The organism is Moraxella sp. E33BD (assembly GCF_041807865.1).
In the GTDB taxonomy this organism is placed as follows: domain Bacteria; phylum Pseudomonadota; class Gammaproteobacteria; order Pseudomonadales; family Moraxellaceae; genus Moraxella; species Moraxella haemolytica.
In genome coordinates this window covers 1-114,611 of the sequence record NZ_JBGTZD010000005.1, presented here as the reverse complement: position 1 = coordinate 114,611, position 114,611 = coordinate 1, and the positions used below count along the sequence as shown (strand labels likewise).

118 protein-coding genes and 4 pseudogenes (1 of these 122 running past the window's edge) are annotated in these 114,611 nt (G+C 42.4%); 78 read left to right on the top strand and 44 right to left on the bottom strand.

The features are described 5' to 3' along the window. Together ACERC6_RS04340 and ACERC6_RS04335 are read right to left on the bottom strand one after the other, a co-directional pair. Positions 1-338 carry the start of a hypothetical protein gene (locus tag ACERC6_RS04340; RefSeq protein WP_373627906.1) on the bottom strand. Its footprint begins 763 nt before the window's first position, so the window shows 338 of its 1,101 coding nt (coding positions 1-338); the start codon lies at positions 336-338; its stop codon lies off the left edge, out of view. A gap of 83 nt (positions 339-421) precedes the next feature. Further along, positions 422-1,387: an acyltransferase gene (locus ACERC6_RS04335; RefSeq protein ID WP_284673930.1), complete on the bottom strand. Its 966-nt coding sequence runs from the start codon at positions 1,385-1,387 to the stop codon at positions 422-424. Positions 1,388-1,867: 480 nt separating this feature from the next. Here ACERC6_RS04335 and ACERC6_RS04330 point away from each other — a divergent pair, with 480 nt between their 5' ends. Both ACERC6_RS04330 and ACERC6_RS04325 read left to right on the top strand, forming a co-directional pair. Further along, positions 1,868-2,515 (top strand): OmpA family protein, encoded by a 648-nt coding sequence (locus ACERC6_RS04330; RefSeq protein WP_373627905.1) that lies wholly within the window; start codon positions 1,868-1,870, stop codon positions 2,513-2,515. Between the two features lie 166 nt (positions 2,516-2,681). Continuing rightward, the gene (locus tag ACERC6_RS04325) at positions 2,682-3,290 is read left to right on the top strand and encodes a M48 family metallopeptidase (protein WP_373627904.1); all 609 of its coding nucleotides are present in this window, start codon (positions 2,682-2,684) and stop codon (positions 3,288-3,290) included. Between the two features lie 9 nt (positions 3,291-3,299). On the opposite strand, the gene ACERC6_RS04320 is transcribed toward ACERC6_RS04325, so the two are convergent. Continuing rightward, positions 3,300-4,214: a hydrogen peroxide-inducible genes activator gene (locus ACERC6_RS04320; protein ID WP_284673933.1), complete on the bottom strand. Its 915-nt coding sequence runs from the start codon at positions 4,212-4,214 to the stop codon at positions 3,300-3,302. 175 nt (positions 4,215-4,389) lie between these two features. On the opposite strand from ACERC6_RS04320, the gene ahpC reads away from it, so the two are divergent. Beyond that, positions 4,390-4,956, top strand: a complete 567-nt coding sequence (ahpC, locus tag ACERC6_RS04315; protein ID WP_284673934.1) for an alkyl hydroperoxide reductase subunit C — start codon at positions 4,390-4,392, stop codon at positions 4,954-4,956. Positions 4,957-5,131: 175 nt separating this feature from the next. Here the strand turns inward: ahpC and ACERC6_RS04310 are convergent, their stop codons facing one another. Then, a complete protein-coding gene (locus ACERC6_RS04310) occupies positions 5,132-5,353 on the bottom strand; it encodes a YdcH family protein (RefSeq protein ID WP_284674546.1) in 222 nt (73 codons plus the stop codon). 229 nt (positions 5,354-5,582) lie between these two features. Here ACERC6_RS04310 and ahpF point away from each other — a divergent pair, with 229 nt between their 5' ends. Beyond that, positions 5,583-7,139 (top strand): alkyl hydroperoxide reductase subunit F, encoded by a 1,557-nt coding sequence (ahpF, locus tag ACERC6_RS04305; RefSeq protein ID WP_373627902.1) that lies wholly within the window; start codon positions 5,583-5,585, stop codon positions 7,137-7,139. A 374-nt stretch (positions 7,140-7,513) separates the two neighbouring features. Here the strand turns inward: ahpF and ACERC6_RS04300 are convergent, their stop codons facing one another. The 3 genes from ACERC6_RS04300 to ACERC6_RS04290 all read right to left on the bottom strand — a co-directional run bounded on the left by ACERC6_RS04300 (position 7,514) and on the right by ACERC6_RS04290 (position 11,870). Beyond that, on the bottom strand, positions 7,514-8,980 hold the full coding sequence (locus tag ACERC6_RS04300; RefSeq protein WP_284673936.1) for an APC family permease: 1,467 nt from the start codon (positions 8,978-8,980) through the stop codon (positions 7,514-7,516). A 107-nt stretch (positions 8,981-9,087) separates the two neighbouring features. Beyond that, positions 9,088-10,344 carry a 4-aminobutyrate--2-oxoglutarate transaminase gene (gabT, locus tag ACERC6_RS04295; protein ID WP_373627901.1) on the bottom strand — a complete coding sequence of 419 codons (1,257 nt, stop codon included), beginning with the start codon at positions 10,342-10,344 and terminating at the stop codon, positions 9,088-9,090. 62 nt (positions 10,345-10,406) lie between these two features. Further along, positions 10,407-11,870: an NAD-dependent succinate-semialdehyde dehydrogenase gene (locus ACERC6_RS04290; protein WP_373627899.1), complete on the bottom strand. Its 1,464-nt coding sequence runs from the start codon at positions 11,868-11,870 to the stop codon at positions 10,407-10,409. 157 nt (positions 11,871-12,027) lie between these two features. On the opposite strand from ACERC6_RS04290, the gene ACERC6_RS04285 reads away from it, so the two are divergent. Then, positions 12,028-12,798: an IclR family transcriptional regulator gene (locus ACERC6_RS04285; RefSeq protein WP_373627898.1), complete on the top strand. Its 771-nt coding sequence runs from the start codon at positions 12,028-12,030 to the stop codon at positions 12,796-12,798. Positions 12,799-12,835: 37 nt separating this feature from the next. Here ACERC6_RS04285 and ACERC6_RS04280 read toward each other — a convergent pair. The 7 genes and pseudogenes from ACERC6_RS04280 to gatC all read right to left on the bottom strand — a co-directional run. Next, positions 12,836-12,962, bottom strand: a pseudogene (locus tag ACERC6_RS04280) (IS1595 family transposase); the annotation flags it as partial. A gap of 231 nt (positions 12,963-13,193) precedes the next feature. Next, positions 13,194-13,439, bottom strand: a pseudogene (locus ACERC6_RS04275) (DUF1524 domain-containing protein); the annotation flags it as partial. Between the two features lie 27 nt (positions 13,440-13,466). Next, positions 13,467-14,864: a DUF262 domain-containing protein gene (locus ACERC6_RS04270; RefSeq protein WP_373627897.1), complete on the bottom strand. Its 1,398-nt coding sequence runs from the start codon at positions 14,862-14,864 to the stop codon at positions 13,467-13,469. A 74-nt stretch (positions 14,865-14,938) separates the two neighbouring features. After that, positions 14,939-16,402, bottom strand: a complete 1,464-nt coding sequence (gene gatB, locus ACERC6_RS04265; RefSeq protein WP_373627936.1) for an Asp-tRNA(Asn)/Glu-tRNA(Gln) amidotransferase subunit GatB — start codon at positions 16,400-16,402, stop codon at positions 14,939-14,941. A gap of 147 nt (positions 16,403-16,549) precedes the next feature. Continuing rightward, positions 16,550-17,050 carry a GNAT family N-acetyltransferase gene (locus ACERC6_RS04260; protein WP_373627896.1) on the bottom strand — a complete coding sequence of 167 codons (501 nt, stop codon included), beginning with the start codon at positions 17,048-17,050 and terminating at the stop codon, positions 16,550-16,552. 19 nt (positions 17,051-17,069) lie between these two features. Then, positions 17,070-18,545, bottom strand: coding sequence for an Asp-tRNA(Asn)/Glu-tRNA(Gln) amidotransferase subunit GatA (gene gatA / locus ACERC6_RS04255; protein ID WP_373627895.1), 1,476 nt, complete (start codon positions 18,543-18,545; stop codon positions 17,070-17,072). A gap of 383 nt (positions 18,546-18,928) precedes the next feature. Next, the gene (gene gatC / locus ACERC6_RS04250; RefSeq protein WP_373627894.1) at positions 18,929-19,231 is read right to left on the bottom strand and encodes an Asp-tRNA(Asn)/Glu-tRNA(Gln) amidotransferase subunit GatC; all 303 of its coding nucleotides are present in this window, start codon (positions 19,229-19,231) and stop codon (positions 18,929-18,931) included. Positions 19,232-19,506: 275 nt separating this feature from the next. Between gatC and ACERC6_RS04245 the strand changes: the two genes are divergently transcribed. The 30 genes and pseudogenes from ACERC6_RS04245 (at position 19,507) to rplQ (ending at position 36,001) form a co-directional block, all read left to right on the top strand. Continuing rightward, positions 19,507-20,112 (top strand): nucleoside triphosphate pyrophosphatase, encoded by a 606-nt coding sequence (locus ACERC6_RS04245; RefSeq protein WP_373627893.1) that lies wholly within the window; start codon positions 19,507-19,509, stop codon positions 20,110-20,112. Between the two features lie 76 nt (positions 20,113-20,188). Then, the gene (locus ACERC6_RS04240; RefSeq protein WP_373627891.1) at positions 20,189-21,655 is read left to right on the top strand and encodes an Rne/Rng family ribonuclease; all 1,467 of its coding nucleotides are present in this window, start codon (positions 20,189-20,191) and stop codon (positions 21,653-21,655) included. 521 nt (positions 21,656-22,176) lie between these two features. After that, positions 22,177-22,488 carry a 30S ribosomal protein S10 gene (rpsJ, locus tag ACERC6_RS04235; RefSeq protein WP_003656991.1) on the top strand — a complete coding sequence of 104 codons (312 nt, stop codon included), beginning with the start codon at positions 22,177-22,179 and terminating at the stop codon, positions 22,486-22,488. Positions 22,489-22,538: 50 nt separating this feature from the next. Then, positions 22,539-23,177, top strand: a complete 639-nt coding sequence (gene rplC, locus ACERC6_RS04230; protein WP_373627889.1) for a 50S ribosomal protein L3 — start codon at positions 22,539-22,541, stop codon at positions 23,175-23,177. 14 nt (positions 23,178-23,191) lie between these two features. Continuing rightward, positions 23,192-23,794 carry a 50S ribosomal protein L4 gene (gene rplD, locus ACERC6_RS04225; RefSeq protein ID WP_373627887.1) on the top strand — a complete coding sequence of 201 codons (603 nt, stop codon included), beginning with the start codon at positions 23,192-23,194 and terminating at the stop codon, positions 23,792-23,794. Further along, on the top strand, positions 23,791-24,120 hold the full coding sequence (gene rplW, locus ACERC6_RS04220; protein WP_373627886.1) for a 50S ribosomal protein L23: 330 nt from the start codon (positions 23,791-23,793) through the stop codon (positions 24,118-24,120). The genes rplD and rplW overlap by 4 nt, the downstream gene beginning before the upstream one ends. 11 nt (positions 24,121-24,131) lie before the next feature. Next, positions 24,132-24,959 (top strand): 50S ribosomal protein L2, encoded by an 828-nt coding sequence (gene rplB / locus ACERC6_RS04215; protein WP_373627885.1) that lies wholly within the window; start codon positions 24,132-24,134, stop codon positions 24,957-24,959. Between the two features lie 12 nt (positions 24,960-24,971). Next, on the top strand, positions 24,972-25,247 hold the full coding sequence (rpsS, locus tag ACERC6_RS04210; protein WP_284673950.1) for a 30S ribosomal protein S19: 276 nt from the start codon (positions 24,972-24,974) through the stop codon (positions 25,245-25,247). Positions 25,248-25,256: 9 nt separating this feature from the next. After that, positions 25,257-25,586: a 50S ribosomal protein L22 gene (gene rplV / locus ACERC6_RS04205; protein WP_036364312.1), complete on the top strand. Its 330-nt coding sequence runs from the start codon at positions 25,257-25,259 to the stop codon at positions 25,584-25,586. Positions 25,587-25,588: 2 nt separating this feature from the next. Continuing rightward, a pseudogene (gene rpsC / locus ACERC6_RS04200) lies at positions 25,589-26,420 on the top strand (30S ribosomal protein S3). Then, a complete protein-coding gene (gene rplP, locus ACERC6_RS04195) occupies positions 26,318-26,731 on the top strand; it encodes a 50S ribosomal protein L16 (protein ID WP_029102635.1) in 414 nt (137 codons plus the stop codon). Before rpsC ends, rplP begins: the two are co-directional and overlap by 103 nt. Continuing rightward, entirely contained in the window at positions 26,731-26,928 is a 198-nt protein-coding gene (gene rpmC, locus ACERC6_RS04190) for a 50S ribosomal protein L29 (RefSeq protein WP_036364307.1), read from the top strand. Before rplP ends, rpmC begins: the two co-directional genes overlap by 1 nt. Next, entirely contained in the window at positions 26,925-27,197 is a 273-nt protein-coding gene (gene rpsQ, locus ACERC6_RS04185) for a 30S ribosomal protein S17 (protein WP_373627883.1), read from the top strand. Before rpmC ends, rpsQ begins: the two co-directional genes overlap by 4 nt. A 133-nt stretch (positions 27,198-27,330) precedes the next feature. Beyond that, positions 27,331-27,699 carry a 50S ribosomal protein L14 gene (rplN, locus tag ACERC6_RS04180; protein WP_029102638.1) on the top strand — a complete coding sequence of 123 codons (369 nt, stop codon included), beginning with the start codon at positions 27,331-27,333 and terminating at the stop codon, positions 27,697-27,699. Positions 27,700-27,715: 16 nt separating this feature from the next. After that, the gene (gene rplX / locus ACERC6_RS04175) at positions 27,716-28,033 is read left to right on the top strand and encodes a 50S ribosomal protein L24 (RefSeq protein WP_029102639.1); all 318 of its coding nucleotides are present in this window, start codon (positions 27,716-27,718) and stop codon (positions 28,031-28,033) included. A gap of 20 nt (positions 28,034-28,053) precedes the next feature. Continuing rightward, positions 28,054-28,590: a 50S ribosomal protein L5 gene (gene rplE / locus ACERC6_RS04170; RefSeq protein WP_373627880.1), complete on the top strand. Its 537-nt coding sequence runs from the start codon at positions 28,054-28,056 to the stop codon at positions 28,588-28,590. 10 nt (positions 28,591-28,600) lie between these two features. After that, positions 28,601-28,906 carry a 30S ribosomal protein S14 gene (gene rpsN, locus ACERC6_RS04165; protein WP_373627878.1) on the top strand — a complete coding sequence of 102 codons (306 nt, stop codon included), beginning with the start codon at positions 28,601-28,603 and terminating at the stop codon, positions 28,904-28,906. Between the two features lie 11 nt (positions 28,907-28,917). Further along, a complete protein-coding gene (rpsH, locus tag ACERC6_RS04160; protein ID WP_284673954.1) occupies positions 28,918-29,316 on the top strand; it encodes a 30S ribosomal protein S8 in 399 nt (132 codons plus the stop codon). Between the two features lie 188 nt (positions 29,317-29,504). Next, positions 29,505-30,038 (top strand): 50S ribosomal protein L6, encoded by a 534-nt coding sequence (gene rplF / locus ACERC6_RS04155; RefSeq protein WP_373627876.1) that lies wholly within the window; start codon positions 29,505-29,507, stop codon positions 30,036-30,038. 15 nt (positions 30,039-30,053) lie between these two features. Then, complete coding sequence (rplR, locus tag ACERC6_RS04150) at positions 30,054-30,404, top strand: 50S ribosomal protein L18 (protein WP_284673956.1); 351 nt, start codon at positions 30,054-30,056, stop codon at positions 30,402-30,404. A 2-nt stretch (positions 30,405-30,406) separates the two neighbouring features. Continuing rightward, positions 30,407-30,904: a 30S ribosomal protein S5 gene (gene rpsE / locus ACERC6_RS04145; protein ID WP_284673957.1), complete on the top strand. Its 498-nt coding sequence runs from the start codon at positions 30,407-30,409 to the stop codon at positions 30,902-30,904. Between the two features lie 17 nt (positions 30,905-30,921). After that, positions 30,922-31,101, top strand: a complete 180-nt coding sequence (rpmD, locus tag ACERC6_RS04140) for a 50S ribosomal protein L30 (protein WP_284673958.1) — start codon at positions 30,922-30,924, stop codon at positions 31,099-31,101. Then, entirely contained in the window at positions 31,101-31,541 is a 441-nt protein-coding gene (gene rplO / locus ACERC6_RS04135; protein ID WP_373627873.1) for a 50S ribosomal protein L15, read from the top strand. Before rpmD ends, rplO begins: the two co-directional genes overlap by 1 nt. A 4-nt stretch (positions 31,542-31,545) precedes the next feature. Continuing rightward, positions 31,546-32,892: a preprotein translocase subunit SecY gene (gene secY, locus ACERC6_RS04130; protein ID WP_284673959.1), complete on the top strand. Its 1,347-nt coding sequence runs from the start codon at positions 31,546-31,548 to the stop codon at positions 32,890-32,892. A gap of 23 nt (positions 32,893-32,915) precedes the next feature. Then, positions 32,916-33,032, top strand: a complete 117-nt coding sequence (rpmJ, locus tag ACERC6_RS04125) for a 50S ribosomal protein L36 (RefSeq protein WP_036364264.1) — start codon at positions 32,916-32,918, stop codon at positions 33,030-33,032. 137 nt (positions 33,033-33,169) lie between these two features. Further along, positions 33,170-33,526, top strand: coding sequence for a 30S ribosomal protein S13 (gene rpsM / locus ACERC6_RS04120; RefSeq protein ID WP_373627869.1), 357 nt, complete (start codon positions 33,170-33,172; stop codon positions 33,524-33,526). A 20-nt stretch (positions 33,527-33,546) separates the two neighbouring features. Continuing rightward, positions 33,547-33,939 (top strand): 30S ribosomal protein S11, encoded by a 393-nt coding sequence (gene rpsK / locus ACERC6_RS04115; protein WP_036364258.1) that lies wholly within the window; start codon positions 33,547-33,549, stop codon positions 33,937-33,939. Positions 33,940-33,951: 12 nt separating this feature from the next. Continuing rightward, entirely contained in the window at positions 33,952-34,593 is a 642-nt protein-coding gene (gene rpsD, locus ACERC6_RS04110) for a 30S ribosomal protein S4 (RefSeq protein WP_277808221.1), read from the top strand. A gap of 26 nt (positions 34,594-34,619) precedes the next feature. Beyond that, positions 34,620-35,624: a DNA-directed RNA polymerase subunit alpha gene (locus ACERC6_RS04105; protein ID WP_373627868.1), complete on the top strand. Its 1,005-nt coding sequence runs from the start codon at positions 34,620-34,622 to the stop codon at positions 35,622-35,624. A 17-nt stretch (positions 35,625-35,641) separates the two neighbouring features. After that, positions 35,642-36,001, top strand: coding sequence for a 50S ribosomal protein L17 (gene rplQ / locus ACERC6_RS04100; protein WP_284673962.1), 360 nt, complete (start codon positions 35,642-35,644; stop codon positions 35,999-36,001). 173 nt (positions 36,002-36,174) lie between these two features. On the opposite strand, the gene ACERC6_RS04095 is transcribed toward rplQ, so the two are convergent. After that, positions 36,175-36,744: a Sua5/YciO/YrdC/YwlC family protein gene (locus tag ACERC6_RS04095; RefSeq protein ID WP_373627867.1), complete on the bottom strand. Its 570-nt coding sequence runs from the start codon at positions 36,742-36,744 to the stop codon at positions 36,175-36,177. An 18-nt stretch (positions 36,745-36,762) separates the two neighbouring features. Next, complete coding sequence (locus ACERC6_RS04090; RefSeq protein ID WP_373627866.1) at positions 36,763-37,497, bottom strand: elongation factor P hydroxylase; 735 nt, start codon at positions 37,495-37,497, stop codon at positions 36,763-36,765. Between the two features lie 162 nt (positions 37,498-37,659). Here ACERC6_RS04090 and ACERC6_RS04085 point away from each other — a divergent pair, with 162 nt between their 5' ends. The 14 genes from ACERC6_RS04085 (at position 37,660) to ACERC6_RS04020 (ending at position 48,624) form a co-directional block, all read left to right on the top strand. Further along, a complete protein-coding gene (locus ACERC6_RS04085) occupies positions 37,660-38,232 on the top strand; it encodes a DUF177 domain-containing protein (protein WP_373627865.1) in 573 nt (190 codons plus the stop codon). A 255-nt stretch (positions 38,233-38,487) separates the two neighbouring features. Next, complete coding sequence (gene rpmF, locus ACERC6_RS04080) at positions 38,488-38,670, top strand: 50S ribosomal protein L32 (protein ID WP_373627864.1); 183 nt, start codon at positions 38,488-38,490, stop codon at positions 38,668-38,670. A gap of 211 nt (positions 38,671-38,881) precedes the next feature. After that, a complete protein-coding gene (gene fabD / locus ACERC6_RS04075) occupies positions 38,882-39,838 on the top strand; it encodes an ACP S-malonyltransferase (protein ID WP_284673967.1) in 957 nt (318 codons plus the stop codon). Further along, the gene (fabG, locus tag ACERC6_RS04070) at positions 39,825-40,559 is read left to right on the top strand and encodes a 3-oxoacyl-ACP reductase FabG (RefSeq protein ID WP_284674548.1); all 735 of its coding nucleotides are present in this window, start codon (positions 39,825-39,827) and stop codon (positions 40,557-40,559) included. Before fabD ends, fabG begins: the two co-directional genes overlap by 14 nt. Positions 40,560-40,808: 249 nt before the next feature. Further along, positions 40,809-41,042, top strand: coding sequence for an acyl carrier protein (gene acpP, locus ACERC6_RS04065; protein ID WP_284673968.1), 234 nt, complete (start codon positions 40,809-40,811; stop codon positions 41,040-41,042). 626 nt (positions 41,043-41,668) lie between these two features. After that, positions 41,669-42,097 (top strand): hypothetical protein, encoded by a 429-nt coding sequence (locus tag ACERC6_RS04060; RefSeq protein WP_373627863.1) that lies wholly within the window; start codon positions 41,669-41,671, stop codon positions 42,095-42,097. Between the two features lie 162 nt (positions 42,098-42,259). After that, complete coding sequence (locus ACERC6_RS04055; protein ID WP_373627861.1) at positions 42,260-42,613, top strand: hypothetical protein; 354 nt, start codon at positions 42,260-42,262, stop codon at positions 42,611-42,613. A gap of 3 nt (positions 42,614-42,616) precedes the next feature. After that, positions 42,617-42,832 carry a hypothetical protein gene (locus ACERC6_RS04050; protein ID WP_373627860.1) on the top strand — a complete coding sequence of 72 codons (216 nt, stop codon included), beginning with the start codon at positions 42,617-42,619 and terminating at the stop codon, positions 42,830-42,832. Positions 42,833-42,859: 27 nt separating this feature from the next. Next, the gene (locus ACERC6_RS04045) at positions 42,860-43,375 is read left to right on the top strand and encodes a hypothetical protein (RefSeq protein WP_373630505.1); all 516 of its coding nucleotides are present in this window, start codon (positions 42,860-42,862) and stop codon (positions 43,373-43,375) included. Positions 43,376-43,512: 137 nt separating this feature from the next. Further along, on the top strand, positions 43,513-44,040 hold the full coding sequence (locus ACERC6_RS04040; protein ID WP_373627857.1) for a hypothetical protein: 528 nt from the start codon (positions 43,513-43,515) through the stop codon (positions 44,038-44,040). Positions 44,041-44,066: 26 nt separating this feature from the next. Beyond that, positions 44,067-45,335 (top strand): hypothetical protein, encoded by a 1,269-nt coding sequence (locus ACERC6_RS04035; RefSeq protein ID WP_373627855.1) that lies wholly within the window; start codon positions 44,067-44,069, stop codon positions 45,333-45,335. Beyond that, entirely contained in the window at positions 45,332-46,195 is an 864-nt protein-coding gene (locus tag ACERC6_RS04030) for a hypothetical protein (protein WP_373627853.1), read from the top strand. Before ACERC6_RS04035 ends, ACERC6_RS04030 begins: the two co-directional genes overlap by 4 nt. A gap of 161 nt (positions 46,196-46,356) precedes the next feature. Next, complete coding sequence (locus tag ACERC6_RS04025) at positions 46,357-47,373, top strand: aspartate carbamoyltransferase catalytic subunit (protein WP_284673975.1); 1,017 nt, start codon at positions 46,357-46,359, stop codon at positions 47,371-47,373. A gap of 87 nt (positions 47,374-47,460) precedes the next feature. Further along, a complete protein-coding gene (locus tag ACERC6_RS04020; protein ID WP_373627852.1) occupies positions 47,461-48,624 on the top strand; it encodes a dihydroorotase in 1,164 nt (387 codons plus the stop codon). 84 nt (positions 48,625-48,708) lie between these two features. Here the strand turns inward: ACERC6_RS04020 and ACERC6_RS04015 are convergent, their stop codons facing one another. Continuing rightward, on the bottom strand, positions 48,709-50,208 hold the full coding sequence (locus ACERC6_RS04015) for a YihY family inner membrane protein (protein ID WP_373627850.1): 1,500 nt from the start codon (positions 50,206-50,208) through the stop codon (positions 48,709-48,711). A gap of 295 nt (positions 50,209-50,503) precedes the next feature. Here ACERC6_RS04015 and wrbA point away from each other — a divergent pair, with 295 nt between their 5' ends. Then, complete coding sequence (wrbA, locus tag ACERC6_RS04010) at positions 50,504-51,100, top strand: NAD(P)H:quinone oxidoreductase (protein ID WP_373627848.1); 597 nt, start codon at positions 50,504-50,506, stop codon at positions 51,098-51,100. Between the two features lie 77 nt (positions 51,101-51,177). Continuing rightward, positions 51,178-51,594 carry a hypothetical protein gene (locus tag ACERC6_RS04005; RefSeq protein ID WP_373627847.1) on the top strand — a complete coding sequence of 139 codons (417 nt, stop codon included), beginning with the start codon at positions 51,178-51,180 and terminating at the stop codon, positions 51,592-51,594. A gap of 144 nt (positions 51,595-51,738) precedes the next feature. Here ACERC6_RS04005 and ACERC6_RS04000 read toward each other — a convergent pair whose 3' ends face one another. Then, positions 51,739-52,383: a DUF3108 domain-containing protein gene (locus ACERC6_RS04000; protein WP_373627935.1), complete on the bottom strand. Its 645-nt coding sequence runs from the start codon at positions 52,381-52,383 to the stop codon at positions 51,739-51,741. A 356-nt stretch (positions 52,384-52,739) separates the two neighbouring features. On the opposite strand from ACERC6_RS04000, the gene ACERC6_RS03995 reads away from it, so the two are divergent. The 8 genes from ACERC6_RS03995 to ACERC6_RS03960 all read left to right on the top strand — a co-directional run bounded on the left by ACERC6_RS03995 (position 52,740) and on the right by ACERC6_RS03960 (position 61,781). After that, the gene (locus tag ACERC6_RS03995) at positions 52,740-54,191 is read left to right on the top strand and encodes an alpha/beta fold hydrolase (RefSeq protein ID WP_284673981.1); all 1,452 of its coding nucleotides are present in this window, start codon (positions 52,740-52,742) and stop codon (positions 54,189-54,191) included. A gap of 265 nt (positions 54,192-54,456) precedes the next feature. Further along, the gene (locus ACERC6_RS03990; protein WP_373627844.1) at positions 54,457-54,759 is read left to right on the top strand and encodes a co-chaperone GroES; all 303 of its coding nucleotides are present in this window, start codon (positions 54,457-54,459) and stop codon (positions 54,757-54,759) included. 141 nt (positions 54,760-54,900) lie between these two features. Next, positions 54,901-56,532 (top strand): chaperonin GroEL, encoded by a 1,632-nt coding sequence (groL, locus tag ACERC6_RS03985; protein ID WP_284673983.1) that lies wholly within the window; start codon positions 54,901-54,903, stop codon positions 56,530-56,532. 222 nt (positions 56,533-56,754) lie between these two features. Beyond that, positions 56,755-58,197, top strand: a complete 1,443-nt coding sequence (gene yegQ, locus ACERC6_RS03980) for a tRNA 5-hydroxyuridine modification protein YegQ (RefSeq protein ID WP_373627842.1) — start codon at positions 56,755-56,757, stop codon at positions 58,195-58,197. Between the two features lie 230 nt (positions 58,198-58,427). After that, positions 58,428-58,748, top strand: a complete 321-nt coding sequence (locus ACERC6_RS03975) for a DUF4298 domain-containing protein (protein ID WP_284673984.1) — start codon at positions 58,428-58,430, stop codon at positions 58,746-58,748. A 21-nt stretch (positions 58,749-58,769) separates the two neighbouring features. Then, positions 58,770-59,027 carry a YfhL family 4Fe-4S dicluster ferredoxin gene (locus ACERC6_RS03970; protein WP_284673985.1) on the top strand — a complete coding sequence of 86 codons (258 nt, stop codon included), beginning with the start codon at positions 58,770-58,772 and terminating at the stop codon, positions 59,025-59,027. Positions 59,028-59,236: 209 nt separating this feature from the next. Then, positions 59,237-59,458, top strand: a complete 222-nt coding sequence (locus ACERC6_RS03965; protein ID WP_284673986.1) for a CsbD family protein — start codon at positions 59,237-59,239, stop codon at positions 59,456-59,458. A 292-nt stretch (positions 59,459-59,750) separates the two neighbouring features. Then, positions 59,751-61,781, top strand: a complete 2,031-nt coding sequence (locus tag ACERC6_RS03960; protein ID WP_373627841.1) for a TonB-dependent receptor domain-containing protein — start codon at positions 59,751-59,753, stop codon at positions 61,779-61,781. 249 nt (positions 61,782-62,030) lie between these two features. Here the strand turns inward: ACERC6_RS03960 and ACERC6_RS03955 are convergent, their stop codons facing one another. The 4 genes from ACERC6_RS03955 to ACERC6_RS03940 form a co-directional block, all read right to left on the bottom strand. Further along, complete coding sequence (locus tag ACERC6_RS03955; protein ID WP_373627840.1) at positions 62,031-63,029, bottom strand: tyrosine recombinase XerC; 999 nt, start codon at positions 63,027-63,029, stop codon at positions 62,031-62,033. Positions 63,030-63,100: 71 nt separating this feature from the next. Continuing rightward, a complete protein-coding gene (gene dapF / locus ACERC6_RS03950; protein WP_373627838.1) occupies positions 63,101-64,006 on the bottom strand; it encodes a diaminopimelate epimerase in 906 nt (301 codons plus the stop codon). A gap of 229 nt (positions 64,007-64,235) precedes the next feature. Continuing rightward, entirely contained in the window at positions 64,236-65,564 is a 1,329-nt protein-coding gene (gene lysA, locus ACERC6_RS03945) for a diaminopimelate decarboxylase (RefSeq protein WP_373627934.1), read from the bottom strand. Positions 65,565-65,678: 114 nt separating this feature from the next. After that, positions 65,679-65,840 (bottom strand): lipoprotein, encoded by a 162-nt coding sequence (locus tag ACERC6_RS03940; protein WP_284673990.1) that lies wholly within the window; start codon positions 65,838-65,840, stop codon positions 65,679-65,681. A 288-nt stretch (positions 65,841-66,128) separates the two neighbouring features. Between ACERC6_RS03940 and ACERC6_RS03935 the strand changes: the two genes are divergently transcribed. Together ACERC6_RS03935 and pta are read left to right on the top strand one after the other, a co-directional pair. Continuing rightward, the gene (locus tag ACERC6_RS03935) at positions 66,129-67,316 is read left to right on the top strand and encodes an acetate/propionate family kinase (protein ID WP_284673991.1); all 1,188 of its coding nucleotides are present in this window, start codon (positions 66,129-66,131) and stop codon (positions 67,314-67,316) included. A 343-nt stretch (positions 67,317-67,659) separates the two neighbouring features. Next, positions 67,660-68,724, top strand: a pseudogene (gene pta, locus ACERC6_RS03930) (phosphate acetyltransferase); the annotation flags it as partial. 87 nt (positions 68,725-68,811) lie between these two features. Here pta and yaaA read toward each other — a convergent pair. Further along, positions 68,812-69,594 carry a peroxide stress protein YaaA gene (gene yaaA / locus ACERC6_RS03925; protein WP_373627836.1) on the bottom strand — a complete coding sequence of 261 codons (783 nt, stop codon included), beginning with the start codon at positions 69,592-69,594 and terminating at the stop codon, positions 68,812-68,814. Between the two features lie 197 nt (positions 69,595-69,791). Between yaaA and ACERC6_RS03920 the strand changes: the two genes are divergently transcribed. Beyond that, a complete protein-coding gene (locus ACERC6_RS03920; protein ID WP_373627835.1) occupies positions 69,792-70,868 on the top strand; it encodes an enoyl-CoA hydratase/isomerase family protein in 1,077 nt (358 codons plus the stop codon). Then, positions 70,859-71,695, top strand: coding sequence for a CoA ester lyase (locus tag ACERC6_RS03915; protein WP_373627834.1), 837 nt, complete (start codon positions 70,859-70,861; stop codon positions 71,693-71,695). Before ACERC6_RS03920 ends, ACERC6_RS03915 begins: the two co-directional genes overlap by 10 nt. A gap of 19 nt (positions 71,696-71,714) precedes the next feature. Here the strand turns inward: ACERC6_RS03915 and epmA are convergent, their stop codons facing one another. The 8 genes from epmA to ACERC6_RS03875 form a co-directional block, all read right to left on the bottom strand. Continuing rightward, a complete protein-coding gene (gene epmA, locus ACERC6_RS03910) occupies positions 71,715-72,680 on the bottom strand; it encodes an EF-P lysine aminoacylase EpmA (protein WP_373627933.1) in 966 nt (321 codons plus the stop codon). 19 nt (positions 72,681-72,699) lie between these two features. Beyond that, entirely contained in the window at positions 72,700-73,761 is a 1,062-nt protein-coding gene (locus ACERC6_RS03905; protein ID WP_373627932.1) for a 4-phosphoerythronate dehydrogenase, read from the bottom strand. Between the two features lie 28 nt (positions 73,762-73,789). Next, the gene (locus tag ACERC6_RS03900; RefSeq protein ID WP_373627833.1) at positions 73,790-74,944 is read right to left on the bottom strand and encodes an AI-2E family transporter; all 1,155 of its coding nucleotides are present in this window, start codon (positions 74,942-74,944) and stop codon (positions 73,790-73,792) included. 126 nt (positions 74,945-75,070) lie between these two features. Further along, complete coding sequence (locus ACERC6_RS03895; protein ID WP_373627832.1) at positions 75,071-75,538, bottom strand: YaiI/YqxD family protein; 468 nt, start codon at positions 75,536-75,538, stop codon at positions 75,071-75,073. A gap of 209 nt (positions 75,539-75,747) precedes the next feature. Continuing rightward, positions 75,748-76,869: a 5-(carboxyamino)imidazole ribonucleotide synthase gene (locus ACERC6_RS03890; RefSeq protein WP_373627831.1), complete on the bottom strand. Its 1,122-nt coding sequence runs from the start codon at positions 76,867-76,869 to the stop codon at positions 75,748-75,750. Positions 76,870-76,989: 120 nt separating this feature from the next. After that, complete coding sequence (gene purE / locus ACERC6_RS03885) at positions 76,990-77,526, bottom strand: 5-(carboxyamino)imidazole ribonucleotide mutase (RefSeq protein ID WP_284674000.1); 537 nt, start codon at positions 77,524-77,526, stop codon at positions 76,990-76,992. Positions 77,527-77,663: 137 nt separating this feature from the next. Then, a complete protein-coding gene (locus tag ACERC6_RS03880) occupies positions 77,664-78,575 on the bottom strand; it encodes a metallophosphoesterase (RefSeq protein ID WP_373627830.1) in 912 nt (303 codons plus the stop codon). A gap of 120 nt (positions 78,576-78,695) precedes the next feature. Beyond that, positions 78,696-79,304: a rhomboid family intramembrane serine protease gene (locus ACERC6_RS03875; protein ID WP_373627829.1), complete on the bottom strand. Its 609-nt coding sequence runs from the start codon at positions 79,302-79,304 to the stop codon at positions 78,696-78,698. Positions 79,305-79,718: 414 nt separating this feature from the next. Between ACERC6_RS03875 and ACERC6_RS03870 the strand changes: the two genes are divergently transcribed. Further along, positions 79,719-81,335, top strand: coding sequence for an OmpA family protein (locus ACERC6_RS03870; RefSeq protein WP_373627828.1), 1,617 nt, complete (start codon positions 79,719-79,721; stop codon positions 81,333-81,335). Between the two features lie 148 nt (positions 81,336-81,483). Then, positions 81,484-82,236, top strand: coding sequence for a pseudouridine synthase (locus tag ACERC6_RS03865; protein ID WP_373627827.1), 753 nt, complete (start codon positions 81,484-81,486; stop codon positions 82,234-82,236). A 23-nt stretch (positions 82,237-82,259) separates the two neighbouring features. Here the strand turns inward: ACERC6_RS03865 and ACERC6_RS03860 are convergent, their stop codons facing one another. Beyond that, positions 82,260-84,020, bottom strand: a complete 1,761-nt coding sequence (locus ACERC6_RS03860; RefSeq protein ID WP_373627826.1) for a M61 family metallopeptidase — start codon at positions 84,018-84,020, stop codon at positions 82,260-82,262. Between the two features lie 189 nt (positions 84,021-84,209). Here ACERC6_RS03860 and ACERC6_RS03855 point away from each other — a divergent pair, with 189 nt between their 5' ends. After that, on the top strand, positions 84,210-84,695 hold the full coding sequence (locus tag ACERC6_RS03855) for a peptidylprolyl isomerase (RefSeq protein ID WP_373627824.1): 486 nt from the start codon (positions 84,210-84,212) through the stop codon (positions 84,693-84,695). Positions 84,696-85,033: 338 nt separating this feature from the next. On the opposite strand, the gene nqrF is transcribed toward ACERC6_RS03855, so the two are convergent. The 6 genes from nqrF to ACERC6_RS03825 are packed head-to-tail and all read right to left on the bottom strand — an operon-like array spanning position 85,034 to position 91,121. Continuing rightward, the gene (gene nqrF, locus ACERC6_RS03850; RefSeq protein WP_373627823.1) at positions 85,034-86,269 is read right to left on the bottom strand and encodes an NADH:ubiquinone reductase (Na(+)-transporting) subunit F; all 1,236 of its coding nucleotides are present in this window, start codon (positions 86,267-86,269) and stop codon (positions 85,034-85,036) included. A gap of 10 nt (positions 86,270-86,279) precedes the next feature. Then, entirely contained in the window at positions 86,280-86,888 is a 609-nt protein-coding gene (gene nqrE, locus ACERC6_RS03845; RefSeq protein ID WP_373627822.1) for an NADH:ubiquinone reductase (Na(+)-transporting) subunit E, read from the bottom strand. Further along, positions 86,888-87,547 (bottom strand): NADH:ubiquinone reductase (Na(+)-transporting) subunit D, encoded by a 660-nt coding sequence (locus tag ACERC6_RS03840; protein WP_284674009.1) that lies wholly within the window; start codon positions 87,545-87,547, stop codon positions 86,888-86,890. The genes nqrE and ACERC6_RS03840 overlap by 1 nt, the downstream gene beginning before the upstream one ends. Position 87,548: 1 nt before the next feature. Then, positions 87,549-88,535, bottom strand: coding sequence for a Na(+)-translocating NADH-quinone reductase subunit C (locus ACERC6_RS03835; protein ID WP_373627821.1), 987 nt, complete (start codon positions 88,533-88,535; stop codon positions 87,549-87,551). Then, positions 88,522-89,748, bottom strand: a complete 1,227-nt coding sequence (locus ACERC6_RS03830) for an NADH:ubiquinone reductase (Na(+)-transporting) subunit B (protein ID WP_373627820.1) — start codon at positions 89,746-89,748, stop codon at positions 88,522-88,524. Before ACERC6_RS03830 ends, ACERC6_RS03835 begins: the two co-directional genes overlap by 14 nt. A 26-nt stretch (positions 89,749-89,774) precedes the next feature. Continuing rightward, on the bottom strand, positions 89,775-91,121 hold the full coding sequence (locus tag ACERC6_RS03825) for a Na(+)-translocating NADH-quinone reductase subunit A (RefSeq protein WP_373627818.1): 1,347 nt from the start codon (positions 91,119-91,121) through the stop codon (positions 89,775-89,777). 462 nt (positions 91,122-91,583) lie between these two features. On the opposite strand from ACERC6_RS03825, the gene hisA reads away from it, so the two are divergent. Next, complete coding sequence (gene hisA / locus ACERC6_RS03820) at positions 91,584-92,309, top strand: 1-(5-phosphoribosyl)-5-[(5-phosphoribosylamino)methylideneamino]imidazole-4-carboxamide isomerase (protein ID WP_373627931.1); 726 nt, start codon at positions 91,584-91,586, stop codon at positions 92,307-92,309. 328 nt (positions 92,310-92,637) lie between these two features. Here the strand turns inward: hisA and ACERC6_RS03815 are convergent, their stop codons facing one another. After that, positions 92,638-93,432 carry a helix-turn-helix domain-containing protein gene (locus ACERC6_RS03815; protein WP_373627817.1) on the bottom strand — a complete coding sequence of 265 codons (795 nt, stop codon included), beginning with the start codon at positions 93,430-93,432 and terminating at the stop codon, positions 92,638-92,640. A 168-nt stretch (positions 93,433-93,600) separates the two neighbouring features. On the opposite strand from ACERC6_RS03815, the gene ACERC6_RS03810 reads away from it, so the two are divergent. The 5 genes from ACERC6_RS03810 (at position 93,601) to ACERC6_RS03790 (ending at position 99,789) form a co-directional block, all read left to right on the top strand. Then, entirely contained in the window at positions 93,601-94,563 is a 963-nt protein-coding gene (locus tag ACERC6_RS03810) for a proline racemase family protein (RefSeq protein ID WP_373627816.1), read from the top strand. A 1-nt stretch (position 94,564) separates the two neighbouring features. Continuing rightward, a complete protein-coding gene (locus ACERC6_RS03805) occupies positions 94,565-95,842 on the top strand; it encodes an NAD(P)/FAD-dependent oxidoreductase (RefSeq protein ID WP_373627814.1) in 1,278 nt (425 codons plus the stop codon). Positions 95,843-95,884: 42 nt separating this feature from the next. After that, a complete protein-coding gene (dapA, locus tag ACERC6_RS03800) occupies positions 95,885-96,751 on the top strand; it encodes a 4-hydroxy-tetrahydrodipicolinate synthase (RefSeq protein ID WP_373627813.1) in 867 nt (288 codons plus the stop codon). 11 nt (positions 96,752-96,762) lie between these two features. Beyond that, entirely contained in the window at positions 96,763-98,250 is a 1,488-nt protein-coding gene (locus ACERC6_RS03795) for an aldehyde dehydrogenase (RefSeq protein ID WP_373627812.1), read from the top strand. 96 nt (positions 98,251-98,346) lie between these two features. Beyond that, complete coding sequence (locus ACERC6_RS03790; RefSeq protein WP_373627811.1) at positions 98,347-99,789, top strand: alanine/glycine:cation symporter family protein; 1,443 nt, start codon at positions 98,347-98,349, stop codon at positions 99,787-99,789. A 545-nt stretch (positions 99,790-100,334) separates the two neighbouring features. On the opposite strand, the gene ACERC6_RS03785 is transcribed toward ACERC6_RS03790, so the two are convergent. Together ACERC6_RS03785 and rnr are read right to left on the bottom strand one after the other, a co-directional pair. Continuing rightward, positions 100,335-101,573 (bottom strand): hypothetical protein, encoded by a 1,239-nt coding sequence (locus ACERC6_RS03785; RefSeq protein WP_373627810.1) that lies wholly within the window; start codon positions 101,571-101,573, stop codon positions 100,335-100,337. A 151-nt stretch (positions 101,574-101,724) separates the two neighbouring features. Continuing rightward, the gene (gene rnr / locus ACERC6_RS03780; RefSeq protein WP_373627809.1) at positions 101,725-103,971 is read right to left on the bottom strand and encodes a ribonuclease R; all 2,247 of its coding nucleotides are present in this window, start codon (positions 103,969-103,971) and stop codon (positions 101,725-101,727) included. Positions 103,972-104,066: 95 nt separating this feature from the next. Between rnr and rimI the strand changes: the two genes are divergently transcribed. Then, a complete protein-coding gene (rimI, locus tag ACERC6_RS03775) occupies positions 104,067-104,552 on the top strand; it encodes a ribosomal protein S18-alanine N-acetyltransferase (RefSeq protein WP_373630504.1) in 486 nt (161 codons plus the stop codon). Positions 104,553-104,633: 81 nt separating this feature from the next. Here the strand turns inward: rimI and infC are convergent, their stop codons facing one another. The 3 genes from infC to thrS all read right to left on the bottom strand — a co-directional run bounded on the left by infC (position 104,634) and on the right by thrS (position 108,680). Then, the gene (gene infC / locus ACERC6_RS03770) at positions 104,634-105,131 is read right to left on the bottom strand and encodes a translation initiation factor IF-3 (RefSeq protein ID WP_373627930.1); all 498 of its coding nucleotides are present in this window, start codon (positions 105,129-105,131) and stop codon (positions 104,634-104,636) included. Between the two features lie 94 nt (positions 105,132-105,225). Next, on the bottom strand, positions 105,226-106,539 hold the full coding sequence (locus tag ACERC6_RS03765; RefSeq protein ID WP_373627806.1) for an ABC transporter ATP-binding protein: 1,314 nt from the start codon (positions 106,537-106,539) through the stop codon (positions 105,226-105,228). Between the two features lie 206 nt (positions 106,540-106,745). Continuing rightward, complete coding sequence (thrS, locus tag ACERC6_RS03760; protein WP_373627805.1) at positions 106,746-108,680, bottom strand: threonine--tRNA ligase; 1,935 nt, start codon at positions 108,678-108,680, stop codon at positions 106,746-106,748. Between the two features lie 284 nt (positions 108,681-108,964). Between thrS and ACERC6_RS03755 the strand changes: the two genes are divergently transcribed. The 5 genes from ACERC6_RS03755 to ACERC6_RS03735 all read left to right on the top strand — a co-directional run bounded on the left by ACERC6_RS03755 (position 108,965) and on the right by ACERC6_RS03735 (position 114,156). Then, entirely contained in the window at positions 108,965-109,912 is a 948-nt protein-coding gene (locus ACERC6_RS03755) for a metal ABC transporter substrate-binding protein (protein WP_284674024.1), read from the top strand. A gap of 398 nt (positions 109,913-110,310) precedes the next feature. Continuing rightward, positions 110,311-111,336, top strand: coding sequence for a metal ABC transporter ATP-binding protein (locus tag ACERC6_RS03750; RefSeq protein WP_373627803.1), 1,026 nt, complete (start codon positions 110,311-110,313; stop codon positions 111,334-111,336). After that, positions 111,329-112,204 carry a metal ABC transporter permease gene (locus ACERC6_RS03745; protein ID WP_373627801.1) on the top strand — a complete coding sequence of 292 codons (876 nt, stop codon included), beginning with the start codon at positions 111,329-111,331 and terminating at the stop codon, positions 112,202-112,204. The genes ACERC6_RS03750 and ACERC6_RS03745 overlap by 8 nt, the downstream gene beginning before the upstream one ends. A gap of 50 nt (positions 112,205-112,254) precedes the next feature. Then, positions 112,255-113,076 carry a metal ABC transporter permease gene (locus ACERC6_RS03740; protein WP_373627799.1) on the top strand — a complete coding sequence of 274 codons (822 nt, stop codon included), beginning with the start codon at positions 112,255-112,257 and terminating at the stop codon, positions 113,074-113,076. A gap of 69 nt (positions 113,077-113,145) precedes the next feature. Further along, on the top strand, positions 113,146-114,156 hold the full coding sequence (locus ACERC6_RS03735; protein WP_373627798.1) for a low specificity L-threonine aldolase: 1,011 nt from the start codon (positions 113,146-113,148) through the stop codon (positions 114,154-114,156). The last annotated feature ends 455 nt before the right edge of the window (positions 114,157-114,611 follow it).

Sequence of the window (114,611 nt, the reverse complement as noted above, 5' to 3'; positions counted from 1 at the left end):
GCAAGCACCCAGCGAATAGACAGCTCAATCACCCAAAATGCAGTAAATATACCGCCGATGAGTGTCAGTTGCTCATGATGATGGTGTTGATAAGTCATCAATAATCCTTCAAGCCCTGTCCATTTGGCAATATAACCGCTCAACGCACTCATTAAAATGTTGTCGGCAAAAATCAACAACAAATCCACCACAAGCAACGCCAGCATGATGATGTCGTAGGCGATTTTTAGATGTCTGGGACGCTGTTGGTGCTCACCACCAAATAATGGTATGACATCTTGTGGAACTTCGTGTGGCTGTGGAATGCTCAACTCGTCTAGCTGGGGTGTTTGTCGCATGGTAATCTTAGTTGGTTATTGGTGAAATGAAAGTGATCTGATGTGCACAATGATGGGCTGTCAGGCCGTATCTCAAAAGACTGTTAGTCAAATTCATTGAGCATAGCATCAATACGGCGGTCTTTGGCTTGCCATATCTCATCAAGCCAAGCAAACAGATTGGCTTTGACTTCATCATTTTGGTTGTATTGTCCATCTTTTAGTGCCAAAAACAGCTCACCATCCATGTTTAGATGACGAATATCTACGCTAAGGCGAGACAGTTTTCCTTGCCATAGGTCGCTATATTGTGGTGTGCCATCTGGGTAAACTAAGGTCATATCCAAGATGCCGTCAATTTTATCACCAAGACTACTGATGGCAAGTGCCAATCCGCCTGCCTTAGGTCTTAATAAGTGTTTGTAGGGGGATTTTTGAGCGGTATGTTTGGCAGGGGTGAAGCGTGTACCCTCCAAATAGTTAAGTAGCACAAAGGGCTTATCAGCAAGCAGCTCACAGGCACGGCGAGCTTCGTTTAAGTCTCGGTTGGCAAGTTCGGGGTTTTTTTGGATTTGTTCTTTGGTGTGCCGTTTCATCATCGGAAAGTCAAGAAAATAAAAGGTCTGCCCAACGATGGGGATATAAATGAGCTCATGCTTAGCAAAAAATCTCGTGATGGGCAAGATGCCTTCACTAACATACTGAATAATACTTGTATCCACCCATGACTGATGGTTACAAATCAATAGGTATTTACCGTTTGGATTTAGGTCGTCAGGCACGCTAATACGCCAGTCTTTGGCGGGCAAAACTTTATCAATGATTAGGTTGTTTGAATGAATCCAATAATTTGCCATGCCGATGACGGCTTTATCAGCGATTTTGGATTTTTTGAGCATTTTAGCTAAACCTGCAGTATATAAAGGGATGGATAATCCAACACTGTTAGCGACAATACTGCCTGCACCGATGGCAAATGAGAGTTTTTGGGCAAGTTTTGGGGATGTGTCATATAGTTTTTGAAAAAAGGGCAAAGTACTGCGTTGTTTTTTTTGGGTGGCTGTATTCATAAGATTATCCGAGTTGGTATTTTGATGGCTTATCTAGAGCTTGTTTTTGAGTGTTTTTGCATTTATTATTACCGATGATGCAATAAAATATTCAAAATATGCCACCGCAAGAAAATTACATTTATTTTACCAAATTTTTATTAAAAAGATGAATAAATGTTTCTTAAATGATGCAGAAAACCGCTGTTGAAACTTTTTGATACAATATTGATGATAATTTATCGTCATTTAATTAACAGATGATTGGTGTAGTATGGCAGGTGTTGTGAAATTTGGGTGTGATTTTATAAAATGATGAACAATGAGAGAAGGTTATGCGTAGGAAGTAGATGGCTTCATAAAAACTACACCAATAAGATACAGACTTATAACAGATAAGTAGGTTTTTTCATTCATAATACATTACAATAAGCGTCCCAATGTACATTTGGGTTCATGTGGATTGCTTTGAATTGATTTTAAGACCTTAAGGAGTCTATCATGAACATCAAAATGAAACTATTGGCAGTATCTGTAGCATCTAGCGTAGTCATTGCAGGTTGTGCCAGTACAGGTGTCCAAGTTAATGACAATGCCAAAAAAGCTGGTATTGGTGCATTGGCAGGTGCTTTAGGTGGCTTGGTTATCTCTAAGGCTACAGGTGGCGAAAAGACAAGTCGTGATGCTGCCATTGGTGCGGTGGTTGGTGCAGGCGTTGGTGCATATATGAGCAAGCAAGAAGTTCGCCTAAAACAGCAGACCGCAGGCACGGGCATTGGAGTTACTCGTGACCCCATGACCAATAATATTCATCTATCAATCCCAGAGGCGATTACTTTTAATGTGGGTCGCTATGACATCAAGCCAGGATCATACAGTACTCTAAACCAAGTGGCGGCCACCCTAAATCAGTATCATCAGACCAATGTGGTTGTGAATGGTTATGCGTCTATTGAGGGTAGTCGGAGTGCCAACCAAATTTTATCACAAAACCGAGCCAATGCCGTTGCGAACTATCTGACCAATCGTGGCGTAAGTGCCAGCCGCATCACTGCCATCGGTCGTGGCGTAACCACCCAGTTTGGCAATGGTTATGAGCCAAACCGCCGTGTTGAATTAACCATTATCGCCCCAAAAAGTCTCAATTAATCAGTTTAGAGACTTTGTAATTATCATAGAATAATAAAAAACAGGTTGGGCAATACCAATCTGTTTTTATTTTATGTGGATTGTTTATTGTGTCTGGTATAATTGTAACTAGACTTTACCTTAAACCGACCTTTGTGGCATCCTTTTTTAATTAAGCAAAACGCACATGGATATAACCAATCTAACACTGCTGTATGCTGAGCATGGCATTCGCCTTGTCATCACCAAAAAATCGGTGAAGAACATCAATTTTCGTATTAAAGCAGGCGAGTGCTTGGTAAGCGTACCATATTTGGCAGATGAGATGGTGGTGATTAAGGCGGTGCAAGGCCGTCTAACTTGGGCATATCATGCCAGTAATAAATTAAAGCAAAGACAGGAATCCTTGCAGTCTGGTTTGATGACGCTGTGGGGTGAGACGGTTGATTGGTCTTTAGATCAAGAAGTGGTGCTGGTGTTGTATCGTCAGGCATTGACCGAAAAAATCCCCACCTTGATGCAAAAATGGCAACCCATCGTTGGCAAAAGTGCCAAAGAGGTGCGTATCAAAACCATGACAACCCGATGGGGAAGCTGTAATACTCGTGATGCTAGAATTTGGCTTTCTACTTATCTGCCGGCCTATCCTTATGAATGCACTGAATATGTCTTTGTGCATGAACTATGCCATCTGATTCATGTCAATCATGGGCAATACTTTTGGCAAGAAGTAAAAAAAGCCATGCCAGATTATGAGCGTTGGCATGGTCTTTTAAGGGGTCGTATTGATGGTTAAATATTGCTCTTACGCTTGTTGTGAGTCGCTGGCATCAGCAGACAAGGTTTTACTAAATATCTCGCTAAGCAGACGCACATCATCAACTCTGGCGTAATTGAGACGAGTAATGAATGCCAATCGGCGATGTGGACCTTTCTCGGCTAAGGGCATGCTATTAATATCATGCGTGTTAGACAGTTGGTCAAGTGCCATTTTTGGTATGAGTGTCGTACCCATGCCTGATAATGCCATCTGTATGATTGTGTTTAGGCTAGCATCAGAAAAACCTGTTCTTATCTCTGCTTTATTCATCTGACACACCGACAGCACCTGATCGGTTAGGCAATGCCCTTCGCCCAGCAATAATAGATTGGTCTTGGATAGCTCATCGCTTGTGATGTGTTTGGCATCGATATGTTTTTTGCCTTTTGGGAAAATTGCAAAAAAGTCCTCCGCCCAAAACTCAAATACATGCAATCCTTCTATGGGATAAGGTAGGGCGATGATGGCGGTATCAATATGTCCATAGCGTACCTGCTCGATGAGTCGTTCGGTTTGTTTTTCGGTGATGGACAGTTCAAAATCTTGATACTGTTCTTTTAAGGTGGGTAGTACTTTTGGCAGTAGGTAGGGGGCGACAGTTGGGATAATGCCGATGGACATGGGGTAGGCGAGTGGCGATTGATGGCTATGAGCACGAGTTATCAAATCGTTAATCTCGCTAAAGATACGCTGTGCTCTGTCCAAAATCTCTTCGCCAATGGGTGTGATGAGTACCTGCTTGTTATTACGCTCAAAAATCTGTGTATCCAACTGTTTTTCAAGTTCGGCAATCCCTAGACTCAAGGCGGATTGAGAAATATTGCATTCTTCGGCGGCACGCTTAAAGTGTTTGTATTTGGCAACTGAAAGTGCAAATTCTAACTGGCGTAGGGTAATCATAAAATACCTTTTTTAAATGTTAAAATGCAAAGTCTGTGCACCTAGATCATATTAAAGCAAAATAAAACCGTTGGCAGTTTTAACGGTGGAAACGCTCGGCTTTTTTCGTTATAATAACAAAGTAGGCAGTAAATTGCTACTGCATAATTCAACCCACAATAAAAAAGGTGAAGTTATGACCGCAATCATCAATCAACATATCCCAGAATTTACTACCGAAGCATTCGTTAATGGAGAGTTCAAAACCATCTCTACTGCCGATGTTAAAGGCAAGTGGGCAATCTTCATGTTCTACCCACACGACTTTACTTTCGTATGCCCAACAGAACTAGAAGATATGGCTGATCATTATGAAGAGCTAAAAGCTCTTGGTGTGGAAGTATATGCTGTATCTACCGACACACATTTTGTTCATAAAGCATGGCACGACGCTTCGCCTGCGATTGGTAAAGTAAAATACCCGATGCTAGGTGATGGCACTGGTGCGATTACTCGTGGCTTTAATGTCATGATTGAAGGTCAGCACGCTGCACTTCGTGGCACTTTCTTGGTTGACCCAGAAGGATTGATTAAGGTTGCTGAGATTCATGATTTAGGTATCGGTCGTTCTGCTAAAGACATGATTCGTAAAGTAAAAGCTGCTCAGTATGTGCGTGATAATGATGGTGATGTTTGTCCAGCGGCTTGGGAAGCAGGTCAAGAGACCTTGAAGCCTAGCCTAGACTTGGTTGGTAAAATCTAATCTTGGGATTTAAAATCAACCAAATTGGTATCTAAACTAGAATAAACAATAAAAATCGTCTCGTTTGGGGCGATTTTTATTGCTTTTATGATTTAGGTGTAACAAAGACTTAAAATAAAAAGCCCAAGTCTTACAACTTGGGCTTGTAGCATAAGCAGTGATGGTTAATGACCAATCATGCTTTGGTTTGTAGGTATTTATATAGCTCGTCTTTGAGTCCAAGTTTTTTACGCTTGAGACCTTCAATCTCTTCAGCACGGCTAGCAGCTGCCACAGGGTCATTTTCTAGATTGGTGATTTCTTCGTCTAAATTATTGTGTTCATCAAAGAGCTTGATAAAATGCAGGTCATTTTCAGTTTTTAATTTGGTAATAAGTTCTCGGTATTCTGGGAACATGACATTCTCCTTGGGTTTCATTGGTTTTTTACACCCTATTTTTTGGGGTGTAAAAGTATCTTATCAAAATTACCCTGCTTTAGCAAGGGTTAAAAAGTGCATAAAATGGGCGGTATAGATACTTGAAAAATAGGTGTTTAAAAATCCAAATTTACATTTTGGGCGGATAACCTTATAATGTGATGATACTGCTTTTTTATCAATATAAATTCAATTTTAGGTCAATACCATGTTAGATAAATCATTACTTGATGCTGTTACTACATATAGTGCCAATATGAGTCGCCCAATCCAGATGGTCATTGGTCAAGGTGAACACGCTAAGCGTGCTGAACTGATTCATTTTCTTGAGCAGATTGCTAATTGCTCGGATAAAATCGGTTTTGATAAATCGGTTGTGGATATTGATTTGTCGCCCATGAGCTTTAAAATCACCACAGAAAATAAAGATACAGGCATCGTATTTAGTGGCATACCAGGAGGTCATGAATTCACTTCATTGATTTTGGCAATTCTGCAGGCGGGTGGGCATACGCTAAAATTGGATGAGAGTATTCAGGATTTGGTCAAGCGTATTCAACAGCCACTAAAATTCCAGACCTTTGTTTCTTTGTCTTGCCATAATTGTCCTGATGTGGTACAAGCCCTAAATCAGTTTGCTCTGCTTAATCCTAGCATTGACAATGAAATGATTGATGGCGGTGTTTTCTCAGAGCTTGTGGCAGATAATAACATTCAGGGTGTGCCTGCAGTCTTTTTAAATGGTAAGCCGTTTTTAAATGGTAAGGTAGATACCGCACGCATCATTGATAAATTACAAGCTGAGTATCCAGACCTATTGGCGAAGGGTGTGACAGAACAGCTTGAAACTCAAGATGTTACTGTCATTGGTGGTGGACCTGCAGGTTCGGCTGCTGCCATCTATACCGCTCGTAAAGGTCTTAAAGTAGCGTTGGTTGCTGACCGTATTGGTGGGCAAGTCAAAGATACCCAAGACATTGAAAACCTAATTTCTATACCACTGACCAATGGCAATACTTTGGCGGCAAATCTTTCAACCCATATCAAAGAATATGACATCACTGTCAAAGAGCATGTGAGTGTATCTGCCATTGAAGAGGTTGAAGAGGGTTATCAAGTAACACTAAATACAGGCATGAGCTGGACTTCACGCACGCTAATCATTGCCACAGGAGCGAAATGGCGTAAACTTGGTGTGGCTGGCGAAGATGAAAATATTGGTAATGGTGTGGCGTATTGTCCGCATTGTGATGGTCCATTCTTTAAAGGCAAGCCGGTTGCGGTCATCGGTGGCGGTAACTCTGGTGTGGAAGCAGCACTGGACTTGGCGGGCATTGTTAAGCATGTTACGGTGTTAGAATTTGGCGACAAATTGCGTGCTGACCAAGTGCTGATTGACAAGGCTGAAGCTCGTGATAACATCACTATTATCAAAAATGCTGCCACACAGCAAATTACTGCTAATGGTGGCAAAGTGGACGGCTTGATTTACCAAGACCGAGTGTCTGGTGAAAATGTAACATTGCCTTTGAATGCGGTATTTGTACAAATTGGGCTGGTGCCAAGTTCTGAGATGGTGAAAGATTTGGTTAATATCACACCGCAAGGTGAGATTGAAATTGATGCCAAATGCCGTACCAATAAAGCAGGTATCTTTGCCTGTGGCGATGTTACCACTGTGCCGTATAAGCAAATTAATATTGCAATGGGTGAAGGTTCAAAAGCAGGTTTGTCTGCCTTTGAATATCTAATGATGAATTCTTGATTGATAATAAAATCAAAACACGCTCATAATGGGCGTGTTTTTCTGGGGGTTTTTATATACCAACCGAAACCCAATATACTACAATACCAACCTAGCAGTAAATCATAAAAGACCACCAATGACATACTCACCCAACTTAAGCTTCATTAAGTGGTTTTGAGGTCAGATTGAGGGATTCGGCAAGATTGGATATTGGATTGCCTTAACAAGTTGTTCTTTTATTTTATGTGGATTTGTGGTGGTTTTTTGGGTTCGGTTGATATAAAGTAATAGGGAAGTCTTTTTTATTTGTTGTAGTTAGATTGTATATTTAAGTATCAAAAACACCCCAAAGCCCTATAAAATTTTGGGGTGCGGTTTGGTTTGATTGGGCATTATTTTTCAAATGCCCGACTTGGTATTCCTTGCTCTTTTAACCATTGTTGATTTTTTGTTTTGACGGCATGAATTTCTTCATCCATAAAGGCTTGAGATTTTCCAGGGAATTTGTTTAAAGCATAAATGTACAACACGACGCCCAATACCATCCATCCTGCAAAAATTGCCCATTCCATAGGGGTGAGTGCGGAAGCACTACCAGGCAAATACAAAGATGCCATTGCGATTGCACAGATAACAGCAATCACACCGACCGTCTGACCCAAGGGAATGATGATAGGACGCACCATAGAAGTTGGCTCTTTGATACGCAGCACCAAAAATGCTAAAGCGACCAACATATAAGCTATGATAACCCCAAAGCCACTTGCATTCACCAGCCAAACAAGCATTTTACGTCCAAATAATGGGGCAAGTGTCGCTAGGCTACCAAGTAGCAAAATGGCAGTTGCGGGCGTGTTGTATTTTGGGTGTAATTTGCCTAAAAAAGCAGGTAGCATATACGATTTTGACATGGCATAAATCAAGCGACTGCCACCAATCAAAAACGCATTCCAACTAGACAAGATGCCCAAAATCCCTGCAATAACAAGCAATGTACCTGCCCATTTGCCATTCCATGCCAAAGTCATGGCATCGGCGGTTGCCAGTTTGGACTCAGTGGCTTGGGTCATATCCAGTACCGAACCAACGCTCCACGCCACACCCATGTACCAAACCACTGCAATAATGAGTGATATCATCAAATACAGGGCGATTTTTGGGCGAGTTAGGTCAATTTCTTCGGCAGCTTGGGGAATGACATCAAAGCCAACAAACAAAAATGGAATCATAATCATCACGCTCATAATACCCGACCATTTGTTTTCCGTAAAGGTCGGTACTCTGTCAAACCCTGCTTCTGGATTAAAAAGTAATGCCCCAATAAACAGCATAATACCTACTGATAAAATACCGAAGACAGTCAATTTTTGAAACCATGAGCTTACTTCAATACCACGAATGTTCAGCCAAGTGACTAAAATAGAGCCAATAATTCCAACCAGCACCCAAGTGGCATATACATCCCAGCCTGCGACATTATAAAGATAACCTTGATTATAGTTTGGAATCAGATATTCAACCACCGTTGGCAGGGCAACTGCTTCAAATGCTACCACTGCTAAATAGCCAAATAGCATACACCAAGAGCATAAAAAAGAAATGTGAATGCCCATCGCACGGTGTGTATAAGTATGTTCACCACCTGTAACAGGCATCGATGCAGCAAGCTCGGCGTAGGTCAAACCGATAAATAAAATTGCCAGACCACCCAAAAAAATTGCCAACATTGCTCCAATGAGCCCTGCTGACTGCACCCAGCCACCTGCCAAGACGACCCAGCCCCAACCAATCATTGCCCCAAATGCTAAGGCAATGACATCGCTGGTTTTTAAAGATTTTCTAAATTGTATTTGTGACATAGTATCTCCTTGCTGTTATGGTAAGTTGTATTTACCACAATGATTCCTTATATTTGAAGGTATGCAATGCATTGACCAATTCAATGCCGCACACCTCACAACCTTATTTACGGCAAAGATTTAGAGATAATTGCCAATGCCTCGTCCAATACTTCATCTTGTATAGTCAAAGGCACCATCACACGAATGCTGTTAAAATACATACCGCAGGTGGCAATCATTAGTCCGTTTTCAAAGCAGTTGTTTTTAAGTGTTGTCGCCGCCGACGCATCAGGATTGCCATCTTTATCCACAAGGTCAAAGGCGAGCATTGCCCCTTTGTGGCGGATATGGGCGATTTTAGGGTGGTTTAATCCTGCTAAGAAAGTAGCGATTTTTTCGCCAATTTGACAACTTTTTTCTAGCAAATTTTCTTCTTCAATAATTTCTAATACTTTTAATGCCGCCACACAACCTAAAGGACTACCTGCATAAGTACCACCCAATCCGCCTGCTTGCGGTGCGTCCATAATATCGGCACGACCAATGAGTGCTGAAATTGGATAGCCGCCTGCCAAACTCTTGGCACTGGTAATCAGGTCAGGCTCAACGCCAAGTTGCTCGGCAGCAAACAGCGTACCTGTCCGTCCAAAACCACATTGCACTTCATCAAAAATCAATACAATGCCATGCTCATCACAAATTTCACGCAGTTTTTTGGCGTAGCTTGGGGTCAATTGATGAAAGCCTCCTTCGCCTTGCACGGGTTCTACAATGATGGCTGCTACTTCAGATGGGTCAATATCCGCCTTAAAAATCATCTCCAAATCTTTTAAGGCAGCTTCTTCGCTAACACCTGTTGCTGGCGATGGGAATGATGCATGAAAGATGGAAGCGGGCATTGGACCAAAGCTTTTTTTATAGGGAATGACCTTGCCTGTCAAACCCATTGTCAAAAGTGTGCGGCCATGCCAACCACCAACAAAGGCAATGACGCCTGCACGCCCTGTTTTGGCACTAGCAATTTTAATAGCATTTTCAACAGTTTCAGCACCTGTGGTTAGCAAAAATGCTTTTTTGTCGCCACTGATGGGGGCTTTTTCGCACAATTTTTCGCACAAGGCAACGTAGCTTTCGTAGCTTACTATTTGCCCTGATGTATGGGAAAAATTGTCCAGTTGTGCCTTGACTGCCTCTACAATTTTGGGGTGGCTGTGTCCTGTATTGAGCACACCAATACCTGCTACAAAGTCAATGTAGCGTTTGCCGTCCACATCCCAAATTTCGCTGTTGTTGGCTTTTTGAGCAAAGACAGGAAATGAAACACCAAGCCCTTTGGGTAGGGTTTTGAGACGGCGTGCCAATAAGTCTTGATTAGTTGCCATAAAAATACTCCTTATGTATCTGGCTAAAAAATTATGAAAAAATCGTATTTAGAAATGATCAATTAACCAACATCTGCACACCAATATTTGATGGTAATGTAGTCTTCAATACCGTATTTTGAGCCTTCACGTCCAAAACCGGACTGCTTGACACCACCAAATGGGGCAACTTCCGTTGAAAGCAGCCCTGTATTTTGGGCAACCATGCCGTATTCTAGCCTTTCTAACACACGCCATGACCTTCCCAAATCATTAGTATAAAAATACGCTGCCAAGCCATAGATGGTGTCGTTCGCCTGTTGAAGTACTTCTTCTTCGGTGTCAAAAACAAACACAGGGGCGATTGGACCAAAAATTTCTTGGCTAAAAATATCCATATTGGATGTAATGTCGGTGATGATGGTTGGGTTAAAGGTGAGCTTGCTAATAGGATTTTTATCGCCCCCTGCGATGAGTGTCGCCCCTTTATCTAAGGCATCTTTTAATAAACCTTGTACTTTTTCCATTGCCTTGTCATTAATCAGTGGTCCGATGGTGATATTTTCGTCCAAGCCATTGCCGACTGTTAGGCTGTTAAGTTTATTTGCAAAGCGTTTTAAGAATTCGTCTTTAATGCCTGCCTGCACATAAACACGGTTGGTACAGACACACGTTTGCCCCGCATTTCTGTACTTAGATACCATTAAACCATCAATAGCTTTATCAAGATCGGCATCATCAAAAATGATAAAGGGGGCGTTGCCACCAAGCTCTAAGGATAGTTTTTTTATTGTGTTGGCACATTGCGACATTAAGAGTTTGCCAACAGCTGTTGAGCCTGTAAAAGAAAGTTTGTGTATGCGTGGGTCGGATGTTAAAACGCCACCTATAGTACTGGCATCGCCTGTCACCACTTGCAAAACACCATCAGGTAAGCCTGCCTGTCTTGCCAGTTCCATCAGGGCAAGTGCGGAAAAGGGTGTTTGGGTGTCAGGCTTAACAATCATCGTACAGCCAGCTGCAAGGGCGGGGGCGACTTTTCTAGCAATCATTGCTGATGGGAAATTCCATGGTGTGATGGCGGCACATACGCCAATGGGCTGTTTTAAAATGGTATAACGCAAGGCTGGGTTTGGAGCGGGAATGACATCGCCATAGACACGCTTGCCTTCTTCGGCATACCAGCGAATGTAACTGTTGGCGTAGTTAATTTCACCCTTTGCTTCAGCTAAGGGCTTGCCTTGCTCTAAGGTCAAAATGCGGGCAAGGTCATCAAGATTGACATCAATCAAATCTGCCCATTTATGCAAAATCTTGCCTCGTGCGGCGGCGGTGAGTTTTGCCCAGTTTTTTTGGGCATTTGTGGCGGCAGTTACCGAATGGGTGACTTCTTCGGCAGATAAATCAGGTACATTTCCCAAAAATTCGCCATTAAAGGGATTGTGAATGGCAATCACTGCCCCGCTCTTGGCAGACATCCAGCTATTATCAATGAAGCAGGCGGTTTTAAATAGGGCGGGATTGTTTAAATTCAAGGGGTTGGTCATGCGTTGTTCCTTTATGTGGTTCAGTATAATGAACTATTATTCAAAATTTGGGACTCAAACTTATTATAAAGATAAATTGGGTTGTTTGGCAAGGGATTTTTTGCAAAAAAAGCATTAAATTGTTACAATAACGGCAATATTCTTAAGGTAACCTCTCATGTCCCAGATACCAACCAGCGTCCCCGCTCTAGACAAGGCCTTTGCTATTTTGGATTATGTAACCGAATCGCCACGCCCTGTCAGTGCCGCTCAAATTGCTAAAGATTTAGGCTTACCTAAAAGCAGTATGCATAATCTTTTAAATACCTTGCTTCAAAAAGGCGTGCTTAGGCGAGATGAGAACAATTTGTTTTTTTTGGGGTCGTATTTACTATATTGGGCGGGCAAATTTGAACAGCAACAAGAAGTAATTGCCTTGTTTTATGAGCTGATTTTGTCTGAGCCTATGTTGGCATTAAATACCATTACACTATCTACGCTTGACCATGCCAAAGGCGAAGTGGTGTATTTGGCGTGCCATGAAAGTCCATTGCCACTTGGGTTTACCTTTCGGGCAGGCGTACGCGTGCCAGCGGTATTTTCGGCAACAGGTAAGGCGATGATGAGTACTTTGCCTTTTGAAGATGTGCGTGCGATGTATGCTAATGGCCTGCCTATACCCTTTACACCAAACAGTGTACAGAGCTTTGAAGTGCTGGCAGGCGAATTTGAACAAGTTAAACAAACACACACTTCACTGGACAATGGGCAACTTAGAATGGGTATGTATTGTTTGGGGACCTATATTAGAAATGTGCATGGCAAGGCGGTAGCAGGGCTTGCCGCCAGTTTTCCTTATCATGAGTATGAACAAAAAAAGGAAGAGGTGAGCGTGTCTTTAATTGCCCTTGCTAGTAAAATAGAGAATCGGCTTGGGTTTGTGGAGTAAGTAATTAAACTAAAGGGGGGGCTGACGTAGATTAAGTTCAAGCCCCACACCATTTTCTCAAAGTTCTCAGCTTTTGTGATGATGTACCGTAATTAAATCTAAACTCACATTCTTTGATAAAAAGATGAAAAGTTTTTCTTGTTAATACCATTGTATTTGCTAAGTGCTCAAATGCCTTTATGAATGCCACCAAAATAGCTTTCATCAAGCCTTATCTTGCCATCAAGGGGTTTTTAGCTTTTTGAGCTAAATGACATTCTATCGCAAGTTAAGATTTTTTGGCGGAATAAGGCTGTTATTTAAGTGTGACTGTCTAAGTACTCCTAACAAATAAAACAAACCCCAAGTTATTTTGGGGTTTGTTGTTTCGGGTAGTTGTTTTTTATAGCAAATATTTAATGCTTATGTTTATCAAAAAAAGCAATTAAGTCTTTTTTGATTTGCTTTTCTCGTTGGGTAATATCTTCTTTTAGCCAGTCATCTTTTGGATAATTTGCCAATTCTTGTATAACAGTAATTTTTGATTGGCTGTATTTTTCTTTCTTTTTACCAAAATAACCATTACCTGCTTGGATATTTAGTTTTGTTTCAAGAACAATTTTATTCCCAATATTATTCAAATAAGTATCCGCATCATTTTTGTTCCAACCATTATAATTGGTCTCTTGCTATTTGGTTGGAAAAATATGCTCAATATCAAAATTATCATCTATTAAGTCTTTTTGATTTTTATTTAAATAAGCGTGCAAAATCAATAAAGCTCTTGTTATTCTTGATGATGAATGCTCACTAATTCTTTGCAAAAACAAATCACTATGTAAGTCAAAATCATATTGGTATTGATGACTGGTTGATTTTTCAAATGCAACACAGGCTTTAAAAACATTATCTTTAATTGCATTGACAGTAGGCTTATCAATAAATTTTGCAAATAAAAATGACAATAAATTTTCCAACATCTGTTCAAAAAGACTTTCAAAATTTTCATCATTTTTATATTTCATAAAGAAAACACTCACCGCATATCTCCAATAGTCATTGGGATAATACCAAAGGCAATTTAACCATTTCTTTGAATTGAGTGAAAATTTGTAATTAACACCACTATCTTTATAGTTTTGAAAAATAAACTTCCAAAAATTTGCTAATTCAAGAATTTCTAAAATATTAACTTTATCAAGCTGTGCGGATTTATTTTCTGTATAAAATCTACGCAAGCCAATTTCTTTTCCAGCATTACCGTCCCTTGCTCTTAAAATGTGCATATAATAACGAAACACATCATCAATGCTGATATTGGCTTGTTTACAAATTTGCGTTAATTCTTTCCAAGTATCGGTAAAGTCTTTTTTGTCATTACTTTGACGATAAAGTTGTGCTTTAAAAATATCTGAGTCGGATAGTGGCAAACCCCTATCATTTAAAGTGGAGAAAATGGTTAAAGCTGTATCTTGCGAATCGCATTCAATCGGTAAAATAATACATTGGCTAATAATGGTAATGCACAGTTCTTTCCAAGCCATTGGACTTTTTTGTGCAAACTCATTACACTTTTTTTGAAAAAACAAATAATTTTTTGAATAATTGTCATTGTTATTTTGGTTGGCGATACCATTTTCTAAAATATCACGAAATATTAAGTTGTCTTGCTCGGTAATGACTTCTGAGACGATGTGAATTTTGCTTTTGTCATCTACTTTTTGGGAGATTTTATTGATATCCCAAAGGCAAGGAGCTAATTGGTTTTTAAGACCAATAACTTGTTCATCTTCTTGCATTTCTTCTAATTGCTTATAAAATGCTCTCAATAATAACATCAGCGATGTGGTTCGTTGCTGACCGTCAATTAGTTCAGATTGCTTTTTGTTTGGATAATAGACAATTGTTCCCAAAAAATAATTATCGTCATCACTTTCTTGATTATTAAAAAAATCAATAATATCATTCCAAAGCGTTTCACAATTTTCAATATCCCACTCATAAGGTCTTTGATAATCTGGAATAAAAAAATGTGTATTTGTAAACAATTCACTAATGGATTTTTTATTAACGGTGAGTTCTGCCATTGCATCGCTTCTAAATTTACTTAAAAACTTTAAAAAAAATTCAAACACCAATTTGGCATTTGAATTTTATCGCATTAAATCAACTTCTTCAACAATTCATTCACCTGTGCTGGATTGGCTTTACCACGACTGGCTTTCATCACTTGTCCGACCAGTCCATTAAAGGCTTTTTCTTTTCCGCCTTTATATTCATCAACCATTGCTTGATTATTTGCCAAAACTTCTTTAATAATCGCTTCAATCGCCCCTGTGTTGGTTTCTTGTTTTAGCCCTTGCTCATCAATAATGCCATCGGCACTTTTATCAGATTCCCAAAGATAATTAAACACTTCTTTGGCGATTTTACCACTGATGGTATTGTCCAAAATACGGGCGATAAGTCCTGCTAAGCGTTCGGCATTGATGGGTGAATTGATAATGCTTAGCTCGTTTTTATTTAATGAGCCTAATAAATCGCCCATGATCCAGTTGGCTGCAATTTTGGCATTATTCTTACCGACTTTTTCAATAACTTCTAGAAAATAATCAGATAATTCTCGGCTGCCGTTTAACACATTGGCATCATAAGCTGATAGACCTAACTCATTGGCAAAGCGTTCTTTTCGCACGCTTGGCAACTCTGGCATTGCTTTTTTAATTGCTTGTAATGTTTCATCGCTAATCAGCACAGGCAATAAATCAGGGCAGGGGAAGTAGCGATAATCGTTGGCTTCTTCTTTGGTTCGCATTGCTCGTGTTTCGTCTTTTTGAGGGTCATAAAGCCTTGTGGCTTGAATGATTTTTCCGCCATCTTCTAGCACATCAATTTGACGCTCAATTTCTGACTTAATCGCTCGTTCAATAAAGCGAAATGAGTTTAGGTTTTTTAATTCACAGCGAGTGCCAAAGGGTGTGTTCGGCTTATGCACCGAGACATTGATGTCAGCACGGAAACTGCCTTCTGCCATAATCGCATCTGATATGCCAAGCCATGTAACCAGTTCGTGAATGGTTTTGACATAGGCAACTGCTTCGTCTGCTGAGCGAATGTCAGGTTCGGAGACGATTTCAATAAGTGGTGTGCCAGCACGGTTTAAGTCCACGCCTGTCATCTGTGGTACGGCATCGTGTACGGATTTACCTGCATCTTCTTCAAGGTGGGCTCTTGTGATGCCAATGCGTTTGGTGTATTCATCTTTTGCCCCTGCGTTTACAAGGATATCAATATAGCCTTGCCCTACGATAGGGTGTGCCATTTGGCTGGTTTGGTAGCCTTTTGGTAAATCTGGATAAAAATAGTTTTTGCGGTCAAAAGCGTTCATCTGTCCGATTTCGGCGTTGACACCCAAGCCAAATTTTACCGCTTTTTCAACCACTTCTTTGTTAAGTACAGGTAAAACCCCTGGCATTGCCAGATCAATGATATTGGCTTGCGTGTTAGGTTCTTGCCCAAACTCAGTAGAAGCAGGAGAGAAAATTTTGGTAGCGGTGTTTAGTTGGCAGTGGATTTCAATGCCAATAACAACTTCATAGCCGTCAATTAAAAGGTTTTGGGTCATAATTTGAGTCTCTTTATTAGATTTCATTAAAAATTGCTAAAATGGGTTGCTATACTGGTTTATGCGTTGTGCATTTGATTGTTAATCAACCGATAAACCAAACTTGTTTTTATTTGTAAGCCATCAAAACAAAGTTTTGTAAAGTCATTAGGCTTTCATTCTCGCCATGGCATAAGCATTGACAAATTTGCCATTTTTAAATGCAAATGCCTGATGTTCTCCTTCAATGACAAAACCAAATTTTTGATACAGGGCGATGGCTTTTTCATTGTCGGTATACACGGTAAGCTCCATGCGTTTTAAATTGAGCCAATTATCCGCCAAATCAATCACGGTCTGCATAAGCTGACTGCCGATACCTTGATTTTGAAAGTCAGGGCAAACAGCGATGATTAGTTCGCCTTTGTGTGCTTGGCGTGGATTTGTGGCAACCGTCAAAGCGATATTGCCAACCATTTGATGTGCTTCATCGCTATCTACGACAGCAACGAATGAATGCACATTGTCAGGGATTTTATCCAGTAGTTGTTCCCAATCACGCATCAATCGATTGGGTAGGTGTAACAGTTGACTTGCAACCTGTGATGTGCGGTACAAGTCATAAAATCCTTGATAGTCATAATGCTCGGTGGCTCTGATGGTTATCATGGTTATCCTTAATTTGTATTTATTTGGCGATATCCGCTACTTGCTTATGAAAACTTGTCGCCCCTTGATAAGCGTGCGTGGTATTTAGTAGGGTGTTTTCTGCCCAATGTTTGCCAATCAGTTGTAAGCCGACAGGCAAACCGTTGACAAAGCCGACAGGGTGAGATAAAGATGGTAAACCTGCTAAGTTCACACCAATGGTGTAGGCATCGCCCATATAAATTTCGGCAGGCGAGAGATTTTCACCAAGTTTGTAGGCAACCGTTGGGGCGGTTGGCGTGGCGATGATATCGCATGACTCAAAGGCTTTTAAAAAGTCATTTAAAATCAAGCGTCTTACCTTTTGAGCCTTGACATAATACGCATCAAAATAGCCAGCTGATAAGGCATAAGTCCCCATGATGATACGGCGTTGTACTTCCACCCCAAATCCTTCTGAGCGACTGCGAGTGTACAAATCCTGCAAATCGGCAGGGTTCTCACAGCGGTAGCCATAGCGAACACCGTCAAAGCGAGATAGGTTAGAGGAAGCTTCGGCAGGGGCGAGCAAGTAATAAGTGGCTAGGGTGATTTGTGGATCAGTCAAATGCACATCCACCAAAGTTGCTCCTAAATCTTGGTATACCCGTAAGGCTTCTTCAATTTTGGTTTTGACATCAGCATTTAGTCCTATACCAAAATATTCTTGAGGTACGCCCACTTTTAGTCCGCTAAGCGGTTTGTCGCTTTGCACTTTGTCAAGCTCGCCCACCCAGTTGGGTGCTTGTAAATTGACACTCGTACTGTCTTTTGGGTCAAAGCCTGCCATCGCCTGTAAAAGATAGGCACAATCTACAGCTGACCGCCCAAACGCTCCTGCTTGATCTAGGCTTGATGCATATGCCACCATGCCAAAGCGAGATACTCGCCCATAAGTGGGCTTGATGCCTGTTACCCCACAGAAACTGGCGGGCTGGCGAATTGAGCCACCTGTGTCTGAGCCTGTAGCAACAGGCACAAAGCCACTTGCTACCGCAGAAGCACTGCCACCAGACGAACCGCCAGGCACTCGATCCAAGTCATAGGGATTGTGTACTGCTCCGAAGTAGGATTTTTCATTGTCCGAACCCATGGCAAATTCGTCCATGTTGAGCTTGCCAAGACTGATAAATCCTTGATTTGCAATATTTTCTACCAAAGTGGCACTATAAGGGGCGACAAAGTTTGACAGCATTTTTGAGCCACAAGTGGTCAAAACGCCTTGGGTGCATAAGTTGTCTTTGTGAGCCATCGGTACGCCCAATAGGGGGCGAGTGTCGCCATTTGCTCTTAACTCATCGGCAAGTTTGGCTTGTTCTAGGGCAGATTCAGCCGTTACGGTAATAAAACTATTGATTGCCTTATCGTGGGTGGCGATACGGTCTAAAAAGTGCTGGGTTAATTCAACCGAGCTAAATTGTTTGGTTTGTAAACCATCGGCAAGTTCACGGACGGACAGGGTGTGGAAGTTTGTCATGATTTTCTCTTAATTGGTATGTTTTAAAGTAAGTAATCTTGGGCTATTGCTTTGTTGATTTGGGGTTGTATGACCTTTTGACGCATGGTCTTTAAAAAAAGTTTTTGTGTGGGCGATGTTCTTTTTGATGCTTAAGCTTATAAAAATAAAGTTTTAATACTTTTGGCGTATTTTAAAAACTTCTATCATCTGCCCAAACACTGATCATGTTTGAGATATTGGGTGGGGTCTGTGTTTAAGACTCCAAGTTTTTATCCCTTATGGCTCAAATGTTACCAAATCAAGTTTTGCCCCTGTGATATGCTTCTTATTGCCATCTGTGTGATACAAGATGCACTGTTGGCGACAAGGTTTAGGTTGCTTCATGGGGCTTAGTCATTGTGCTATTCAATCACCTGCGGAACCAAATATAACCCATCTTGTACAGCGGGGGCGATCTTTTGATTGGCTTCACGATTGACCCCAAGACCGTTTGCGTCCACTATATCTGGGCGTAGCATTTGCACGCCATCATGAACATTGGTCAGGGGTTTAATATCATCAGTGTTCACTTGTGATAGTACATCCATCATGGATAAGATTTTGCCAATATCTTTAGCGTAACTGTCGCACTTGACATCGTCAATGGCAAGGCGAGAGAGTTTGGCGACATTTAAGATATCAGTACTGGTTAGGGTATTGCTCATGATTAATCCTATTTGCTGACTTATTTAGTAGAAAAATGCTTTGGTATCGGTTGTATAAAATGGTGCTTATTGTAACATATCTTGATAATTGACAACATCTTTAACACTTATTTTGCTCAAAAATTGACCATAAAAATCCCAAAAAAACCATGTGTCTTACTTGTTTTTGGGGTTTTTGGGTGTGAAATAAGGTATAATTTGAGCTTGTCGTGCTTTTTTAAGACTTTAAATGAAAGCTGGTTGGTCATGGGTACTGATAGATTAGAGGGTTTGGTATGCGTGTGATTTTGGCATCTACTTCGCCACGCCGTCAAGAGTTGCTAAGAGTGGCAGGTGTGGATTTTGATATCATGAATGCACCGATTGATGAATCTTGCTATGACAACGAGCGTGCGACAGATTATGCCATGCGTATGGTGCATGCCAAAGCGGATAGGGCGATTGAGCTGATGGGTGATGATGAAGCACTTATTATTACTGCAGACACCATTGGCGTGTTAGAAGATGGTCAGGTGCTGACTAAACCCACCGATAAAGACGATGCTTTTGCCATGTGGGCTAAGCTATCAGGGGCGACACATGAGATTTGGACGGCGGTGTGTGTCAGTGGTATTCAAGGTGGTCGATTGACTGCTAGGCAGAGCATGATTTGCCGTACTCAAGTCCACTTTGTGAAACTGAGCAATCAGATGATGGTGCGTTATTGGCAGACAGGCGAGCCTGCGGATAAAGCAGGAGCGTATGCCATTCAGGGCGGTGCGATGGCGTGGATTAAGGAAATTAACGGCAGTTATACCAATGTGGTGGGGTTACCCCTTGCTCAAACGCTAGAGCTGATGACTCAGGTGGTGGATATGATGAAAACTGATTGTACTAATTAAAACCAAAATATCACTCATTAAAAAACCAATCGTATTTAAATACAATTTACAAACAAACTTAAAAAGACCAATTAGCATGACCAAAGAAATTTTAATCAATCATCTGCCCATGCAGACACGCCTTGCTGTGGTACAAGATGGCGTACTTGATGAGATATACATTGAAAATCATCGTCAGCTAGGACAAGTTGGCGATGTTTATTTGGGAACGGTGGTGCGTATTTTGACAGGTATGCAGGCGGTCTTTGTGGATATTGGTTTGGCTCGTACAGCCTTTTTGCACATTGATGATGTGAAACAGTCCGCCCAAAAATCTAACTTTAAGATAGAGCAGTTATTTTATCAGGGTGAGCGTATCTTGGTGCAGATTATCAAAGGTGGGGTGGGGGATAAAGGGGTAAGATTGACCACGGACATTGCATTGGTCGGTCGTTATTTGGTCTATCGCCCTTTGGGTGTGGGTGTTGGCTTGTCATCACGCATTAAACCACAAAAAGAACGCCAACGATTAAAGCATGTGCTATCCACCCTAATAACACAAAAAGGCGTGATGGGGGGTGTCGTTGTGCGTACGGCAGCGACCAAGATGGATGAAGATGGTCTAGATGGGGATTTAAATCGTCTGTATCATCTTTGGCAGGCACTCAGCGATGGTTTCACCAAAGCTAAAACTCACAAGCTCAAACATCAGCTCATCCATCAAGAGCTACCCTTGCCTTTACGCCATCTAAGAGACAGTTCGTTTGATGATTTGCAAATTTGGGTGGATGATGAACAGATGTATCACAGTATTCAGGATTTTTTCTTGCAAATTGTGCCATCTGGTCTATCACAGCTTCATCGGTACGCCCACCATAAGCCACTGTTTGATAAGTACGATGTAGAAGAACAAATTCAGCAGGCACTAAAGAGTAGGGTTGATTTGCCTTTAGGCGGTTATTTGGTGATTGACCAAACCGAAGCCATGACAACCATTGATGTCAATACGGGTTCATATGTGGGTAAGCATTCGCCACAACAGACCATCTATCAGATTAACTTAGAGGCGGTTTGGGCTATTGTCAGACAGATTCGTTTGCGACAGCTTGGCGGTATCATCATTCTCGATTTTATTGACATGAAAGCACAGCACCATAAAGATGCGGTATTAAGCACCCTAAAGCACGAACTAAGCCGTGATAAGACGCCAACGCATATCATGTCCGTAAGTCCATTGGGGCTGATTGAGATGGCACGCAAACGAACCCATCAGAGCCTTGCTCAGCAGCTTTGTCAGCCTTGTGAGGCGTGTTGCGGTACTGGTATGGTAAAAAGTAACGAGACGGTTGCTTTTGAGATTATTCGCAAAATTGTGCAGACGATCGGGTGTTCTGCTCACAAGCCTATTGTCATTGATATTCTTGCTGCCCCAGTGGTGATAGACCATTTAGCTGTCCATGAAAAAAGCATGGTGCAACACTTGGAGCATACGCTCAATGCACAAATACAACTAAAAGTTGCCACCAACTATCATCAAGAGCAGTACGCCATCAGCCATCATTGATTATTTTTAAAAGATGATGTTAAAATAGCTGAAAAAATAAATGAGCCTGACGTTGTTTTTGGTATGGTTAATGAGATAAGCCCAAAAGATTGGGGTATGTTTGTCACAAAAACACAAGAGCCAATAAGCGAAGAATATCCAATAAAAATATTGTCATTCACCCATAAAAACTGAATAAAAAACTTGCATTAAGTCATTTTTAATGTATAATATGGTTTCATTATATTTTAGCGTTGCGCTTTTTGATCCGCTTTATCGTGATTGAAAAGAATAAATTTGATAAAAATTGTTCTCTACAAAAATGATAGAGAGTTAAAAAGGACAACGCCACAGCCGAAGCATCGTTTTTGGCACTATAACAACACCCCTGCTGTCTAGTAGTTTTTACATGACGGGCAGGGATTGGATTATTTTGTCTAAAAGCATTGCTTTTGACAAAAGAGTTGAAAAAAATGGTATAGCTGAAGTCATCTTGTGATGATGGAAGTTTTATAAAGCACTTAATTTAGGAGCTTGTTGGCATGGCTAACCAGAGAATCCGTATCCGACTAAAGTCTTTTGACCATCGTCTGATTGACCAGTCGGCACAAGAGATTGTCGATACTGCAAAGCGCACAGGCGCACAAGTTTGTGGCCCTGTTCCCTTGCCGACTCGTATTGAGCGGTTCAATGTATTGACATCACCACACGTCAACAAAGACGCTCGCGACCAGTATGAAATTCGCACCCACAAACGCATGATTGACATCGTACAGCCTACTGATAAAACAGTAGATGCATTGATGAAATTGGATTTGGCTGCCGGTGTTGATGTTCAAATCGCCCTAGGCTAATTGAACTTAACTGGTTTAATATAAACTATTATTAAAGTAAGAGGTCTAAAATGGCGATTGGTTTAGTCGGTAAAAAATGCGGCATGACCCGAATCTTTACTGAATCAGGTGTATCTATCCCTGTAACAGTAGTCGAGGTTGACGCAAACCGCATCTCTCAAATCAAAACAGTAGACACCGATGGCTATAACGCAATTCAAATCACTACTGGTGTGCGTCGTGACAGCCGTGTAACTGCTGCCCAAAAGGGACACTTCGCAAAAGCTGGCGTAGCCGCTGGTCGTGGTGTTTGGGAATTCCGTGCAGACGAGAGCGAATTAGAAGGTCGTGAAGTCGGTGCAAACATTTTGGTAGATTTATTTGAAGTTGGTCAGCTAGTTGATATTACTGGCCAGTCTAAAGGTAAAGGCTTCCAAGGTGGTGTAAAGCGTCACAACTTCCGCACTCAAGATGCAACTCACGGTAACTCTGTATCACACCGTGTACTTGGTTCTACTGGTCAAAACCAGACTCCAGGTAAAGTATTCAAAGGCAAAAAGATGCCAGGACAAATGGGTAACAAGCGTGTTACTGTACAAGGTCTTGAAATCGTGTCTATTGATGCTGAAAAAGGTGTACTGGTTATCAAAGGCGCACTTCCAGGTGCTAATGGTGGCGATGTAATCGTCCGTCCGTCAGTCAAAGCCTAGTTGAGGGGATTAACGTGAATTTAAAAACTGTTACAGGTGCGGCGGTTGAACTATCAGAAACGACTTTTGGTCGTGAGTTCAATGAAGCCTTGGTACACCAAGTCGTAACTGCATACCTAGCTGGTGCTCGTCAAGGTACTCGTGCACAAAAAACTCGTGGCGAAGTTTCTGGCGGTGGTAAAAAGCCATGGCGTCAAAAAGGTACTGGCCGTGCTCGTGCTGGTTCTATCCGTAGCCCAATTTGGGTTGGTGGTGGCCGTGCATTTGCAGCAAAACCACAAGACTGGTCACAAAAAGTAAATAGAAAAATGTATCGCGGTGCAATGCAATGCATTTTGGCAGAGCTAGTACGCCAAGAGCGTTTGGTATTGGTTGACAACATCACTGTTGATGCACCAAAAACCAAAGGTTTGGTTGTAAAATTAGCAGAGCTAAATGCACCACGCGCATTGATTGTTACTCATGAAGTTGATGAGAACTTGTACTTAGCTGCTCGCAATATCCCACATGTAAATGTATTAGGTACTCGTGAGGTTGACCCTGTAAGCTTGGTTTCTTTTGATAAAGTTATCATGACTGTGGAAGCTGCCAAACAATTTGAGGAGACACTAGCATGAGTAACGCAAGATTATATCAAGTGCTAAAAGCCCCTGTATTCTCTGAAAAATCTCAGCGTCTTGGCGACAGCTTGGGCGTTCAAGTTTTCAAAGTTGACAGCAATGCAACAAAACGCGACATCAAACAAGCTGTTGAGCTAATGTTTGAAGGTGTTGAGGTTGTTAAAGTAAACACCCTAAATACTAAAGGTAAAACTAAGCGTTTTGGTCGTGTTGTGGGCAAACGCTCTGATGTTAAAAAAGCGTATGTAACCTTAAAATCAGGTTCAGACGTACAAATCGGTGCTGGTGAGGAAGTCACTAGTGAAACAGCGACTAACGAATAAGGATACAAGACATGCCTATCGTAAAAGCAAAACCTATATCACCAGGTCGCCGCTTTGTTGAAAAAGTAGTGCATCCACACCTTTATAAAGGTCGTCCTTATGCACCACTTGTTGAATCAAAAGCAAAAACTGGTGGCCGTAACAACAACGGCCGTATCACTACCCGTCATATTGGTGGTGGTCACAAACAACATTACCGTCTGATTGACTTTAAACGCAATAAAGATGGTATCGTTGCAACTGTTGAACGCATTGAATACGATCCAAACCGTACTGCACACATTGCTCTATTAAAGTATGCAGATGGTGAGCGTCGTTATATCATTGCACCTAAAAAATTGGCTGTAGGCGATCAGGTTCAATCTGGTGAGAATTCTCCAATTCGTCCAGGTAACTGCTTGCCACTTAAAAATATCCCAGTGGGTACTGTTATTCACAACATCGAACTAAAAATCGGCAAGGGTGCACAAATCGCTCGTTCTGCTGGTGCTGCAGTTCAGCTGTTGGGTCGTGACGGTGCTTATGTGATTGTTCGTTTGCGTTCGGGCGAGACCCGTCGTATTCACGCTAATTGCCGTGCGGTTATTGGTGAAGTGTCTAACACTGAAAACAACCTAAAATCACTTGGTAAAGCAGGTGCAGCACGCTGGCGTGGTGTTCGTCCTACCGTTCGTGGTACGGCAATGAACCCGATTGATCACCCACACGGTGGTGGTGAAGGGCGCAACTTTGGTAAACATCCTACCAGTCCTTGGGGTCAGAAAGCTAAGGGTCTTAAGACTCGCTCTAACAAGCGTACTGACAATATGATCATCCGTCGCCGTCGTGCCAAGAAATAAAGGAAAAGTTTCATGCCTCGTTCATTGAAAAAAGGCCCATTTATCGATGCGCATTTGTTTGCCAAGGTTGAAGATGCTCTTGAGAGCAACAGTCGCAAACCAATCAAGACTTGGTCACGCCGCTCGATGATTCTGCCACAAATGGTAGGTCTAACCATCTCAGTTCACAATGGTCGTACTCATGTACCTGTTATTGTGAGCGAGCAAATGGTTGGCCATAAACTTGGTGAATTCGCCCCAACCCGTTCATATCGTGGTCATGGCGTTGATAAGAAATCTAAGAGATAAGGTGCTACCATGGAAGTAACTGCAAAATTACGTGGTGCTGCTATTTCGGCACAAAAAGTAAGATTGGTTGCGGACGAAGTTCGTGGTAAGCCAATTGAGCGCGCTTTGGATATCTTGACCTTTAGTAATAAAAAAGGTGCTAAACTGGTTAAGAAATGCTTGCAATCAGCCATTGCTAATGCTGAGCACAACAATGGCTTGGATATTGACACTTTGCGTGTTTCCACCATCTATGTTGATGAAGGCATTACTTTGAAGCGTATTATGCCCCGTGCCAAGGGTCGTGCTGACCGCATCAGCAAACGCACTTGTCACATCACTGTTAAAGTAGGAGCATAATCATGGGTCAAAAAGTTCATCCAATTGGTATTCGCTTGGGCGTTGTCAAAAAGCACAATGCAAACTGGTACGCAAGTCCAAAGCAATACTCAGAATACCTACTAAACGACTTTAAGGTGCGTGATTTTCTACGCAACAAGCTAAAAGAGGCAATGGTAAGTAATATTAGTATTGAGCGTCCTACGGGTGCTGCTAAGATTACCATTCACTCAGCTCGTCCTGGCGTGATTATCGGTAAGCAAGGAGCGGATATTGAAGCTCTGCAAAAAGAACTTACCAAAATCATGGGTGTTCCTGCACAAGTTAATATCAAGGAAATCACTCAGCCTGACCTAGATGCTCGTTTGGTTGCTGTTGGTATCGCCAACCAGCTAGAACGCCGTGTGATGTTCCGTCGTGCGATGAAGCGTGCGGTACAAAACAGCATGCGTTCAGGTGCTCAAGGTATTAAAGTTGAGCTATCTGGCCGTCTAGGCGGTGCAGAAATCGCTCGTACTGAGTGGTATCGTGAAGGTCGTGTGCCTCTACATACTCTTCGTGCTGACATCGATTACGCAGAAGTGCGTGCAGAAACCACTTATGGTACCATCGGTGTAAAAGTTTGGATTTTCCGTGGTGAAATTCTAGATGGCATGAACAGCGTCTATAACCCAGTGGTTGAAGAGAAAGCCCGTGCACCAAAACGCCGTGGCCGTACCAACAGCCGTCGTAATTCAGACAAGGGGTAAGCTATGTTGCAACCAAAACGTACCAAATTCCGTAAAATGCACAAAGGCCGTAATACAGGTCTTGCTCAACGCGGTAACACCGTTGCATTTGGTGAAATTGGTCTAAAATCTATCGGTCGTGGTCGCATGACTGCTCGCCAAATTGAAGCAGCTCGCCGTACCATTACTCGTCGCATTAAGCGTGGCGGTAAAATTTGGATTCGTGTATTCCCAGACAAGCCAATTACCGAGAAACCTTTAGAAGTTCGTATGGGTAAAGGTAAAGGTCCAGTTGAGTACTGGGTAGCTGAGATTAAGCCTGGTAAAATGCTATACGAAATCCAAGGTGTCAGCGAGGAATTAGCACGCGAAGCTCTAACTTTAGCATCGGCAAAACTACCCTTTAAAACAACTATTGTTAAACGGACGGTTATGTAATGAAAACCAACGAATTACGCGAAAAATCAGTAGAAGAGTTGGCTCAATTGCTTGACGAAAAGCAGCTTGATGCATTCCGTCTGCGTATGGCAAAAGCTACGGGTCAGCTGGGCAATACTCACGAAGTTAAGGCAAATCGTCGTACGATTGCAAAAATCTTGACTTTGATTAACGAAAAACAAAGAGGCGACGCATGAGCGAGAACATCCAAACTCAAGAAGTTGGCGTTATAACTGGTAAAGTTGTTAGCAACAAAATGGACAAATCTATTACCGTCCTTGTTGAACGCCAAATTCGCCACCCAATGTATGGCAAGCGAGTTCGCCGTTCTACCAAGCTAAAAGCTCACGACGAGAATAATGTTTGTCAAGAAGGCGATATCGTTCGTATCAAAGAAACTCGTCCTATCTCAAAAACCAAGTCTTGGACTTTGGTTGATGTGGTCGAGACTGCGGTAAAAATTTAAGTGATTTGCATTAAAAGTCATTTACTAGTATAATGTACATCTTTATAGATGTTCATCCATTAAATATGTACAAGCATTGTGCATATTTAATGGCGAATGGCTTTTATTGCTTTATTTATTATGGAGTAATGCGATGATTCAGACTGAAACAATGCTGGAAGTTGCAGATAACAGTGGTGCAAGACGCGTTCAATGTATCAAAGTACTGGGTGGCTCGCATCGTCGTTATGCATCAGTTGGCGACATTATCAAGGTAACGGTTAAAGAAGCCATTCCTCGTGGTCGTGTTAAAAAAGGCGACGTGATGAATGCGGTAGTTGTGCGCACTAAGAAAGGTGTGCGTCGTCCAGATGGTTCTGTATTACGTTTTGATGACAATGCGGCGGTTATTCTAAACAATAACAAAGCCCCAATTGCAACTCGTATTTTTGGACCTGTTACCCGTGAACTACGTGGTGAACAATTCATGAAAATTGTTTCACTAGCACCTGAAGTACTGTAACCTTTTAGAGGCTATTATGGCAAAGTTACGCAAAGGCGACACCGTGGTTGTGATTGCTGGCAAAGATAAAGGCAAGCAAGGCACAATTTTGGCGGTTAAAGCAGACCGTGTAAAAGTTGAAGGCATCAACATTGTAACCAAACACCAAAAACCTAACCAAATGCTAGGTAAAGAAGGTGGCATTGTTAAGCAAGAAGCATTTTTACACATTTCAAATGTTGCAATTTATAATGCAGCAACCCAAAAAGCAGATCGTGTTGCTTACCAGGTAAACGAAGAGGGCAAAAAAGTCCGTATCTATCGTTCTACTGGTGAAGTAGTGGCGACTGCATAAGAGACCAAGGGTATATAGTAATGGCAAGATTAAAATCTTTATACAATGACGAGCTAAAGCAAAAAATCAAAGATGAGCTTGGCTTGGAAAATGTAATGCAAGTGCCAAAAATCACCAAAATCACTCTAAACATGGGTGTTGGCGGTGCGGCACAGGATAAAAAACTATTAGAAGGTGCGTTGGCTGACATGACCGCAATCGCTGGTCAAAAGCCTGTAGTAACCAAAGCACGCAAATCAGTGGCTGGCTTCAAAATTCGTGAAGAATGGCCGATTGGTTGTAAAGTTACTCTTCGTGGCGAACAGATGTATGAATTCTTAGATCGTCTTATTGCCATTGCGATTCCTCGTATTCGTGATTTTCGTGGCTTTTCAGCAAAAGCATTTGATGGTCGTGGCAATTACTCATTGGGCATCAAAGAGCAGATCGTTTTCCCAGAAGTTGATTTTGATAAGATTGATCGCATCCGTGGTCTAGACGTCACTATCACTACTACAGCTGCTAATGATGATCAAGGTCGTGCATTGCTAAAAGCATTCGGCTTCCCATTTAGATAAGGTAAACGTTATGGCTAAGAAAAGCATGATTAATCGCGAACTAAAACGCGAAAAAACAGTTGCTAAGTACGCCGAAAAGCGTGCAAAATTAAAAGCGGTAATCAGTGACATCAATGCAAGTGATGAAGAGCGTCTAGATGCAATGCTTGCTCTGCAAACACTACCACGCAATTCTTCACCAGTACGCCTACGCAATCGTTGTGGCTTAACTGGTCGTCCACATGGTTATTTCCGTAAATTTGGTTTATCACGAAATAAATTGCGTGAGCGTGTAATGCAAGGTGATGTACCTGGCGTTCGTAAAGCAAGCTGGTAAGGAGTATCGCAATGAGTATGCAAGATCCTGTTGCTGATATGCTAACCCGCATTCGCAACGCACAATCAAGAAACAAGCCATCTGTTGCAATGCCTGCTTCTAAGCTTCGTAAATCTATTGCTGACCTATTGGTTGCAGAAGGTTACCTGGCTGGTGCAGAAGTTAGTGACATTGAGAATGGCAAAAAAGTTCTAACTGTAGAACTTAAGTACTACCAAGGAAAAGGCGTTATTGAGACTCTAAAACGCTACAGCCGTCCTGGTCTTCGTCAATACCGTGGTAAAGATGAGCTACCAAGTGTTCAAAAAGGCTTGGGTGTTGCCATCATTTCTACAAGCAAAGGCATCATGAGTGATCGTGCTGCTCGTGCTGCTGGTATTGGTGGTGAAGTAATAGCATTGGTTGCCTAATAAACAACTGATAAAATTACAAAAAGATAAAAATCCTTGGTTTACGCCAAGGATTTTTTCTGTTATAATAATTTGCTTATTTAAATAATCTCTAAGTTTTATGTACAAAACTTTTATTTTTATTTAAAAAAGCATGGTTTCATTGCCATCATTTGATGGCGTTTTATTATCATTTAAGGAAAACTCCTATGTCTCGTGTGGCTAAAGCCCCTGTAACGCTACCAGCTGGTACCAGCGTTACTTTGAACGGTCAGCAGGTTGAAGTTAAAGGCAAGAACGGTTCTTTGTTTTTACGCCTGCATGATTTGGTCGAGCTAAAACAAGAAGATGGCGTTGTTACGCTTTCTCCTATTGCTGACACTAAAGAAGCGTGGATGCACACTGGTACAGTGCGTGCATTAATCAACAACATGGTTCATGGTGTAAGTAATGGTTTTGAGCGTCGCCTACAACTTATCGGTGTTGGTTATCGTGCACAGGTTGCAGGTAACAAAGTAAACCTAAGCCTAGGCTTTTCTCATCCAATCGAGTATACGCTACCTGAAGGCGTTACTGCAGAAAGCCCAAGCCAAACTGAAATCGTTTTGAAATCAAGCGACAAGCAAAAGTTGGGTCAAGCAGCAGCAAAAATTCGTAGCTTCCGTCCGCCTGAGCCTTATAAAGGTAAAGGTGTTCGTTATAGCGACGAAGTGGTTCTTCGCAAAGAAGCTAAGAAAAAATAAGTAAGGTGAGCAAACATGTTCGATAAAAAATCAGCTCGTCTTCGCCGAGCGAAAAAAACCCGTGCACACATCCGTCACTTAGGCGTTAATCGTTTGACTGTCACTCGCACTCCACGCCATATCTATGCTCAAGTTATCTCACCAACAGGTGGTGTCGTTGTTGCTCAGGCTTCAACTTTAGATGCTACTCTTCGTTCTGGTGCTACTGGTAATGTTGAAGCAGCAAAAGCTGTTGGTGCACTCATCGCTGAGCGTGCAAAAGCAGCAGGCATCACTAAAGTTGCATTTGACCGTAGTGGTTTTAAATATCATGGCCGCGTAAAAGCACTAGCAGACGCAGCCCGTGAAAATGGATTGGAGTTCTAATCATGGCAAAAGTTGAACAAACTGATGGTTTGGTAGAAAAATTGGTTGTTGTTGATCGTGTAGCAAAAGTTGTAAAAGGCGGTCGTATCTTCTCTTTCACTGCTCTAACAGTAGTTGGTGATGGTAATGGTCGTGTAGGTTTTGGTCGTGGTAAAGCCCGTGAAGTGCCTGCTGCTATCCAAAAAGCACTTGAAGCTGCCAAGCGTAATATGATTACTGTTGAATTGGCAGGGCATACCCTACAACATCCAATCAACGCACGCCATGGTGCATCTAAAGTGTATATGCAACCAGCATCTGAAGGTACAGGTGTTATTGCTGGTGGTGCAATGCGTGCAGTTCTTGAAGTTGCAGGCGTTCAAAACGTATTGGCTAAGTGCTACGGCTCAACTAATGCAGCCAATGTTGTACAAGCGACTTTCAAAGGCTTGCGTGACATGGTTTCACCAGAACAAGTTGCCGCTAAGCGTGGTAAATCTATAGAAGAAATTTTGGGTTAAGAAGTAGGTAAGTTACGATGAAAACAATTAAAGTTACTCAAGTAAAATCGAGTAGTCATCGCTTAGCAAGCCACAAAGCTTGCCTAAAAGGTTTAGGACTACGTCGTATCGGTCATACTGTTGAAGTTGAAGACACTCCTTCAATTCGTGGTATGGTAAATCGTGTAAATTACATGGTTAAAGTGGAGGAAGCGTAATGGGTCTGCGTTTAAATGAATTAGCACCTGCACTAGGTGCAAAAAAGACCGCCCAGCGTCGTGGTCGTGGTATCGGTTCTGGTCTTGGTAAGACTGGTGGTCGTGGTATCAAAGGTCAAACTTCACGCTCAGGTTCAAGCATTCCAGCAGGTTTTGAAGGCGGTCAAATGCCGATCTATCGCCGTTTGCCAAAATTTGGTTTCACCAGCCAACTAGCACTAACTACTGCTGAAGTTCGTCTGTCTGAGCTAAATAAAATCGAAGGCGATGTGGTTAGCGTTGACACTCTAAAAGCTGCTAACATTATCCGTGGCGATATGAAGCGTGCTCGCGTCATCCTATCTGGCGAAATTAGCCGTGCTTTGACCTTTAAAGGTGTAAAAGTAACTAAAGGTGCAAAACAAGCAATCGAAGCTGCTGGCGGTAGCATCGAGGAGTAATGTCGTGTCAAAACATTCAGCGTCCAAATCAAATATTCCATTAAATCCTTTCGTATTTATCCGTAAATACGACGAGCTTTGGAATCGTATTCTTTTTTTAATTGGTGCGTTGATTGTTTATCGTCTAGGTTCACATGTACCTGTACCAGGCATGAATCCAATACGCTTGGCTGAGTTTTTTGAAGCTGGTGAGAATACTTTTTTGGGCATGTTTAACATGTTCTCTGGTGGTTCTCTTGAGCGTATGTCCATTATGGCACTTGGAATCATGCCTTATATCTCAGCATCGATTGTGGTGCAGATGATGTCGGCTGTTGTGCCTTCTTTGGAAGCACTTAAAAAAGAAGGTGAAGCAGGGCGTAGAACATTAAATAAATATACCCGCCAAGGTACTTTGGCATTGGCTTTTGTGCAGGCGGTGGGTATGTCGGCAGGGTTAATTTCACAGAATCTAACTCTATCGACAGGTTCGAGTTTCTATATTCCTGCGGTAACATCTCTTGTTGCAGGTTCCATGTTTTTGATGTGGTTGGGTGAACAAATTACTGAGCGTGGTATTGGTAACGGTATTTCTATGCTGATTCTTGCCAGTATTGTGGCAAGTGCACCAAACATGATTGGAGGCATCTTTGCTAATAGCACAGGTGGCAGTAAGGAGCTTTTAACCGCTTTCGTTTTTGCCATTTTGGGTATTGCTGTTACTGCTGCTATCGTCTTTATTGAACGAGCTCAACGCAGAGTGCCAGTGAACTATGCTCAAAAACAGCAGGAAGGACGCAAGGTTTATGCTCAGCAGCAATCTCATTTGCCATTAAAAATCAATATGGCGGGTGTGATTCCTGCAATTTTTGCCAGTTCTTTGCTTATGTTACCAGCCAGTTTGGGACATTTTTCAACTCCAACTGAAAACCCAACGCTGTTCCAAAGTTTTATTCAAAATATTTCTTTGGTTTTGCAGCCTGATGCACCGCTTTATTTACTGCTTTTTGGTGGGATGGTTATCTTCTTCTGTTATTTTTATACAGCTTTGATGTTCAATCCCAAAGAGGTTGCTGAAAACCTAAAGCGTAGTGGTGCATATATCCCAGGTATTAGACCTGGACAACAGACCAAGCGTTATTTAGACTTTGTTTTAAATCGCCTAACATTTATTGGTGCAATGTATATGGCAATCATTTGCTTGATGCCAATGATTGTACAATCATCATTTGGTCAAGCCATTCCGTTAGGTGGTACATCTTTATTGATTATGGTAGTTGTTTTGATGGATTTCATTGCTCAGATTCAAGCACATTTGATGACTCATCAATATCATAATCAGACTTTAATTAAATCGCCAAACAACCAATAGTTGGTGTACTTTAGGAGCATGACATGAAAGTTCAAGCATCAGTTAAAAAGATTTGCGGCAGTTGCAAAATTGTTCGTCGCAAAGGCAAGGTTCTAGTTATCTGTAGCTCAGAGCCACGCCACAAGCAACGCCAAGGTTAATTGTTACAAATTAATCCTTGCAAATTAGTAGCGGATAATGTATTATCCGCTAATTGCCATATCAATCTGTTATTTGAACAGATTGTTAGAGTAAACCTAGCAAATACAATTGTATTTGTGCTAATGGAGAGAAGTTAATGGCTCGTATTGCCGGTGTAAACATTCCGGACAACAAACACGCTGTGATTTCACTAACTTACATTTTTGGTATAGGTCGTACTACAGCTAAGCAAATCCTTGCTACTGTTGGTATCAACGAAACCACTAAAATTGGTCAGTTGGATGATGTACAGCTAGATGCTGTCCGTGCTGAAGTTGTAAATTACACTACTGAAGGTGACCTTCGTCGTGAAATTTCAATGAATATCAAGCGTTTGGTCGATTTGGGTTGCTACCGTGGTCTTCGCCACCGTCGTGGTCTACCTGTAAATGGTCAACGCACTAAAACTAACGCGCGTACCCGTAAAGGTCCACGCAAAGCAATTAAAAAGTAACTAATTTAGGAAGCTAAAAGATGGCAAAAGACACCCGTAGCCGCAAAAAAGTGGCTCGCCGTTCGGTATCTGAAGGTATCGCCCATATTCATGCGTCTTTTAATAACACCATTGTAACCATTACCGACCGTCAAGGTAATGCATTGGCTTGGGCCACCTCAGGTGGACAAGGCTTCCGTGGTTCACGTAAATCAACACCTTTTGCTGCACAGGTTGCTGCTGAAGTTGCTGGTAAAGCAGCTCAAGAAACCTATGGTGTTAAAAATGTTGATGTCTTGGTTAAAGGTCCAGGACCAGGTCGTGAGTCTGCGGTTCGTGCATTAGGTGCATTGGGTTATAAAATTAACAGCATTAGTGATGTAACCCCAATTCCACACAACGGCTGCCGCCCGCCTAAGAAACGCCGCGTTTAAGGAGAAAGACACATGGCCCGTTATATTGGTCCAAAATTAAAATTATCACGCCGTGAAGGTACTGATTTGCAGCTCAAATCAGGTGTAAAGCCTTATGATGTGAAAACTAAGAAAGCTAGTCGTGCACCTGGTCAGCATGGCAACAGCCAAAATAAAACTTCTGAATACGCATCGCAACTTCGTGAGAAGCAAAAAGTAAAACGCATGTATGGTGTGCTTGAGCGTCAATTCTCAAACTACTATAAAGAAGCTGCCCGTATGCGTGGTGCAACTGGTGAAAACCTATTAGGCATGCTAGAGCGTCGCTTAGATAATGTTGTGTATCGTATGGGTTTTGGTGCAACGCGTGCAGAAGCTCGCCAGCTTGTTAGCCATCGTGCGATCTTGCTTAAAAAAGCAGGTCGTGATGAGTTTGTTCGTGTGAACATTCCATCAATCCAAGTACAAGATGGTGATGTAATCGCTGTTCACGAAAAGTCAAAAGAGCAATTGCGTATCAAAAATGCTATTGAACTTGCGACTCAACGCGGTATTCCAGAATGGCTAGAAGTTGATCACAGCAAACTTCAAGGTACTTTCAAAACTGCACCAGAGCGTAGTGAACTACCTGCTGAAATCAACGAAAGCTTGATTGTTGAGCTATATTCTAAATAATCCGAATTAATCATCGAGGTGACACTATGACAAATGCAACTGAGTTTCTAACACCTAGCACCATTCATGTGGATGCGGTTAATGAAACGACTGCTAAGGTCACGCTCGAGCCGTTAGAGAGAGGTTTTGGGCATACGCTAGGTAATGCCCTTCGCCGTATTCTACTTTCTTCATTGTCTGGTGCTGCAGTTATTGAAGCAGAGATTGAAGGTGTGGATCATGAATATTCTACACTTGAAGGCCTGCAAGAAGATGTGCTTGATTTGCTTTTAAACCTAAAAGGTTTGGCAATCACACTGCATGACCAAAATGAAGCTTATTTGACTTTGGACAAGCGAGGTGCAGGTGTTGTTACTGCTGCTGATCTTGAGTTGCCACACAATGTAGAGATTGCTAACCCTGATTTGGTGTTAGGAACGCTTAGTGAGCGTGGTCATCTGAAGATGCGTTTGCGTGTAGTAACAGGTCGTGGCTATGAGCCTGCCAACCAACGCCGTGAAGATGCAAACTCTAAAGCAATTGGTCGCTTAAAACTTGATGCAAGTTTTAGCCCAATTCTGCGTGTTGCTTATGATGTTGAAAATGCTCGTGTTGAGCAGCGTACCGACCTAGACAAGCTTATCATTGAGCTTGAGACTAACGGTACCATCGATCCAGAAGAAGCAATTCGTAAAGCGGCAACCATTTTGCAACAACAAATCGCAATTTTTGTGGATTTGGAAGCAGAAGAAGTGGTTGAGCCTGTCAAAGAGAAAGAAGAGATTGACCCTGTGCTATTACGCCCAGTGGATGATCTTGAACTAACGGTTCGCTCAGCAAATTGCTTAAAAGCTGAAAACATTTATTATATTGGCGATTTGGTACAGCGTTCAGAAACTGAACTGCTTAAGACCCCAAATCTTGGTAAGAAATCATTGACCGAAATCAAGGACGTACTTGCGTCTAAGGGCTTGGAGTTAGGCATGCGTTTAGAGACATGGCCACCAAGCGATTTGAGAGTTGATGATCGTTTTTCTTATCGTAGCCGTTAATTTAAAGGATACTGACCATGCGACATCGTAATAGTGGCGTAAAGCTGGGTCGCACCAGCAGCCATCGTAAGGCAATGTTCCAAAACATGACTAATTCTTTGTTTGAACATGAGCTAATCAAAACCACTTTGGTTAAGGCAAAAGAGCTACGCCGTGTAGCTGAGCCTCTAATCACATTGGCGAAAGAAGATAGTGTTGCTAACCGCCGTTTGGCATTTAACCGCACTCGTAACAAGGTAATCGTTGGTAAACTATTCAACGAACTAGGTCCTCGTTACAAAACTCGCCCAGGTGGTTACCTGCGTATCATCAAGTGCGGTCATCGTGATGGCGATAATGCACCGATGGCATATGTTGAGCTAGTTGACCGCCCATAATCGGTTTTCTACTCAAAAAAATCCCAGTCTAGACTGGGATTTTTGTTTTGGTGCTTTAAATTTTAAATGATGAGACTTGGATTGTTATTTATGACGGTTGGGTGATTTGATTGGATTGAATTTATTGTATCTGCATTTACCGCTAAAATGTATGTCATGTATGTTAAAGCGATCTAATCTGATAAATCACTCAAATCAACGACTTCTATTGTTTGGATATTTTCAATCATATCAATATTGACCAGTACATCAATTTGATTGCTTAATACATCTTCAATGTCATAGGGGGTCTCGGTGTTCATCAATTGACCATCTAGGTCGCTGATGACCAAAGGTTCGCCAACAATATCAAGTAGGGAGGCAAGTGGTGTGTATTCGCTAAACTGTATGCCAATCAACTTCTTTTTGTTGAGCAGGTGCTTGGGTGTCTGCTTACTTGCTTCTAGAATAAATCGTTTGGCAGATGTGTCGCATGATTTGATTTGGCGAAATTGGGCATTATTGATGTTGGCGTAGTTTGTCGCATCGCTGATGTTTTTGCAGATTAGCGTTGATGGCTCGCTTTGTACGATTTGATTGATATGAGCAAGATGATTTGTTGTATGCTTAGCCTGAGAGTGTGTCAATAAAGCATAGCCTGATTCGGTTGGATAAGCGATAATTTTGCCTTCTTTTAATGTATTGGCGATTTGTTCTAGTAGTCTGGTTTGTGGATTTTTTGGGTGTAAATAAAGTGTTTGCATGACTTATCTCTTGTATTGTTAGTGAAAGTGGGTTGGTGTAAATCCTTGACAAAGGCGTAGCAATATCCACAGCAACCTTTTGGCATCTCTAGGCAGGGTGTTTGGCGTGCTTAGATAGTCTTGTGCCTTAGCATAAACATCGGTGGCAAAAGTGCTTTTACTGGTATCAAAATCTGCATTCAGATTGTCTTGAGAAACATAAAAATAGCGTCCACAGGCTTGATTGAGTAAGCACTCAATGGCTTGGGGCTTGATTTCTACTTGTTCAAAGATGGCTTGGGTCTGTTCATTTCGTCCGTCCGATTCATACCAATAACCAAAGTCATTGAGAGTGCGTCTTGCTTTGCCGGCGATACACCAATGACTGATTTCGTGCAGGCTACTGGCAAAAAAACCATGAGCAAACTCAATTCTTGCAGGATTTTTGTCGTCAGTGGGGAAATATTCAGGTTCGCCATCGCCCCGAACGAGCGTGGTGGGCATCATGCCAATGTTGGGTTGGTTAAATAAGTGATTAAATAAACTGATGAGCCAGTCGGTGAGTGCCTTATCATCATTTTTATCGATACTCTGCCAGTGTGAGGCATATGTTTGCCATGCTGTGGCATCAATGTTTTGACTGAGTTTGGCAATGTCTTTTGTGAGAGATTCATCAAAAAACAACTGTTGCCATAGTGATTGAATGTGTATTTTTTGGTCAGATGGGTTGATATTAAGATTTGGGGATAATGTGCTAAAATCAACAGATTGCATAAAAAACACCATGAAATTTTGTTGTTTGTTATTATAGCATTATTTATTTGATGGGCGTTGAGGATAATTTTGTCAGTCAAGTGTAATCAAGCATTATAAAAATTATCGTGAAAATTTATTGATTTTATGAAATAATAAGGCAATACGAATTAGGAATTTATAATGAACAAGGCAACAAACCCATCTTTAGATTTGGCAAATAAAGAATTTCCTGCCAATATCGTGCTTGAAAAGTGGGCGGATATTGGTTTTGTGTGGTCTGGCGAGGTAGTGGTGGCAAGCTTTGAGCGTCTGTCCACTCATGTTAATCTAACCAACCAAACAAGACAGCATAAGAACCTGACCGTTCAGGTTAATTTACAAAAAACTTTAGGCATCTTGTGGCTAACTTTTGATGTTGTTGGTGAGCTTATCGTGTCCTGCCAGCGTTGTTTGGAGGATATGAATATTGACATAATCAATCAGTATCGTTTGGCGATTTTATCGCATGAGAGCCAAATTGAGCAGGTAAAAGACGCTGAATATGTACTGGTTGATGAAATCAATGGCGAAGGGGTGAGAAAAATGCTACCCATTCAAGATTTGCTTGAAGATGAGCTGCTGCTTGTCTTGCCACTATCGCCACGCCACAGCGAATGCGAGATGCCGATTGAGATGGTAGATGCCAATGACGATGATGAGATGGCGGATAACCCATTTGCGGCACTGGCTGCATTAAAAGGCAAGCTCAATTAAAAGATTATTTGGCATAAATTGGCATAAAATAGAAAGTTTTGTAATTTTTTGCGTTTATGCTTTGAAAATAGTGAAATTTTTTAGTATAATACAGCGTTTATTGTGCTTATTAAAGATGTCAAAGCAAAAGGTGCTATGCTATGCTTTGAGTTGTGTTAATGCAACGGTCATCCATAAAACGCACGACCATTTTTATTGTTTATTTGGCGATTTAGGTGTTAAATTGCCTTAATTTGACGAATTTTAGGAGCTATCATGGCAGTTCAACAAAACCGCAAAAGCCGTTCACGCCGCGACATGCGTCGTTCACACGACCGTATGGTAGTGAGCACTATCAGCATTGATTCTACTACTGGCGAAAAACATCTTCGCCACCATGCGACCAAAGATGGTTTCTACCGTGGTCGCCAACTGTTCAAGTTAAGCCAAAACAGCTAATCGGTAGATTATGATTGCAAAAGCCAGGCTGTATTGTTCATCAATACACTTGGCTTTTTTGTGCTTACGATGAGCAAGATTTCGTTATGTTATATTAAAAATTTACACAAAAATTAGTAAACAAATGTTTATTTTTTTATGATAAAATGCACATCAATTTTTATGTTAATTGTTTAAATGCAGTGATTAAAAATCCATAACAAGGTGTTTTATGACAGAAAATAATACAGCCAAACGCATTGCCGTTGTTTTTCCAGGTCAAGGTTCGCAGACTGTGGGAATGATGAATGAGTTGGCAGAGCATTTTTCAGTAGTTAAAGCGGTCTTTGATGAGGCGAGTGCAACTTTGGGTTTTGATCTCTGGGAGATCACTCAAGACGAAGAGCGTCTGCACAAGACACAGTACACACAACCTGCATTGGTGGCAGCGAGTGTCGCCATTTGGCGTGTTATCAGTGAAAAATTATCTGTTCAAGGTTTGACGCCTGTGTGTTTGGCAGGGCATTCTTTGGGTGAGTACAGTGCGTTGGTGGCAAGTGGCGTATTAAGTTTATCTGATGCGGTTAAACTTGTGCATGAACGAGGAAAATATATGACAGATGCGGTTCTTGGTATTGATACGCAGATGGCGGCGGTGCTTGGGCTAGATGATGAGCAAGTGGTTAGCCTATGCGAAGACGCAACCAATCAAGCAGGCATCGTCAATCCTGCCAACTTCAATAGTCCAGCTCAGGTGGTCGTAGCAGGTACAGAGGTGGGTGTCTGCCATGTGCTAGATGCGGTTGAGAATTTGGGTAAAAAAGCAGTCGCTCTTAAGGTATCCGTGCCATCGCATTGTGCGTTGATGAATCCTGCCACCGATAAATTAGCGACCTTGCTTGGCGAAACGACATTCAATCTGCCACAGATTCCTGTCATACAAAACCGCCATGCACAGGTTCATGAGAGTATCAGTGAGATTAAAACTGCCCTAATTGAGCAGTTGTCCATGCCTGTACAATGGGCAAAAACCATGCAAAAACTGGCGGATAAGCATATTGATGTTGTGATTGAATGTGGTCCAGGTAATGTTCTGTCAAATCTTGCAAAACGCCAAGCACAGCCAATCACCGCACTGCCAAGTGATAAACTGGCTCGTATTGAGAAATTGGAGAATTTACATGAGTAGAAAAATTGTTTTAGTAACAGGTGCAAGTCGTGGCATTGGTCGAGCCATCGCTCAGCGTTTCGCTGATGAGGGTCATTTTGTCATCGGCACAGCAACGAGCGAAAAAGGTGCTTGTGCCATTGAAGAGTATTTGAGTGAATCAGGTGGCATCGGTCGTGTGCTTGATGTGTGCGATGATGAAGCCATTGATAAACTGTTTGAAGAGATTGATAGCGTCTATGGTGGCGTGAATGTGTTGGTGAACAATGCAGGCATCACCAAAGATGGGCTTTTGATGCGTATGAAAAATGAAGATTGGTTTGATGTGCTTGATACCAATTTAACATCTATCTATCGCACTTCTCGCCGTGCGGTGCGTAGCATGATGAAGGCTCGCTTTGGTCGTATCATCAATATCACTTCGGTGGTGGGTCAGATGGGTAATGCAGGTCAGGCGAACTACGCTGCCAGTAAAGCAGGTGTTGAGGGGTTCACTCGTGCATTGGCACGAGAGATAGGCTCTCGTGGCGTTACAGTAAACTGTGTAGCACCAGGTTTTGTGGAGACTGACATGACCGAAGAGCTTGATGAGCGTCTGATTAACTCCATGCTTGATGCTGTGCCACTTGGTCGCATGGCTCAACCTGAAGAGATAGCAGTAGCCGTTACTTTCTTGGCAAGTGATGAAGCAAGCTACATCACAGGCGAGGTACTTGCTGTCAATGGTGGTATGTATATGTAAGGCATGATACAGTGATAATCAAATTTGGCATTCATCATGATGGCAATGACGATGGATAAAATCATTGACAAATGACGAGCTTGTGATTATCATTGAGTGCAAATTGTGAACATATGTATCCATAAAACTTGCACTATCGGCAAAAATGTTTTATGATATATACATTGAAAAAATTATTGTAAGATAAGTCGCTAAGCTCGGCATGGTGTCGATACTGGCGTTTATCCATTTCATTAAAAGGAAACTCTCATGAGCGATATCGAAGCTAAAGTAAAAGACGCAGTGGCTGAGCAACTTGGTCTAAATGTTGCTGACATCAACAATGAAGCATCATTTATGGACGACTTGGGTGCTGACTCTCTAGATTTGGTTGAACTGGTGATGGCATTTGAAAGCAACTTTGGTATTACCATTCCTGATGAAGATTCTGCTGAATTGACCACCGTACAAAAAGCCATTGACTATGTAACTGCTAAGCTATAATTGCCAAGCACCATGGTAAAGACTGTTTGGGTTGAACTACGCCCTAAATCTTAGATAATAGATGATGGGCTAGGGTGTTCTTCAGTGGTTTTACTCAAGGCAAAAATGGGGACTAAGTTTCTTAATCAATAGGGCTTAGTCCTTTTAGTTTGGTTGTTAATCTTGCTTGATGGGTGTCTTTTATGAGTTAGTCTGGGGGTTATTGCTTTTTTGGGTTGTTGATTCATTTAGCCCATCATTGATACATAAAATATAAAACTAGCAACAAATCAGTCATAAAATTACAAGAATATATAAATATTTACAAAAAAAAGATTTCATTCCCCCCATGCGTATAATGGCACATAATAGGCTGGTAGAGCGTATGGGTTGTCCTAGTGTATTCTACCCACTTATATTTTATAGGCCGTGCTGACCGCAGGGCCGTTTTTTCATCGGATTATGGATCATTAAAATGTTAAAAAAATTGCGACCGCCATGGCGGTATTGGGTGCTAGTGTATCTGTGGCAACAGCTCAAGTAAATTCTATCTCTGGTTCTATGGACTTGCAGGTGGAGCTACCTGATGTGCTCGTATTGTATCCTGGCAAACTGTAGGTATTGAGTTTCATTCTGCCATCCGAAATGTGGCAATAGGTTGTGGCACTGGCATTGGTAATTTTGGTAGACCGGATATTGAAATTAAGGATAATGATTCAATAAATGGTGCAGATCTAACAGATGACCAACTAGTTACTACCAGTACCCCTAATACTAAAAGTGAAAACAAAATTTCGGTTACTCTAAAAGATGCGTGGGCGGTACGCAGTATATCAGAAAATGGCGTCAAATTAAGCATTTGGAATTCAGATGACACACATAAGAGCGATTCAGATCCAACTTCTATAGTTAAAACTGAAAATGTTAAGGTTAAAGGTAATGGGGGGTCTGGACCCTCAATTGATTTGGTAGACTCTAAATGGACTCCTACCAAAGGTGATATTACTTTTGACTTAAATTTTGAACAAGTAAAAAAACAGGGCTGCATAAATCAGATGGGCAGACTTTTCTCTTGAAACTGGAAGCTAGACAATAACCTCGATCCTAATCTATCCTGATTAACTTAAATAAAAAGCATCAAACACCGGTGTTTGATGCTTTTTATTCAAAGAGTTTGTTAAAATGCCAATGCTATTGTTGAGAGTTGGCACAGTTGATGAAGTAGATGAGTAACTGCTATGAATACCATACAACGCATAAAGTACATCCATATCGCCATCATGACCACCATCGTGGCGACACTTGGCACGACCAGTCACGCTGCTAGCTTGCAGACTACCGTAGAGCGAGACGCACAGGGTTCAAGATTGGTCGTGATACAAAAAGACGCACATGGGCGTGAGATAGACATGCCACCACCCCAGTTGGTGGGCATCTCGCCACCGAGTATCAGCGTGATGGCTCACGGCAGGGTTGATGAGTCGGTTACTTTTTATAACTATGGCGAAGAGCCTAAGCTGATAGAGCTGTCTTTGCTAGACGCTGATGAACAGCTGACAGCCATAGAAGATGGGGCTAAGATACAAAGTTGAACTGTGGTCGCACCGCAGTCATTTACGGTGCCATCTGGGGGCTATCAGACCATTCGTCTGTCGTTTCGCCCACCTGCTGACCTGCCCAAAACAACCCATTGTGGACTATTGGTCATCAATCAAAAAATCCAAAACCCCATCGTAGAGCAGACAGAGTCGTCAGCGGTGGTAAAAATCGGCTCGCAGTATCAGTTGCCCATTCGTATCATGCACCGCTGATGACAGATGATGGGTTGAGGCGTGGCTATGATAAATAGAGTACTTCGTGGGGCGATCATTGTAGCGATGACAGGGGCTGTGGCATTGCCTGCATGGGCAGGCGAGCTACAGTTGGTCGGTCTAAAGATTAACCACCAAAACAAAGGTGGTATTGATGCACTGTGGCATGATGAGCGTTATTATGTCAGTGTGTCTGATTTGGCTGTGCTTGACATCACCACTGACGACCAAGAAGAGAGTATGCTATTTAAGACACCGCTTGGAGAGGCGAAGATTGCTTTTGATGAGCTGGTGTATCATGATGGCTTGGCGTATATTTCGTTTGATTCACTAAAGCTACTAGGCATTACGGCAGAGTATCTGCCATCGGATTTACAGATTCATCTGATGGTAGCAACCCTACCCAAAAAACAACCCGCCCCAAAGCCACGCCCCATTGTTACGCACACGCCAAGTGTGGCAGGATTACAGGGCTTGCAGATGAACACTCAGCTATCAGGTCGTACGAACAACGATGATAAGGTGCGTATCATCATCAGCTAGATGCTTTTGGTTATGCACTGGGCGGTACTTGGGGCGTATCAGTCAGTAAAGACAATGACGAAAAAACCAAACTTGATAATGCCTACTGGCTAACATCAACGCCCAAGACGGCCATCAGACTTGGTAGCACCAATACCGTGTTTAATACCATCACAGGTCTGAATGTGGCTTTTAGCAGTGCCAATATCGCAAGACATCTAACAGGTCATGTAGATGGCAAAACCAGTGCGCTGATAGACGCACCTAGCCATGATTATCAGCACATCAAAGGTGTGGGTGTGGCAGGCGGTCTGGCAGAACTTCGTATCAACGGCAGGACGGTGGCTCGTGTACAAAGTTTGCTTGATGGTCGGTATGAGTTTTTAAATCTGGATATGTCAGCCATTGACCGCCACAGTCTGATTGAGGTGGCGATATTTGACAATCCGCTATCGGCTGTGCCTATGCGTGTAGAGCGTGTGTCTTTGGGCAAGCGTTATGGCTCAGTGGCGACCAATGAGCTATTGGTGCAAGCCGGTGTTGGTCGTCTGGGCGTGTTTGATGAGCATAGCGAACAGACCGCTTACGCACACCTTGCTTATGGCTTGCATAATAAACTTAGCCTAAGAGCAGGGCTAAAGCATCAGCAAAATCAAGATAACGACTGGCAGGTGGGGCGAACATAGCACCGAACCGCTACACCAACATAGATGTGGACTATCATCGTGATGGTAATGTTCGTGTAGATGCTCGCTACGAGAAAGAAGTGTGGCGAGCGAACTATCGCTACGCTCGCTCCACTTATGATGACCGCCATCATCTAGGACTGTATTACACCCCCAATGAACGCACGCACATGTCAGTTACCCAAGATGGCGATAATACCAGTTCATATACTCGTTTTCATCTAAGCGATCGGTTAAGTCATGACTTGCAGTATCAGTCGCATAATGACTATTGGCGTTATCATGCTAGCTATCGCCATCTACAGAGCCGATTTAATAGCAATTATCAATACAGCGTTGATCCGCATAAACACCATTTGTCATCATCGCTACGCCTAACAGACAGAACCACGCTACAGTCAGGGGTGTATGTAGGGCATAGTGGTAATAGCACGCATGACAACAAGCGAGCCTTTGGTATTGAAAGTAGCTTGCAACACCGCCTATCTAACCATCAATCGCTGTCTGTGGGTGCGTCTTGGCATAACTTGACCAAAAAAGACAATGTTGCTTTGCAGTTTTATTGGCAACACCGCACAAAAAAAGGCATTGATATCGGTGCAAGCTATCGCCATGGCGGTAATGCTTGGCGTGGGTCTTATGAGAACCGCATCGGCAAGGTGGATCTTAGCGACACTAAGCGTAGTGAAGGCGAATGGTTCTTGCGTATTGGCCTAAATGCCTACAAACCCCCTGCTAGCTTGCCAAAATTGGGCAGGTATGTCGCCAGTGGCAATGCTGGTGGGCAGGCGGTGATTACCTTGTTGCATGACTATGAAGATTTTAAAATAACGCCTGATGAACCGATGTTCTTTAATGTGAATAACAAACTGACATCAGCCAATCTGCTGTCTAGCACCAACAAAAAAAGCACCTATCTGATAGACCTACCCAAAGGCGTGTATGAGATTGAGCTAGACGGACGCAACATACCGATTGAGTACGCCTTGCCAAATAAGGCGGTGGCAAAGATAGATGCACGCTTGCCTACCCATATTCAGTGGCAGATGACCCAGTCCTATGGTATTCGTGGTCGCATTTCGGTTGGTGGCGAACAGGTGCAAGCATGGAAAGATGATAAAATCATGACTCATACTAAGACCGATAAAAATGGCTATTTCTTATTAGATGGACTGCCAAAGGGTAAGTATATCATTCGTGCTGATGGTCATACCCCTAAGCAAGTGGTCGTGGTAGATGACTATGTTCTTGGCGTGGTGCTAGACGCAGCATCAACTGAAGCGAGATATCGATGAACAAGCTAACAGATTTTTTAACACTTCCTGCAACATTTTCCCCAAAAAAATCAACGATGATATGGGGTGTATTGTCTTTTTTGACGATGTCGCAGGCTTATGCAGGGGACTGCTATAGTGATCCAGATATTGATAATGGCAGGGTAATCAGCGGATATGCCGAAGTTGGCAATCATAATGGTGTTACAATCTATGGCTGTTTTCGTGATATCAATTTGGCAGCACTGCAAAGAAAAATCAATGTATCTGAGAATGTGATCATCAGGGGAGATAGTCAGGCAATCGGCGTGGGGCGAACCACAAAAGTGGCAGACTTTAGCGTAAGCTCTGTGGAGGTGACCGGTCCTGATTTTCCTGACACACCGCTTTCACAGAACCATGTCTTTAAAGAGGCGAAAAGTTTGCGTGATCCGTTACAAGAAGCGTTTTATTTTGCTACTTTTGCAAGAAACGCCACCCTTAGAGATAAGAGTAGGAACCGAGATTTTCTTAACGAATGTTGTCAAGGATTATCAAGACCTAATCATGGTAATTATCGAGGAACCATGAGAGACTATCTGGTCCAAAATGCTCATCGGTTTACGGTCAATGGTCAGCCTGCCAGCCCTGTTATTCCGCCACAACAGATAGACTTCTTTACTCATAAAATTGCCACCAAACAGGTTGAGGTTGGTAACGGCGTAAGCATGACGGTTGATTTTATGTCCAGAGCACGAAATGGCTTTTTTTATGCCAAGGCAAGAGGAGGAGAGGGTTGGGTTTATTGTCTTCTCACCGTAGGGGTGCAGGCGAGCGTGGATCTAAACACTGCCAAGCCAGGTGTTCATACATTAAACATCGGCTATAATAGTGGTAATTAAATCACTTAGTAATCATCTTCATCATGATGGTTGCTAAGCGGTCGGTAAAGGTTGGGTGTTTTTTGTTGGCAAATATGGGCAGAACCAGTATAATGTAGTATAATGCATCAATTTTTACTGTATTCTTGCTGTATCTAAACCATATTTAAATAGGAGACACCATGAAGGACCTTGACATTTGCACTCGTCTACAGCAATCTTTGGCTCGCCCACAACTGACTGATGATTGTATTTGTCATTTTATCTGTGTGGAAGGGCTGTCTCGCCTTCAGCTAGAAAGCATCCTTGATAAGGCGATGGGATATTTTGATGGTCATGGACGACTGATTAATACCGATGAGTTGGTCGGTAAGACAGTCATGAATCTGTTTTTTGAAAATTCTACTCGCACACGCACCACATTTGAGGCAGCACAAAAAAGACTCGGCGCTAATGTACTTAATCTTGACATTGCCAAATCAAGTGCCAACAAGGGCGAGAGCCTGCGTGATACACTATGGAACCTAGAGGCGATGAGTGCTGATATGTTCGTGGTGCGTCATTCATCTAGTGGTGCGGCTCACTTTATGGCGACTGAGGTTACACCAAATGTTGCCATCATCAATGCAGGCGATGGCTGGCACGCCCACCCCACCCAAGCCATGCTTGATATGCTGACCATTCATCGTGAATTCTGCCTAAAACATAATAAATCGTTTGACGAGCTGTCTGTTGCCATCATTGGCGATATCAAGCACAGCCGAGTGGCACGCTCAGACATCTCGGCACTGACCACACTTGGGGTAAAAGACATTCGAGTGGTTGCTCCGCATACGCTATTACCAAAGGGCATTGAGCGGTATGGCGTAAGCGTCTTTGATAATATGGAAGAAGGTCTGGCGGGTGTTGATGTCATCATTGGGCTTCGTATCCAAAACGAGCGTATCGGCTCGCCGTTACTGCCATCAACTTCAGAATATTTTAAGGTATATGGCATCACTGAGGATCGTGTCAAACTTGCCAATCCAAACGCCCTTGTCATGCATCCAGGTCCGATGAATCGTGGTGTTGAGATAGCGTCAAGCGTGGCTGATGGTAAGCAATCTGTGATTTTAAAGCAGGTCAATAATGGCATCGCTGTGCGTATGGCGGTGATGGCAATGGCGATGCATGGACAGCAGTCATTAAGGGGTGTTTAGGGGGTTTTATCTCTGATGGCATATTTATATAGAGCGTTTCGCAGGCAGGACATTTAATTTTTTAGGATAAAGATTAGGATAAAGATAATGAAAAACCTACTCCCAAATGATTGGCAATTTAATACTGAGCTTCTAAAAGATACCGATACTAGCAATGCATGGCTTATTCCACCGATTGTCGATTTGTGTGCACGCCTGCGTGAACCAGGTCATCAGTCGCATGGCACATTGGCAAGCGAGGGTAGGGCGGCAAGAGAAAACGGCATTTTGCATATCGTATTACCACCTGATACCAATCCTGTGCTAGAAAGTGGGTCATTATTAAAGGGTCTGCGTGAAAAAGCCTTTCAAGATGGCGGTGTGTATCTGCATATTTTGGGGGCATTGACGCAAGGGCTAGATGGCAAGCAACCAGCCAATCTGTCAGGGCTAAAGCATGGCGGTGCTATTGGTGTTACCAATACCGCCAAAGGATTTGATTCTGATTTGGTCATGCTTCGTACTTTGGAGTATGCTTCTACTTTTGATTTGAAAGTGTTTTTTTATCCTGATGAGCCAAGCCTATCTACTGGGGGTGTGGCACACGATGGCTATATCGCTTCGTTTCATGGGTTGGCAGGCATTCCGTGGCTAGCTGAGACCATCGCACTATCAAAACAGCTTTTGATGGTGGAGGAGACTGGGCTTACAGCTCATTTTAGCCAGATTACTTGCCGTACTTCGGTAGAGCTGATTCGTTGGGCAAAATCTAAGGGCTTGCCGATTACCTGTGATGTCGCCATGCATCAGCTTCATCTGACCGATGACGACATAGAAGGGTATAATGCCCACGCCTATGTTCTGCCACCACTTCGCTCTAATACCGATCAGCAGGCACTCATCAAGGGACTGCAAGACGGTACGATTGATGCCATCTGTTCTCATCATGAGCCACTATCAAGCAGTGCCAAGCAAGCCCCATTTGCTGAGAGTATGCCAGGTATTAGTAATTTTGATACCTTTGTTTCGCTTGGGTGCAAACTGGTGGCGGACGGTATTTTGACCGCTGAGCAACTGGTGGATAAAATCTGTCTCAACCCTGCCAAGATTGCAGGCATTCAAGACTACCAAGCTGTTGGTGGTGCGGTACTCGTAGATCCAGCCCATGCTTGGACGGTAAATAAAGACACCATGCTGTCAGCAGGTAAGAATACGCCATTTTTGGGGCAAAAGCTGACCGGAAAAGTGGTGCGGACTTTCTTTGATGTGTGATGTTGTTGCCATCATCATTAAAAAACCGCTCTGATGTTGAGCGGTTTTTGTTTGGGTTGTTTAGACTGACAACAGGGGTGTTTGCTATTTTAGCCCTTGCTTGATGTCGTCTTTGGTTTTTTTACCCTTACCAAAGAAATGACGGGCTTTTTTGATTAGCCGAACAGCTTTGGTCAGACGACTTTCGGTGAATGATGCTTTGCCATTGGGGATAATCATGGTGTCGCCATCGTTATCTATCTCACGGTGGGTACTGCTAGAAAAGCCGTCTGCATAGCTCTTGGTGTCTGCATCTTCATCAACAATGCGCACGATTTTGTCTTTTTGACGCAAAGGAGTGCTATCAAATAGATGTGACAGTCTGACATCTAGCTCGCCTTTAGCGGTGCGTTCAATTTTGGTCAAGTTTTTATAAATCTCAACAAACCAAGGATCGTAATCCGCCGTCTTTAGCATATCTAGTTCATCTTTGATGGGTAAAGGATAGGGTAGAGTCTTATAAAATTGCCATAAACTGATGCTACTTAAGTCTGTTTTTAGGACATATTCATCATTTTTGGTGTGGGTGATTAGATCAGCGTCAACCAACTGCTCAAGATATAAGCTCCACTTTGGCAACTCACGGCGACCTAGCACTTCACGCAATTCATGCTCGCTGACGGTTTTGCTTTCTTTGTAGCGTTTGTAAGCTAGGTTTAGCATATCAAGCAAGCTAAGGAGTGGGTGGCGTGTAGGCACTTCTTTGGTATCAAAGATGGTCAATGTATAGCTAATCTGCACACCAAGCAAGATAATGTTCCACGAAAGATAAATCCAAAGTAGAAAAATCGGCAAAGCGGCAAATGCCCCATAAATCGCTTCATAGCTAGTGAAATTGGTCATCACAGTGCCAAATACTCTGCGTAAAATCTCAAAGAGTGTCGCAGAGATGACACCTGCGATGGCGGCATTTTTTAGGGGAACTTGAGCCTTTGGAATGAACCAATACATGCCAATAAAGCCTGCGGTGGTAATTAGCACAGAGATGATGTATGCCCAGATTGACCAGTTAATGCCATAACCGGCAATTTGACGATTTAAAAAATCCACGCTTTGAATGGCACTAGAAGCACCAAATGCCACACCAAGCACAATCGGACCTATTGTAATGAGTGTCCAGTAGCGAATGATGCTTGCTGTACCGCCAGTGCGTTCTTTGACACGCCAGATTTGATTAAAGGCGGTTTCTATGGTGATGAGCGTCATGATGGTGGTAATGAATAAGCCAAGCACACCCACAACGCCCAGATTGCTTGATTTTTCAGCAAAACTATTAAAATACTCGCTAATTTGTGCACCTGATGATGGCAAAAGGTTGTTATAAATCATTGACTGTAGCTGTTCTCTCATGCCTGATAAGGCAGGTATGCTAGAGAACACCACCAAAATCACGGTTAAAATCGGCACAAGCGACAGCAGTGTTGTGTAGGTTAGGCTAGCTGCTTTTTGAAGGCAGTCGTCTTCGTTAAAATGCCGAATTAGTAGACGCAAGTACATGAACCAGCCATGATGAGCAAAAGGCAGTTTGTTTAAAAAATTCGTCATAAATCATTCCGTGTTTGCATTGCTGTTACAAAAAATTATGATTGATTAGTGTAACAAATATCTGATATTTTTAAAGTATTTTTTGTAAGATGTGGTAAATTTTTGCTAGTGTTGGGTGTGATGATTGTTAAATTCTGATTGATTTGGCGTGTGGTTTTTAGGCTTTTTGCGTTATAATGAATGACGCAAAAAGCCTGATGGTCTGATGGTGGTCTGGTTGTTTCATCGCCTAAGATTTTGCTTGAATGAAGGGTGGTCAGACAAGGTAAGCTGACAAAAATTGATGGAGAGAATAATGAGTGAACATTATATTTTGGTGCTATATGATACCAATCAAAACCGCACAAAAGAACTCGCCTACGCCATTGCAGAGGGGATAATGAATGCAGGCGTGAGTGTCAAGATACGCCGAGTGCCAAAAGTTTCAGCACGCACAGAACAGCTTGACCCTAGCATTCCTGATGATGGAGATTTGTACTGTACGGCAGATGAGCTGTCAGGCTGTATGGGGCTTGCGGTGGGCAGTCCGACTCACTTTGGCAATATGTCAGCTAGCATGAAGTACTTTTGGGATAACACGGTAACCCAGTGGTTATCAGGTCGTCTGCAGGGCAAGCCTGCGTGTGTCTTTAGTAGTACAGGTACGCTACATGGAGGCAATGAGGCGACTTTATTGAGCATGATGATACCGCTTTTGCATCATGGTATGCTGATGGTGGGCTTGCCTTATGCACACGCAGAGCTGAGTCGTACTACTCGTGGTGGAACGCCTTATGGGGTGACAAGCGTGGTTGGGTCATCGCACGAATTTGCCATGACGGCAGATGAACGAGTGCTGGCGATTCATCAAGGCGAGCGACTGGCTTGTATTGCTCAAAAGTTGATTGATTAACAACACCAATTAACGCCAGTCATATATCTGTTCTACAGACAATTAACCAATCACATTCACCAGACATCTTATTTGACATGAAAACCAACAAAACTCAAAAACCCACCAAACCCATCAAGCCTATCCACATCAAGCTCATCGCCTGCTTGTGGGCTTGGCTTGTTTTTGCCATCATTGGCTATCCTGTGTTGGTGGCGGTGGCGACAGGTGTGTCATTGGTGAGTGGTGTGCTGATACAGATGCTAATATTGCTACCTGCTTTGTTCTCTACCCCCTATGTCTTGCGTGGTAACTCGCCTTATGCGTTGATTGTGGTGAGTTTGGTACTACTTGTCTATTTGGGGGTATCAGGTGTTTTGGTGTTGATTGGTTATTATGAGTCTGCTTCTGTATTGATTTGGGGTGGGCGACTGGTGGAATTTGTGCTGATTGGTGGAGTTTTGTATTATTTGTTTGTGTTATTAAGATGTCTACCACCCATGCATCGGCAGTGAGTGTATGGATTGTAGGCGTACTGTTTTTGATGCCATTGGCTTAAGTATACTTGCTTGATGAAAGCTAAAAAATCAAAGCCTTTAAGGGCTTTGATTTTTTTGTTTGGCTATTTGTTTAGCCAGAGTGCATGACTTGGTAGGGTTTTAGTTGAATTTGGTTAGCTCCATTGAGATGGATTTGCCATCGCTTGTTTGGCTGACTTTAACAGGTAGGTAGCTTAAGCTTGGGGCGAGCCAAAAACTGGTGGTGCGACCACGACCATCATGCACACGGTCAATTCTAACGACTTCATAAGTGCCAGCAGGGACGGTGATTTTTGAAGTGCCAGATTTTTTGAATTTGGTGGTTTCTATGCCGGACTTTTTGACTAATGAATAAGAGCCTGTAAACCTACCATTGATGAGTTCGTGGCGAATTTGGGCTTCTAGGCTTAGGTCGTCATAGGCTTGCTCACCCATCTTAAAGGTACTGGTTTTGCCTTTATAGGTAGAATTGACGGTTTTTGTGCTGTTATTAAAGGTAATATTGTGCGTATTTCCCAAGCCCAAAAATTTCACCGACATGGATGAGCTTGATGGGGCAATCTTATTACCTGACAGGTTAAATTTTGCCGATTGGCTAAGTGTGGCAATGCCTGCAGCCAGTCCTTTGACGCTATAGTGATAGCCATTGCCAGATTTGGTGAGTGTGCGAGTGGCGGTGCCGTTCTTGCCATGAGCTTTGATGGCATAAGTCGCTGAAAATTCTGACAAATCAGCTGCATAAGCCGTAGCACCGCTGATTGATATACCTAGCCCTAAGATGGCGATATAGGTGTTTTTGCTTGTTGTTGTTAATTTTGTAAATAAACTCATGAATGATTCCTTTTTAATTTTTACAATCTGTGATGATGGTGTCATATGATAATAGACAAGAATTGTTACAATTTCAAGATAAATGTGTGAATATTTTGTAGATTATCTTAGTGATATTTTTTTTGAGAACAGCGATCAAAGTTCAAGCCGATGGCAATCAGTGATGTTAATGATAGTGAGTTGTTATATTATTCATTATTTTTTATGAAATGATGATGTTGTCATCATGTCATTATTTTTGTTATAATATAGCTATTTTTTATTGTTTGTTTTTTGTGGTGATTTTGTTGATGATTAAATCTTTTTTTAAATATTTGGGTTTTTTGTTGTTGGGTGTGGTATTTGTTCTAGGTTGTGGTTATTTATATTTAATCTCAAAACAAGTCCAACAAGGCGATGTTACTTGGCATTCTTGCTATCGCCCCAGTTACTGGTCGTGGTTTGTGATACCGCCATCTGTCAAGTTACAATGTGCAACCGTTGTTGTGCCTGTAGATTATGATAAACCTGATGGCAAAACTTTTGAGCTTGCACTGACTCGCCTGCCTAGCCAAACACCCAATCCGATTGGTGATTTGTTAATCCTAAATGGTGGACCAGGAGGGCATAGCCTAGACATGAGCGATACACTCATTGCTGATGATGAATACGGTCAGCGTATCAAAGATAATTTTAATCTGATTGGCTACACTCCCAGAGGCATTGCTCCTGCCAGTCCTGTCATTAGTTGTGGTCAAGCCACAGAAGATGATGATGCCAAAACCTATCTGGATGCCTGTATTGCAGAGATGGGGACGGATATTTTACCGTTCATCAGTTCAAGAGAGGTCATCAAAGACTTGGATAACATTCGTCAAAAGCTAGCACAAGAGACTTGGTCGATGATTGGTTATTCTTATGGCACTAAACTTGTTGCCAATTATGCCAAATACTACCCAACCCACCTAAGAGCAGGCGTTGCCGATGGTGTGGTGGATACCGCTGAATCTTTGACGACTATTTTGATTAACCACAATAAGCAGGCACAGGCAACTTTTGAGGATTTTATGGAGGCTTGCCAAGAGGATTGTCCTTTTGCTGATAAAAGCAGTCAAGGCTTTATTCAAGCCCTAAAAACCATAGAAAATAAAAATCTAAAAGACGCCAAAGACAACCCAATTGATGCTGCAAGCCTACTTGGTGTGTTTATTGAAAATCTAAATAATGGAGATAACTGGGCGGATTTACGCACGATGTTTGCACAATTAAATGAAAATAAAACAGATACTTATAAGACGCTGACCTTATATAGTGAGCTTGGTAATATTGGCTTTAATGAAGATGCTTTAAGTTTGATTAACTGTGCTGACTCTGCCCCAAGGCTTAGTAGGGAGGACTATCTAGGCTTTGCCAAACAGCTTGATGATGTCGCCACCTTTGATAATCTTGAGACCAAAAGTGATGAGGAATATCTAGATGCTTGCTATCATTGGCAATGGCAGGCAACCGATGCCCAAGATGAGCATCTGGTCAATGACCAAACGCCAAACTTGCTATTCGTCTCTTATGAACACGACCTAGCGACACCGTATGCCAATGCCAAGACGATGGCACAACGCTTTGACGATCCGCTCGTTGTGATTTTAGGTAAGCATGGGCATACAGCCAGTCTATTTGGGGCGAATGCTTGCGTGGATCAGCATGTTAGTGATTATCTACTAAATCCTAAGATGGACTTTGGCAAAAAGCTCTTGATGTGCTAAGCCCAAAACGCTTTGGTAATCAAATGTTGCGGTGCTGATTGATTGCGATAATTAAGTTGATTGCATCAAAAGCACCGCATTTCTTAAAAAGTGTGCAGTATAAAAGACTTTGGTTAAAAAAATTTTTAATTTTTCCCTTGAAAAACTTTGTGCATAACACCATTTTTTAACCGATCCATTTTGATGGTATCGCAAGGCAAAGCTGGCACTGACCATATTGCCTTGTCATCTTTATTATATAAACAAAAAAACTGGAGAAATTCTTATGTCAATCCGTCCTTTATATGATCGCATCGTCGTCCGCCGTACCGAAGAAGAGCAAAAAACTGCAGGCGGTATTTTACTTCCAGGTTCTGCCCAAGAAAAACCGCAACAAGGCGAAGTCATCGCTGTGGGCAATGGTTATCATGTTGATAATACTGGACTGTTCTCAAATGGTGTGCGTCCTTTAGATGTCAAAGTGGGCGACAAAGTATTGTTTGGTCAATATGCAGGTCAGGTCGTTAAAGTTGATGGCGAAGAGTTGCTAATCATGAAAGAATCTGATGTGTTGGGTGTGTTGGAATAATTGATTTTCCGCCACTTAAGCTGTCCACACAGTAAAAAACCGTGATTTTTCCAAGCTGATTAAAAGCGATTTGGTAGCTTAATGGTTTTTTAGTTTAAATTGTAAACAATCGCATTTCAATAATTTAAGAGAGTATTAAAAATGGCAAAAGATGTAAAATTTGGTGTATCTGCCCGTGAAAAAATGATTGATGGCGTAAATATCCTAGCAAATGCCGTCAAAGTAACCTTAGGTCCTAAAGGTCGCAATGTCGTGATTGACAAGTCTTTTGGCACGCCAACCATCACCAAAGATGGCGTAAGCGTTGCTAAAGAGATTGAGCTTGAAGATAAGTTTGAAAACATGGGTGCTCAGTTGGTGCGTGAAGTAGCATCAAAAACCAACGATGTGGCAGGTGATGGTACAACCACTGCAACCGTACTTGCTCAAGCCATCTTAACTGAAGGCATGAAAACTGTCGCTGCCGGTATGAACCCAATGGATCTAAAGCGTGGTATTGACAAGGCAACTCGTGTTGCCGTTGAGCAAATCCATGCTTTATCTACCCCTGCAGATGATTTTAAGGCGATTGCTCAAGTTGGCTCAATTTCAGCCAACTCTGATAGTAAAATTGGCGAGCTTATCTCAGAAGCCATGAAAACTGTCGGCAAACAAGGCGTGATTACTGTAGAAGAGGGTTCAGGCTTTGAAGATACCTTAGAAGTGGTTGAGGGTATGCAGTTTGACCGTGGTTATATCAGCCCATATTTTGCTAATAAGCAAGACAGTCTAACTTGCGAATTTGACAACCCATTTATCCTACTGGTGGATAAAAAGATTTCTAATATCCGTGAGATTGTGCCACTATTAGAACAAGTCATGCAAACTAGCCGTCCGCTACTGATCATCGCCGAAGATGTGGAAAATGAAGCGTTAGCAACGCTTGTGGTGAATAACTTGCGTGGCGGTCTTAAAGCTTGTGCAGTAAAAGCTCCTGGTTTTGGCGATCGTCGCAAAGCCATGCTACAAGACATTGCTATCTTGACTGGCGGTGTTGTGATTTCAGAAGAAGTTGGCTTAAGTCTAGAAACAGCGACGCTTGAGCATTTGGGTACAGCCAAAAAAATCACTGTGGGCAAAGAAAATACAGTGATTGTTGATGGTGCAGGCGACAAAACTCAAATTGACAGCCGTGTAGATGCCATCAAACGCCAAATTGAAGAGTCTACTTCTGATTATGACAAAGAGAAGCTACAAGAGCGTGTTGCTAAGCTCTCTGGCGGTGTTGCTGTGATTAAAGTTGGTGCAGCCACCGAAACCGAGATGAAAGAGAAAAAAGACCGTGTTGATGATGCCTTGCACGCCACCCGTGCAGCTGTGGAAGAGGGCATTGTACCTGGTGGCGGTGTGGCGTTGGTGCGTGCATTGACGGCATTGGCTGACCTAAAAGGCGACAATGACGACCAAAACGCAGGCATTAACATTCTAAGACGCGCAATGGAAGCACCGCTTCGCCAAATCGTAACCAACGCAGGCGAAGAGGCTTCTGTGGTTGTGAATGAAGTGAAAAATGGCTCTGGCAACTACGGCTACAATGCAGCGACTGGTAGCTATGGCGATATGCTAGAGATGGGTATTCTTGACCCTGCTAAGGTAACTCGCTCAGCCTTAGAACATGCCGCATCTGTGGCAGGTCTGATGCTAACCACCGAAGTGATGATTACTGAGCTACCAAAAGAAGAGCCAGCCATGCCAATGGGTGGCGGTATGGGCGGCATGGGCGGTATGATGTAATCCTTGCCAGTCATTCAATAAAACCTTCCAAGCGTGAGCTTGGGAGGTTTTTTAGATTGATTATCATGATTATAAAAGGCGTGTTGGCATTCGGTTTTTAAGAGTTGTTATTGTCTTTAGATTTTAATAAAACGATGGTTAAATCCTACAAATTTACTATGATTTTTGTTGTTAAAATTTGCTATAATAAAGCAAAATCAATAACACAAAATAGCCAAACCTATGAGCCAACTGAATCGCAAACCTGAACTTCTATGCCCTGCCGGCACCTTTAAAAATATGCAGTACGCTTTTGCTTATGGAGCAGATGCGGTATATGCAGGGCAGGCACGCTATTCTTTGCGAGTACGCAATAACGACTTTGATGAAGACAATCTAAAAAAAGGCATTGACTATGCCCACTCTTTGGGTAAAAAGTTTTATGTGGTGGTGAATATTCAAGCCCATAATGCCAAATTAAAAACTTTCATTGAGGACATTCGCCCTGTTATTGAGATGAATCCTGATGCACTGATCATGTCGGACGCAGGCATGATTATGATGGTGCGTGAGCATTTTCCCCATCAAGACATTCATCTGTCAGTACAAGCCAACGCCGTAAACTGGGCGACGGTCAAGTTCTGGAAACAAATGGGCGTGAGCCGTGTGATTGTTAGCCGTGAATTATCCTTGAAAGAAATTGAACAAATCATCTTTGAGGTTCCTGACATGGAGATTGAGGTGTTTGTTCATGGGGCGTTATGCATGGCATATTCTGGACGCTGTTTGTTGTCAGGATATATCAATAAACGAGATGCCAATCAAGGCACTTGCACCAATGCGTGTCGTTGGTCTTATAACACTTATAAGGCAACCGAAAATGAAACAGGCGACATTGTGCCTGTCATGCAAGACAGTAAACAAAATGCCATCTCTAATGCCGAAGTATTTATCCCTAACCAAAGCGAAAACAGCATTGCTAATGTGAATTTAAATGGCGATGTGGTCATGGGCGATGAGTATGTGGAGAAACCGTCTGATGAAGTGGTATTATTGGAAGAGCAGGGTCGCAAAGGCGAATTGATGGCGATGTATGAAGATGAGCATGGTACCTATATCATGAACTCTAAAGATTTGCGTGCGGTGGAGCTTGTGCCAGAATTAACACAAATGGGCGTGCATTCATTAAAAATTGAAGGGCGTACCAAATCACATTATTATGTGGCTCGTACCGCACAAGTCTACCGCCGTGCCATTGATGATGCCATTGCCGGCAAACCATTTGATACCAGTTTAATCACTGCCTTAGATGGGCTAGCAAATAGGGGTTACACTGAAGGCTTTTTAAGACGGCATGTGCATTCTGACTATCAAAATTATGAATACGGCTCATCAAAAACAAACCACCAACAATTTGTAGCAGAAGTGCTTGATGTTACAGACGATAAACTAACTTTGACCGTCAAAAATAAACTCAGCGTGGGAGATGAGATTGAGATTATGACTCCGCAAGGCAATATCGTTTATCGCCTTGATAAACTATGGGATAAAAAAGGCAATGAAATAGATGCCGCCTTAGGTTCTGGCTGGATATGCCAAATTGATAATCCTTTTACTGAGTTGGGTTTTGATGTGTTGCAATTTGCCCTTGTGATGAAAACAGTAGATGAGCCGGTTTTTACTTAAAAACAACAACGCCATGATTTTTTATTATGGCGTTTTTTATGAAAGAACAATATGCCAATCAAGAAAAATTATGAACTCACCAACACATGAAATCACCCCATACTTAAAAGATGATCTTAAGTCGTCCTTTTATATCTTGCCAATTTTTATATCATCAAGCAGGCTTTAGATTTGGTGGGTAGTGAATGATATGCTATAATGACCCAAAATCAAAAACTTAGGAACAACCGATGACCACCCAAAACCGAATTAACGAAATCCAAGCCATCTATAAAGAGTGGCTGACTGTCTTTGAAAGACTACAGACCGCCAAACAAGACTTGGCAAAAAGTGCCGAACTGATGAGTCAGTTAGAAGATTTTTATTTTGATGGGCAATGGCGTGAGATTTATGAAGCCATTGAAAACGGCGAAAACTTTGATCTGACAACAGATGGCGAATACAGTGTGATGAGTGAAGATACATTATGGAATGCCTTTAATGATCAACAAGATTTATTGTGGGATAATTTACGCTTTGCTGTGAAGCACCTTGATAAAAAAGATGATTAAGGCAACCGATAAGCTGTTTTAATGGCACTAAAAATCACCACCGATTGCATCAATTGCGACATTTGCGAGCCAGAATGCCCTAACGAAGCCATTTTTTATGACCAAAAAGGGCAAAAAACCTATGTCATCAACCCAGACTTATGCACCGAATGCGTAGGCTTTTATGAAGAGCCGACCTGTGATAAGGTCTGCCCGATTGACTGTATCATCAAAGATGATGCTCGTTTGGAAACCACAGACGAGCTGATGGCAAAATATAAGCGAATTTGGGGAAAGTAGTTTGGCTTGGTCAATTTAAGTCTGGCGAACTGTAGTGTGGTCATTGTCCCAAAAAAACTCTAATAGAACTCTTGTATTGACAAATGTCGCACACTGATGATACAGTTAAATATCAACACCAATGCCGTTTTGTATTTTAATCAAGAATGTATTAAGCACTGATTTGATAAAGGGCAAAAACTTTTAATAAATAATCTTAGGAGAATGTGATGAGCAATGACAGACTACAAGGCAAATGGCAGCAGCTAAAAGGCGAAATCAAGCAACAATGGGGTGAGCTGACTGATGATGAAGTTGTCAAGTTGGACGGCAAGACAGACAGTCTTATTGGTGTGCTTCAAGAGCGTTATGGCAAGGCAAAAGATGCCATCGCTCAAGAAGTCAATGAATGGCTTGATAAGCTTGATAATGATGACAAGACAACGCCTTGATGTGTCTTAACAGTCTTGCTTGGTTTTGTATGCTAAGCAGTCATCAGATAAATCAATCAAAACCTCAGCTGTATCTACAGATGGGGTTTTGTTTTTTTGTGCTTAAGTGATGATTTACCCAAAAATATTGCCGATATTTTTTTGTTATAAAAACATAAATGATAGCAATTTTTATTTGCAAATTTATTTTTAGTTATGTATAATTGTTAATACTTACTTACCAAACGCTAAAATTTTGTAATGTATTTAGAATTTTGGCACTTTATTGTTTTTAGACATCATAAGGTATGATATGAATAAGACTCTTAAGCGTCTGCCACTTGCTGTGGCTATATTAAGTGCACTTGGCACACAGTCTGCTGTTGCTCAAGTCTCTCAAGATGAGTCGTCAGTTGTATTGGACACCATTCATGCAACGCTGGACCGTCAAGGTGCTAAGGTTAAAACAAATGTTGTAACCTTGCAAGAAAAAGATAAATCTACTGAAACAGACTTGCGTGGCTTGCTAAAAGAAGAGCCTGCCATTGATTTTGGTGGTGGTAATGGTACCTCTCAATACATCGCTATTCGTGGCATGGGTCAAAACTCGGTAGATGTTAAGATTGACGGTGCTTATACCGACAGCCAAATCCTTTATCACCAAAGTCGTCATATGCTTGACCCATCAATGGTGAAAATTGTCAGCGTTCAAAAAGGTGCTGGTTCAGCATCAGCTGGCATCGGTGGCACCAATGGAGCGATTATTGCTAAGACTTTGAGTGCTGATGACCTATTAAAAAATGGTCAAAATATCGGCTTTAGAGTAGGAGCGGGCTATAGCTCTAATGATGAACATTCTTATAATGCGGCTGCTTATGGTAAGTCGGACAATGTTGATTTTCTATTAAGTGCAAACAAAGTTGACCAAGATGACTATACAGCAGGCAAAGATAAGAAAATTGCCTTTACTGCCCTAGATAAGACTAGCTATTTGGCAAAAGTCGGAGCAAATTTTGGTAATCATCGTTTTGAACTTAGTCATCTAAGTCAAGAAAACAAAGGTGTTCGTCCAATTCGTGAGGAATTCATCAACTTTAATACAGAGTCGCAAGATCCTCAATATCGTAAAGTGAAGACCGAGAATACCAACTTGCAATGGAATGCCAAGAATTTGGGCGTGGTTAGTGGGGTAGATGCCAATGTGTATCACATCGTCAATTCTCGCTACACTACAGACGATAGTAAGGCAGGCTACGCAGGAAAGTTAGCGGGTTCAAGCAAGTCTAGGATTGACACTAAAGGTTTGAACATTAATCTTGATAGCCAGGTCAATGATGATGTTCTGCTAAAATATGGTGTAAACTACCGCCAACAAGAAATCACGCCAAACCGCTACAAAGCTGGCATCGTCAATCAAGAAAAAACAGATACGGGCTTGTATGTAGAAGCAATTGCTGATATTGGTAAGTTGACCGCTACAGCAGGGCTTCGTTATGATCATTTTGATATCAAAGATATGACAGGTGGGCGTGTTAAAGGCGATAATTTAAATCCAAGTGTTGGTTTAATTTATCAGGCAACGCCAAGTCTTAGCTTTAGTGCCAACCACAGTTATGCCACTCGTAGCCCAAGATTGTATGATGCTTTGACAGCTCACGGATATCGTGCTGTGGTTAAAGTAACCGACAGTCTAAAAGCAGAAAAAGCTCAAAACACTGAGATTGGTTTCAACTTCAATCAAGGCAATGCTTTTGTTAATGGTAGCTATTACTGGCAGAGTATCAATAACCTGCTAAAAAGTGCAAGTAATGGTAGCAAGCATGAGAATGGCACAAGTATTGATGAAATGAAAAATGTTGGCTATGCCAAAAACAAAGGTTATGAGTTAAATGCTGGCTATAAATGGCAAGGTCTAACCGCTCGCGTGGGTATATCGGACAGTAAGCCTGAATTCTACAGTTCGCAAAACTTTAGCAACCGTGAATATGCATCACGACTCGGTCGTACTTGGACGGCAGCTTTATCTTATCGTTTCGCCCAACCAAACCTAGAGGTAGGCGTGCGTCATCGCCGTGCTGATGATGTTATTGGTGATTCAGCTTGGACAGGTAAAGTTGTTAGTACTGACCCAAGAAAAAATCACGACCCTAAGAAACTGCGTCCTGGCTACAATACCACAGATGTGTTCGCCAACTGGAAACCTTTAGGCAACGACAAAGTCAATGTTAATATGTCGGTTAATAATATCACTGATGAATATTACACTTCGCATATTTCTAGTTCTGGTGTGGCACTTCCTGCTGTAGGTCGTGAATACCGTATTGGCGTGAACTTCACTTACTAATCTGAATAGTTTTTTAGGTTTTTTCTCCACCCACCCTGTTATTAACAGGGTGGTTTTTTATTTTATACTTTGATAAAAAATATAGACCGGTCAAAACCTATCTACGATTTTTGGGCGATTAAAAACTCATACCTGCCAGAGGCGGTAATAAAGATGGTGTGGTCTAAGGCGGATTTGGGATTAAGTTAGGCTAAGATAGAGCTGATTTTGTGGGTGTTTGGTCTTGGCTGATTGATGAAGTTAAACCAATCAATCATCTATGCTATCTAGCACATGAGCCACTGCTCGAGGATGTGCTTTGTCATAGACACGAGTAAGTGCTCCAAAATCAACTTGGGTGTAAATCTGAGTGGTACTAATATTGGTATGACCAAGCATCTCTTGAACTGCACGCAAATCACCGCTTGATGACAGCATATGTGAAGCAAAACAGTGCCTGAGTAAGTGCGGGTGCAGATGTTGGGCAATGCCTGCATTGGTGGCACAGACTTTTAAGCGTAATTGTATGGCTCGGTTACTAAGCCTTGTGCCATGTCGCTCACTGATGAATAAGGCGTCCGTGCCTTCTTGCCACAGAGTGCGATGCGGTAGGTAAATCTTTAGGGCATCGATGGCTTTTTGACCTACAGGAGCTAAGCGTACTTTATTACCCTTACCCAAGATGCGTACCATGCCTGCACGCAGGTCAATATCACCAACATCAAGATTGGAAAGTTCGGACAGACGCAAACCGCTACTATACATAAGCTCAAACATTGCTCTGTCTCGTATCCATAGCCTTGCTTTGTTGGCATCGTCAGGCATGGGTTGGTCAAGCAGCTGCATCATCATGTCCACATCACCAAGTTTTGGCAATGGTCTAGGCTGTGCTTTTAAGCGGTAGCCTGTGGTGGGGTTATGTTTGATTTGACCTGATTGAATGAGATGAGCGTAGAATTTACGAATGGCGGACAGCTCTTGTTTTGCACTGGTGGATTTGATATTGTCTTTTTCTAGGCGTTGGGTGATATAGCGGGTTAAATCCTTTTTATCAAACAATAAGTAATCGCCTTGTAGTCTGACATCTTTTTCTATGAAGTTCATGACACGCATCAAAGTGGTGGTATAAGCGGTGATGGTGTGTGCTGAATAGTTTTGTATTGATAATACATCAAGCCATGCCTGAACGATACTCCAATTTTTGGGTAGTTGGGTATCTTGTTCGGCAGGGGGGCTGATGAGTTGGTTTAGTAGGTTGTTTAGACGCATAAGATAAGAGCGATACCAGCGATACCAAAGGTAGAAAACCTACCTTTGGCAGGGTTAATCAATCAAGGCTATCATGATGAGTAGTCGCCTGTTGTATTGGGTGCTGTGCTGATGCCTGCTTGGGCTGATAACCCATCTGGGCTAAATACGCCCTCAAAGACAAAGGCGGTCGGACCTGTCATCATGACAGGATAGCCTTCTTGCCAGCGAATGGCAAGACTGCCACCGTACAGCTGAGCACGAATATCTACGCCTTCATCAAGCCAGCCTTCTTTGATGCCTGTTACGACTGCCGCACACGCCCCTGTGCCACAGGCTTGGGTCTCTCCCACCCCTCGTTCATAGACACGCAGGCGAATGTGTCTTTGATTGACGATTTGCATGAAACCAACATTGACATGCTCAGGAAAAGCCTTATGTGACTCAATTAATTTGCCAAGTCGTTCTACATCGGCGGTAAGCACATCATCAACTTTAATGATGGCATGGGGGTTGCCCATGTTGGCGATGTAAAGTTCAATCGGTTCGCCATCAACATTTAGACGGTAGCAGTTGCCAATTTTGGTAATGGCTTGGGGGGTAAAAGGAATCTCGTGTGGTTCAAATTTTGGTTTGCCCATGCCAACTTGTACCCAGCCATAGCGGTCAGTGGTCAGAGTGATGATACTGCTGGCGGTCTCAACACGAAGTCTTTGTTTAAAAGATAGTTTGCGAGCCTGTATAAAAGATGCAAAGCAACGAGCACCATTGCCACATTGACCAACTTCTGTGCCATCGGCGTTGAAGATACGATATTTAAAATCCACATCAGGGCGACTTGGTGGCTCAACAATGAGTAGTTGGTCAAAACCGATGCCCAGATGGCGGTCTGCCAATAGACGCACCAGTTCGGTGGTGAGAGTCATACGCTGTGTTACTAGGTCAATAACCATAAAATCATTGCCTAGACCGTGCATTTTGGTAAATTCGATTAGCATTGTTATCCCTTATGTCTTTAAAGCATCAAGATGGGCATTCCTTACCTAAAATCTATCCATATATAGCATGACTATCTTATCATGATGTATCAGAATTTGCCTAGTAAATTTCACAAATTTCAATGAACTGATGAAAAACGGTAATAATCTGGTTTTTTTATTGATTTTTGATTTGGTCATTCATCAAAAAAAGCACTCGCTCATGAGTGCTTTTTGGATTGATGGGTGGTCAGATGGATTCGCCACGCCATAGGTCTTCAAGCGTCTCTCGCTCTCGTACGATGCGATGCGTGCCATTGTCAACCATAACCTCAGCAGGGCGTGGACGACTGTTGTAGTTACTTGACATGGTAAAGCCATAAGCTCCTGCACCTGTCACTGCCAATAAGTCGCCCACTTCTAGGGCAAGATGACGGTCTTTGCCTAAAAAATCGCTTGACTCGCACACTGCACCAACAATATCCCAAGTCTGTGCCTGTTTGTTGTCATCAAGGGCGGTGTTAATGATTGCCATGACTGATTCATAAAGAGCAGGGCGAATGAGTTCACTCATGGACGCATCAACAATGGCAAAATTTTTGTGATCAGTGGGCTTTAGGGCAATGGTACTGGTCAATAACACCCCTGCATTGGCGGCGATGTTGCGTCCAGGCTCTAGGTGTAGCCCAAGATTATATTTTGCTTGTAGGCTAAGTAGCTTGGGGAGCAAAGCTTCGGCAAACTCATGCACACTAACAGGGCTTTCGTCAATATAGCGTACGCCCAAACCACCACCAAAATCAAGATGTTTTAGTTTAATGCCACGATTGGCAAGCTCATCAATCAGCTCAATCATCTTATCTAAAGCATCAACAAAAGGTTTGACCTCGGTTAGCTGTGAACCGATGTGGCAATCAATGCCGATGATGTCAAGATGGGGCAGGGTTTTGGCATATTCATAAGCACTGATGGCAATGTCATGTGAGATACCAAATTTATTATCTTTCATGCCTGTAGAGATGTAAGGGTGTGTTTTGGCATCAACATCAGGATTGATGCGTAGAGCGATGGGGGCTTTTACCCCCATGCTTTGAGCGACTTCATTGATGGTATCAAGCTCACTCATGGCCTCAACATTAAAGCAACCAATACCAGCTTGCAGGGCTTGAGTAATGTCGCTTTTGGTTTTGCCAACACCAGAATAAACGATGCTGTTGGCTTGACCACCTGCTTTTAGCACACGAGACAACTCACCGATTGAGACGATATCAAAGCCAGCCCCTGCTTTAGCAAGAGTGGATAGTACTGCAAGGTTGGAATTTGCCTTGACTGCATAGCAGATATGCACATCGTTTAAAGCACTAAAACTCTCAACATAAGCAGTATAATTGGCCAATAAAGTATTCTTAGAATATACATAAAGCGGTGTGCCATACTGCTCTTTTAGGGCATGGGCATTCACGCCATCAATGTGGAGTATGCCGTCTTGATAGTCAAGGGCAGGCAGGGCATCAACAAGTTGGGCGGCGTTAATATGAAGCGTGCCATCGGTGGTTTGGCTTACCGTACTAAAAGTCATCATACATTCTCAAAAAAAATAAAAAGTAATAAAATAATAAAAGTGATCGGAGTTGGCAGGTTATTTGTATCAAGCGTTAATATGCCGATAACTAAGTGAGAGTATTTAAGCCGATTAGTAATCGTTTGGGCTGGTGGCGGCTGATTGTTCTTGGGTTTGGGTAGTTGGGATTGTTTGGGGTTTTTCGGGTAAGTATAATGCCCCTTTTTGACCACAAGCAGTCAGGCTGATGGCAAGAAGTGTGCAGAGTAAGGTAGGGATTAAAGTGGCTTTCATGGTTGATTTTTTTGTTACGAATTGAAAAATTATTTTACCTAAATTTTAACCAAATACCAATTAATTTTCAAAAAATTAGTCTAAGATGATGAATTTAAAGGAAAAAAGTTGGTGGTATCTTGATAATCACTGACAGGGTTTGGTAAGATTTGCTAAAGACTTTTGGGTGATTTATTGCTATAATGCCAAAGAAAGCATTTGGCTTTCTTGGGGCTTGTATTCCTAATATTTGGCGATACAAGCTCTAAGATTTTCTACCCATCCAAATTTAGGATAAGGAAATAAATAATGTCATTAAATAATCCAACCTTAGTGCTTAACTGCGGTTCTTCATCTATTAAATATGCACTCATCAGCGAAGATGGCGAAAGCCGTATCGAAGGTTTGGCAGAAGCATTGGGCAATAGCGATGCTCGTATCAAGCACAAAGACCTAGATGGTAATAAAACCCAAATCAATATTCCAAATTCAGGTGCTCATGCCGAAGCTCTACAAATCATCTTAAATGACCTAATCAGTGAGTATAAGCCTGTAGCGGTTGGTCATCGTGTTGTACATGGTGGTGATAAGTTTAAATCAGCGACCATCATCACCCAAGAGGTGCTAGAGGCGATTGAATCACTAGCGACGCTAGCACCACTGCACAATCCTGCTAATGCAGCAGGCATCAAGGCGATATCTGCCATCTATCCAGATTTGCCACAGGTGGCAATTTTTGATACTGCGTTCCATCAAAGTATGCCTGAGCACGCTTATCGCTACGCCATTCCAAAGGAATTGTATACCGAGCATCAAATCCGTCGTTACGGCTTTCATGGCTCATCGCACGCCTATGTATCAAGCCGTGCTAGCGAGCTGACAGAGGCGGCAGGCGAGCATGGTTGGATTGTGGCTCACTTGGGTAATGGCTGTTCTGCTACAGCGATTTATGATGGTAAGAGCTTAGATACTTCTATGGGTATCACGCCGTTAGAGGGCTTGATGATGGGTACTAGATCGGGGGATATTGACCCAAGTATGCACATTCATTTGCATCGCACCTTAGGTCTGTCTATTGAAGAGATTGATACACTACTGAACAAAAAAAGTGGTCTGCTAGGCGTTTCTGGCATATCAAATGACATGCGTAACCTTGAGCAGGCTGACGCAGAGGGCAATGCCGATGCTTCATTGGCACTGGATATGTTTGCTTATCGCACCGCCAAATACCTACTTGGTCTGACCGCTGCTTTGCCAAAACTAACAGGGATTGCCTTTACAGGTGGTGTGGGCGAGAATGGTACTGCCATGCGTGAAAAAATCATCAGTCATCTAAAACACATCGGTGCAAAAATTGACAGCGATAAAAATGCAGCCTTGAGACTGGGTGCAGAGGGTAGTTTTCATGCTGCAGATTCCACCTTTGAGTTTTGGGTAATCCCAACCGATGAAGAATTCCAAATCGCCAAAGAGACGAAAGTTGCTTTGGGTTTGTGATTGGTATTTTTAAGGAATGATTATGACGACAATTTTATTAGTACCAGTACAAGATGTTAATCTTGACGGCTTGATTGCCAAAGTGGACAAAGTTGCCTTTGATCCATTGGCGACTTTTGGGCAGTCTGAGTTTGAATCTGCCTTAGCAAACAAAAACTTGGACGATTTGCTTGAGCTTGTATATGCCAAAGTTCAAGAAAATGGCGATGACATTCAGCTAGTGAAAGGCATCAGCCTTCAGCATTCGTACGCTAGCCGTGTGAATGGCGACTTGGCAAAAGCACTTGATGCTGATGTGATTTTGGTAGGTGATAATGAAGCACTGCTAAATATTGCTAAGGCAGAGTTTGCTGAGCGTGTTATTGGGCAAGTGAGCGAAGATGGTGAACTGACGGCTCTTATCAAGCCAAGCACTCGTGCAAAAAATCTATCTCCATCAGCATTTCGCCATGAATTGGTCAAAAAAGCACAAGCCGCTAAAAAACGCATTGTCCTACCAGAAGGCGATGAACCACGCACCATCGAAGCTGCAGCGATTTGCCAGTCTCGTGGCATTGCTCAATGTGTGCTACTTGGCAATCCTGACAAGATTCGTGCGGTGGCGGACGAGCGTGGCGTAACTTTGCCTGACGACATAGAAATCATTGACCCCACAACCATTCTTGATAAATATGTTGCTCCGATGGTAGAGCGCCGTAAGGGTAAGATTGATGAAGCAGGTGCAAAATCTGCTTTGGAGGACTCTGTTTATCTAGGCACAATGATGCTACAAGTTGGCGATGTAGATGGTCTGGTTTCAGGTGCGGTACATACGACCGCAGATACCATTCGCCCAGCATTCCAGCTGATTAAGACCGCTCCTGAGTACAGCTTAGTATCGAGTGTGTTTTTTATGCTACTGCCTGATTCTGTAGTGGTATACGGCGACTGTGCGGTCAATCCAAATCCGACTGCCGAGCAGCTGGCTGAAATTGCCATTCAATCAGCAGAATCCGCCAAAGCCTTTGGCATTGACCCAAAAGTTGCACTCATCAGCTATTCAACCATGAACTCTGGTGCAGGCGAGGATGTGGATTTGGTTAAAAACGCTCTGACCATCGTGCGTGAAAAAGCACCAGATTTAAAAGTAGATGGCCCTTTGCAGTTTGATGCAGCTTGTGTGCCATCTGTGGGCAAACAAAAAGCTCCTAATTCTGCAGTAGCAGGCGAGGCAAATGTCTTTATCTTCCCAGATCTAAATACAGGCAATACCACCTATAAGGCGGTACAGCGTACAGGTAATGTAATCAGTGTAGGTCCAATGCTTCAGGGTCTTAATAAGCCTGTCAATGACTTGTCTCGTGGCTGTTTGGTAGATGATATTGTTTATACCATCGCCTTGACCGCCATTCAGGCCATCGATGCTTAATCGGCTTTGATGTGAATCTGATAAAAATCCCTGCTACATGGCAGGGATTTTTTGTTTTGTGATGATGTTGATTGGTTGAATGATGGATTATGTCCGTTCAGCTCTTTTAAACACCCATTCGTCATCACTGCTTGCGTTTTCATCAAAATAATAGCCGTCTGTATCAAAGTTTTTGAGTTCATTGGGGTCTGTGATATTGTGTGTACAGGCATGGTTTACCATCATGCCACGAGCTTTTTTGGCATAGAAACTGATGATTTTATATTGCCCATTTTTTTGATCTAAAAATTTTGGTGTGATGATGGTGGCGTCTATTTTATTGGGCTTGACTGCTCCATAGTATTCGGTGGAAGCAAGATTGATGAGTACATTAGAACCACTTTGTTGGATACGCTCATTGATTAGGTCAGTGATGGTATCACCCCAGTATTGATAAAGGTTGTCAGCGTTTGGCGTTTTTAATTTTGTGCCCATCTCCAAGCGGTAGGCGAGCATATTGTCAAGTGGTTTTAGCAGTCCGTATAGCCCTGATAAGATGCCTAAGTGCTTATTTAGGTATAAGATTTCATCTTTATTTAGTGAATAAGCGTCCAAACCTGTATAGACATCGCCATCAAACAGATAGACGGCAGGTTTAGCCAAGTTATTAAAAGGGTATGCCCAATCGGCATTTCTTGCGACATTAAGCTCGGCAATCTTAGCAGAGATGTGCATTAATTCTTGTAAGTCTAAGACATCTTTGGTTTTGAGTGTCTTCATTAAATCAATGGCGTGCTCAATCAAAGAAGGCTGGCTAAGATGGTCGCTAACATCAATGGGCAGGGCAGTTTTTTCATCTAGGTTTTTGGCAGGAGATAATAAAAAATACATGGGCAATCCTATGGGGTGCTTGTTGTGTTACTTGCTTTATGTTCTTGCTTTATATTATAGGTAAAAACCATCAAAATACAAAGTTAAAATTGCCAATTCATGTATTTGGGTGCCTTATCATTGATTGCCCCCATAAAATCTGTTATGCTAAATTGGCACTGATGAATAAGATTGATATGAATGAATAAGGAGCGGTTATGACGGATTTTGTTTTATCTCGCTTGATGCCTACTACGCAAGGCAAGGCGGTTGCTGTGATTACATTGAACAACCCAAAAGCTCTAAACGCCCAGAACCTAGCGATGGTCAAGCGTACCCATGAGCTGTTAAATATGTGGCGAGATGATGAGTCGGTGGCGATGATTGTGCTACATGGAGCTGGCGAGAAGGGGCTGTGTGCAGGAGGTGATATCAAGGCACTGTATGGCGATACGGACGGTACAACTGCTCACGAATTTTTTACGCATGAATATGGGCTGATGTACGCCATGCACATTTATCCTAAGCCGATTTTGGTATGGGGGCATGGCATCACGATGGGTGGCGGTATGGGGCTGTTTACTGCATCTAGCCATAAAGTTGTTACCCAAAATACGCTGATGGCAATGCCTGAGGTGTCTATTGGATTGTTTCCTGATGCAGGAGCGTCTTATTTTTTAAACCATTTGGCAGGCAAGGTTGGGTTGTTTTTGGGCTTGACAGGTGCAAGGTTTACAGGGGCGGATGCTTATGCTTTTGGTGTGGCGGATTTTTCGGTTAGTCATGAGCGATTTGACGATGTATTAACCCATCTTTGCCAAATTGACTTTCAGGATAATGCAACCAATCACCATTTGTTATCAGCTTGTTTGAATGAATTTCACGACATCTCTATCCTAGCAGACAGCGGATTGTTAAATGCGTTTGATGACATCAATACACTGATGAATGCAGGAAGTTTGGCGGATATTGATAAGGCTTTAAAGGATTATCAAGGTGATGATGAGTTCATTAAATCTGCCATAGCACTGTATAATCATGGTTCGGATATAACTAAGGCGATTACCTTTAAGATTTATCATGACCTAAAAACTGGTAAAAAAGACCATTCATTACGCCAAATCTTTGACCTAGAGACCATCATCGGTACTGCCTGCGTAGAAAAGGGCGACTTTAAAGAGGGTGTGCGAGCCTTGCTGATTGATAAAGATAAAAACCCAAATTGGCGATATACTCTATCTGATATGCCGACTGGCTATATTGATGAGTTTTTTGGGGAGGCTTCATGCAATTAGCCTGCTTTTCAACTTATCTGTTCGTCCCTGCCACTCGCTTAGATAGAGTGGCTAAGGCTATGGATAGTGGTGCGACCCACATCATCATTGATTTAGAGGATGCTGTAGAGTCAAGCCATAAAGCAAAGGTGCGTGCCAACCTAAAGGATTTTGATCGCCAAAGTAATCGGTCGTATTGGTTGCGTATCAATGCGGCACATACTTATGATTATGCTCATGATATTGAGCTATTAAATGATCTAAATCATGTGCAGGGCGTGCTACTACCAAAGGCGGAATCTGCCTTGTCTGTTACCGCTGTGCATCAGGCGACATCGTTGCCTATCATTGCTGTGATTGAGACGGCTAAGGGCGTATTAAACATTCCGCAGATTGCTACCGCTACAGGGCTATTTGCCATGACTTATGGCTGTTTGGATTTGAGCAAGTCGTTAGGCTTACTACCAAAAACGCCATCAGCGAAAGTGGTGTTTGATAAAATCCGCACAGAACTGCTACTGCATTCGGTTGCCAATCAGTTATCCGCACCGATTGAGACGATTTTTGCAGATTTTCATGATGGGCAGGGTGTGGAGAGATTTGCTCGATATGCCAAAGAGTTCGGTTTTGGCGGACAGTTGCTCATACACCCAAATCAAGTTATCCCTGTACAGCGTGCCACCGCCCCTAGCGATGAGGTGATGAATTTTGCCAAAAAAGTATTGGCGACACATAAAGAAACAGGGCGGGCGGTGTTCTCAGTTCAGGGTGAGATGGTGGACTTGCCTGTCATTGATTGGGCGAAAAAACTGCTAGGGCTACCACCAGATAAGGCATCAGTTGATTAAAATAAACCACCTATTTGTATCAAGCACGCTCAGTAGTTAAGGCGATGGCTTGTGTGATATCAGATAGATTGGCACTCACCATCAGCAGTCTGTCCACACCCAAGGCGATACCACTGCATGGCGGCAAATCATCGCAGGCACGCACCATGTTCATGTCAATCGGCATGATGGGGCGACCTAATCTCTCTCGCTCAGCGTTGTCTGCATAAAAGCGTGCCAGCAGTTCATCGCTTGATGCTAGCTCATCGTAGGCGTTGGCGATTTCTATGCCGTTGATATACAATTCAAATCTTTTGGCGACTAGAAAGCCCTCATCATCATGGGCGGTTTTGGCAAGAGCGGCGGTAGCAGGCGGGTAGTTTGTTACCAAAGTTGGTGCATCTTTGCCCAAATGTGGCTCAACCAAATGACTAAATAATAAATCAAGCCAACCTTGTCTGTTATCACCCATGTCTAGTGTGATGTTGTGTGCTTTGGCACAATCGCGCATCTTATCAATACTGCTTAAAAAAGGGTGGATGCCTAGTGATTCAAAACTTTGGCGGTAACTTATTTTTTTGAGTGCGATGGGTTGATTAAATACCAAGCTGATAAGCTCCCCAAGCTCGCAGGCAAGCTCATCAAGCCCAAAGTGTGGGCGATACCATTCTAGCATGGTAAACTCAATGTTATGTTTATGACCACTCTCATTATCTCGAAAGACAGGGCATATCTGATAAATCGGTACTTGCCAAGTGGCAAGCAGGCGTTTCATCGCAAACTCTGGTGAAGTGTGTAGATAGCCTGTTGTTGCCTTACCTGCTTGATGAAAATTGACGGATACAGAATCAATGAATACATCGGTGTTGCCTGCATGAGACAGTAATGGGGTGCTAACTTCAAGGACGCCTTTATCGGAAAAAAACTGGCGAATCTTGGCAAGCAGGACGGCACGCTTTTGGGCGTGGACTAGGCTTTGGGTGGGTTGATATGTCATGATGAAAATATTGATTTAAAAATATGATTTAGTATTGCCATTCGTGGCGTAGAGCATAGTGCTTGCGTAGGGCATCAAAATCTTGGGCGGATACACCGTCCTTATTGACCGCTCTTAGACTTTGGTCATCTTTGTATATATCATAAAAATATCTTAGCGTGCTTTGACTGTCTTGTGTGACACTTTTTTTAAAGTTTGCCCAATGATAACAATTAGGTGGTAGCAAGGCTTCAAGGTTTTGTATGATTGGTAAATCAAATGCTTTGCAAAAATCTTGATAAATCATGTCTGTACCACGCATTTTACCTTCAATCGTATAGCCTGCGATGTGTGGTGTAGCAAGGCTAATCTGATTAAGTAATACCGCATCAATGCTAGGCTCGTATGGAAAGACATCTAAGGCTGTGCGTAGCTTTTTGTCGGCAATGGTAAGCAGTAAATCCGCCTGATTGATAATCTCGCCACGAGCGGTATTAATCAGTATGGCGTGGCTTTTTAGGTGAGATAAGACGGTTTTATCAAATAATTGATGCGTTGGATAATCGCCTGTGTGGGTGAGTGGTGTGTGTATGGAGACGATGTCGCTTTGTGCCAACAGTTCGTACAATTCGCTGTTATTTAACTGTGATTTTGGTAGATAAGGGTCATATCCTAATACCTGCCAGCCCAAATCCTGTGCGTATTTGGCAAGGGTGCTACCAATATTGCCAAGCCCGATAATGCCAAGAGTGGTGGGTGTGTCAATAGAGTGTGAGCGTAGGTGCAAGATGGCACAGATGACATATTGAGCGACCGAGTGCTTGCTTGATCCTTGAGCATTGGCAAAGCAGATACCCTTACGGTGTAGATAATCAATATCAATGTGGTCAGTGCCGATGGTTGCTGAACCGATAAAGCGAATCTTACCAAAATCGCTGATGGTTTGTGGGTTGATGGGGGTTACCGACCTGACAAATAAAGCGTCAGGCTGGTGTTCATCAAGAGCGACTTGATTAATGCAACGCCCTTTCATTTTGATGAGACGAATGTCATGATGAACAAGATAGTCATCTAGATTGGCAATATTTTCATCAGCGATGATGGTACTCATGGTGTCAATACTCTTATCTGGTTGCTGGCTAATGACCATCATCTGGTGTGTGCTTAGGATTGATATCAACCAAAAGTCCTGCACCATCACCTACAACGAGTTCGCCATCTTTTTTGGCGAAGATTTCATTTTTGTGCTGACTTACCCATTCACGCCATACGGCAAGTCCAATGGCAAGCACCACAGGACCGATGAATAACCCTACAAATCCGAACGCTGTCAATCCACCAAGCACCCCAATAAAGATGATGATAAAAGGAATCTTGGTTGCACCACTAATCACGATAGGGCGAATCAGATTATCCACCCAGCTAATCACCAATATTCCCCATAAGCCAAGTCCGATGCCTTCGGTGGTATGACCCTGCGACAGTAGCCATAAAGCGACACCACCCCAAGCAAATGGCGTACCAAAAGGAATGAGTGCCACCACAAAGGTAATGACGGTAAGTAAGATGGGGTTTGGTGCTCCTGCTATCGCATAGCCCACTCCTGCTAGTAGGGCTTGTACCACTGCTGTAAGACCGATACCATAAATGACAGCCTGTGTTGTTGCTCCTACAGAGTCAATGTAGTTATCAATGCGGTCGCCGATGATGTTTCGCATGGCTTGGCGAATTTGCTTCATTAGAATATGACCGTCTCGATAAAAGAAAAATAAAGTCATTAAAGCCATGCCAAGTTTGGCAAGATTTTTTAGTATGGCATCAAATGCCATCTTGCCATAGTATAAATGCGACTGCACCCATGTACGCACTGCTGTCATTGATACTTCTGGGTCTTTATTGATTTCCCATAGGATATTTTTAATCTGCTGACCGATGACAGGTAGGTTTTTGATGTTGTTGGGTAAATCAATGTAGCCTGCCTGCAAGCGATGAATTGCCATGCTATAAAAACTGATGACTTCTTGCTGTAAGAAAAAAACACCTGCCACCAGTGGTACGCCGATTGCCAAAGAGATGCCAACCGTCATAATGAGTGCACTTAGCGTTGGGCTAAGATGAACCTTTTTGTGAAAAAATCGGTACAAGGGAAAGGTGATATACGCCAAAATCGCCCCCCAAATGGCAGGCGAAATAAAAAACTTGACTATCTGAAAGCATAAGATGATTAAGATGATAAGCAAGGTTAGGGCGAGTAGGCGCTGTAGTGCGACTTCTTTGGTCCAAGTTTCTAGCATGAGAGGTGTGTTTAGGTGGCAAAATATGAGTTTTATTATGCCAAATTTTTTGTCATTGTGCTTGAGGTTTTTGTGGTTTTTTGCATATTTGTGTTGCTAAAATTTAAGTGGTATCTTGAAGCTGAATCAACCTTTACCGCCACTGCTGATTACCAGTCTATTTAGTCCATTAGCGAAGGCCTGTTTGTCTTTATCGCCATAAGGCTTTTGACCGCCCATCTGTTTTGGGTCTAGTACGCCTGTTCCACGCAAGGTTTCCATGAAGTCTCTTGCGTTTAGTTTGGGCTTGATGTTGTCTAAAGTAAATTCTTCGCCACGACTGGTTAAAACCTTTGCTTTTTTGCCCAGTACATCGTTAGCAAGTGGAATGTCGCTTGTGATGACCAAATCGCCTTGATTGGCATTGCTGACGATATATTCATCGGCTTTATCAAAACCTTGATTAACCACAATCATGTGCAACCGAGGAGATGGGGATAATTTAATAAAGCGATTTGCCACAAAAATGGCTTCTACACCTGTGCGATTGGCAGCCTTAATGATGAGTTCTTTGGCAATGATGGGGAGTGCGTCTGCGTCTATGTAGATTTTCATGGTGCGGTGCTTGGTATGATGTCTGGTGCTAGTTTGGTAATGTATGCTGTGGCGTTTGATGACTTGATGGGGTTGTCAGCCTGTTTTATTGGCTCATGACTACAGATAAAGTATGAAATAAGCCTTTGTCGTCTGATACAACATACAAATGACTATAAACAGGCAATGACAACACGCCAAAAGAAAGGCTAATTATCGTTAGTTGGGTCTTAGTTATCCAGACCTAGCTTATTTGGTAGCAATGACACAACCTTTGCTACTGTCTCGTCTAGTTGGTCGCTGTCGGTTGGCATGATGGTGATGTGGGCGATTTTACGACCTTCTCTTTCATCTTTGTGATAGTGATGAAAGTACACGCCATCAATAGCAAGGACTTCTTGTAAATTTGGATAGCTGCCAATCACATTGAGCATCACAGATGGCTTAATCATGCTGGTATCGCCAAGCGGTAAGCCTGCCACTGCACGCATATGATTTTCAAACTGGCTACACACCGCCCCTTCAATGCTGTAATGCCCAGAATTATGTACTCGTGGGGCGATTTCATTGGTAATCAACCCGTGTTCTGTTACAAAGAGTTCTAAGGTTAAAATGCCGACATAGTTGAGATGTTCAAGCAATTTTTTGATGTTTTCTTGGGCTTGACTGGTTAGGTGTTGGGCGTCTGGGGCAGGAGCGATGGTTTTGGCAAGAATGCCATCTTTATGGATATTTTCTACAAGAGGATAGTAGCGAATCTCACCACTTTGTGAACGCACAGCGATGATGGAGACTTCTCGACTAAAGTTGATGAAGCCTTCAGCGATGAGTGGGGCAGTCGCACACGCCTGACCAAGCTCGCCCCAAGCGGTGTTGATGTCGTCAGCTGTCTTGATGACAAATTGCCCTTTGCCATCATAGCCACCCCGAGAGGTTTTTAGTACTAAGGGTAGTCCTAGTTCGTCACAGGCTTGTTGTAATTCGTCTTGGGAGTTGACCGCCAAAAATGGCACGGTAGTGATGCCCAGTTTATTGAACAGATTTTTTTCGTTTAGGCGGTCTTGGGCGATGAATAATGCTTGTGATGGTGGATAAAGTGTCTGCTGTTCTAGGCGTTGGGCGACATCTAAAGGCGTGTTCTCAAACTCTAGGGTAACAAGGTCGCACGCTTTGGCGAAGTTATCAAATTGGGCGGTTGTGTAGACTTGCCCTGCCAGTGATGCAGGCGGATTGGGTGCGTCTTCTAAAAATACCGTCTTGATGCCTAAGGGGCGAGCAGCATTACCTAGCATAAGACCAAGCTGACCACCACCGAAGATGCCGATGGTGCGAATGGGGGCGAGTGTTGTCATAGTAAACCTTTTAACCTTGTGCGTAACTTGTTTGTGGTGTTGATGATTGCTTGATTGTTTAACGGATAAGTGACTAAATATTAAGCAAAATCGCCCCTAGGTGGGACGATTATTTGTGTTTTAATTGATAATACCAGGTGTTGGGTTATCTAGGATAGATTGGGTCTGCTTGGTGCGAAATTCACTTAACTTTTTGCCCAATGCTTCATCAGTGATGGCAAGCATCTGCACAGCGAGCAATCCTGCATTATATGCACCTGCCCCACCGATGGCAAGCGTACCGACCGAGACACCACGAGGCATCTGAACGATAGAAAGCAAGCTATCCCAACCTGAAAGTGTGCTTGATTTGACAGGTACGCCAAGCACAGGCAAATCTGTTTGGCTAGCACACATACCTGGCAGATGTGCTGCACCGCCTGCCCCTGCGATGATGATGGACAGCCCACGAGTTTTGGCTGATTTGGCATAGTCAAAAAGCTTGTCAGGGGTGCGATGTGCTGAGACGACCTGACACTCAAAAGGTACGCCAAAGTCGGCAAGTACTTGGGCGGCTTCAATCATGGTTGCCCAGTCTGACTGACTGCCCATGATGATGCCAACTTTAGGTATGCCATCTGGCGAGGCGATGGGTGCAGGTTGTGCTTGGCTAGACATATTTTTTTCCTTAAAAATGGTACTATGAAGCGATTTATTATATCAAAGTTTTACACAAAGTTAGCGAAAAATTGATGTCATTCATGCCAAAGGGGATAAATCGCTGTTTTTGGTGAACGACTTGGCAGTGTGTTGTATTAACCAATAAACTGTACAAAATTATTTAAGCTAATGGTAGGGTTGTCTGTGTCAAATTGATAAGCGGTTAAATACCCATCTTTACCTGCCGAATAGTCAGTGCAGACAACTTGAGAAGATAAAGGCAGGGGTTCGCCTGTCAGCCAATAATGTCCGATGATAATGGGTTTGGTTGTGCCTAGATAAAAATTAATCGGACAGACCAAATCATCAGGTAGGTCGGATATGTCGCAGTTACTGGCAGCAGATAACTTAACGATGGGCTGTTTTAGGTCGTTCTCCCACCAGCGAATGCGGATATCTTGTCTAAGATGACCCATGCCATCTTTGATGTAGATGTCATTAGGTAGTGTTGTCTGCAAGCCTGCTAACAGTTTTAAGATGTGGTGGTGAGTCTCTTTGGGCAGTTTTTCAAAGTTATTTTGACTTAGTCGCCCATTATACAGATGGGGAGTAAGTGCTTGAATAGCACGGGCATCATAGCAGGCGTGAACGACAATGAATTCATCAAATTCAAGCCAAAGCGGTAACTCAAAAAAGCGAGACAGCCAATACCGATGGCGTGGCGAACCTTCGCCAACAGCGTCCAAAAAAGCCTGATGTACTTCATTTTGGCGTGGGGTGGGTGTATAGATTTGCTTGCCTGCTTGATCGGTTGAGGCATAACCGATGGCATTATATTCATGATTACCCATGACGGCTAAGGCTTGATGATTGTCTAGCATATCAAAAACAATGCTTAGCGTCTCAAGCTGTAATTGCCCACGGTCAATCAAATCGCCAACAAATATCGCCATGTGATTGGGCGGGGCGATGTGGCTTGTGCCATCATGCTGGTAGCCAAGCTGACTTAACAGCCCTTGTAGCTTGTCTGCTTGACCATGTATGTCGCCAATAATGTCGTAAATCATATCAAAATATATCAGCCAAATTGTTTTTTAAAGATTTATTGTTCAATACCAATGCAAAAAATCACGCTTTAAGCATTATTATCAACACTGCTATAAACATTATTCTATCTAACAACACCGTTAAAAGTTTGGTCTTAATAGGGCATTTATAAAGTGCAGTAACAACGCAGGTTCTATAGCGATGGTGGCGATGACACCAAAGGCAGCACCGAATAGATGTGCTGAATGGTTGGTGTTACCCATGCCACGGCGGTCAGCATAGAGACTATAAGCGGTATATAGTACAGCAAAAATAATGGCAGGGATTGGTAAAACACCAAAGAAATACAAAGTCTCCCACGGTGCAAACAAAACAAAACTAAACAGTACCGCTGATACCGCCCCTGATGCACCAAGGCTTAGGTAGCGAGTGTTATGTTTGTTTTTTAGATAAGTGGGTATGATGGCAACGATGACGGATAGCACATAAAATGCCACAAAACCTAAAGAGCCAAACTTGGCGATATAAAAACGCTCAATCACACGACCAAAGAAGTACAGCGTAAACATATTAAATAATAAGTGCATGCCATTGGCATGAATAAAGCCATGCGTGATAAAACGGTCATATTGTTTAAAACGGCTGACCGAAATGGGGTCAAAAATCAGCCGTCCCATGATGTTTCTGTTTTGCCATGCAAGCAGGCTAATGATGACGGTAATGGCGATGATAGCGGTGGTATGGTTCATGTGGTGTTACTGGTACTGGAAAATAAATTGGCTAAATATTGGCATAATGATAAAAAGACTGCCAAGTAGAAAGAGCATAAGTAAATAGTATAAGTATAACAGGTTAAATCAATTTGGCAAATTGCAAACTTGCAATACCAAAAAAACAAGCCAGATAAGCTGATGTAGCCAAAAGATATTTAGATAGCCAATGGAGTGCGGTACAGCTTTTGTGTAAAAAAAGCGACTTTATATTGAGATTGATGATAGTTTTGTTTGAGTATTGTTGCCAGCCCTTTATTATTGGCGAAAGTTAAGTCACAATAGCGATATTAACAAATTTGTTCCTGCACAGTGTATTTTTAGCGGTGTGTGGAATTGTTTGTTAAATACACTAATAATATGAATACGCCAAATCAATCCACTGGAGTTTTTATGAGTCTTATCAATACCCTTTCCCAATCGGTTACTCCGCATGTTTTAGCAGCGACTGCAACTCACGCAGGCGATAATACCACCAAATCAAAACTACTTTCTGCATTCTACGCCATCTTTGTCTCACGCCTAGCAGATGAAGCTGTATATAATCACCTATTGGCACTAAGTCCTGTGGATTTAGATAATGGTCGTACTGTTTTTGATGTGGTGTTTAATGACAACGATGTCAATCACGCCACCAGTCTCAATGACAAACTAGCAACCGAGTTTAACCTACCTGCAACAACCGCCAGTACCTTAACCGCTGTATCAGCACCACTTATCCTACAAAAGCTAAAAGAGCTGTCGGGTGCTGCTGTTTTGCCAGTGTTTTTAAAAGACAATTCATCTGCGTTTAGCTCACTTGTTCCATCATGGGCGTATGCCTTATTGCCTGTTGGTTTATTTGGTGGAAAGAGCGTTGCAAGCCAGTTGGACGCCAAGCCTGTTGAGCCACAAAAAGTCGCTCCTGAAACCATTGCAGCCAAACCTGTAACAACCACGCACATGGGGCATGATGAGCAAGAAAAGGGCGGTTTCTTAAAGAGCTTATTACCAATCATTGGACTAATCATTTTGGCAGGTCTGGCATGGTTGCTACTACGCAGCTACCAAGACAGACCAGTGCCTGTAGCTGCCCCTGCTGAAAAACCAGTCGAGTCAGCTCCTACAACCACTGTGGCAACAGATGCTACGCCTGCCACTTTAAATATTGCTGTTGATGAGACTGGCGATGCCATCTATTCATGTCATGGTCAGGCGGGTACAGAAAGTGTTCTTGGTAGTATCCGCATCGCCATTGCAGGTGTGTTTGGTGTTGATAAATGCAAGTTACAAACAGCAACTGGCTATTCTGATACCATGCCAACAGCAGAGCATCTGCCTGCCATCTTGGGTTTAATGAAAGGTGTGCCAAGCTCAAGCGTGAGCATCGCTGATAAGGTCATTCGCTTTAATGCAGCTAATGAAGCCGATATTCAAAAGTTAATTGATGGTGCTAAGGGTATTTTGCCGACTGACTTTACTGTAGAAGTAGAGCCAAAACTTGATATTGCGGCTGCTGTGGCAGAAAGTATCAATTCAGCTAAAGAGATTATCTCTCGACTTGGCGATAAAACAGCGACTGATGATATTATTCGTGCTTTAAACCTACAAATCATCAACTTTGAGGTTGATTCAGACGAAATCCCCGCCGAGAACAAAGAAATCCTTGATTTGGCAGCCATGAAAATGGCAGACCTGCCAGAGCTGACCCTAAAAATTATCGGTCATACTGACAATCAAGCATCGCATGAATATAACAAAACACTATCAGAACAGCGTGCTGCCGCTGTCCGTGATTATCTGGTATCAAAAGGTGTGCCTGCTGAGCGTCTTAGCATTGAAGGTGCCAGTTATGACCACCCAGTAGCCTCAAATGCTACCGAACAAGGTCGCTTCCAGAACCGCCGTATTGAGTTTACTTTATCTCAAGCAGGCGAGCAAATTGCAGCAGTGGGTAACGCACCCACCAGTAAAGCAACCAAAAAAGCACAAGCCAATCAAGCATCAGAGGCTAAGACTGACAAAAAATAATTGATGGATTTGTCCATGACTTGTTAGGCTTAAGGGCTGAATTTAGAAAATTAAGTTTGGGTGATTTGTCCAAGCAATCAAAACCAGATGATGTTAAACTATCATCTGGTTTTTTATTGATTTTATAAGCGTGTTGGTTTAATTGGTGATGGAAAAGTTGGTTTTGTTTAATAAGCCGTATGGGGTGCATAGTCAATTTCGTAAAGAGCATGACCAGATGCAGACTTTGGCGGATTTTTTTGATGATAAGAGTTTGCGTGTCGCAGGGAGATTGGATAAAGATAGTGAAGGTCTGCTTATCTTAACCAACAGCGGTGGTATTAATCATGCCATCACCACGCCAATGCACAAAGGCGGCGAAAAAAAGTTTGGTAAGACTTATTTGGTGCAGGTAGAGAATAATCCGACTGCTGAGCAGATAGCACAGTTAGAACAAGGGGTTGTGCTAAAAGATGGTAGGACGCTACCTTGTCAGGTGCGACTGCTAGATGAGTTGCCCATTAACCTATGGGAGCGAAACCCACCCATTCGTGAACGAAAAGCAATACCAACGGCATGGCTTTCCATTACCATTTATGAAGGTAAAAACCGCCAAGTTCGCCGCATGGTTGCTCATGTGGGTCTGCCGTGTCTTAGGCTTATTCGTTACCAGATTGGCGTGTGGTCGCTGGCTTGGGGTGGCTGTCAGCTCGGTGTGGGCGAATCTTATGAAATTACCATGGATAAACAAACAATGGCTCGCTTAGGTCTTAGCACCCTTGATAATGGCTCATCAAATCCCAAAAATAAGCCAAGCGGTCGCATAAAACACAAAAAAAGAGTTACCGCTTCTCACAAAAGGCACAAGACAAATAAAGGTGCTTATTCATCAAAACCTTTAAAACCGTCCGCTTTATCGTAAAGTGGACGGCTTGAAAATCAAGTTTAACCAAGCCATTGGTTTGGACGGTTTTCTTGTAATGTAAATTGACGATATTCATAGGTGTCGAAGCCTACTTCAAATATCATCAACTCATCACGGCGAAAGGCGTGTATGCTGACACTTTGGTGGTGACAAGATTGATGTTTGCTTGCGGTTTGTAGCTGTTTTTGGTTGGCTTTGATACCATCTATGGCGATGATGACATCGCCTGTAGATATACCTGCCAAACTTGCTGCACCGTGACGCACCAAATGCTTGACGGTCAATCCTACACCAGATTCATCACAAGTCATACCCCAAGGCTTTTGGGTGGTTTGGGCTTGAATGGTGATGCCAATGTCGCTTAACATCTCTTCAATCGGCAAGGCGACACGACCAACCACATAATCATCAAAGAATGATTGCCATACCGCATAAGGAATAAAGCCTGTGATGACCTCGCCTAAGTTTTCATGTGTCATGCCAAATCGCTTGTTATCTTGGGTAAGGGCTTTTTGATAGAAGGCTTTAATGACATCAAACAAGCGATACTTTCCATTTGAGTGCTTAATAAGGGTTAAATCAAGCAACAAGGCAATCAGTGCCCCTTTATTATAATAACTGACACCCTGATTGGTGTAGTTTTCATCAGCACGATATAGCTTAATCCACGCATCGAAGCTAGATTCTGCAACGCTTTGCAAATCCCTACCTTCAGTCTGATAGTAGCGATTGATTGCTGCTGTTAAGCGGTTTAAATAAGAGACTTTGTCAATCACGCCAGAGCGTAGCAACATAAGGTCATCAATATAACTGGTAAAGCCTTCAAACACCCATAATAATGGCGTAGGAGCTTCTGTTTGCAGGGTTGTTGTCATCATGACATCAGGTCGCACAGTCTTAACCCACCATGCGTGAAAATATTCATGGCTACACAGACCCAAATACCGCTGATAATCATCGCTTGGTATGGTAGGTTCAAAGGCGGTGGGCAGGTCGGTGCGTGGGCTGACTAGGGCGGTTGAATTGATGTGTTCTAATCCACCATAATCACTGCCTGTAATCATTGTCATGAAGGTATAGTCATTAAAAGGGGCTGTACCCAGTTCACCTAGGTAGGTTTGGCAGATTTTGGCGACATCTGTTTTTAGACGCTCAAGATTGCCACGATGCTTGCCTGCAATAAAGAAGCGGTGTGGTAAAGCTGTGCCATGCTCATCATGCACCACAAAATCAAACTCATCTTGGCTGGCAATCTCAAAAGGATAATCATAGCATTCAAAGGCGGTTATGGGAGAAAGCTGGTAAGATACCAAATCATCATCACTATGCTTGGTATGACCAAGACCGCACGCAAGCGTTGCGTTGGGGTTTTTGGCATAAAAAGCATTTGGCACTTGCAAGGTGATATTGGCAAGGTTGTTTTCCTGCCCTTGCACCATGAGTAAGAGTGAGCTAAAGTTACCAAACAAGCGAGTATTATCAACAAAAGCTGCACGCACTGACAAATCATGACAGTAAACCTCGTAATGCACCTTGACCTCATCGCCTGCCTTGATGTGGCTCAGCTGATAGCTGTTTTTGGACAACTTGAGAGAGTCGCACAGTTTGCCGTTATGTTCATACTGCACCAAAGTGATGTTTTTACTAAACTCACGAATCATGTAGCTACCTGCTATCCAAGTGGGTAGCCACAGTATCGGTGCATCCTCGCCCACCACAAAACCTAGTGATACATCCACCAAGTGGGCGTAAAAACGGCGAAAATTAACTAAATAGTTCATCTTTATTTTCTCATGATGGTTGGTTTGGTATATCATAGCATTTTTGGTGTGAGCTTAAAAGTGATAAGCACAAAAGCAAGTTTTTGCAATTTTACCAAACAATTTGCCAAAAGTCTGTTATAATGGGTGGGAATATATTTGTGGTAGTGATGCCACTATCCAATGAATCTTTTTGAAGGAAAAACTTTTATGACAGCAATCAGCAAAGACACCATTGTTCAGTTTAACTATACCCTCACCAATGAACAAGGCGAAACTCTTGACCAGTCTCGTGGCGAGCCATTGGCTTATTTACATGGTCATCATAACATCATTGCAGGCTTAGAAGCTCAAATGGAAGGTAAAGTTGCTGGCGATAAATTCGTTGCTACTGTTGCTCCAGCCGATGCTTATGGTGAATACTTGGCAGAAGCGGTGCAATCTGTACCTCGTGCTAACTTCCAAGGTGTGGATAATATTGAAGTGGGCATGCAATTTCAATCGCAGACTGATGATGGTCATGTGATGCTTGTTACCGTTAAAGAAGTCACGGACGAAGAAGTGGTGGTTGATGGTAACCATCCGCTAGCGGGTCAGACGCTAACCTTTGATGTAGAGATTGTAGAAGTGCGTGCTGCTACCGCAGATGAAATTGCTCACGGTCATGCACATGGTGTGGGCGGACATCATCATTAATAAACTGACTGATTAGCAAAACACCCCAAACACTAATGGCTGTTGAGGTGTTTTTTTATTTAATGGCTGTCTATGTTGTTCGTGGCAAATGGTTTGTTTGATTGTCGTAAGTCAATGGGTGGTTTAAGCTGATATTGGTGCACTGGTTCTCTTAAAATAATAAAAGCTCTTTAGAGACGAAGTTTACTTTGCTCATATACCCATGGACTAAGTGGTATCCAAGGCCCATCAAGTACGCCAAGCAAATAAGATTGCTTATTTGGATTGAAAAGTGGATTTGATGATTTTGATTGAAATAAAAAACCCGTCCAAATAGGACGGGTTTTTTGAGCTGATTATTAGCCCCCGAAGTCATCAAGCAAGATATTTTCATCTTCTACGCCCAAGTCTTTGAGCATTTTGATGACAGCAGCATTCATGACCGGTGGCCCACACATATAGAACTCACAGTCTTCTGGAGCCGGGTGGTCTTTTAGGTAGTTTTCATACAGAACATTGTGAATAAAGCCTGTATAACCTTCCCAGTTGTCTTCTGGCATTGGGTCAGACAGGGCGACATTCCAAGTAAAGTTTGGAAATTCTGCCGCTAGACCATCATAATCCTCAACATAGAACATCTCACGCTTGGAGCGAGCCCCATACCAAAAGCTAATCTTGCGGTCAGATTTTAGGCGTTTTAGTTGGTCAAAGATGTGCGAACGCATCGGTGCCATACCTGCACCACCACCGATAAAGACCATCTCTGCCTTAGTGTCTTTGGCGAAGAATTCACCATAAGGACCTGATACGGTAATCTTATCGCCTGGCTTTAGGCTAAATACATAAGATGACATCTTACCAGGCGGAATGCCTTCGCCACCACGAGGTGGAGGACTGGCGATTCGGATATTAAATTTGATGATGCCTTTTTCTTCTGGGTAGTTTGCCATAGAGTAGGCACGAATCACAGGTTCATCAACTTTTGAGGTGTATTGCCATAGGTTGAATTTATCCCAGTCTTCATGATACTCTGGGTCAATGTCAAAATCTTTGTAATGCACGGTATGTGGTGGTGCTTCTAGTTGCACATAGCCACCTGCACGAAATGGGACAACCTCGCCCTCCGGGATTTTAAGGGTAAGCTCTTTAATAAAGGTTGCCACATTGTCGTTTGAGATGACCTCACATTCCCATTTTTTAACATCAAAGAATTCAGGGTCAATCTCAATCGCCATGTCTTGCTTGACCGCCACTTGGCACGCCAGACGCATGCCATCACGAATCTCGCCTTGGGTAAAATGACCTTCTTCGGTAGGCAAAATATCACCACCGCCAGAGATGACCTTACAGCGACACTGACCACAAGTGCCACCACCACCACAAGCTGATGATAGGAATATGCCTTGATTGGCAAGGGTCTGTAGAAGTTTACCGCCTGCTTCGACCGAGATGTTATTATCAGGGTTTTCGTTAATATTAATGTTGATATTGCCTGTACTGACAAGCCGACTGCGTGCGATGAGAATCACCACCGCAAGGCCCATAATAATGGCGGTAAACATTATTACGCCAAATATTGCTGTTCCAAATTCCATTCTTTTCCCCTTATAACGACATACCGCCAAAAGACATAAAGCCTAGCGACATCAGTCCTACGGTAATAAAGGTAATGCCAAGACCACGCAAAGGTGCTGGCACATCAGAGTACTTGAGCTTCTCACGAATACCTGCCAGTGCTGCAATCGCAAGTGCCCAGCCAGTACCTGCACCCACACCATAGACGATGGACTCGCCAAAGTTATAGTCTCGCTCCACCATAAACAGTACGCCACCCATGATGGCACAGTTTACGGTAATCAGCGGTAGATATACACCCAGTGCGTTATATAGGCTTGGCATGAATTTATCCAAGAACATCTCCATGATTTGTACTACCGCTGCAATCAAGGCGATATAAGAGAGTAGTCCTAGGAACGATAAATCCATGTCAGGATAACCTGCCCACGCAAGTGCTCCATCTTTTAGTAGGAATTGATACAACAGGTTGTTCAGTGGTACGGTGATTGCCATGACCACGATGACTGCAATGCCAAGACTGAGCGCTGTTGAGACTTTCTTGGAGATGGCGATGAATGTACACATGCCCAAAAAGTAGGCAAGTGCCATATTCTCAATAAACACCGAAATGATAAATAAATTTAGATAGTGTCCCATTAGTGTGCTCCTCCCTTAGAATTTGGCTTGATGACAAATTCGGCAGGCTCAACTTGATTTGGTTTCCCAAGACGAATGATGGCAATAAACAGAGCGATGATAAAGAATGCTGATGGTGGTAGAAGGAGTAAGCCATTTGGCACATACCAACCGCCATCAGTAACTTTGCTTAAAATCTCAATGCCAAAGAGCGAACCATTGCCCAGTAGCTCACGAATCACTGCCACAAAAATCAGCACTGCTGAGTAGCCAAGACCATTACCGATACCATCTAGGAAGCTAGGAATTGGTGGATTACTCATGGCAAAGGCTTCGGCACGACCCATGACGATACAGTTGGTGATAATCAGACCAACGAATACCGATAGAGCCTTGCTGGTGTCATAAGCGACTGCCTTTAGGATCTGATCAACCACAATCACCAACGAGGCAATGACAACCATCTGTACAATGATACGGATAGATGATGGGATATTGTTGCGAATGATTGAGATAAAAAAGCTAGAAAATGCCGTTACCAAAGTCAAGGCAATACTCATAATCAATGCGTTTTTAATACTGGTCGTAACCGCCAGTGCCGAACAAATGCCCAAAATTTGTAGTGCGATGGGGTTGTTATTAAATATCGGCTTGGTTAAGATTTCTTTGGTGTTAGCCATTTTATGCCCCTCCTTTTTTCAGATTGTCCAAAAATGGCTTATAGCCTTGTTCGCCAAGCCAAAATTGTAGCAAGTTATGCACACCACGACTGGTCAAAGTCGCACCACTCACACCATCTACATAGTTTGGATTTGGCTTGGGTGTGCCTGCTTTGACAACGCCTGTAGCCACTTGACCGTTCTCATTGTAGGCTTGCTTGCCTACCAGCTGATTACGCCATTTTGGCTCAGCCACAAGTGCACCTAGACCTGGGGTTTCTTTATGCTCATAAAAGCTAATGCCCTTAATGGTGTTCAAATCACCCTCTAAGGTCAAAAAAGCGTACATCGTGCCCCAAAGACCGTAGCCGTGCACAGGCAGTACCACAAGCTCTGGCTTGCCTTCTGCATCAGGCTTGACATAGATCTTGGCAAATTTTGGAGTTGCCTTGATGCCTGCTGGATCTTCTGTTAACGGATTGTTAAGTTTTGGGTCTTTAGAGGCTGCATTGGCATCATAAGCACTAACATCGCCAATCCCCACAGATGATAATTCCTCACTGGTGGCGTATTTGCCTGTGGCAAGGTTGACTAACTTAACCTCAAAGTCTTTAAACTTATCATCAACTTCACTGCTTGTGGCAGTTGCTTCTGCCAAACCACCTGCAATCAAGATGTTCTTGTTGCGGTCAAGGGCTTGGTTGGCTTGTTGTTTTGGTTTTAAACCAACAGCGACTGCCGATACCAAAATCGAGCAGACCAAACACAAGATTAAGGCAACCATTAGAGTCTGACCATTACCGCCTTTTTTTGGGGTCGGAGCATCTGCTTGGTTGTCTTGCACATCTTCGCTTTGAGCAATACTAGATTCTTGGTTGTTCGTCTTTAACACTGCTTCGTCATTGGCATTTTCGTCTGCTTTTACCTCATCTGGTAGAGAGTCGTTGGTTTGACCACTTGGTGTGATAAGGTCGTTCGTCCTTACTTTATCAATATCATTTTGAGACATAATGCATTCTCCGTGCTGTTTGGCGTTTGATGTTGGCTTGGGTTACAAAGTAATCAAACAAAGGTGCAAACAAGTTAGCGAATAAAATCGCCAGCATGATACCCTCTGGGAACGCAGGGTTAATCACACGAATGACCACAGTCATAAAGCCGATAAGTAGTCCATACGCCCAGCGTCCTGTGTTGGTGTGTGCGGCGGATACGGGGTCAGTTGCCATAAATACTGAACCAAACATAAATCCACCAACAACCAAATGCCAATGAGGTGCAAGACCCATCATTGGATTCTCACCGCCAATCATATTAAAGATAAAGGCAGTAACCACAAGACCGATGATAGAACCTAAAATCACTCGCCAACTGGCGATTTTCATATAGCAAAGTACGATACCGCCAATAATGATCGCAAGGGTTGAAACCTCGCCAATAGAACCTTGCATTTGCCCTAAGAATGCTTGACCCCAAGATAGGGTATTGCCATAAGCATCAACAAATTTGTCCGCTGTGATACCTACTGCTGCTTGCCCTAGTGGGGTTGCACCAGAAAAGCCGTCCACAGCTGTCCATACCGCATCGCCTGACATAGATGCAGGGTAAGCAAAATACAAGAACGCACGCCCAGCCAATGCAGGGTTTAGGAAGTTTTTACCTGTACCGCCAAAGACTTCTTTAGCAACGACCACACCAAAGCTAATGCCAAGTGCAACCTGCCATAGTGGCGTGTCTGGTGGTAGCGATAGGGCAAAGAGTACTGAAGTTACAAAGAAACCTTCGTTCACTTCATGCCCACGCACGACTGCAAAAATAATCTCCCACAAAATACCCACCACAAAGGTTACGGCATAAATTGGCAAAAACTGCATCGCTCCATAAGCAAAAGACGCCAAAATGCTATTTGGGTCATAGCCAAAAAGCCCTGTAATGATGGTACGCCAGCCATCAGGAGTAATGCCAGCGTGAGCCATATAGGTCAATGCTTGAAAGCCGACATTGTACATACCCCAAAACATCGCAGGGAAAGTACATAGCCACACGGTAATCATAATGCGTTTTAAGTCAATGCCATCACGGACATGAGAGGCACTATAAGTTTGAGAGCTTGGTTGACGAAAGAAAGTGTCAAACATCTCAAAAATGGCATAGTATTTTTCGTATTTTCCGCCTTTGGTAAAGGACGGTTCCATACGGTCAAAGATATTGTGAATAAATTTCATCGCTTCTTTTTCCTTGTTGTTATGTCCTAGCCTTCAGCTTCAATACGAGTTAAGTTATCACGCAAAATGTCGCCAAACTCATATTTTCCAGGCGATACAAAAGTGCATAACGCCAAATCTTCTTCATCAAGCTCCAACGCTCCAAACTCCACTGCTTTTACAATATCTTCTGTGATTAATGCACGCAGTAGCTGGGTGGGTAGATAATCTTGAGGCATTACTTTTTCATAAGAGCCAATCGGCACCATTGCACGAGGTGAGCCGTTGGTGGTGGTAGTAAACTTGTATTTCTTGCCTTTGAAAAATTGCGATAAGTAGATTGGCAAGAATGAGAAGCGGTTTGTTCCCAAAGTAAAAAAGTGCATGGTAGGGCGTTCAAAACCTTCCGCTAAGACGGATACTTGATTGTGAAAGCGACCTAAATGAGCAACAGTAGAGCTGTACTTACGACCTGATAACACCGAACCTGAGATGATGCGATTTACCCCATCTGTCAGCTCGCCACGAGTCAATTCTGCCAAATCTGCTCCCCGAGTAGTGCGAATTAGGCGTGGGTTTTTGACTGCAGGGCCTGCCAAACTGATGATGCGGTCGGTATAAATTTTACCTGTGGTAAATAGCTTACCAATAGCAATCACATCTTGATAACCAATCGTCCAGACTTGTACGCCACGAGCCAGTGGATGTAAAAAGTGAATATGCGTACCTGCATTACCCGCTGGGTGTTTGCCTGTAAAGCTGTGATATTCGATGCTGTTAGCGACATTGGTTGCTTTGGCTGGGGCTGTCTGACCATGGCAGACAAATGTCTTTGGTGATAAGGTTGAGATGATTGCTAAGCCGTCATTGAATGCCTTAATATCAGCATTGATGATGTCGCTGGCATCGGCACATAATGGGTTGGTGTCGGTGGCGGTAACAAAAATCGCTGACGGTGTGCTGTCAATTTCTGGTGTGCGACTAAATGGGCGAGTACGAAATGCTGTCCACTCGCCTGATGCAACCAATTGTTCTTTAACAACTTCTGTATCAATAGATGCCAAATCTTTAGAAGAATAGGCGTTAAAAGTGATTTCTGGTGCCGCCGCTTCATCAACAGCGATGACGATGCTTTCAAAGACACGACGCTCGCCACGATTGATGGCCACCACATGACCACTGGTTGGGGCGGTGTATTTGACACCTGCACGCTTTTTATCTTCAAACAGCACTTGTCCTTTGGCAACAATATCGCCTTCCTTGACACTCATGGTCGGACGCATACCGATGTAATCATAACCGATAAGGGCGACTTGAGTTGGCGTGTGCTCACTAATCTCTTTGGCGGGTTCGCCCATGATGGGCAGGTCCAAGCCTTTTTTGATGGTAATCATAAGTGCATACTTAAATTAAGACCAAAACACACCAGCACAGGCAAATCCAACATCAAGTATTGTTGTGGCTGCCCAAAGGCTGGCTACCAAAATCCTAAAAACATCCAAAACTTACTGGCGTGGTCATGCCAGCTGGTAAGTTGATTTTGTCTAAAGGTGTGTATGTGTGGGTAAAAGTGGGTATGTGCTTTATTGCTAAAACTTTACCAAATTGCCCCAATTCATACAATAATCCTATCAATTATACGCTAAATTATCAAAAATTTACAGAGTTTTTAGTGATTTGGCTGTCAAAAAGTTCATCAAATCCATGATATTTAATGATTTTTCAGTTAATCTAAAATTTTTGTATAAAAAATTAAAAATATTGCCTAAATTTATTATTATTTGTTACAATCGCAGGGCTAATCATTTTGGTTGTTTTTTGTTATTTGAAAAGAAAAAACAGAGTGTCTTATGTCTATGTTAATTATTCCTGCAATCGATCTTAAAGATGGTAAATGTGTCCGTCTCAAACAAGGACGCATGGAGGATGATACGGTATTTAGTGATGACCCTGTTGCCATGGCGACACAGTGGGTGGCACAAGGGGCAAGACGCTTGCATTTGGTGGATCTAAACGGGGCGTTTGATGGCGTGCCTGTACATAAAGAGGTGGTTGCCGCCATCGCTAAAGCTCATCCACAATTGCCCATTCAGTTGGGTGGCGGTGTACGCAGTCTTGAGACCATTCGCCATTATCTAGAGGTGGGGCTAAACTATATCATCATTGGCACCAAAGCTCTTGAAAATCCTGAATTTGTTGATGAAGCTTGCCGTGAGTTTGCAGGGCATATCATTGTTGGTATTGATGCTAAAGATGGCTATGTGGCGACACATGGCTGGGCAAATGTTACCGATACTCGTGCCACCGACCTTGCCAAGCGATTTGCTGATGCCGGTGTGTCGTCCATCGTTTATACCGATATCGCCAAAGATGGCATGATGCAGGGTGTTAATATTGATGAAACAGTCAAGCTTGCTAAATCTTGTGGCTTGCCCATCATTGCATCTGGTGGGGTAACTAATATGTCAGACATTGAGCAACTAAAGCCTCACAGTGAGTATTTGCTTGGGGCGATTACAGGGCGTGCCATCTATGAAGGGACGCTGGATTTATCAGAAGTACAGACCTTTTTGGATAAATAAGCACAATAAAAAAGAGCGAGATGATTCGCTCTTTTTTATTGGACGGCATTTAGTTGTTTTGATGGGCATTCAACACCCAAATTGTGCCATTGCTAAGTAGTAGATAAGCAATGCCTTGTGTCAACAATTCTACTCTACTGGTAATAGTTTAATAACTGTATTAAAAGTTAATAGATTAACTTGACTTTGAAATCAGGTGATGAGCAATATAATCATCCCCGCTTATCCTGCAAATGCCAAAATGATGCAATGGCTCGTGTTAATCATAGTACGGCTTTTTCAATTTTGTGATATAAAAGCAATGTATGGCAAAGTGCTATAAGTACAGCTAAATCATCCTTTTGCGAAAATCACTGGGTGACAAACCTGTAAGCTGCTTAAACTGTCTACTAAATGCACTGTGGTCTGTATATCCGCACTGAATGGCAATCTCAATCACCGATTCATTGGGGTTTTGTAGTAATTTGACAGCTTTTTCTAGACGAATTTTTTGCAACATTTGCTGTGGTGATAGGTTTAATACTGAACGAAATAGTCTCTCCAGTCCAGAAATACTAAGTCCTGCTATGGTTGCAAGTTTATTGATGGTAATTTTGTGCTCAGCATTGTCTTGCATATAATTAATGATTATTGCAAGCTTTTCATGGGCTTTTAATTTGTAGCTATTATCCTTGTCAATATCAATGGAAACACCGACCATTGCTATGATTTCATTTGTTTTATTATAAATTGGGATTTTGTGTGTAATACACCAACCTAGCTTGCCAGATGGATAAGTATGTAGTTCTAACCTGTCTACGATGGGAGAGCCTTCCAAAACTTTTAGGTCTTGTATCATATACTCCCTCCCTTGTTTGTCGCCAAACATCTCAGTAGGAGTTCTGCCAATAATTTGTGCATCATTATTGACATCTAGCCTAGTTTTTAACGTTTGATTCACCGCCATGTATTGTGCTTGAGTGTTTTTTATAAAAAACACTGTTGAGCTTAGCAGATCAAGAAGGGGAATGATGGCTTGGATACTGGTGATGAAGCTATCAAAATCATTAACCAGATATTGGATATCGGCACTATTTTTATTAAACCCTAGTATTTGTAATTGGGGTAAGGCGTATGTGTGCATGCTTTTTGCTCCAAAGTATGGTGCATTGTATCAAATATGAATGATTGATTGTATGCAAATTGTGCTAAATTCGGCGTTTTTTTAAAGAAATATATCAAGCTTGGTTTTTAAAAAATCACTAACATAAACTCAAGGATTAATTGAGGCATTAAAACAGGAATAAGATTTATGAGTCATCAAAATTTTTCTCTACACCTAATTGACTCGCACACAGGAGGTGAGCCTACACGCATGATTTATAAGGGATTTCCTGAATTGATTGGACGGAGTGTTGCTGAGAAGTTGAAGGATTTTAAACAAAATTATGACCATCTTCGCCGATCTATTATCTTGGAACCTCGTGGTAGCGAAGTGATGGTTGGTGCCTTGCTTGTGCCGCCAAGTGATGATTCTGCTGTGGCAGGTGTTATCTTCTTTAATAATGAAGGATATCTTGGCATGTGTGGACATGGCAGTATTGGCGTGATTACTTCTTTGGCCTATCAAGGGAAAATTGGTGTTGGCAATCATCGATTAGAAACTCCAGTTGGGATTGTTACAGCAACACTGCATGAAGATGGTAGTTGTAGCATTCGTAATGTGCCATCTTATCGTTACCGCAAACAAGTGGCGGTAAATGTACCTGACCTAGGCATTATCCATGGTGATATCGCATGGGGTGGTAATTGGTTCTTCTTAATCAATGATCATGGGCAAGATTTGCAACCTTCAAATATCAAGCAATTAACGCAAGTGAGTCTAAAAATTAAATCAGCACTTAAAAATCAGGGTATTACAGGTGATGATGGTGGCGAGATTGATCATATTGAACTGTTTGGCAAATCTAATATCGCTGATAGTAAAAGTTTTGTTCTTTGTCCAGGTGGGGCGTACGATCGTTCACCCTGTGGGACAGGCACTAGTGCCAAAGTTGCTTGTTTGGCTGCTGATAATAAACTTAAGCCAACCACCATTTGGCGGCAGGAAAGTATCATTGGTAGCGTATTTTTGGCAAGCTATGAGCTTGGTGATGATGGCTATAATCAATCTGAAAGCGTAACAATTATCCCAACAATCAGAGGAAGTGCGTATATTAGTGCTGAAACCAAACTTGTAATGCAGGCGGATGATCCATTTCGTTGGGGGTTTTAAAATGAGTGAAATTAAGACTGATGCTGATTTTTATATCATTGGTGGCGGTGTGATTGGATTGTGTACGGCAATGCGATTGCAGTCTCAAGGTCAGTCTGTGGTAATTTTGGAGGCTGGTACGGTAGGTGCTGGTGCTTCTTTGGGCAATGCAGGACATATTGCAACGGAGCAGGTTTTTCCCATTGCAGATCCAAGCGTTATTAAGCAACTACCCTCAATGCTCTTTGATCCGTTTGGTCCGTTGAGATTGGATTGGGCTTATTTGCCAAAACTGTTTCCGTGGGCAATCAAGCTGTTGTTATCTATGAGAGATGAGTCATTTCAAAGAACTCATGAGGCGTTAAAGCAGATAAATGGTGTTAGCCTATCTGCTTGGCAGAATTTTGCAGACAAGTGGGGCTTGGATAAGTGGGTTCATACTCACGGCTCTCTGCTGACAGCTGAATCCCAATCTTCTTTATTGCAACTAAAGCAACATGGTGAGAAATTAGTTGCTCTTGGTGTGGCAAATGACTTTGTTTCTCAAGATGAGCTGGCAGAACGAGAGCCTGCATTGGCAAGCAATCAATTAGGTGCGTTATTTTTCCCTAATACCGGTCATATCAGTAATTTAGAGGGGGTATACAAAGTATTGATTGCTCACTTTGTTGGGATGGGTGGTGTCATTTGCGAGAATTGTAAGGTCAATAAAATTGACGCCACAGAACAGACTGTGCGTTTGATAACTACTAAGGGTGAGATTCTTGCTCCGCACATTATAATTAGTGCAGGAGCATTCTCAAAACCCTTGGTAATGCAAGCGACAGGCGTTGAAGTTGCACTGGATACAGAGCGGGGCTATCATTTGATGCTACCCAATGAATCAAGCCGTCTTTGCGTGCCTGTAACAAGCATGGACCGTCGTTTTATTATGACGCCGATGTATGCAGGACTTAGATTGGCGGGTACGGTTGAATTTGCAGGGCTTAAAAAGCCGGCCAATATGCAGCGTGCTTATAACCTGCTTAAGCTTGCCAACCCCATGTTTAAGCAAAATTTAGATGATTCACAATCTGAACCTTGGATGGGATTTAGACCTTCTACAGCAGATTCATTACCTGTTATTGATAAGCTTGGAAGGGTCTATCTGAATTTTGGACATCAGCATTTAGGGCTAACACAAGCAGTGATCAGTGCACAACTAATTAGTGATTTGTACTTTAATCAACCATCAGCTATTGATCGCAATCCGTATAAGCTAGAGCGATTTGGTCGCTCTAATATAGGTGATTTTGATTGACAGTTAATTTAATTAAACATAGCTAAATTAAGGAGAAGCTATATGAATATCCATGGTATTTTGGTGCCAATTGTTACTCCATTTGACAAAAATGGTGCAGTGGATGTGCCAACATTGCAAAAGTTGGTTACTTCTTTTATTGACAAAGGTGTGGCTGGTATCGTTGCTTGCGGTACAACTGGTGAATACTACACCCTATCACAAAAAGAGCGTGAAGTGGTAATGACAACCATCGCCAAGCATGCCAAAGGCAAAGTCAGTCTGATTGCTGGGGTGAATAGCTTGTCAACTGACCACACCATTGAGCTTGCTCATCAAGCCAAGGAGATGGGTTATGAGGGGTTAATGCTATCAGCAAACCCATATAGTCTGCCGGAACAAGCAGGCATTATTGCTCATTTTGAAAAAGTGGCCGATGCGGTAAAACTGCCAATCATTATGTATAATTTTCCTGCTCGAGTGGGTGTGAATATTGAATTTGAAACTGTTGAGCGTTTATCTAAGCATCCTTACATTGTGGGCATCAAAGAAAGTAGTGGTAATTTTAGCCACGCACTTCGTATGCTACAAGCTAAGTTTGAAAATTTTGAGATTGTTTGTGGCTGTGATGATCAACCTGTTGACTTCTTCTTTTGGGGGGCAAGAAGTTGGATTGCGGGGGCTGCTAATGTCTTTCCAGAAGAGCAAGTTGCGATTTATCAAGCTGCTTGCAATGGCGATTGGGATGAGGCACGCCGTATTATGACAGAGATTTATCCCGCCATTCATTCAATGGAATCTGGCGATTATAATCAAAAAGCCAAAATTGGTTGCTTGAAAGGTACAATTGATGTTGGTGGCGTACGCTTGCCATTGGTTGATGTTCGTGATGAAGATAAACAAGCGTTTTTATCATTGTTAAATGGTTAAGGTTGTGTATTATGATGGCAAAAAATAAAGAAGCTGTTTTTGAGGCAGCAAAGCAGGGTGCATTGTATGCAGGCAATTTAATTGTTGATGCCAGTCCGTGTCAAGCCACAATGCCAAACACTACTCCAATTGACAACAGTGTCATTGGTAAAATTGACGATGCCACCGAAGAGCATGTCAATCAAGCGGTGGCATCGGCTCGTAATTGCTTTAATAAAGGTACTTGGAGGGATAAGCATCCTGCTGAACGAAAGAAGATTATGCAAGCATGGTCGGCTCTACTAAAAGAACATGTCGAAGAATTGGCGGCATTGGACTGTATTGATGCAGGCAAGCCAATTAGTGAGTGCATCAATACCGATATGCCAGCAACGCTAGATACTTTTGATTGGTATGCTGAGGCGATTGATAAGGTTTTTGGCAAAGTTGCACCAACGGATAATGGTGTTGTTTCATGGATTGTTAAAGAGCCGATTGGTGTGGTGGGTGCTGTACTACCATGGAACTTCCCAGCTCAAATGTTTGCATGGAAAGTAGCACCTGCACTCATCATGGGTAACAGCGTTATTGTAAAGCCTGCTGAGCTTACCAGTCTTTCAGCGTACCGCATGATTGAATTGGCTTATGAGGCAGGTGTACCAAAAGATGCCCTGCAGATGATCTGTGGTCGAGGTGAAGTGGTGGGTGCTGCTATTGGCAAGCATATGGATATTGATATGGTATCCTTTACTGGTTCAACCGAAGTTGGGCATTTATTCTTGCAGTATTCGGCACAAAGTAATCTTAAAGAGATTGTTTTGGAGTGTGGGGGTAAAAGTCCGCAGATTATCTTTGAGGATGCTATCATTGATGAAAATATGATTAACAATGTACTATCTGCAGCATTTTGGAATATGGGTGAAAACTGTAGCTGTGGCTCTAGATTGTTGGTGCATAGCAGTAAAAAGCAGCTTCTACTTGAAAAGTTGATTGAAGGCTTGTCTGCTTGGAAAATTGGCGACCCACGCCATGACGATGTTGTCTTAGGACCCATGATTGAACAAGCACACTTGGACAAGGTAGTTCATTACCTAGAAACCGCCAAATCAGAGGGGGCGTCACTGGTAACGGGTGGCAATTTGCTTTCAGACTTGGGTAGTGGATGGTATATCGAGCCGACTATTTTTGATAATGTGACTGCTGACATGACTTTGTTTAAAGAGGAGGTATTTGGTCCTATTTTGGCTGTGACGACATTTGAGAGTGAGGAAGAGGCTATCAATTTGGCGAATGATAGCAGTTACGGTCTAGCTGCATCGTTCTATACCCAAAGTCTTAAGTGTGCATTGACGGTTGCCAGAAAAATACAAGCAGGCACAATATCTATTAATGGATTTTCAGAGGGTGACATCACAACCCCATTTGGTGGCTATAAGCAATCAGGATTTGGCGGTCGAGATAATGGGATTGAGGCGTTGGAGCAATACTGTCAAACCAAGACCATTTGGGCGATTTGCTAAGTAATAAGGACATTCAAGACCCTACCATGCATTAAATGCAAAACCTTTGGGATGCATATTCCATTGGCGGGGTTTATACAACTCAAGGAAATGAATATGGAAGATTTCATCAATACCGTAGTAGGTTATATTTGGAGTGATGCTCTGGTGTATCTGGCTTTGGCTGTAGGCATCTACTTCACCATCGCTACAAAAGGTGTGCAATTTCGCTATCTAAAGGAAATGATTCGTCTATTGTTTGATAAGAATAATTCAGATCAAGGTGTTACTTCATTTCAGGCGTTTTGTATGGCGTTATCTGGTCGTATTGGCGTGGGTAATATTGCTGGCGTAGCTACTGCGATTGCAACTGGTGGTCCAGGGGCGGTTTTTTGGATGATTATCATGGGACTGTTGGGCGGTGCCAGTGCTTTTATTGAATCTACTTTAGCACAAGTCTATAAAGAAAGCTCGGATAAGCAGTATCGTGGTGGCTCGCCTTATTATATTGAAAAAGGCTTAAAAATGAAGTCTTTTGCGATATTTGTCGCCGCTGTAGTTTGCCTATCGTACGGTGTACTTGTACCAGGCGTGCAGGCAAACACCATCAGTGATTCATTCAAAACCGCTTTTGGATTATCGCCCATAGTGACAGGATTGATGGTCATTGTGCCTTTGGCTTTTATCATTTTTGGTGGCATTAAGCGTATTGCTAGATTTGCCGACAAAGTCATTCCTTTTATGGCAATCTTCTACATTCTTATGATGTTGGTGATTTTAACCTTTAATGCCGTTGCCATTCCTAGTATGATTGCTTTGATTGTAAAAAGTGCGTTTGGTATGGATGCTGTGTTTGGTGGCATCGTTGGTATGGCAATTTCTTGGGGTGTTCGCCGTGCAGTCTTCTCTAATGTTGCTGGTGCAGGCGAGGCGACATTCAGTTCTGCTGCTGCAGAAGTTTCACATCCTGCCAAGCAGGGTCTCGTACAGGGATTTTCTGTCTATGTGGACACAGTGCTTGTATGCACCGCTACAGCATTGATGATTTTGTCAACAGGCATGTATAATGTTCAAGGTCCAGATGGCGCTATGTTGGTTGAAAATATGCCTGGTGTTGCCGCTGGTACAGCATTTACCCAAGCGGCGGTTTCAACTATTTTTGCTGACTTTGGACCAGCATTTGTTGCATTGGCTATATTCTTGTTTGCCTGGACCTGCTTGCTTGCCTATTATTATATTGCCGAGACAGCCTTGGTATACTTGGATAATCAATTGCGTTATCCTTATTTAAAAACTGTACTTAAGGTCGTATTTTTGATAATCTGTTTCTTTGGTAGCGTGCAATCAGCAGGTATGATGTGGGCATTGGGCGATATTGGTTTTGGTGTTATGTGTTATTTAAATTTCATCGCCATCCTGCTGCTAAGCAGAGTAGCTTTCAAGGTTCTAAAAGACTATGATAATCAGATGAAGCAAGGCTTAGATCCAGTATTTGATCCCAGAAAGGTGGGTATTGAAAATGCAGATTTTTGGGTGGAGTATAGCGATAAACACCGCTGATGAATACCTAAGATATGTATCATTGAATGGGGTGTTATTAAAAACAGCACAATAAATACCTTCTCACTACAATCCCCACCCTATTCTTTAATGGATATTTTCCTGTTTGCAGAAAAGGGAATATCAAGTGAGGGGTGGGTTGAGTATAACCCTGCAAGAAACTCCCAATAAACTTCTGTATTTTGTGTTTGATTGGTCTTTGATAATAGTGTAAGGACTGTTTAACATGACTAAACAGTCCTTCTGATACCTTATCAAGTCGTTTTTGCATGGTGGTTCTGACTGATAGGTTGTGCCTCTTAGCAAGCTGTTTATAAGTTTATTTTCCTTGTGTGTATTCTTGCCAAATTTGATCATTGCTGATGTCAGCTCTCTCAACAAAATACCAAAAAACATTCCTACGCCGTCTTTCTTGCTTACCTTGTTTTTTACCATTGCTCTTGGTATTTGTAGAGTCATGGTTATGGCATGTTTTTTAATTTCCATAAAACCTATTTAAAACCATATGTCATCAGACTTTGAGTGGGACAGAGCAGGGATTTTGTCTATTGAGTCTGAGCATTCAACACCCAAATTGTGCCATTGCTAAGTAGTAGATAGGCTTGATTATCATTGGAGAGAATTTTGATGATTGGTGCTGGTAAGTTATCAGATAAAGATACAATATCGCCCTCGGTGGTCAAAATACTGATTTGACGATAGCCTTTATGGGGAATGAGAGCAAAATTGTTACGACCTGCCACCAAATTGGTATCAAATTCACCAATCGCATGATTAGAGTAACCTTCGCCCAAGACTTTTTCATTCAGTTGATCGCCAGATTGTATGTATTTGACAAACCGTCCGACCAAATGGGGCATTTGTATGGCATAAAGATTATCACCAAACACAAAAGGCGACTGCCAGCGATTGTTTGATAAAGGCGTGCTTTGGGCAATGATTTGTAGTTGGTTATCTACATTGCCAATAACAACCGTGCTTGCTCCATACCCGCCACCTGCAATGGTTGTTACCAAATGATTGCCCTTGCTGTGAGGTAAAATCTCAAAGGTATTTGCCTCAAAAACCAAGCCTCTAACCGTTAAGGGCTTGCTAAGCGGTGTAAGACTATGCCGTTCTAAAAATTGCACCTGCCTTGCCTCAATATCATCGCCTAGTACGCCATGCCGATAAGTTCTGCTGTCTGGGTGGGATAGGACGGCAATGTGTCCGTTGGTATTATCGCCTGTAAAATTGATTTGTACAGGGCGAGCGTCTGGCATGACAGAACCAAAGCGAGCAACTGTTTGTACACGATTTCCTACCACTTCAAGGCGAACAAGGCTTGCCGTACCGTCATCATGAGCCTCCACAGCAATGGTTGCCAAAGGTAGCATGAGCATGGCGGAGTGGGGCGATAGGCGAATGGATGAGTGGTAACGCTGTCCATTTTGGATTAGGTTAAAGTAACCATCTTTGTCGGCAAAAGCCACTTTATCAAACTTTGCCACAGCGGAGACGCTTGATGATACGCCCTTAGCGAGTTTGATTGGTTTGTCTGGGTGTGGCACTTGCCAAAGCTCGGCTTTGTCATTGATAATGAGTGGACTGGTGTCATCAACAAGGGTGATTTGTTTGGCAACTCCCACTTCAGATAAATCAAGCTCGCTGAACGCATAAAACCACTCACGCATGGACTGACTGGTTGAGCTTGTGTGTTCGGTGCTGGGTTTGGCACAGGCGGATAAGTTTGCCCCAAGTAGGGTAAGACTTAAGGTTAGGGCGAGTTTGCGAAAATGATTCATTTTACTGCACATCCAAAGTTTTAATGAGTTTTCCTGTATGGTCGTAGCGTTCAGCTTTGGTGATTTTGCCGTGTTGATAAAGTATTCGACTCATCGTTGTGCCTGTTTCATGATGAATACTCCAATGACTTTTACGGTTAGGTTGAGTGGTTTAGGATTTTTTCTTTTTAGCTTTACTGGTTTTGGTTTTTTTGGGTGTTTTGTCCGTCTTTTCTACCAATGCAAAGTCCACCTGCAACAAATCCATATTCACGCCAGCAACCTTAATCAAAAGCTGTTCGCCCAATTTAAAGATACTACCACGCTCGCCAATGAGTGCTTGCTCTCGCTCATTGTATTCATAATACTCAGCTGATAGATTTGAGATATGAATTAGCCCATCGATAAATAGATCATTGAGTGTGATGAATAGCCCAAAATTTGTTACGGTGGTGATTGTTCCCATAAATTCATCACCCAAGTGCTTTTGCATATAATGGCACTTCAACCATGCCTCTACATGACGGCTTGCCTCTTCAGCACGGCGTTCGGTAATGGAAGTTTGTTCACCTGCTTCATCTAAGGTTTTATAAATCGTGTTTTTAGATTTTTTTCCTGTTGTTTTATCCTTAATGGCTCGATGGAGCATAAGGTCGGGATAACGGCGAATTGGACTGGTAAAATGGCTGTATTCATCATATGCCAAACCAAAATGACCGATATTATCAGGGCTATAATTTGCCTGCATCATAGAACGCAGTAGCATAGAGTGAATGCTTTGGGTATCAGCTCGTCCTTCGGTCGCCTTGATGACTCGTTGATAGTCGGCATGACTGGGTGATTCATCAGGGAAGGATAAGCCAAAGGATTTAAGATATTCAGAAAGTTTGGCGGATTTTTCATCGGATGGCTTGTCATGGTTGCGATACAAGGCAGGTAAATCGTGTTTAAGAGCAAAATTTGCCCCACAAGTATTAGCAAGTAGCATCATCTCTTCAATGAGTTTGTGAGCATCGCCACGAGTGCGTTTTTTGATGTCTTTAATGTCGCCATCTTTGCCAAAGACGATGTAACTTTCCGCTGTTTCAAACGCCATTGCACCACGCTCGGTACGCTTTTTATCCAAAATTTGATAAAGTTGATACAGGGTATCTACCGATTTACACACAGCAGGGTTCTTGACCAAATCATCAGGCAAGGTCTCATTGGTAGGGTCGTCAAAATAAGCATTTACTTGATTATAAGTCAAGCGAGCTTGCGAATGCATGACAGCAGGATAAAACTCATAGCCTGTTACCTTGCCTGCTTTAGATAGCTTAATATCCGCCACCATACAAAGGCGATCTACTTTGGGGTTGAGTGAGCATAGACCGTTAGACAGTACCTCTGGGAGCATGGGAATTACACGGTGGGGAAAATACACGCTTGTGCCACGCTCATAAGCATCTATATCAAGAGGCGACTGGGGGGTTACATAGTGGCTGACATCAGCGATGGCAACCACCACACGGTAGTTGCCTCCTGCCCGTTTGCACGCATAGACCGCATCATCAAAGTCTCTTGCATCCTCGCCATCAATCGTGATGAGTGGTAAATCTCGCAAATCCACTCGCCCTGCACAATCTGCCACAGTTGGCTCACCATAGCTGTCTGCTTGTTCTAGTGTAGCTTTACTAAACTCAAACGGTATGCCGTGATTTAGTAAGGTGGTCTCAATGATTAATTCACGGTCGTTTAGGTGGGTTAGAACCTCACTGATTTTGCCTGTGGCGTATTCTTGATAAGTGGGCATATCAATAATTGCCACTTTGACGCTATCGCCCACACCCACGCCAAAGCGTGCCACCTCATCATCGGTCAGTGTGATGGGTTGATGACTATTTGCTCCTGATAACTGAACAAAGTAGCCGTCATCATCACGCTGTATGATACCAACAAACTCAGTACTGGCTCGGCTGATGATGTTTGTAATGCGAGCCTCTGGTTTGCCACGAAATTCGCTTGCCACAGCCTCTACCACATCACCATCAAAGACCACACGCATTTGTTTTTCATGGACAAATAAGTCGGGCATGCCATCTAGTGTGATAAAACCAAAGCCTTTAGGATTGGCGATGATTCTGCCCGTTATGGTGGTAGGTAAGGGTGCAATGCTAAAATGAATGCCATCAGTGCGTTCTAATTGCTTGTCTCTTAGCATTGCTTTTAAGCGGTTGGTTAGGGCAAAAAATCTCTCTTCGTCGCCCAAAATTTCAAAATGTAGTCCCAAACTTTCCATTGTGGCAGGTTTGCTGTCGTTATTTAATTGGGCAATGGTTTGTAGGATAAGCAGGCGTGAAGGAATGGGGTTTTGGTATTTATTTGCCTCATCGTGGGCATTGGGGTCGTTCCAGATAGGTGTTGTTTGATTTTTTTTCATAAACTTCTCATCAAAATTTTTACAATTTTACTAAAAATAAAATAGATTTTCGTTTATCATATCACACTTTTAAGGGAAATTTTTAGTTAAATATGATGGCTACAGTATTTCAAATTGATGACGCACGCCGTGCTGAGCAGGGTGGTTATGTCAGTCAAATAGCTCGCATTGAGCGTGAGCTGTTTTTTGATGCTTGGGACAGTTTGTCGGTCTGCTCAATGCTGTCGCAGTTTGGGGTTGGGCTTTTGATCGCATTGAATGATGAAGATGAAGTGGTGGGTTATTTGATTTATCAGATTATCTTTGAGGTGGCGGAGGTCTTACGCATTGCGACAGATATTGGTTTTCAAAAACAAGGCATGGGCAAGATGCTTCTTGATGAGTTTGATGTGTTGTGCAAGGATAAGGGGGCGGAAAGAATACTGCTGGAGGTGAAAGCTGATAACACCTCTGCAATACGCTTATATACAAGGCAGGGTTTTCATCAGATAGATGTTAGAGTGGGCTATTATAAAGATGAATGGGGAGTGGTTGATGCTTTAATCATGCAAAAGGAGTTGTCATCAGCCGAGTATCAATAACCATCAATATGAAAAAATGGCATAAAAATAGCAAGAGTAAATATTCTTGCTATCTATGCTCTTTTGCTAAAGCATGGTCGGTTATTTCTTTTTGGCAGGACCTAATAGCATGCCCATTTGACGACCTTCAACTTTAGGGGCTTGTTCCACAGTTGCTACTTCTTCGGTGTCTTTGATGATGCGTTCTAGCTGAGCCTTACCAATTTCTTGGTGAGCCATCTCACGACCACGAAAACGGATAGAAACCTTGACTTTGTCTTTATCTTCCAAAAATTCCACAATCTTGCGTAGCTTAACCTGATAGTCTGCTTCTTCGGTGCCTGGTCTAAGCTTGATTTCTTTAACTTGGGTTTGCTTTTGGTTCTTTTTGGCTTCTTTTGCTTTTTGTTTTTGGTCGTACAAATAGCGTTTATAATCCATAATTTTAGCAACGGGTGGCTTGGCATCAGGGACGATTTCAACCAAATCCAGTCCTTCGTCGCTGGCGGCTTTTAAAGCAGTTTTTAAATCTACCACACCCAATTGCTCGCCATCTTCTTTGACTAAGCGAACTTCTTTGGCACGAATATCTTCATTGATATTTAAACGGTTTGACGGTTTAATGATGGTTACTCCAAAAATAAAAAATCACCCCATTATACTTAAGCAATAATAAAATTGCAAGAGTTTTGTCCTAATGTCGGACTTCCACCACCAATGTACTTGTTGCGATTTCATCAATCAATTCATCAAGGGTGGCTTTATTTTCTTTGTCTAGGTTGGCGTCCCATTCATCAAGAATGATGACATCGACATCGTTTTTGTGATTTTCAATCTCAATCAGCTGTGAAAATAATTTTTGACCGGTTGATTTGTGATCATTTTGACGAAAAAACAAATCATGACTGACAGGCAGATAAAAAGCCCTGCCTGACAACCGTGTCTTTAAGTGTAGCAACAGACTGCTTTTGCCAGCACCATTACACCCCCTAATCGTCATTCTGCCAGTTGTTGGCAAATCACTCAGATCAAACTCGCTTAGTGGAATGTCGTTGATAACCATCTGCTGAAAATCAATCCTGCTTAATACATCGACATCAGGTGCATTTAAAGAATGCTTCAAGCCAGTCAATTTGGCTTTGATGCTAGAAAAATTGGTCTGATGAAAAACAAGTGCTTGCCCCATTTGCAGAAGCTGGATTTGTCTTGGTAGTGTCGCCACCAACAACGCCAAAAATACATAATCTTCATGATTTTGAATGAACAGATACGAAACAAAACACAGTACAGGTAGCATGAACAATATCATGCCAAGACTTGAAATCAGATGATTGAACGATTGGTTGGCGACTTGAAGTTTTTTTGAGCGTTCAAAATGATGTCGGTAAATTTTAGTAAAAATGCCCATGTTATATCGATTAAAAATGACGACATGGTCCCAGATTCTATTTAAGGTGGCGATGAAAGAGATTCTGGATTTTTGAGACATGGTGGACAGTTTTGATATGTTCTTTTGATGATAAAAAATAAACATCTCCACAAGCAAAAACCCACAGACATAAGCCATCAGTAGGTAACGATCGAGAAAAAATCCCAAAATCAACACATTGATTGATAAGTTTAAAATCAATGCCACACCATCAAAGATGAAATCAAGCGTGTCATCAATCACAGATTTACCCTCTTGGCTGACAAAGACCGTACTTTGGGCTTTTAATTGTTTGTCGCTTAACAAAAAAGTTTTGCCACAAAAGATCTTAACAAATCTTTGCACATAATCATCTAACAACTCAAATTTTGACTTTTCCAAATAAACACTTGCCAAATAAGCAGGAACATACACAACGACCAATGACACAACGAAGCCAATCAAATTGATCAAAAAGTCCTGATGTTGAGCGATGTCTATGGCAAGCTTGGCAATGAAATAGGTGGATAAGCCGACAATCACTTGTTGTACGACCAAAAACGCAAGCGAGATGTATAATGATGGGGTGATGATTTTCATAACAAAGAATAATAAAGCCACTTACTGATATATCTACTCACCGTATGTGACTGGTTAATAAAAAAGCATGATTTAAAAATAAAGCTATTTTTTAAATCTGTAAGGATTTGATTGAGATTTGGAGTCTTTGTGAACACTCAAATCAAGTGTTAATTTAAAAAATCTACCCAAAATTGCCTTTGGATGGATTTTTTAATTAAGCCAAATTATTCGCTATCTGCCTTCGGCTCAATTCTACCTTTTTGCTCAATCGCTGTATCCAACACTTTGATAAAGTCATCAAGCGACATACTACCTAGATTCTCGCCTTCACGAGTGCGGACATTGACCGTGCCACTTTCTACTTCTTTATCGCCTAGAACTAGCATAAACGGAATGCGTTCAAGGGTGCGTTCACGGATTTTAAAGCCAATTTTTTCGTTACGCAAATCACCAATGGCACGGTAACCTTTGTCGTTTAAGGTTTTAACAGTGTCTGCCACAGCATCGGCTTGCTTATCTGTGATATTCATTACTACGATTTGTTGAGGGGCAAGCCATGCAGGGAACCAACCTGCATAATGCTCAATCAAAATGCCAATAAAGCGTTCAAATGAACCTAAAATCGCACGGTGAAGCATCACAGGACGGACTCGCTCGCCTGTTTCGCTGATGTATTCTGCCCCTAGTCGATCAGGTAGGTTAAAGTCTAGTTGGAGTGTGCCACATTGCCACACACGACCCAAGCAGTCTTTTAGGCTAAATTCAATCTTAGGTCCATAAAACGCTCCTTCACCCTCTTGTAGCTCCCATGCAAGTCCTGCAGTATCAAGAGCATCTGCTAGGGCTTTTTCAGCATCGTCCCACAGTGCATCCGCCCCAACTCGTTTTTCTGGGCGAGTGGAGAGTTTCATTTGTACTTCATCAAAACCAAAATCTTTATAGACGGCAAGAGTGAGTTTAATGAAGGCTTGGGCTTCGTCTCGGATTTGTTCATGCGAGCAGAAAATATGGGCGTCATCTTGCACAAAGCCACGCACACGCATGATGCCATGTAGTGAGCCTGATGGTTCGTTACGGTGGCACGAGCCAAATTCGGCAAGGCGTAGGGGCAGATCACGATAGGACTTTAATCCTTGATTAAATACTTGCACATGACAAGGGCAGTTCATTGGTTTGACAGCGTAATCTCGTTTTTCGCTTGATGTGGTGAACATCATTTCGCCATAATTTTCCCAATGTCCAGATTTTTCCCACAGACTTCTGTCCACGACTTGTGGCGTTTTGATTTCCAGATAGCCGTTGTCTTTTTGTACTTTACGCATATATTGCTCAAGCACTTGCCATACCGTCCAGCCATTGGGATGCCAAAACACCATGCCTGGTGCTTCTTCTTGCAAGTGAAATAAATCAAGTGCTTTGCCGATTTTGCGATGGTCTCGTTTTTCGGCTTCTTCTATGCGTTTGATGTAAGCGGCAAGTTCTTTTTTGTCCGCCCATGCCGTGCCGTAGATGCGTTGCAACTGCTCGTTTTTAGCGTCGCCTCGCCAATACGCACCGCTCATTTTGGTCAGTTTGAATGCCTTTAAAAAGCGAGTATTAGGAACATGTGGTCCACGACACATATCAATGTATTCTTGATGGTAATACAGTCCCATCGCCGTCTCATCTGGCATATCATCAATTAAGCGAAGTTTATATTCTTCGCCACGAGCCTTGAATACTTCAATGACCTCATCTCTTGGGGTCATTTTTTTGATGACATCATAATCTTGATTGATAAGCTCATGCATGCGAGTTTCAATCACTCCCATATCCTCTTGGGTGAAGGGCTTATCGCTATAGATGTCATAATAAAAGCCATCTTCAATCACAGGTCCTATGACCATTTTAACTTCTGGAAACAGTTGCTTAACAGCGTGTCCTAAAAGGTGAGCACACGAGTGGCGGATGATTTCTACGCCCTCAGCGTCTTTTGGCGTAACGATTTGTACGGTCGCATCTTCGGTGATGGGATCGCATGCGTCCACAAGTTTGCCATTTACTTTGCCTGCAACGGTGGCTTTGGCAAGACCTGCACCGATGGATTGAGCGATGTCCATGACGGTTGTTGCACCGTCAAAGTGCTTGACATCGCCATTGGGAAGGGTGATTGCGACCATAAGAGTACTCCTAAAATTGGCGTTGGCAGTGATATTTGCTACCATCAAATATTTGACCGCTACCAGTGGATTTTAAAAAAACAAAAAGATTTATCTGGTTTGCTAGATAAAAAGAGCTATTATAACAAATTTTTGAATAATAAAAACAAGGGATCTTGATATACTGCTGATGTCATCATGATATGCAATCACTTGACTAATTAAATAAAAACAGTTATTATTATCATATACAATGTTATCATTAAGAGTGCAACAAATTCAAACAACTTAAAAAAAGAGGATATATGATAAATAACAGCCTAAAAAAAATGCTCCCTGCATTCATTGGCTCGGTACTACTATTAACCGCTTGCGGTGCTGATAAGCCTGCTGAACAAAGCAAGGATACCTTGTCTGTTCAAAAGGATAAAATGATGGTTGTAACGACTTTTACCATCATTGCTGACATTGCCCAAAATGTGGCAGGAGATGTGGCAGATGTTGAATCTATCACCAAAGCAGGGGCAGAGATTCATGATTATGAACCGACCCCAAAGGACATTGCTAAGGTTAAGGAGGCGGATTTAATCTTGCATAATGGCATGAATTTAGAACGCTGGTTTGATAAATTTTACCAAGATGCCAAAGATACGCCTGAGGTGGTTGTTACCGAAGGCATCACGCCCTTGATGATTAAGGCTGGTTCTTATAAGGATTTGCCAAATCCGCACGCTTGGATGTCGCCAACCAATGCACTGATTTATGTAGAAAACATCAAAAATGCTCTGATTGCTCATGACCCAAAAAATAAAGATATTTATATTAAAAATGCCGAAGTTTATCGCCAAAAAATCAAAGCATTAGATGAACCGCTACGTGCTAAATTTGCAAGCATTCCAAAAGCTCAGCGTTGGCTAGTAACAAGCGAGGGGGCGTTTAGCTATCTTGCAAAAGATTATGGGCTTAATGAGGCGTATCTGTGGGATATTAATGCTGAACAGCAAGGCACTCCTAAGCAGGTCAGAACGCTCATTGAAACCATCAAAACTCACAAGATTCCTGTGGTGTTTAGTGAAAGCACCATCAGTGACAAACCTATCAAGCAAGTCGCTAAAGAGACAGGTGTTTCTTATGGTGGCGTGCTGTATGTTGACAGTCTGTCCGAGCAGGGTGGTAAAGTGCCAACATACCTTGACCTATTAGATGTAACAACTTCTACCATTGTGCAGGGTTTTGATAAGGCAAAAAAATAGCAAAACAATTCTAAAATTTGGCAGGATAGTAGTCTTGCCAAATTTTTTGTAATTTTGGATATTTATCGGTACAATAATCATGATTGGATTGAAAAATGCCCGATGATCTATAGCATTGTTAATTTATTGAGCTATTAGATGATTAAGTGTGTTTTGATTGATTTTTTCAATCAATAATCTTATTTTAAATAAATTTTAAAAAGTCAAACTGGTGGTTTAAAATATAAAAACCTTATTTCTGTTAGGGTTTTTTATATTTGAAAAGTTGCCAGTTGCAGTCTTTTGATGCTTTTTTTAATAAAAGAATATCGTCATTATTCTTTTTTGATTTAACAAACATGACAATCGCCGTTATGCCTGTTGCCATATTTGTTAAATTAACTGTTTTTTAATGATTTATGGAAAAAATTTCTCGTTTGGTTGCCAGTATTGATGTTAAGGCGTTAAATGTCCGTTATACCAATGGGCATCACGCTCTTGATGATGTTAACTTCACCCTAATAGGTGGTACGACTTGTGCTTTGGTCGGCGTTAATGGTTCTGGTAAGTCCACATTGTTTAAATCCATTATGGGGTTGATTAAACCTCAGACAGGGCAGATTTTGCTCTGCGGTATGCCAATTCACCAAGCCCTAAAACGAAATTTGGTCGCTTATGTCCCTCAAAGTGAGGAGGTGGACTGGCAGTTTCCTGTGTCAGTTTATGATGTGGTGATGATGGGTCGTTATGGCTACATGAATTTTTTGCGATTGCCCAAAAGCATTGATAAGCAAAAAGTGGCGGACGCTATGGTAAGAGTGGACATTAGCCATCTAAAACACCGCCAAATCAGTGAGTTGTCTGGCGGTCAAAAAAAACGAGTATTCTTAGCAAGAGCACTCGCCCAAGAAAGTCGGGTTATCCTATTAGATGAACCATTTACAGGCGTGGATGTCAAAACCGAAAAAGCAATCATGGCATTGCTAGATGATTTGCGAGCTGAAGGGCATCTGATTTTAATCTCAACGCATAATTTAGGGACGATTCCAGAGTTTTGTGATCAGGTGGTAATGATAAATCGTTCCATTGTGGCAGAAGGGGCAACCAAAGACACTTTTACCCAAGAAAATCTAGAAAAGGTTTTTGGTGGCGTATTAAGGCAAATTCGTTTATCTGGCAAGGATTTGCATGATGATGACGATAATCGCTCAGTAACGATTTTGGCAGATGATGAAGTCCCAGCGGTGTTTTATGGTATTCAGCAAGGCACGCCAGAGAGTGTCCACTGCACCGCCAGTGAGATGAGTCAAGCAAGTCAGGCGAGCCGTATTGGTCAGGTAAATATGAACCTGCCCAAAAAACCCAAAAACGACGGCGTGCAACTATTTAACCCTAAGGCGAACACAACCATATCATCAGTGACTCAAGGAGAGAATCGTGATTGAATTATTCTCCTTACTGACTGAGCCTTTTGCTTATGAATACATGCTTAAGGCAATGGCGTTGTCATCATTGGTTGGTGGGGTGTGTGCATTGCTATCTGCTTATCTTATGCTCAAAGGCTGGTCGCTTATTGGTGATGCTTTGTCTCATGCGGTTGTACCTGGTGTGGCGATTGCGTACGCATTGGGGTTGCCTTTTGCGGTGGGAGCATTTTTTTCGGGCATTTTGGCGGCTTTATCAATTTTATGGGTAAAGTCTTTAACTCAGCTTAAAGAAGATGCGGTCATTGGTTTTATATTTACTGCTTTTTTTGCTTTAGGACTGTTCATCATCTCTATCAGCCCCACCCCAGTTAATGTCCAAGAGATTATCTTTGGCAATATTTTGGGTATTTCTGATGGGGATATGATACAAGTTGGCATTGTCATGGGCATGGCACTTGTTTTTTTACTCATTTTTTGGAAAGATTTGCTTGTGGTCTTTTTTGATGAGATTCATGCTAGGTCGGTGGGGTTATCCCCAAAAGTTTATCAGGTGCTATTTTTTATTTTATTGTCAGCTTGTGTGGTTTCGGCCTTGCAGACAGTGGGGGCGATTTTGGTCATTGCGATGGTGATTACGCCAGGAGCAACCGCTTATCAACTGACCGACCGTTTTGCATCCATGCTGTTGATTGCAGGGTTTTTGGGGGTGATGACAGGTGGCGTGGGTGTGTATTTGAGTTATTATCTTGATGGGGCGACAGGTGGGATTATTGTGTGTTTGCAGACTTTGGCGTTCATTTTGGCTTTTTTGTTTTCGCCAAAGTTTGGTATCATTACTGAGCGACTAAAAAGAAAAAAAGCCCAACAAAGTGCGATACACGCCTAAAGTTTACCTAATTAACCAATTTTATTGTATAGCCTGATGACATCATGCCAATGCTAGATTTATTAACCAGTCCGCTTACCCATGCTTTTATGCAGCACGCACTCATCTCGGCTTTGGCAGTGGGGGCGGTGTGTGCCATTTTATCCTGCTTTGTGGTATTAAAAGGGTGGAGTCTTATGGGGGATGCCATCAGCCATGCTGTATTTCCAGGTGTGGTTGTGGTTGCTTGGTTAGAATTGCCGATATTACTCGGAGCGTTTATGGCAGGATTGCTTTGTGCGACTTTAGTGGGGTTCTTAAAGAATAATACTCGCATAAAGGAAGATACGCTCATGGGGATTGTTTTTGCAGGGATGTTTGCATTAGGTCTTGTGATGTTTACCAGAATTGACACTGACCAGCATTTAAAACATATTTTGTTCGGCAATCTTTTGGGTATTGATAAGGCTGTTCTTATGCAGACCCTTGCCATCTGTGGGGCAGTGCTGTTTGTGGTGCTATTAAAAAGCAAAGATTTACTACTGTATTCATTTGACCCACATCATGCAAAAGTGGCGGGATTATCGCCTAAGTTCTTGCACTATGGATTGCTTATCTTATTATCCGCCACCATTGTGGTTGCCATGCAGGCGGTGGGCGTTATTTTGGTGGTGGCAATGCTTATTTCACCAGGGGTTACCGCCTTTGTGCTGTGCAGACGCTTTTATACCATGTTGGCTGTGGCTGTGGCAAGCTCTTGTTTGACAAGTTTTTTTGGTGTCATCATTAGTTTTCACTTAGATTCAGCGACAGGGGCTACCATTGTATTATTGCAGGCACTGGTATTTATATTAGCGGTAATATATGCTAAGTTAAAACAAAAGCGTATCTAGCAGTAACTTGCCCCAATCAACTGCTTCTTAAGAAAATTAGTACACGAAACAGAAGTATAAGGAACTTTCATGAGAAATTTTGCATCGGACAATTATTCAGGGGTGCACCCAAATGTCATGCAAGCACTGGCTGCTGCCAATATCGGACATATGCCGGCGTATGGTTATGATGAATATACCGATTCTTTACAGCAGATTGTCCGCCAGCATTTTGGCGATAAAGCTCATGCTCTACCAGTATTTAATGGGACAGGGGCAAATGTAGTAGGGCTGCAATCCCTTAACCTGCGTTGGGGTGCGGTTATTTGTGCTGAGTCAGCACACATTCATCAAGATGAAAGTACTGCTCCGCAGGTTGTGGGTGGATTGAAGCTTTTAGCAATCCCAACAAGTGATGGTAAGCTTACCCCAGAGTTGATAAGGACGCAGATGTATAATATCGGCAGTGAGCACAGAGCTCAGCCGAGTGTGGTGTACATCAGTCAGACAACCGAATTTGGTACTTGTTATACGGTTGATGAAATTCGTGCAATTTGTCAGGTGGCTCATGAGCATCAGATGAGAGTTTTTGTTGATGGAGCAAGGTTGTCAAACGCAGCAGCTTACTTGGGCGTTGGTTTTCAAGAGATGATTTTTGAAGCAGGTGTGGATATGGTATCGTTTGGTGGCACAAAAAACGGACTGATGATGGGCGAGTGTCTTATCACCTTTGACGAATCGTTAGCACAGTCGCTAAAATTTCTTAGAAAAGTAGGGCTACAGACCGCATCTAAAATGCGTTTTATCTCAGCTCAGTTTATTGAGCTGTTAAGCAATGATTTGTATCTGCATAATGCTAAGCATGCTAATGATATGGCGACTTTATTAGCGGATAAATTAAAGGAGCTTGATATCAATCCAATTTACCAAGTGCAATCAAACGGCGTATTTGTCAAACTCTCAGAAAAGGCTGTTAAATACGCACGCCAAAAATATGCCTTTTATGATTGGGATACTCAAGGAGTGGTGCGTCTGATGTGTAGCTTTGATACCACAAAAGAAGATGTTGTAGATTTGGTTAATTTAATCAGGCAAAATTAGTTTTATAGTATTATATTGATGGCATTATATAGAGCTAACATCAAAAAAAACAGAAGGAATCTTAAGCAAAGTGGCTTAAAATTCCTTCTTAAATTGAAGTACTTGATAACAGTTCATTGTGATGAATCAATGGTTTGTTAAAAGAATACTGATTTTTCAACAAAAAACCCCAACAAAATCAACAACCTAAAAAATTAATTAACTTTTTTCAAAAATACCTATTGACCTTAGATGATTTCCCTGTATAATACGCACTCATTCGAACGATGGTTGGTTACAAAACATCAACAAACAACAAGTTTGAAACCAAATATAAAAGCAAGCCAAAGCAAGCCTTTTTAATCTGAAAATTGTCATTAAAAACAAATTTCAAAAATATTTAAAAAAACGCTTGACACCACAAAATAATGTGATAGAATGGTTAGCCTTGATTGATGATGCAGACGATGCATCAC

What these genes read in the sequence shown, in the direction of transcription:
- ACERC6_RS04335 (WP_284673930.1), bottom strand. Translation starts at nt 1,387, where the DNA reads ATGAATACAGCCACCCAAAAAAAACAACGCAGTACTTTGCCCTTTTTT.
- ACERC6_RS04330 (WP_373627905.1), top strand. Translation starts at nt 1,868, where the DNA reads ATGAACATCAAAATGAAACTATTGGCAGTATCTGTAGCATCTAGCGTA.
- ACERC6_RS04325 (WP_373627904.1), top strand. Translation starts at nt 2,682, where the DNA reads ATGGATATAACCAATCTAACACTGCTGTATGCTGAGCATGGCATTCGC.
- ACERC6_RS04320 (WP_284673933.1), bottom strand. Translation starts at nt 4,214, where the DNA reads ATGATTACCCTACGCCAGTTAGAATTTGCACTTTCAGTTGCCAAATAC.
- ahpC (WP_284673934.1), top strand. Translation starts at nt 4,390, where the DNA reads ATGACCGCAATCATCAATCAACATATCCCAGAATTTACTACCGAAGCA.
- ACERC6_RS04310 (WP_284674546.1), bottom strand. Translation starts at nt 5,353, where the DNA reads ATGTTCCCAGAATACCGAGAACTTATTACCAAATTAAAAACTGAAAAT.
- ahpF (WP_373627902.1), top strand. Translation starts at nt 5,583, where the DNA reads ATGTTAGATAAATCATTACTTGATGCTGTTACTACATATAGTGCCAAT.
- ACERC6_RS04300 (WP_284673936.1), bottom strand. Translation starts at nt 8,980, where the DNA reads ATGTCACAAATACAATTTAGAAAATCTTTAAAAACCAGCGATGTCATT.
- gabT (WP_373627901.1), bottom strand. Translation starts at nt 10,344, where the DNA reads ATGGCAACTAATCAAGACTTATTGGCACGCCGTCTCAAAACCCTACCC.
- ACERC6_RS04290 (WP_373627899.1), bottom strand. Translation starts at nt 11,870, where the DNA reads ATGACCAACCCCTTGAATTTAAACAATCCCGCCCTATTTAAAACCGCC.
- ACERC6_RS04285 (WP_373627898.1), top strand. Translation starts at nt 12,028, where the DNA reads ATGTCCCAGATACCAACCAGCGTCCCCGCTCTAGACAAGGCCTTTGCT.
- ACERC6_RS04270 (WP_373627897.1), bottom strand. Translation starts at nt 14,864, where the DNA reads ATGGCAGAACTCACCGTTAATAAAAAATCCATTAGTGAATTGTTTACA.
- gatB (WP_373627936.1), bottom strand. Translation starts at nt 16,402, where the DNA reads ATGACCCAAAACCTTTTAATTGACGGCTATGAAGTTGTTATTGGCATT.
- ACERC6_RS04260 (WP_373627896.1), bottom strand. Translation starts at nt 17,050, where the DNA reads ATGATAACCATCAGAGCCACCGAGCATTATGACTATCAAGGATTTTAT.
- gatA (WP_373627895.1), bottom strand. Translation starts at nt 18,545, where the DNA reads ATGACAAACTTCCACACCCTGTCCGTCCGTGAACTTGCCGATGGTTTA.
- gatC (WP_373627894.1), bottom strand. Translation starts at nt 19,231, where the DNA reads ATGAGCAATACCCTAACCAGTACTGATATCTTAAATGTCGCCAAACTC.
- ACERC6_RS04245 (WP_373627893.1), top strand. Translation starts at nt 19,507, where the DNA reads ATGCGTGTGATTTTGGCATCTACTTCGCCACGCCGTCAAGAGTTGCTA.
- ACERC6_RS04240 (WP_373627891.1), top strand. Translation starts at nt 20,189, where the DNA reads ATGACCAAAGAAATTTTAATCAATCATCTGCCCATGCAGACACGCCTT.
- rpsJ (WP_003656991.1), top strand. Translation starts at nt 22,177, where the DNA reads ATGGCTAACCAGAGAATCCGTATCCGACTAAAGTCTTTTGACCATCGT.
- rplC (WP_373627889.1), top strand. Translation starts at nt 22,539, where the DNA reads ATGGCGATTGGTTTAGTCGGTAAAAAATGCGGCATGACCCGAATCTTT.
- rplW (WP_373627886.1), top strand. Translation starts at nt 23,791, where the DNA reads ATGAGTAACGCAAGATTATATCAAGTGCTAAAAGCCCCTGTATTCTCT.
- rplB (WP_373627885.1), top strand. Translation starts at nt 24,132, where the DNA reads ATGCCTATCGTAAAAGCAAAACCTATATCACCAGGTCGCCGCTTTGTT.
- rpsS (WP_284673950.1), top strand. Translation starts at nt 24,972, where the DNA reads ATGCCTCGTTCATTGAAAAAAGGCCCATTTATCGATGCGCATTTGTTT.
- rplV (WP_036364312.1), top strand. Translation starts at nt 25,257, where the DNA reads ATGGAAGTAACTGCAAAATTACGTGGTGCTGCTATTTCGGCACAAAAA.
- rplP (WP_029102635.1), top strand. Translation starts at nt 26,318, where the DNA reads ATGTTGCAACCAAAACGTACCAAATTCCGTAAAATGCACAAAGGCCGT.
- rpmC (WP_036364307.1), top strand. Translation starts at nt 26,731, where the DNA reads ATGAAAACCAACGAATTACGCGAAAAATCAGTAGAAGAGTTGGCTCAA.
- rpsQ (WP_373627883.1), top strand. Translation starts at nt 26,925, where the DNA reads ATGAGCGAGAACATCCAAACTCAAGAAGTTGGCGTTATAACTGGTAAA.
- rplN (WP_029102638.1), top strand. Translation starts at nt 27,331, where the DNA reads ATGATTCAGACTGAAACAATGCTGGAAGTTGCAGATAACAGTGGTGCA.
- rplX (WP_029102639.1), top strand. Translation starts at nt 27,716, where the DNA reads ATGGCAAAGTTACGCAAAGGCGACACCGTGGTTGTGATTGCTGGCAAA.
- rplE (WP_373627880.1), top strand. Translation starts at nt 28,054, where the DNA reads ATGGCAAGATTAAAATCTTTATACAATGACGAGCTAAAGCAAAAAATC.
- rpsN (WP_373627878.1), top strand. Translation starts at nt 28,601, where the DNA reads ATGGCTAAGAAAAGCATGATTAATCGCGAACTAAAACGCGAAAAAACA.
- rpsH (WP_284673954.1), top strand. Translation starts at nt 28,918, where the DNA reads ATGAGTATGCAAGATCCTGTTGCTGATATGCTAACCCGCATTCGCAAC.
- rplF (WP_373627876.1), top strand. Translation starts at nt 29,505, where the DNA reads ATGTCTCGTGTGGCTAAAGCCCCTGTAACGCTACCAGCTGGTACCAGC.
- rplR (WP_284673956.1), top strand. Translation starts at nt 30,054, where the DNA reads ATGTTCGATAAAAAATCAGCTCGTCTTCGCCGAGCGAAAAAAACCCGT.
- rpsE (WP_284673957.1), top strand. Translation starts at nt 30,407, where the DNA reads ATGGCAAAAGTTGAACAAACTGATGGTTTGGTAGAAAAATTGGTTGTT.
- rpmD (WP_284673958.1), top strand. Translation starts at nt 30,922, where the DNA reads ATGAAAACAATTAAAGTTACTCAAGTAAAATCGAGTAGTCATCGCTTA.
- rplO (WP_373627873.1), top strand. Translation starts at nt 31,101, where the DNA reads ATGGGTCTGCGTTTAAATGAATTAGCACCTGCACTAGGTGCAAAAAAG.
- rpmJ (WP_036364264.1), top strand. Translation starts at nt 32,916, where the DNA reads ATGAAAGTTCAAGCATCAGTTAAAAAGATTTGCGGCAGTTGCAAAATT.
- rpsM (WP_373627869.1), top strand. Translation starts at nt 33,170, where the DNA reads ATGGCTCGTATTGCCGGTGTAAACATTCCGGACAACAAACACGCTGTG.
- rpsK (WP_036364258.1), top strand. Translation starts at nt 33,547, where the DNA reads ATGGCAAAAGACACCCGTAGCCGCAAAAAAGTGGCTCGCCGTTCGGTA.
- rpsD (WP_277808221.1), top strand. Translation starts at nt 33,952, where the DNA reads ATGGCCCGTTATATTGGTCCAAAATTAAAATTATCACGCCGTGAAGGT.
- ACERC6_RS04105 (WP_373627868.1), top strand. Translation starts at nt 34,620, where the DNA reads ATGACAAATGCAACTGAGTTTCTAACACCTAGCACCATTCATGTGGAT.
- rplQ (WP_284673962.1), top strand. Translation starts at nt 35,642, where the DNA reads ATGCGACATCGTAATAGTGGCGTAAAGCTGGGTCGCACCAGCAGCCAT.
- ACERC6_RS04095 (WP_373627867.1), bottom strand. Translation starts at nt 36,744, where the DNA reads ATGCAAACACTTTATTTACACCCAAAAAATCCACAAACCAGACTACTA.
- ACERC6_RS04090 (WP_373627866.1), bottom strand. Translation starts at nt 37,497, where the DNA reads ATGCAATCTGTTGATTTTAGCACATTATCCCCAAATCTTAATATCAAC.
- ACERC6_RS04085 (WP_373627865.1), top strand. Translation starts at nt 37,660, where the DNA reads ATGAACAAGGCAACAAACCCATCTTTAGATTTGGCAAATAAAGAATTT.
- rpmF (WP_373627864.1), top strand. Translation starts at nt 38,488, where the DNA reads ATGGCAGTTCAACAAAACCGCAAAAGCCGTTCACGCCGCGACATGCGT.
- fabD (WP_284673967.1), top strand. Translation starts at nt 38,882, where the DNA reads ATGACAGAAAATAATACAGCCAAACGCATTGCCGTTGTTTTTCCAGGT.
- acpP (WP_284673968.1), top strand. Translation starts at nt 40,809, where the DNA reads ATGAGCGATATCGAAGCTAAAGTAAAAGACGCAGTGGCTGAGCAACTT.
- ACERC6_RS04055 (WP_373627861.1), top strand. Translation starts at nt 42,260, where the DNA reads ATGAATACCATACAACGCATAAAGTACATCCATATCGCCATCATGACC.
- ACERC6_RS04045 (WP_373630505.1), top strand. Translation starts at nt 42,860, where the DNA reads ATGATAAATAGAGTACTTCGTGGGGCGATCATTGTAGCGATGACAGGG.
- ACERC6_RS04030 (WP_373627853.1), top strand. Translation starts at nt 45,332, where the DNA reads ATGAACAAGCTAACAGATTTTTTAACACTTCCTGCAACATTTTCCCCA.
- ACERC6_RS04025 (WP_284673975.1), top strand. Translation starts at nt 46,357, where the DNA reads ATGAAGGACCTTGACATTTGCACTCGTCTACAGCAATCTTTGGCTCGC.
- ACERC6_RS04020 (WP_373627852.1), top strand. Translation starts at nt 47,461, where the DNA reads ATGAAAAACCTACTCCCAAATGATTGGCAATTTAATACTGAGCTTCTA.
- ACERC6_RS04015 (WP_373627850.1), bottom strand. Translation starts at nt 50,208, where the DNA reads ATGACGAATTTTTTAAACAAACTGCCTTTTGCTCATCATGGCTGGTTC.
- wrbA (WP_373627848.1), top strand. Translation starts at nt 50,504, where the DNA reads ATGAGTGAACATTATATTTTGGTGCTATATGATACCAATCAAAACCGC.
- ACERC6_RS04005 (WP_373627847.1), top strand. Translation starts at nt 51,178, where the DNA reads ATGAAAACCAACAAAACTCAAAAACCCACCAAACCCATCAAGCCTATC.
- ACERC6_RS03995 (WP_284673981.1), top strand. Translation starts at nt 52,740, where the DNA reads ATGATTAAATCTTTTTTTAAATATTTGGGTTTTTTGTTGTTGGGTGTG.
- ACERC6_RS03990 (WP_373627844.1), top strand. Translation starts at nt 54,457, where the DNA reads ATGTCAATCCGTCCTTTATATGATCGCATCGTCGTCCGCCGTACCGAA.
- groL (WP_284673983.1), top strand. Translation starts at nt 54,901, where the DNA reads ATGGCAAAAGATGTAAAATTTGGTGTATCTGCCCGTGAAAAAATGATT.
- yegQ (WP_373627842.1), top strand. Translation starts at nt 56,755, where the DNA reads ATGAGCCAACTGAATCGCAAACCTGAACTTCTATGCCCTGCCGGCACC.
- ACERC6_RS03975 (WP_284673984.1), top strand. Translation starts at nt 58,428, where the DNA reads ATGACCACCCAAAACCGAATTAACGAAATCCAAGCCATCTATAAAGAG.
- ACERC6_RS03970 (WP_284673985.1), top strand. Translation starts at nt 58,770, where the DNA reads ATGGCACTAAAAATCACCACCGATTGCATCAATTGCGACATTTGCGAG.
- ACERC6_RS03965 (WP_284673986.1), top strand. Translation starts at nt 59,237, where the DNA reads ATGAGCAATGACAGACTACAAGGCAAATGGCAGCAGCTAAAAGGCGAA.
- ACERC6_RS03960 (WP_373627841.1), top strand. Translation starts at nt 59,751, where the DNA reads ATGAATAAGACTCTTAAGCGTCTGCCACTTGCTGTGGCTATATTAAGT.
- ACERC6_RS03955 (WP_373627840.1), bottom strand. Translation starts at nt 63,029, where the DNA reads ATGCGTCTAAACAACCTACTAAACCAACTCATCAGCCCCCCTGCCGAA.
- dapF (WP_373627838.1), bottom strand. Translation starts at nt 64,006, where the DNA reads ATGCTAATCGAATTTACCAAAATGCACGGTCTAGGCAATGATTTTATG.
- lysA (WP_373627934.1), bottom strand. Translation starts at nt 65,564, where the DNA reads ATGACTTTTAGTACGGTAAGCCAAACCACCGATGGCACGCTTCATATT.
- ACERC6_RS03940 (WP_284673990.1), bottom strand. Translation starts at nt 65,840, where the DNA reads ATGAAAGCCACTTTAATCCCTACCTTACTCTGCACACTTCTTGCCATC.
- ACERC6_RS03935 (WP_284673991.1), top strand. Translation starts at nt 66,129, where the DNA reads ATGTCATTAAATAATCCAACCTTAGTGCTTAACTGCGGTTCTTCATCT.
- yaaA (WP_373627836.1), bottom strand. Translation starts at nt 69,594, where the DNA reads ATGTATTTTTTATTATCTCCTGCCAAAAACCTAGATGAAAAAACTGCC.
- ACERC6_RS03920 (WP_373627835.1), top strand. Translation starts at nt 69,792, where the DNA reads ATGACGGATTTTGTTTTATCTCGCTTGATGCCTACTACGCAAGGCAAG.
- ACERC6_RS03915 (WP_373627834.1), top strand. Translation starts at nt 70,859, where the DNA reads ATGCAATTAGCCTGCTTTTCAACTTATCTGTTCGTCCCTGCCACTCGC.
- ACERC6_RS03905 (WP_373627932.1), bottom strand. Translation starts at nt 73,761, where the DNA reads ATGAGTACCATCATCGCTGATGAAAATATTGCCAATCTAGATGACTAT.
- ACERC6_RS03900 (WP_373627833.1), bottom strand. Translation starts at nt 74,944, where the DNA reads ATGCTAGAAACTTGGACCAAAGAAGTCGCACTACAGCGCCTACTCGCC.
- ACERC6_RS03895 (WP_373627832.1), bottom strand. Translation starts at nt 75,538, where the DNA reads ATGAAAATCTACATAGACGCAGACGCACTCCCCATCATTGCCAAAGAA.
- ACERC6_RS03890 (WP_373627831.1), bottom strand. Translation starts at nt 76,869, where the DNA reads ATGACAACACTCGCCCCCATTCGCACCATCGGCATCTTCGGTGGTGGT.
- purE (WP_284674000.1), bottom strand. Translation starts at nt 77,526, where the DNA reads ATGTCTAGCCAAGCACAACCTGCACCCATCGCCTCGCCAGATGGCATA.
- ACERC6_RS03880 (WP_373627830.1), bottom strand. Translation starts at nt 78,575, where the DNA reads ATGATTTACGACATTATTGGCGACATACATGGTCAAGCAGACAAGCTA.
- ACERC6_RS03875 (WP_373627829.1), bottom strand. Translation starts at nt 79,304, where the DNA reads ATGAACCATACCACCGCTATCATCGCCATTACCGTCATCATTAGCCTG.
- ACERC6_RS03870 (WP_373627828.1), top strand. Translation starts at nt 79,719, where the DNA reads ATGAGTCTTATCAATACCCTTTCCCAATCGGTTACTCCGCATGTTTTA.
- ACERC6_RS03865 (WP_373627827.1), top strand. Translation starts at nt 81,484, where the DNA reads ATGGAAAAGTTGGTTTTGTTTAATAAGCCGTATGGGGTGCATAGTCAA.
- ACERC6_RS03860 (WP_373627826.1), bottom strand. Translation starts at nt 84,020, where the DNA reads ATGAACTATTTAGTTAATTTTCGCCGTTTTTACGCCCACTTGGTGGAT.
- ACERC6_RS03855 (WP_373627824.1), top strand. Translation starts at nt 84,210, where the DNA reads ATGACAGCAATCAGCAAAGACACCATTGTTCAGTTTAACTATACCCTC.
- nqrF (WP_373627823.1), bottom strand. Translation starts at nt 86,269, where the DNA reads ATGGAATTTGGAACAGCAATATTTGGCGTAATAATGTTTACCGCCATT.
- nqrE (WP_373627822.1), bottom strand. Translation starts at nt 86,888, where the DNA reads ATGGGACACTATCTAAATTTATTTATCATTTCGGTGTTTATTGAGAAT.
- ACERC6_RS03840 (WP_284674009.1), bottom strand. Translation starts at nt 87,547, where the DNA reads ATGGCTAACACCAAAGAAATCTTAACCAAGCCGATATTTAATAACAAC.
- ACERC6_RS03835 (WP_373627821.1), bottom strand. Translation starts at nt 88,535, where the DNA reads ATGTCTCAAAATGATATTGATAAAGTAAGGACGAACGACCTTATCACA.
- ACERC6_RS03830 (WP_373627820.1), bottom strand. Translation starts at nt 89,748, where the DNA reads ATGAAATTTATTCACAATATCTTTGACCGTATGGAACCGTCCTTTACC.
- ACERC6_RS03825 (WP_373627818.1), bottom strand. Translation starts at nt 91,121, where the DNA reads ATGATTACCATCAAAAAAGGCTTGGACCTGCCCATCATGGGCGAACCC.
- hisA (WP_373627931.1), top strand. Translation starts at nt 91,584, where the DNA reads ATGTTAATTATTCCTGCAATCGATCTTAAAGATGGTAAATGTGTCCGT.
- ACERC6_RS03815 (WP_373627817.1), bottom strand. Translation starts at nt 93,432, where the DNA reads ATGCACACATACGCCTTACCCCAATTACAAATACTAGGGTTTAATAAA.
- ACERC6_RS03810 (WP_373627816.1), top strand. Translation starts at nt 93,601, where the DNA reads ATGAGTCATCAAAATTTTTCTCTACACCTAATTGACTCGCACACAGGA.
- ACERC6_RS03805 (WP_373627814.1), top strand. Translation starts at nt 94,565, where the DNA reads ATGAGTGAAATTAAGACTGATGCTGATTTTTATATCATTGGTGGCGGT.
- dapA (WP_373627813.1), top strand. Translation starts at nt 95,885, where the DNA reads ATGAATATCCATGGTATTTTGGTGCCAATTGTTACTCCATTTGACAAA.
- ACERC6_RS03795 (WP_373627812.1), top strand. Translation starts at nt 96,763, where the DNA reads ATGATGGCAAAAAATAAAGAAGCTGTTTTTGAGGCAGCAAAGCAGGGT.
- ACERC6_RS03790 (WP_373627811.1), top strand. Translation starts at nt 98,347, where the DNA reads ATGGAAGATTTCATCAATACCGTAGTAGGTTATATTTGGAGTGATGCT.
- ACERC6_RS03785 (WP_373627810.1), bottom strand. Translation starts at nt 101,573, where the DNA reads ATGAATCATTTTCGCAAACTCGCCCTAACCTTAAGTCTTACCCTACTT.
- rnr (WP_373627809.1), bottom strand. Translation starts at nt 103,971, where the DNA reads ATGAAAAAAAATCAAACAACACCTATCTGGAACGACCCCAATGCCCAC.
- rimI (WP_373630504.1), top strand. Translation starts at nt 104,067, where the DNA reads ATGGCTACAGTATTTCAAATTGATGACGCACGCCGTGCTGAGCAGGGT.
- ACERC6_RS03765 (WP_373627806.1), bottom strand. Translation starts at nt 106,539, where the DNA reads ATGAAAATCATCACCCCATCATTATACATCTCGCTTGCGTTTTTGGTC.
- thrS (WP_373627805.1), bottom strand. Translation starts at nt 108,680, where the DNA reads ATGGTCGCAATCACCCTTCCCAATGGCGATGTCAAGCACTTTGACGGT.
- ACERC6_RS03755 (WP_284674024.1), top strand. Translation starts at nt 108,965, where the DNA reads ATGATAAATAACAGCCTAAAAAAAATGCTCCCTGCATTCATTGGCTCG.
- ACERC6_RS03750 (WP_373627803.1), top strand. Translation starts at nt 110,311, where the DNA reads ATGGAAAAAATTTCTCGTTTGGTTGCCAGTATTGATGTTAAGGCGTTA.
- ACERC6_RS03740 (WP_373627799.1), top strand. Translation starts at nt 112,255, where the DNA reads ATGCTAGATTTATTAACCAGTCCGCTTACCCATGCTTTTATGCAGCAC.
- ACERC6_RS03735 (WP_373627798.1), top strand. Translation starts at nt 113,146, where the DNA reads ATGAGAAATTTTGCATCGGACAATTATTCAGGGGTGCACCCAAATGTC.